This window comes from Indibacter alkaliphilus LW1, from assembly GCF_000295935.2.
Lineage (GTDB): Bacteria > Bacteroidota > Bacteroidia > Cytophagales > Cyclobacteriaceae > Indibacter > Indibacter alkaliphilus.
The window spans coordinates 57,672-173,014 of sequence record NZ_ALWO02000052.1 but is presented as its reverse complement, the minus strand read 5'-3'; the positions used below and the strand labels follow the sequence as shown (position 1 = coordinate 173,014).

Here is a 115,343-nt window from a genome sequence, read left to right as displayed (position 1 = left end):
ATATAAGGTAGAAATCCGGAGAGCTTCATTTGACTACAGAAACCCCGAAGACAAACCACGAGCATACGAGGAGGGAATTCTTGACACTTATGTGTACAATATGGAAAACGATCTCGACAGCGAACCAAGTGTTCAGAAGCTTGAGAATGGAGAAGTGTTGCTTTATTCAAAAGCCATCAAGATTCCAAGTGCACTCTGTCTAAACTGTCACGGCCAACCCGGCGAGGAAATATCCCCTGAAACCATGAGCAAACTCGATGAACTGTATCCTGAAGATAAAGCCAAAGGACATAAAATAGGAGATCTAAGAGGGATGTGGAGTATTCGGATGCCTAAAAATGAGGTAGTGAAAAAAATCGGCTCTTAGTATTTACAGGTTACATACTTTTTTTGCACAGCATGTCAGATTTTGACCTTGTTGAGTTAAAATCCTTTTCATTTCATTCAATTTGGATTAATTTTCTCTTCAAATATCAGAATATGAAAAGTACGACTTTTGGAAAGGGGAAATCATTCATGCTGCTTGCATCAGGGATTATTTTCTTTGTTTTTATAGCTTGGAAAGGAACCCACTTTGAACTTGACCCTTATGTTCAGGAGATTCCAGATACCAATACCTCTTTTGAAATGGTGGCAATTCCTGGGGGAAAGTTTGAAATGGGAAGTAATTTCAAAGAAGATGAAAGTCCCGTGCATGAAGTGGAGATATCTCCTTTTTGGATGGGGGCGTATGAAATCACCTGGGATATTTTCGAGCTTTTTCTGGACAAAAATTTCGAGGAAGCTATTGCAGAAAAACCTTTGCCTGTAGAGGTCGATGGACTTTCGCGTCCAAGTATTCCTTACTTGGATATGACATTTGGGATGGGGAAAGAAGGCATGCCAGCAATTGGCATGACACAGTATGGCGCTATACAGTTTTGCAAGTGGTTATACCTGAAAACAGGAATTTTCTATAGACTACCAACTGAAGCAGAATGGGAATATGCTGCAAGGGCAGGCAGTAAGGAGAAGTATTTTTTTGGAAATGACGAATCTAAACTAGCCGATTACGCATGGTATGCGGACAATAGTGAACAAACCACCCATAAGATTGGTCAAAAAAAACCCAATCCTTGGGGATTATATGATATCTTAGGGAATGTAATGGAGTGGACCTCTGATCAGTATGAAGCAAATGCCTATCAAAGCAGGGGAACTTCGAAAGATCCTAAAGTACCAAATAGCAAGCTGTATCCTTCAGTTATCAGAGGGGGGCATTATCAAAGTTCGCCAGAAGACCTAAGGACTTCAAAACGATTTGCCTCCACTCCTGATTGGAAAAGGATAGACCCTCAGATCCCAAAAAGCCAATGGTGGTTTCCAGAGGCACCTTTCTTAGGAATCAGAGTAGTTAGGCCTGCCCTTACGCCAAGTGAAGATGAAATTTGGGCATATTACAACAAAGCACCTATTGCAGATTATTAACCATTAATACCAAACCCATGAATAACAAAACTATTAAGCCTAGAAGGGAATTTCTTAAAGCCTCAGCTTTGGTGACAGGCGGTCTGATTTTACAACCCTTCAACATTCCAGGAGCTTATGCTGCGGGAACTGATGAAATCAAGTTAGCCGTGATAGGATGCGGCGGAAGAGGAACAGGAGCTGTTTTCCAAGCATTCGAAACAGGCCACAATATCAAATTGGTAGCTATGGCGGATGCTTTTAGGGACCGGATAGATAAAAGTTATGCCCCCATCCTGGACAAATACGGAAAAGATAAAGTCGATGTCCCTGAAGAAAGGAAATTCGTGGGTTTTAATGCCTATAAAGAAGCTATTGAATTGGCTGATGTAGTTATTCTGGCAGCACCTCCGGGGTTTAGGCCAGATCACTTTGAAGAGGCGGTCAGGCTTGGTAAGCAAATTTTTATGGAAAAGCCCGTTGCTACGGATGCAGTGGGCATCAGAAGGGTACTGGCAGCAGCAGAAGAGGCTAAAAAGAAAAAGCTGAATGTAGTGGTAGGTTTACAAAGGCATTATCAGGACAATTACCGGGAAACAATCAAGCGCATTCATGATGGCCAAATAGGCGATATCGTAGGTGGTCAGGTCTATTGGAATGATGGTGGTGTTTGGGTGAATGCAAGACAGCCAGGACAAACAGAAATGGAATATCAAATGCGGAATTGGTATTACTTCAATTGGCTTTGTGGTGATCATATCACAGAGCAACATGTACACAATATAGATGTTGCCAACTGGGTTAAAAAAGGCCATCCCGTGAAAGCATACGGCACAGGTGGAAGACAGGTAAGAACAGGGAAAGACCATGGCGAAATATTTGATCATCATTCAGTAACATTCACTTATGAAGACGGTACAGTCATATTCAGCGAATGTAGACATTTCCCCGGAGCAGCAAACCGAGTTGATGAGTCCTTTCAGGGAACTAATGGAAGTGTCTTCCTCAGTGCGGGAAATCACGGAATTCTGAAGGACAGGTCAGGAAAAGACATTTATAATCACCCCAGAGACAACAACCCCAACCCTTATCAGGTAGAACATGACGAACTTTGGGCTGCAATCGTCAATGGAGATTATAAATTTGCTGACGCTGAAAATGCCGCCTACAGCACCATGACTTCTATTTTGGGCAGGTATGCTACTTACTCTGGCAAAGTAGTCACTTGGGATGAAGCTATCAATTCAGAGGTTGACTTGATGCCAGAAACTCTTGCTTGGGATGCCCTTCCCAAGGTACTTCCTAAAGATGACGGGTATTATCCATATGCTATTCCTGGAAAATCTAAAGTATTTTAAAGATGCAAAGGAGAAACTTTATCAAAAATATTAGCCTTGGAGGGGCCGCAGCAGCAGTTGCAGGTGGTCAAAGCCTCTCTGCATATGCAAGCACAAAGAAAGCAGGAGAAACATTTAACCTGGATTATGCTCCCCATTTTGGAATGTTCAAAGGACATGCCGGTGATGATTTGATGGATCAGTTGAAGTTTATGGCTGATCAGGGATTCAGATCCTTGGAAGATAATGGACTATTGGGACGTCCTATAGAAGTACAAAACAAAATCGGAGAACAACTGGAAAAACTGGGAATGAGAATGGGGGTCTTCGTGATAGATGCAGGAGACAATTGGAAAATTTCCTTGACTACCGGCAAAAAGGAATTTGTCGATACCTTTGTCAAAGTATGTAAAGATTCAGTAGAAGCTGCCAAAAGAGTTAATGCAAAGTGGGCTACTGTAGTTCCTGGTTTTTTTGAAAGGAATTTGCCAATAGGTGTTCAAACTGGAAATGTGATCGAGGCCTTAAAGCGTGGGACAGAGATACTTGAACCTCACGGATTGACCATGGTACTAGAACCGTTGAGTGATACACCCGAATTATTTCTCAGAACAAGCGACCAAACTTATGCGATTTGCAAGGCAGTGGGCAGCTCCTCTTGCAAAATTTTATACGACATTTATCATATGCAAAAAAATGAAGGCAACCTCATCTTCAATATGGATAAATGTTGGGAAGAAATTGCTTACATACAAATCGGTGATAATCCCGGCCGTAAAGAACCTGGAACAGGAGAAATCAATTATTTAAATGTCTTTAAACACATTGACTCCAAAGGTTTCAAGGGAATATTGGGTATGGAACATGGAAATGCCCTACCCGGAAAAGAAGGAGAGCAGGCCTTAATTGCAGCATACAGAAAAGCTGATCAATTTAAATAGACAGCCTCTGGGCACGGGACAGTCTTCTAACCTATCAAACTTAAACTAGTATACTGAGCCTTATGATTAATGATTCAATCTTATGAAGCATCTCTCTATACTTTTAGTTTTTGTCATATGCCTTTTTTCCTGTGAAAAAAGACAAAAGAAGAATTATGTGGATAGGCCAACAGGTTGGAAAGTTTTTCAAACTCCTGTAAGCGCATCCCTTAGAGGTCTCTCACCCGTGACTGAGAATATCATCTGGGCCAGTGGGGCAGGTGGTACATGGCTAAGAACAACTGACGGAGGAAATACGTGGAATTCAGGTATCATCGCCGGTTTGGATTCAGTTGATTTCAGAGACATAGAAGGTTTAGACGCCTCCACGGCTGTAGCAATCTCTGCAGGTCAGCCTGCTTTAGTTTATAAAACCACTGATGGCGGCCAAACATGGAATAAAACACATGAAGGAACTGAAAAGGATTTTTTCGTTGCCATGTACTTCCAAAGGGGCAAAGGAACAATCATTGGAGATCCTGTAGATGGTAAATGGAGAATCCTGCAAAGTAAAGAATTGGGTAGTACCTGGAGAGAAATAGAAAGAGAGCCTGAAGGGTTGGAGGGATCCGGATCATTTGCTGCAAGTGGCTCTACCCTTTTGGTCCACAACAACCTTATCCTTTTTGCTTCCGGCGGAATCAATAGTGATATTTACAGATCTGAGGATGGTGGAATGCATTGGAAAAAAATCCAGACTCCAATAATTCAGGGAGAAGCCTCACAAGGAATATTTTCTATCACAAAAATAGATGACAACATCTTTGTAGGCGTGGGAGGAGATTACCTACAAGCTTCACTGGCAGAAAAAAATGCCATTTTTTCAAAAGACGGAGGCAAATCATGGGCACTTTCCGAAGGAAATATGCCTAGTGGATATAGGTCTGGAGTCACCTATTTCCCTTTGCACCATTGGTTGATCACCGTGGGACCATCAGGATCGGATTTTTCCAAAGATGGGGGATTGAGCTGGGAAAGATTTTCTGAAGAAGGGTTTCATGGAGCTGTTCGGGATAAATCCCAGAGCAGTATTTGGGCTTCAGGCTCCAATGGAAAGATTGCCAAACTAACCTATTGAAGAAAATGCCATGTTGCAATCCTGTCGGTTATAGAATTATTGTAAAGTATTTGCCTCTTGATTATCAAAAACACCCTTCATGTATTATCTTTAATATTCCGGTAATATTAAATTTATTATTTTAGTTAAATTACAGCCGGATAACCTAGCACAAACTCAAATCAAAATCTAAAGGCAATGTTTGATATCATACCATCTATATGGCTCATTGAAGGTAAATGCGTACGACTCAAAAGAGGTGATTTTTCCACCCAAGAGGTGATTTCAAACAACCCTGTAGAGCTTGCTCAGGCATTTGAGGATCATGGAGTAAGATGGCTTCACTTGGTTGACTTGGATGGGGCAAGAAGAGGGGAACCGAAAAATTACCATATCCTCGAAATGATCACAGGCTATACAGACCTTAAGGTGGATTTTACCGGAGGGATTTCTACAGATGGAGATGTACTGAAAGCTTTTGAAAATGGAGCATATGCGATCACTGCCTCGTCTGTTGCCGCAACATACCCTGAGAGATTTTCCCAATGGATTATGTCCTATGGAAGAGAAAAAATATTTATGGCCGCTGACACCAACCCTGCAGACCACAAAATCAAAGTAAGAGGGTGGTTGAAAAAGACAGAAATAGATGTATTTGATCACATTGATTTTTTCTATGAACGAGGATTAAAATACCTGAAATGTTCTGATGTTACAAGAGATGGAGTAATGGAAGGACCAAACCTCAAGCTTTATGAACAGATTGTCGAGAAATACCCCTCTATTCATCTTGCAGCAAGTGGAGGAGTACGAAATACTGATGACTTTAAAACCTTGAAAAACATTGGGGTAACCTCGGTCGTCTTTGGAAGAGCTTTTTATGAAGGCATCATTACATTAAAGGACATTGATAAATTTATGTCTGAAAACACCTGAAAGCGAAGGCCAGCTCTTATGAACTGGCCTTTTTTGATAGTAAGTCCAAACAATCTCTTAGGGATAATCCATCCTGATAGAGTCAAATACAGGCTTCCTAACCTTTACTCTGTTTCTTTCCAATTGATATAGGTACTCCCCCAGTTCTTCATAAAAAGGAAAAGCAACTTCATCGTATTCATATTGGTTGTCATTGAGAGTTTCATTTTCATTGACGTAGATGACTGCTGAAACAAAAAACTCTACACCATTTTCAAAATCCACAAAATAGGCTCCGTCAAGGAGGTGGCCATAAGCCATTCCCGTCTTATTGAATATCCTGAACTGACCTGGAATTGGATTTTTATCCCGCCCGAATTTGAAAAACTTGGAATAACTGTCATAATATTCCGGCAATTCATAAGAAGGGTAGTCGCTTTCACCGGGAAGCATAGACATGTACTTCAAAAGAAATTTTCGGCTCTCTTCAGAAATCCTGAACCTTTCTGTGTCTTCAAAATTCCCTGGAAACACAAGACGCATCACGGTGCCATGAAAATCAGAAAGCGCATACTTATTTTTGAATGTAAAATCCATTGGTTCATTTACCAGTTCACCTGAATTGTAATAAGCTTTCCCAATGGCGGGCTTAACTTTATTGGCATATACATTTGAAGTCTCCCTGGCGGGCAAATCCAAGATTAACTCACCTTCAAAGTCCAAAAACCTGATCGGATTAAAATGCCTGTTTTCTTCAGCACTCATTGGCAAGCTTAACCTATGGTTGATCACAGTATTGGCTAACCCTATTTCCTTCATGCGCTCATTGATATAATCCTGACCCAAAAGTTCATAAAGTCTATTGTAAGCATCATTATCACTTACCAAAAGTATCTTTTTGATATAATGCCCAACACTTGGCATCAATGAAAAAGAAGTACTGTCTATAAAGGCAGAAATTTGTGAAGCTCGTACAGAGTCTACAACCATCATACTCTCTTTGGAAAGCCCTCTCACATCTTGGGATTCCAGCCACTCAAGAGCCAAAACTGCTATAGGAAGTTTTACAGTGGATGCAGGATAAAAATATTTTTCATCATCTAGTCCATAACTGAATTGTCTGAATACCGGAGAGTTGTCCTCATGCCTGTCAATTTGGGTATAAAGGATCTGAACATGATACTTATCTTTATTTTCCAAGGCATGTTTCAAGACAGGATATTCGCCGGAAATATTTTGAAAAGGGTTTGAATCTTTCTTTGAGCAAGAAAGCAGCAGGAGAAAAACTGAAAATAAAATGATGGACTGAAACCCCGTAAACTTCATAAAGTTCAAAAATTATATCATCATCTAGTTAAGTACTGTTGATTCCATCAACTGGCCTTGAATTTTTTCCAATATCAAATATAACCTTTGTAGATCTTCCTGCTCATGATTTGCTGAAAGTACAATCCGGTTGACCCAAGGGTCAGTAGGCTCTGGATAAGGAAATGAACTGATTATCACTCCCTCTTCCTCCAATTGAGCAACCCACTTTCTGTTATTGAATGAATAAATGGGAAAACCTGAATCATTATTCAGTCCAGTGATCTTTTCTACTACTGAATTGAAGTAAGTTCTGTTTTTCTTTAGTTTTTCAAACCGCTCTTTGAACAAATCCTGAGCCTGTAAAAAAGCCCAAAGATATGCTTGGGGTGGAGGAGAGGCCGACCTGAAAATTTTCCTGTTCAATATCCCAATGATAGGTTGCACAGGACCCAAAGTAATCCCTGCGGGCATACCTAGTCCTTTACCCAGTGATCCCGTAACGAGTAATTCAACAGGCAAAAACTTCCACCTGTTGTAAGTTCCATAAATATCTTCCCCAACAACACCAAAAGCATGACTATCATCTACCAAAAAAGTGTATTCATGCTTTCTTGGCAGGTAGCCCATCCAACTGAAATCATGTACTGAAGGCTTCAAAGGGTCAACAGCATTCGCCAAAATGAGAATTCGCTGAGGCTTTAGTGTATCGCACATTTCCTTGACATGGCTTACCCAGTCATCAAATGATTGATTAGGATCGGGATTAAGCTCTTCCGGCAATATTGCAGGATGTGTATCTGGTGCTACAAAAATATAATCGGTGAAATCCAATAGGTAATTTACTGTAGCATAACCTGCCAAGTAGCCACTACTCCAAACCAGTGCTTTATCAGCCCCTGCTTTCTCCGCAAAATAATTTTCAAATTGGTCAAAAATATTCAGCCTGACATTATTGATTCTACTCAGTCCATGATTGAGCCCAAGATTTTTGATTCCTCGGATTACAAGATCCTCAAATTCCTTAGTGGTCCCAATTCCAAGATAATCCGTACCGCTGAAGTACAAATATTCTTTGTTATCACGGGTGATGTGCCGACCGATTTTGGTTTGAAGATGGAATAAACTCATAAGGGGTAAATGGGTGATGGGTGACAGGTTTTAGCAAAGTTACCTAAGCAAACCTTAATTAATTCATTCGCGATGAGATTTCCAAAGTTTTCCATCTAAAAATCTCATATCGACTTACTTAAATCCATTTTTTACTGAATTTTTGCTATTATTATTGGATTTTGAATAGAAGTTCAACCCAGAATCGCAAAATTGGTTCAAAAAAAATTGAACTACCCTCATTTACAAAAAAAGCATAGCTAAATCTGCTATGCTCCTTGCTATTTAATCGTAGTTTTTTCCCAACACTCTACCAAGTCCTGCTTCCTCCGCCTCTCCAGGGTCTTCCACCTTCATTTCCTTGATTTTGTTGGGGTTTGAAGTTGCCAATGATATAGGTAAATGAGATTAATCCATACCTCGTCAGCACTCTTGTAAAGGTGTCTTCTATTGTGACGTCATTGACTACTCTTCCTATAGCATTATTTTGGTTGAGCAAATCAAAAATGCTCAGTTTCAACTCCCCTTTATTGTCCTTTAGAAACCTATACCCTGCTTCAATGTTCCACAGCCATACAGATTGATCCAATTCCGCAGAAATCCCTCTGTAAAGAGAGTTTTGGACTACATTAGAAACAAAAAGCTTTCCATTATTGGGGCTATAATAAAACCTAATATTCGAGTTTTGTATATAAAAATTATTGCTCAGGTTAGTCTGAAGACTACTGTTTACAATGGTATAAGTACCTGTAGAAGACAAGGTGAAATCCAGGTCTTTACTGATATTGCTCGTCAATGTCAGCCCTTGGCTCAGGTCTAAATTATCATTGAAGTTCCTTTGTCCATTGATTAAGCCTGGCGTCCTGTTCATAGAAACACTGGAATTGAGATTAAACTGTGACTTCAGCTTCTTAATCGGTGTTCCATAAGTGACAAATAGTCTGGATCTGAACTGACCGGAAAGATTTTCGGGTCTACTGATCTGTGCTCCTGGTCTGAGCAATACATCTCCGTTTACCAGTGAATCGGATTGCGCTACAAAAGTACTGTTCCCAATAAAGTTTTCCGTGACTGATAAAAATAGGAAGGTGAAGAAAGTCCTCGATTTTTCCAGATTGATTTTCGAGAAATTGGTAAATACACTATGGCTGAATGCCTGACCCAAATCCGGATTTCCAACTGACAATTGAAGGGGATTCTGGTTATTGATGACATTTTGCAATTGATTGACGCTGGGTTCCTGAGTGTTGGTCCTGTACCTCATTCTGAATGAAGTACCCTTTTCCCGATTTCTGTAGGAGGCATTCATGCCAGGTAAAAAGTTGCTGAAGGTTCTATTGAAAGTCTGTTCCATAGGGAAAAGGCTCTCATTATCCTGCATAGCATATTGATAATCCAGGTTAGCATTTACATTCCAGTTTTTGAGGTTGTAGCTATATCCCACACTTGGCCTTTGAATGATAAATCTATTGTCAAAAACGTTACTCAAGGCCGTGTCCAAAACCATCATTCCCAATTCCGGAACAAGTGCAAAAGTCTGTTGATCCGCCGAAGTCTTGTTATTTCCTACTTGGTAAGACATTGTCAGAAGTGAGTTTTCATTTACTGGCTCTGTGAATTGTACTGTCGCCCTATAATTGAATCCTTCAGATAGCCCTATTGTCTGTTGGTCTAAAGTATCCCGGATATCTCGGATAAAATCCCTGTTGGCTGCAATCAAATCAGAGAGTTGGTCCCTGTTATTCCAAGCCGTAAATACCGTAGTCGATAAAGTTCTTCCCTGCTTATCAAATTTATACCTGTAAACAAGGTTATTGGAAAGGTTGTACCCATCTGTTTCTGCATCGGAAATAGTCCTTGTTCCACTAAGCGGATCTCTAAGTCCTGAGAAATTGATCCCATCCCGATCTAAAAAAGTCTTATTAGTCTGAAAGTTTAAGGATGGAGTAATGATCAAAGCATTTTTCTCATTGATATCATATTCAATCCGGCTATTTATCCTGTGATTATTGTTTCGGACAGTATTGATTAAAGCTTCATCGTAAAACTGACGGTTGGTCTCAGATAGAATTGTTTCCCTATTGGTCAGCCTGAACAGGTTATTATTGGTAGAATTGAAAAAATATGAAGCTGTTAGGTTCATTTTACTGCCGATTTTATCACTGTAATTTAAGCCAACACTATTGGTAGTAATGATACCTTGATCCTGTCCTACGAGGAAATTATTGTTACCACCGCCGCCTGGTCTGCCACCGCCTCCGCGGCCACCAGGTCCACCCCCCTGACCTCCTGTGACTCCTACCAGATCCTGAGAGGAAAAGTTCTGTTGATTGATATTATTGAATAAGCCTATGATAGAAATTCTTTTATCGCCTTTAAACAAATTGAAATTACCGCCAGCAGCATAGCGATCGTCTGTACCACCACCGGCATAGACTCTTCCAAATTGGCCACTTCTCTTGTCCGGCCTAGTCACTATATTGATAGTCCGTGAATAGTTTCCATCATCAAAACCTGTGAGCCTTGATTGATCCGACTGTTGATCCAATATTTCAACTCTGTCTATGACATCAGCGGGCAAATTTCTGAGGGCAAGGAATGGATCATTCCCAAAAAACTCCCTTCCATCCACAAGAACTTTTTGCACTTGTTCACCTTTGGCCTGAATCTCTCCATTCTGTATTGTTACTCCTGGGATTTTTCTTACCAAATCTTCCGCATCGGCATTTTCTCTGGTCCTAAAGGCATTGGCATTGAAAGAGGTAGTGTCACCCTTAACTTCACCCACTACCACTTGCCCTTCTATCAAAACCTCACCCAGCAACTTACTATCTTCCACTAGGTTTAAATTGCCCAAATCTAGCTTCTCATTGATATTGTGAACGTGGATTATTTTTTGAAACCCCAAAAAAGAAATTTCAACTTTAACATCGGGTATATTAGGCCTGCTTATCTGGAAAGAGCCATCTGCCCCAGTGACAGTAGAGTTCAAAAGTGAATCTGTTACTGTTTTAATCATGACATTGGCTCCGATCATTGGTTCCTGTGAAGAACCTTCCAAAACCCTTCCTTTGAGGATGAGTGATTCAAAATCCCTTCTTTGCCCATTGGCTTCAAAAACCATAACAAAAACTATTAGGGTAAAAGTAAATGTAAGTAAAGATTGACGCATAAAATTCGGTTTATTCCACAATTAGACCTGTGCAGGGTTAGAAAAGTTTAACCTCCTAAGAGACTAAGTTTCAAAAGGAATAATTTGGGGCCGAATGGTCAAAAATTAATTTTAAGAAAAAAAGCAATAAAAAAGCCGACAAAACCCTCTTGATTTCGCCGGCTAAATATAGTGTTTTAAAAGACTACTCTCTCACATCAAGTTTAATAGAAAGTTCTTTCAATTGTTCCTCTGCAATGGTACTTGGTGAGTCAATCATGACGTCCCTACCAGAGTTGTTCTTTGGAAAAGCGATGTAGTCCCTGATAGAATCTGAACCACCAAAAATGGCACAGAACCTGTCAAATCCAAATGCAATTCCTCCATGTGGTGGAGCTCCATATTCAAAAGCTTCCATCAGAAATCCAAATTGCTTCTGAGCTTCTTCATTGGTAAATCCTAAATGTGTAAACATCAATTGCTGGGTAGCCCTGTCGTGGATTCTTATTGAACCTCCACCAATTTCAACCCCGTTGATCACCAGATCATAGGCATTTGCCCTTACCGCTCCCGGATCTGATTCCAGCAATGGAATGTCTTCTTGTTTCGGTGAGGTAAATGGGTGGTGCATTGCGTGGTAGCGTTGGGTTTCTTCATCCCATTCCAATAATGGAAAATCCATCACCCACAATGGCTTGAAAACATTTCTGTCTCTTAATCCCAGGTCTTCACCCATTTTTAATCTCAGTTCGGACATCTGCTTTCTGGTAGACTTGGCATCCCCACTCAAAACCAACAACAAGTCACCTTCCATTGCGCCCATCCTGTCTGCCCAAGCCTTTAGGTCTTCCTGATTGTAAAATTTATCAACAGATGATTTGAATGTGCCATCTGCATTGCATTTCACATAAACCAAACCTTTGGCTCCTATTTGAGGCCTTTTGACCCAATTGGTCAACTCATCCAATTGTTTACGTGTATACTCACCTGCTCCTTTGGCACAAATACCCAATACCAATTCTGCCTGATCAAAGATGGAAAAGCCTTTGCTTTGGGTCAGATCATTGATTTCGGAAAACTTCATGTCAAATCTCAAATCCGGTTTGTCATTACCATAGTATTTCATGGCATCCGCAAAAGTCATCCTTTGCACTTCCTCCAGCTTTACCCCTTTTACATTTGCAAAAAGATGTCTAACAAGGCCCTCAAAAGTATTCAGAATATCTTCCTGATCCACAAAGGACATTTCGCAGTCTATCTGGGTAAATTCTGGCTGTCTGTCTGCTCTTAGGTCCTCATCTCTAAAGCATTTTACGATCTGAAAATACCTATCAAATCCACTGACCATCAACAATTGCTTGAATGTCTGAGGAGATTGCGGCAAAGCATAAAACTCTCCTGGGTTCACTCTACTTGGAACCACAAAATCCCTTGCACCCTCAGGTGTTGACTTGATCAATACGGGAGTTTCTACCTCTATGAACTGTTGACTGTCCATATATTTTCTGGTCTCCTGCATCATTCTATGACGAAGCTGGAGCTTTTCTCTCACTACACTCCTTCGCAGATCAAGGTACCTGTACTTCATTCTCAATTCATCACCACCGTCAGTCTCATCTTCAATGATAAAAGGAGGAACTTTAGCAGCATTGAGTACTTTAAGACTATTTACCTTCACTTCAATATGACCAGTAGGGATCTTATCATTTTTGGAAGTTCTTTCAATTACATTTCCAGAAGCCTGGACTACAAACTCTCTACCCAATGAGGCGGCAGTTTCCAAAAGCTCAGGTGCAGAAGATCCCTCTTCAAAAATCAATTGGGTTACACCATACCTGTCTCTCAGGTCTACCCAGATCAGGCCACCTTTGTTTCTTACCCTTTGTACCCAGCCGGCCAAAGTCACTTCTTCATTTATGTTTTCTATCCTTAGCTGTCCGCAAGTATGAGTTCTGTGCATGTTTTTACTTGGTATTTTTTGAAAGTGGACAAAGATAAACAAACCTCTCAGAGTATGCTAAGTAGCAACAAAAGAATGCATTGAAACTTCAACAATCTGTAAGAAAGAGAGGAGTTTGGTATGTAAATTTTACCAATCATCAACTTTTTTTAGAAAATCATTCGATTGCTTAAACAGTAAATCACTTTTTGGGCGTTATTTTAATAAATCGATAAAAATGTTAAAATTTCAAGATACATTGCTTTCCGCTTGTTATTTGAACGAAATTTAAATTTCTTTGAATAATCTGCCCAATTAAAAAAATAATACTCTATAATGGTTAAAAAATGGATAGGCATCAGTGCCTTGGTTATCGCCTTAACAGGAGGCTATTTCGTGATGGAGAAAAAAAATTCCAAAGCCGATGAAGTCGTTGCAGAGGATTTTGAAATTGAGGAACTGGAAGAAATAGTCAAAGTCGAAAACCTACTTTATGGCATAGACGTCAACGGACTTCAGATCACCGAAGGCCTAGTCGGCAAAAACCAGACATTATCCTCTATTCTTTCACCTTTCAATGTCCCTTACGAAATCATAGATCAGATCGCCAAAAAGTCAAAAGATATTTTTGATGTAAGAAAAATTGCATTCAACAAAAAATTCACGGTCTTAACTCCTGAAGACTCTTCACAAGCTCAATTTTTTATTTACGAGCCTAACCCTTCCGAATATGTGGTCTTCAAACTGGATGAAGTAGAGATCTACAAGGAAGAAAAGCCTGTGGACTTGAGGCATGTTGAAAAAGGTGGTGTTATCACCAATAATCTTTCTTCAAATATGGGAGAATTAGGTATTACCAATGACTTGATAGACCAGTTTGCCGATCTTTTTGGCTGGTATGTCAATTTCCAAGGACTGCAAAAAGGGGATGAGTTTAAAGTTGTCTATAAAGAAAAAGTAATTGATGATATTGTAGTTGGAATAACAGATATCGAAGCAGCATATTTCCAGCACAAAGGACAAGAATACCATGCTATTCCTTTCGAACAAAACGGGGAAGTAAATTTCTTTGATCAAGAAGGAAATAGCTTTAAGAAGTCTTTTTTAAGAGACCCGGTAAAGTATACAAGAATAAGTTCTAAATACAACCTGAGAAGATTTCACCCTGTCCAAAAAAGGTATAAACCACATTTGGGCACTGATTACGCTGCGGCAACAGGTACTGAGATAAGAACCGTAGGTGATGGAACTGTGGTGGAAGCAAGGTTTACCAGTGCCAATGGAAATTATGTCAAAATCAAACATAACGACACCTACACCACCCAGTATTTGCACATGTCCAAAATAGCCTCAGGCATGAAACCTGGTACCAGAGTAAAACAAGGTCAGGTCATCGGGTTTGTGGGCAGTACCGGTTTGGCTACAGGTCCTCACCTTTGCTTCAGATTCTGGAAAAACGGTAAGCAGGTTGACTGGCTGGCAGAAAAAATTCCACCTGCTGATCCAATTACAAAAGAAAACAGAGAGGCATTCGAAAGAGTGAAGATGGAAAAGATCAGTCAGATTGCTGCTATTCCGGTTCAAAAGAAAGAAGAAAAGTTACTTGCTGAAAAATAAGCTTAATAGGATTAGAATTTGATTATAGATATGTCAAAAAAGACGTTTTGAAAATTAGGGATTAATCGGCGATTATTCCTTTTCTGGTCTTTTCAGCAACAATTCTGAGCGCCGGTTTAGCTGATGCATGGCTTCGGTACAGTCCTGAGACATACAGTCATGCACTGGAATACTTTTGCCCATCCACTTGGATTTTATTCTGGATGATTCCAGCCCCATTTCCTTTAAATAATCCATGACCACTTTTGCTCTTTTTTCACTCAAAGGCATATTATACGTCTCACTTCCACGCTGATCTGTATGCCCCTCAATATAGAGGTGGAGATTTGGCATTTTTTGCATCATGAAAACTACTCTTTCCAATTCTTTGTAGTGCTTTTGCCTAAGCGTACTTTTGTCAAAATCAAAATACACCGTTGGTATCTCAGCCAAATCCTGCTGCATTAATTCAAAAAAGCCTATTTCATCGCACTTATTTGTCAAATAATCCTTCCAATTCTCGGGCAACTCATACTTTTTGTCCATATCAGGAAATGCCTCCAGTACCAATTCAGACCTTCTGTTCATCTGATGCCTTGATTCAGAGCAGGGAATCCCGTCACCACAATCATTTACCAATACCTCTTCTCCATGCCACTCCAACCTTAGTCTATCGGATTCGATATCAAATTTTGCAATGTAATCCCTCACTGCATCTGCCCTTCTTTGGCTAAGATTTTCATTATAGGCTTTGCTTGCCCTGGAATCAGTATGGCTGGAGACCACTAAATCCAAGAAGTCATACTTTTTCATCAATTCGCCAATTCTATCCAAAATAGGAATTGCATCATTTCTAATACCAGACTTGTCCAGGTCGTAATAGATGATGTCAACTATTGCCGCTGTTTGGTAAGGAATTTTTACAAGGGTATAAACTCTTTTTAAAGTATCTTCTCTCAAACCGAATGTACTAAGTGTGGAGTCCAAAACGGGGAAATAACCCTTTTTATCAATTTTCAAAGAGTAAGCGCTTTCAGGGTCAAGTGCTGCTAATACTTCGTTTTGACTACCTTTTATGGTTTCGATCTGTTCTGATTGAGGCTTAATTAGAAGAGTTGCATCATAAGCCCCTTCTATTGGATAACCATCGCAGTCGACTAATTGGGCTTGCAGTTGTTTCTGAAGATCAACTATATAATAAATATCGTCCAGCCCCAAACCTCCTGACCTGTCAGAAGAAAGGTAAGAAACACCATCCTCACTCACCCGGTATGCAAAATCATCTCTTGAACTATTGTAAGGGACACCCATATTTTTCACCCCCGAAAAGGAACCTTTGTCATAATCCGCACTAAAAATATCCATTCCTCCAAGGCCTGAGTGTCCTGAGGATGAAAAATAAAAGATATCCCCACTTATTGAGGGATGACTCTCATTTCCTGGGGTATTGATTTCAGGACCTAAATTCACGGGCATCCCAAATTCCATTCTATCATTGAACTCGACATAATAAATATCATAGCCCCCCAAGCCGCCAGGCATATCGGAAGCAAAGAATAAGCGCTTATTTCTCTCGTCTAAATAGGGGTGCATGACTCCATAAGCAAAGGGCTCATTAAAAGGCAAGGCTTTAGTATTGTTGATTAAACCATCCTGATCGAGATCAGCAAAATAAACTCCAGGCTGATTGACAATATCTTCCCGCTTGTTACCCTTGGCTTTTCCCACTACTGCCGTATAAAATATCCTTTTACCGTCCAGAGTCACATAAGCATCAGACATGTGCAAAGCTCCTTTCAAGTCAGTCTTTAATGCCATCAAATCACCTGCTTTACTTTTTCTATACAAGCCAAAAAACGCCCTGTCATTGAAATCGCTCTTTCCTTGACTGAAAAGGCTATTTTTTGCGTCCAGTCTAATACTTGCTTTTTCAGAACTGACTACCGGACCACGATCGCTTGTAAAAAATACATTTCCATGTTTATCTTTACTAAACCCAAAGTCGGAACCTTCTGAATTAAGCCCATCTACTGACACCAGGTTAACATTGGCTCTATTGGCATGCAAGTATTCAATTCTTCCAAAATCAAGCTCCGGAAAATCAAAAACCTCAAAGTCTGAATCCTTAAGCAATTCTTCTACATCAAACCCCTTATCTGCTTGCATTGCTGCAATGAGATAGGCGTAATAATCCGATCTCCCTGCCTCCTCAAAAGCAATTACCTCTTTACTCCAAAGGTAAGCTTTATCATAATCCTTAATATTGCTGTAAGTTTCGGCAATTTTAACAGCGGTTTTGTATATTCCTTTTCGCTTATATGCCTCTTCGTAAATTTCTGCCGCATGAGCATAATTCTCAAGTGCAAATTGTTTGTCAGCATATCTCAATTTGGAATTTTGGGCCTGAACTTGACCTATAAATATTCCGAAAAATATAAGAGTAATAAGTTTCTTGTTCTTCATGATCAGAACCACCTTGGGTTTTTGAGTTTTGCAGTTCTGGGACTAATGTAATATCCTATAGAAATCTCATGTGAAGCATTTCTGTAATTCTCCAAAATATTGAGATTATGGTCGTAAGCATAACCTACCCTTATACTTTCTGTGGCAAAAACTTCAGCAATCAATGCCACTGCTGTTCTGTTATTGAGGTTTCCTATTAGGTTTTCATTCCCTATTCTCATGTTGGATCTATAAGAAGCTCCCAGCCAAAGTCTTTCCATAAAAAGAAACATTCCATTGATATCATAGCTGGTTGGCGCTCCCTGCACTTCCCTGATCAAAAAGCTAGGCTTAAAAGAAACATTATCACTTACAGGCACCAACAACCCTGCAGTAAGGTAAAAATGAAAATCATGAAATGCAAGAGCAACATCTTCACGTTCAAGGGCTTTTTTACCCACTAAATTGAACGCACTGAACCCGGCGTAAAATCTATCAGAGTGAAAAAATAAACCAGCATTCATGTTAGGAGTGAACATGTTGATCCTACCCTCAGGGATTTCTGGGTCATTTGGATCATTAAATGCCCAATCTCCATCTATTGCATACTGACTTGCTCCTGCGCTCACTCCCAGCGAAAGAAAACTTTCCTTTCCGGTCTGTACCCTATATGCATATGAAAGCAATGCTGAAGATGTACTGGTTGGGCCAATTTTATCGGACATAATAGATGCCCCAAAACCCATTAGACCTTCATTTGCACTCAAGTCAGCGGTAACGGTAAACGTCTGGGGAGCACCGGGAAATCCAACCCACTGATCTCTGTAAGTACTCTGAATATATCCTTGATTTTTATAACCTGCATATCCTGGATTGATATGCAGGCCATTGAAGATATATTGGCTAAACTGGGGCAATTGCTGACCAAAGAGCGCTACACTTGGCAGCAGTGCCACTGACATGATCAAGATAAATATGGGTAAAACCTTCTTCATTTCTTCTCCGGATTAATCTTTAATTATCTGAACCCAGCCCTTAAATTCATGCATCCTTCCAGCTCGATCACTGCCTCTGAAGATATAATAATAGGTGCCTGCTACCTGACCTGGAGCATCCCAGTTGTTATCATAGTTCTCTATTTGGAAAACATGATCCCCATAACGGTTGAAAATCACAATATCATTAGTTGCGAATTTGCCTATTCCTTTGATTTCAAACCGATCATTTTTATTATCTCCATTGGGAGTGATTACATTTGGAATGAAGAAGGGGTTGATCACGTTTACATCCGTAGCGCTATTATTGGCAGGATTGATATCTTCTTCTGCGGCACTTACAGTAGCCTGATTGGTGATGGTCAATGAATTTGTCCCGTTTAAAGCGTCTGCAGTCACCACAACACTGATTGTAAGTACAACTCCTGCATTGAATCTAGGAATAAAATATGTAATACTGTTACCAGTAACATTTGTTTGTAAGTCTATGGAGTTATCACTTGAGAATGATACTGTGCTAACATAACTTAATCCAGGAGGAAGAACATCTACAATTTCTACATTTGTAGCACCAGTATCTCCAAGATTACTGATAGTTAGTGTGTACTCAAATTCATCACCCTCATAAATTTCAGCTCCATTAGAGGTCTTTTCTATAGCAAGATCTATATTATCCGAAACCAGAATCAAAGTAACGGTAGCCTCATCAAAATTATCTGGGTAGCCAACTTCTCTAAGTGTATATCTCAAAGTATAAGTCCGAGGAGCATTAATCTCAGGAATTAAGAGACTCAAATCACCATTCTCTTCAATACTCAAACCAATCAGCCCGTCCAATTCGGTAAATTCAAAGTCCACCAGGTCAGGAGTTACTGGCTTTCCATTCAATAAGTCATTTTCTAAAATATTACCCAAAGGGCCTACATAACTTATAAAATGCTCACCCAGATCATCGTCGTTTGCTATGATTTCTACAAAGCCTTCATGACAACGAATACCAAAATGAAGATCATTATGCCTTGTCTTAGATCTGCTCAAGGTTCTTTCAACAAACTCAGGAGTGGTCAATCCACATTCAATAGCAAACCTGATGTTAGAATCGAGAAATTCAGTTCTCAAATTAGGTAAAGTTTTGATAAGGCCACTTTCACCTTTAGCACTCGCTTGGTCATTCAGGTTTCTATCCATGATCAATTGCGCTGAGTATTCTCCAAAAGCATCGGATTGCTCTATCAATTCGCTCCAATATCCAGTTTTACCTATGTATGAACCTCTTTCAAAACCGTTTGGACCAACTACTTTGATATTTGTAGACTTAGCGTTACCAAAACCTGCAATATTCAGCTCTCCGAAGTTTTCAGGTCCGTCGTATCTTCCATCTCCATTCAAATCAAACCACTCCCATTCGTTAATGTCAATAGCCCCTTTTGTAGGATCGTTTAAAGTTACTTTCCCATCATCGTTAGCATCATACCACTCATCCTGCACACCATTACCATTTGCATCATACCAAACGATACCCCCTAGGTATAGATCATTACTTGGTCCATAATTGAAATCCTCAACCTGATTGATACAAGCATCTACTACAACGGTAAAAGATGATTCCCCTGAAGCAAAAAGCCCTTTGACTGCATTGAGGTTGGCTTCGTTGACCTGTACTAAGTACTCTCCAAAAACTATTTCGTCAAAAATATATCTTCCATCACTCGCTGTCACAGCAACATATACCAGATCATCTTTGCCACCTTGAGAAATCAACAAAACAGGAACTCCACTAATTGGCTCCCCGGTGATTTCATGTATAACTTTACCGGAAATTCTGGCAGCATCAATACAGGATTCATTGTCCACTGTAGGGGTCTGAATATTGATAGCCTCTGAACATTCAGTAAATTCAGAATTATAATCCTCGCAAGTGGCTGCATCAGTCAAATCATCTTCAGCTCTCCATAAGAGCAGGACATTTTTAAGACTAAGCTCATCTCCGCAGTTCCAGATAAATTTTTCTGAAATTACACGAATTACAGATTCTTGTACACCCGCATCCAAAGTTCCTAAAAACGCACTGATTTTTACCGGTGTATTGCTTTGCCCAATGTATAAGTCTGCCAGAAGCCTTGTTTCAAACCTTGTGTTTTCAAAGGCAGAATTAAAGGCAACAGAAATGTAAACCTCTGATGAAGTTCCGAACTCACAACTTTCTCCTTCTATTTTATTTCCTGTCTGATCACTGAGAAAGATGGATCCATAAGAAAATTCATTTCCATTGCAGGCCAGAAAGTCACTTCCCCTGCAATCCTCAAACTCTGGATCTACTGGGTCTGTCACCCTTATTGTCACTGTAGTCCGATCTTTTCTTCCATCAAGCTTATCTGTAATCTCATATTCAAAAGTATAAACCCCTGCTGGAGTACCTGCGGCTACAGATACATTTCCAAAACCTTGAGAATTCGGGTCCTGATTCAAAATAATAAATCCTGAGGCAAGAGATCCCTCAATATCAAAAACCACCAATTCAATGTCTTCTGGATCAAGTGGACGTCCGTCAAGCTCATCGTTGTCAAAAATGTTAATAATGTTATTGCCACCTGAAAATCCAAACACAGGTCCCGCATTGTCAGGAACCGCAGAAACCTCTCTGGCAAAAAAGACAAATTTCCCGTCCGCTTCCATGATATCAAAAACCCTAAATCCGTGGATTGGAGTGGTAGTATTAAAAATTCCTGCATTGATGATGGTAAGCCATTGCTTTTGCTCAGGCAAATCAATTTGATGGTTGACCCCTGTATTCCAAGTATATTCAGGCATTACGGTAACCAAAGAAGCATTTTGAATCACATTTCCATCTGCATCTAATGGAAGTAAATCCATTCCTGAGTTTCCGTTTCTCTCGGAAATTAACATATATCCAGAGCTTGGAATCTGATTAGGGTAAATGATGTCTACAAAAGCATTATTTTCTTCAAAAATTGGAGTGGGGCTGATATCCCAATATGACCTAAGGTCTGGAACAGAAACAACCTCCTCCATTGCTCTGAGAAAGTTTTGAAGGTTATTTGCATGGGAAATATGCTGGGATCTTTCTGTATGGTTGTATTTGATCACTCTTACATCAGCCGGAGATAAGTCACTTCCAAGTAGTGTATTGGCACTTTTTACAACAGGAAACCTGGAAGTTGCAAAAATTCTTTCCCCATTCTCCAATAAAATAGACTCAATTTCTACAGGAACATTTCCTGGGCTTGGATTTTCATTAGTCTGAGAAGTTTGGACAATTCTTTGTTCATTCGCGCCACCTCTGTCTATGATCAAGGTTACTTCTTTGATGCCTTCACTGTTATTATTTTTATCTACATAAATTGTAGATTGTGCCTGAAGGTGGAAAACATTGATCATCAAAAAATAAAAAAACAAAACCAATACGCTATTAAAGCTGCTCATTTTCAGAATAAAGCGTATACTGAATATTGTATTGAAGGTTTTGAATAAGAGTTTCTTCACTTGGGCTGATTCGTAAAGTGGGTGATCCAAAGTGGTAATTAATATGAATATTAATTATCTGTCGTAAAAATACACTTTTTTGCTTTTCACATCCAAGTGTTTTAAAAATTATTTTAATTTGAAATGCAAAATTTTTTATATGAAAAACATTTTCGTTGTTTTGACCCACAAAAAAAGAGGCCTCAGCCTCTTTGCTTTTTCACTTGATTTTCATTTTTGAGGTTTTTCAAATATTCTTTAATAACCCTCATTTTCTGATTATTCCCCAAAATCCCTTTGGGAATAATCCTTTCCAAACTCCAATACATAAATCTGTTTATTAAATGGGTGATATCAAACAAACGATTTTCAATATAGATGGTTTTCCTTCAATTGTAAAGACTTTGATTTCAATACTGAAATATTAGTAGTATATTCCACTTGCACATTTAGATAAATATATGGAGACTATCGCCAGAGAAAATGTTCAACAGGCCATTGATGAGACTTTCGCAGCACAGAGAATACAAGCTAAATACAATAGGCTTTCATCTGTGAAAGAAAGGAAAATACTATTGGAAAAACTTCAAAACTGGATCAAAAACAATCACAGCGACATACAAAGAGCCATCCATGCTGATTTCAAAAAGCCTTATGCAGAAATTGACCTTTCTGAGATCTTTGTGGTAACTTCTGAGATAAAGCATGCCCTAAAGAATCTTGATCATTGGGTAAAACCCAAAAAGGTTCCAACCCCCATTCCAATGTTAGGGACAAAATCTTATGTACAATACGAACCAAAAGGTACAAGTTTGATCATTGCTCCATGGAACTACCCTTTCAACCTAGCCTTGGGGCCCTTGGTATCTGCCATAGCCGCAGGTTGTACAGCGATCATCAAACCTTCGGAGATGACACCTCATACTTCCGCATTGCTGAGAAGGTTGGTAGAAGAAACTTTTGATAAAAGCCAAGTGGCAGTCTTTGAAGGAGAAGTAGAAGTCGCACAAGTTCTTTTATCCAAACCTTTCGATCACATATTTTTTACAGGTAGCCCAGCCGTAGGCAAAATTATTATGAAGGCTGCTGCAGAACACCTCAGCTCTATTACGCTGGAACTGGGTGGAAAATCTCCAGCCGTTATCGACAACAAAGCAGATATCAAAGATGCTGCTGAAAAAATTGTTTGGGGAAAGTTTGTCAACTGTGGACAGACCTGTATTGCACCTGATTATATCTTAGTCCACCAGGCCATCAAGGATGAATTTCTCAAAGAGTTAGTCCAGCAAATAAAAAAGATGTATGACCCCTCAAAAAAGGGAATAGAGAAATCCAAAGATTACGCAAGGATAGTCAACAGCAAACACCTGAAAAGAATGAAAAACCTATTGGCTGATGCCGAACTTAAAGGTGCAGTGAAATATTTCGGTGGACATGTAGAAGAAGAAGAGAATTTTTTTGAACCAACTGTATTGACCGGACTTACTGAAGAAATGGAAGTCATGCAGGAGGAAATATTCGGCCCTATACTTCCAGTCATTTCCTTTGCTGATCTCGAAGAAGCTATAAATTACATAAACCTCAAGCCGAAACCCCTGGCCTTATATGTTTTTTCTAAAGATTCAGAAAACATCAACAAGGTCTTCAAAGAAACTTCCTCTGGAGGAGCAGTTGCTAATGATTGTGTTCTTCATTTTTTACAAAATGAACTTCCTTTTGGCGGCGTAAACAATTCGGGTATAGGAAAAGCTCATGGGCATTTTGGTTTTTTGGCTTTTAGCAATGAAAAATCTGTGCTCAAACAAAGAGTTGGTCTAACAGCTTCTAAGCCCCTTTATCCACCCTATGGCTTTGCCGGTAAAAAAATAATTGACAGTCTCTTGAAATGGTTTTAACTTATAATTTGACAAAAAAAGAACAAAAAAAGGTATGAATAGTTGAATTATGGTATCAAAGTCTATTTTGATCAATGTACTTCATTTTCAAATGACCTTAAAAAAATTACTTTTTTTGTTTTTATGTACCTTTCCGGCTTTTCTCAAAGCTCAAGAGATTCAGAGGCTCAGCTTGGATGAACTGATACAGATAGCTTATCAGAACCAGCCTGCCCTCAATATTTCTCTTTTGGAAAGGGAAATTATGGAGAACAATGTCAAATCCTCTCTTTCCGGGTGGTTACCTCAAGCTGGCTTGGACGCTGATTATTTCAGGTATTTTGAGCAACCTGTAGCCATCTTTCCTGATTTCAATAACCCAGAATCCGGAGCAGTCCAAGAGGTTCGAACCGGTGTTCCTTTTAACAGTAACCTGAATTTTTATATCAATCAGCCCATTGTCAACAATGACCTTTTTAGAGCCAAAGGGCAGGCAAATCCACTTAGGAATTCAGCAGAACAAAGTCTTGAATTAGTGAAAATTGATTTGAATGTAAATACAAGTAAGGCATTTTTTGAAGCTTTGCTCAGCCAGGAAGAAATTAAAATTCTGCAAGAGGATATCCAAAGGCAGGAAAGACAACTCAAGGACGCCAAATCCCTCTTTGAGGCAGGGATTACGGATAATATTGATTTCAAAAGAGCTTCTATTACACTCCAAAATTCAAGATCAGCACTATTCCAAGCTAAAGAACAATATCAAATCAGCCTTGCGAGACTCAAAGAAATTTCAGGAATTCAGACTGATTTTCAGATAGAATTGGATTATGATTTAAATGAATTAACCGAAAAAGTTTATTTAGACACATTAGAAGGGGTGAACTTTGATAAAAGGTATGAAACCAAATACCTGCTTTCGCAGAAAAGCATACAGGAAGCTGAGCTTGCCTATGCCAGAAGAACCTACCTGCCTGATTTAAATGCTTTTTTCAATTACAATATCATTTACCAGACTTTGGATGGGAGCCAATTATTCAATACCGCATTTCCAAACTCACTGGCAGGATTCCGCCTTGCCTTCCCCATTTTCCAGGGAGGAAGAAGAAATTATCAAATCAGAGCAGCAGATCTCCAGCTCAAACAACTGGAGGTAGCTCAGAAAGAACTGCAGCTTCAGGTCAGCCGTGAACACCAAGAAGCACTGAGTGCATACAAAACCTACCTCTATCAATGGAAAATTCAGGAAGAGAATAAAAAAACAGCCGAGGAAATATATCAAACCATTAGCTTACAATATGAAGAAGGGATCAAAAATTTTCTTGAAGTAATTCAAGCAGAAGCTGACTTACGTACAAGTAGAATCAATGCAATCAATGCGCTATTTCGGCTCATGGCAAGTAAAATCGATCTTCTAAGGGCCAGAGGGGAAATTTTAACAGAGGAATTATGAGAAAAAAACTGACCATAAATATCATCTCATTAATCATTTTTCTTGTTGCTGGTAATTCCTGTAAAAATGAGAATACAGAGAAATCTCCCGAAAAAGTAACAGTAAAAGAAGCTTCATTGGAGGAGGTACATTTTTCCCGAAACTTCCCAGCTACTGCCGTAGCCTTAGAGGAAGTAGAATTGAGAGCTGATGTAGTGGGGTATATCACCGGCATACATATTAAGGAAGGACAACAGGTAAAAAAGGGGCAACTTCTTTACCAGGTTGATCCTACACGCTACCAGGCAAGAAAGCAGCAAGCCGAAGCTGCAGCTTCTATTGCAGAAGCAAATCTCGAAAGAATTCAAAAAGACTTTCAACGCTATGAGCGTCTGAAAGCAGAAAACGCTATCGCTGCACAGATATATGACAATGCTACCGTCGAGTTGAGAAATGCGGAACAGGAGTTAAATGCTGCTAAGTCAGAACTCGAAAACACCAATATTGACCTTCAATATGCAAGTATTTATGCGCCTTTTGACGGCACCATAGGATTCAGTCAAGTAAGAATGGGGAGCTTGGTCAATCCGGGTGAAAGTTTACTCAATATCATCTCTAGAGATAATCCTATGGGAGTTGACTTTTATCCGGAAGAAAGATATTTGGGTAAATTTCAAGAACTGGCCTCTTATCCGAAAGTACTCGAAGATTCCATTTTCAGCATCAGGTTGCCAGATGGTTCCGATTATCCAATTCCGGGAAAGATAGAAATCTTGGATAGAGCAGTCAACAGAAATACCGGCACTGTACAGATCAGGTTGAAATTTGACAATAATGAAAGTAAAATAAGACCTGGAATGAGTCTCACATTGTTTGTAAAAGAAACTGATAACGAAAAAGTAATCCTAGTTCCCCGGTCTTCACTTAAAGAGCAAATGGGAGAGTTTTCTGTCTTCGTGGTCGAAGAAAATATTGCCAAACAGGTCAAGGTCAAGCCTGGCCGAAACTACATGGACAAAACAGTTATTTTGGAAGGGCTGGAATCTGGTCAAAAAGTAGTGGTCAAAGGAATCCAAAAGATAAAAGATGGTGACGAAATAGAAATCATCGAGGAGGAAGACAGATGATAGCAGATATTTTTATCGAAAGACCGAATACGGCCATAGTCATTTCCCTTTTCATCTTGCTTTTGGGTATTTTGGCGATCAATACCCTTCCTGTATCTCAATATCCGAACATTACCCCTCCCGTAATTCAAGTCACTGCTACCTACACAGGAGCTGACGCAGAGACTATCGAGCAGACTGTCATGACTCCTTTGGAAACAGAAATCAACGGGACCCCAGGAATGGCCTATATTGAAAGCACTGCGAGCTCAGAAGGAAGGCTTACCATGAATATTACCTTTGAGGTAGGCACGGATATAGACGTAGCGGCTGTGGAGGTCCAGAATAGAATTTCTGTGGCAGAACCCCTTCTGCCGGAAGAAGTGAGGAGGTTGGGCATAGTGGTGAGAAAAAGAAACCCAAGTATTTTATTGATTGTCTCTATATTTTCTCCCAATGGAACCCATGGAATAGATTTTTTAAATAATTACACAAATATTTTTGTCAAAGATGAGCTCTTACGCGTTCCAGGTGTGGGGGACATTTTTGCCCGTGCAGAAGATTTTAGCATGAGGGTATGGTTGAAACCAGATAGACTCTCTCAGCTTGGAATTACAGCAAATGAGGTAATATCAGCCCTTCAAGACCAAAACTTACAGGTGGCGGCGGGTCGGATAGGCGCTCCACCACAGAGAGATTTTCAGGCTTTTGAATATAATGTTTTTACCAATGGAAGACTGCAGACCGCTGAGGAGTTTGAAAATGTAATTCTCAAATCAAACCCAGATGACAATGCATTGGTCTATCTCAAAGATGTAGCAAGAGTGGAATTGGGGCGTTTTGATTATGCCACCAATAACTTTACGGACGGGTATCCGGCTGCCTATTTATTGGTTTATCAAACTCCCGAGAGTAACATTTTGGAAACGGAGCAAGGTATAAGAGAAACCATGGAGCGTCTAAAGGCTAATTTCCCTTCAGACTTAGAATATGTCATCCCCTTCGAATCTGCTTCTGTAGTTTCCGAATCCATCAGTGAGGTCGTAAAAACTCTGCTTATCGCTTTAGGTCTTGTAATTTTAGTGGTTTTTGTTTTTCTCCAAAACTGGAGGGCTACCCTCATTCCAATTCTTATTATTCCAGTCTCCATAATAGGAACATTTGCTCTTTTTATTCCTCTGGGATTTACCATCAACACCCTAACACTTTTTGGCTTTGTATTGGCCATAGGCATCGTAGTAGATGATGCCATCGTGGTGGTGGAAGCTACTTCAGCGATCATGGAGAAAAAAGGAGTTTCTGCTAAAGAGGCGGTTTCTGAAGCTATGAAGCAAATTTCAGGGCCAGTTATTGCCATGTCCCTGATTGTGGCTGCAGTATTTGTGCCTGTCGGCTTTATTCCCGGCATCATAGGTAGGCTTTATCAGCAATTTGCAATGGCAGTTGCTGTTTCAGGATTGATTTCAGGGTTTGTTGCACTCTCACTTACCCCTGCGTTATGTTCCCTTCTGCTTAAGCCCTCCAATATCAGTGAAAAGTCTAAGGGATTGAACCGCTTCTTTTTCCATTTCAATAAGCTCTTTGAAAAACTTCAAAAGAGGTACGATTCTGCAGTGGAATGGAGCTTGGGAAAAGTAAAGCTTTTTGTCATTTCCCTACTGATTCTTGGAGGGATTACATTCTTCCTTTTTCAGATCAAATCCACAGGCTTTATTCCAGTTGAAGATGAAGGGAGATTATTTGTGACCTTCGAACTTCCCGAGGGAGCTTCCACAAACCGGACTCTCATAACCATCAACAAACTCATGGAGATTCTCAATGAGCAGGAAGAAGTTCTCCATTTCTCAGGCGTAACCGGCTTAAATGCTGTGAATTTTGCCACGAAATCCAATTCCGGGACAGTCTTTACACAACTTACCCCTTGGGGAGAAAGAAAAGGAAAGGGGCAAGGTGCATTTGAAGTCAGGGATAGGTTGGAAAAAATCCTAGCTGCCGAAATTCCAGAGGCAGAAGTGGTAATTATTGCTCCTCCAGCAATTCCTGGCCTTGGAAGTACCTCAGGCTTTACCTTTATTTTTCAAGAATATGACAACAGTGGAGATATAAAAGATTTTGAAAGTAATCTCCAAAACTTTATCGGGGAAATTAATGCACATGAAGATATAGGTTCAGCTTTCAGTTTTTTCAGCGCCAGCACCCCGGCCTATCAAATCAACCTAGATAGAGAAAAAACAGCTCGGCTAGGCATCAATATTGGAGAAGCATATCAGACAATGAGTTCCTATTTGGGTAGTTTTTATGTCAATGATTTCATTCTTTATAACAGGAACTTCAGGGTACTGGTGCAGGCAGACTCCATGTACAGGGAAAACCCGGAATCGTTGAGTCAGTTCTTTCTCAGAAATTCATCGGGTGGACTTACTCCTTTAAGTAATCTCACCGAAGTAAAGCTCATTGAAAATGCCCCATTGATCAGTCACTTTAACTTATTTCGCTCAGCAACCATAAATGGAGAGGCGGCCCAAGGTAAAAGCTCAGGTGATGCCATCAATGCGCTGGAAGAAGTCGCTTCCAATCAACTTCCCTCTGGTTACGGGTTTGAATATTCGGGCATTACACGAGAAGAAGTGGCTACCGGCAGTAGTACCCTTTTGATATTTGCACTTTCCATAATATTCGTATTTTTATGCCTTACGGCATTATACGAAAGTTGGTCAGTACCATTTTCAGTACTGATGGCAGTTCCTACAGGAGCCTTTGGGGCGATAATTACTTTGCTGCTTGTACCCAGGTTGGAAAACAATGTATATGCCCAAATCGGTCTATTAACCCTGATTGGACTTGCTGCAAAAAATGCCATTTTGATTGTCGAGTACGCCAAAGAACGGGTAGATGGAGGTATGGGTATAAAAGAGGCTGTTATTGAAGCATCTAAGTTGAGGCTAAGGCCAATAATCATGACTTCCTTGGCTTTTATTCTTGGTATTATGCCATTGGTTTTTGCTGGAGGTGCAGGAGCATTGGCAAGACAAACAATAGGTTGGACTGTATTTGGAGGAATGACGACAGCTACCATAATGACATTATTTATAGTTCCGGTTCTCTTTGTCCTGATTACAGGTTGGGCTTACTCTGAAAAAGAATTGGCAGCCCTTAAGGAAAAAAGAGACTCCTGACAAGCAGTGCTTTGAGCCTTGCGTTTTAATAAAAGCATTTCACAATAGCCCAAGCATATTGATTCCTGTTTTTTGATTATCTTGAAAAAATTAGCAAATCAATCCTATGACCCCTCTGAGTTCTTATTTCCTTCTTCTGGTAATCATGGTTTTCAACTCATTCTCATCACAAGCTCAAGAGCGTCCCAGAGAGCTGGGCATCAAAATCGGTGTACTTCCAAGTGGGGAACAAAACTCCATTACAGATGTCTCGGGAGTAAGCGTTGGCCAGCTTACAAAAATTCAAGGCGATCAGATAAGAACAGGAGTTACCGCAATTTTGCCCCATCAGTCCAACCTGTTCCAAAATAAAGTACCTGCTGCTGTATATGTTGGCAATGGTTTTGGAAAACTGGCAGGTAGTACCCAAATTGAAGAACTGGGAAATATCGAAAGCCCAATTATCCTGACGAATACACTCAGTGTAGCAGCTGGTATAGAAGGGATAGTCAAATACACCCTGGCAGAATCAGGTAATGAATCTGTTCAATCTGTAAATGCTGTGGTCGGAGAAACCAATGATGGTTATTTGAATGATATCAGAGGTATGCATGTCTCAGCAGAAGATGTAAAACAAGCAATTCTTTCAGCCAAATCGGAAATAGTAGAAGAAGGTAATGTAGGTGCGGGGACCGGTACAGTTTGTTTTGGATTTAAAGGTGGGATAGGTACCAGCTCCAGAAAATTGCCCGACAATTTGGGAGGGTTTACGGTAGGAGTTCTGGTTCAGACCAATTTTGGCGGAGTGCTTCAATTCAATGGTGTACCCTTGGGAGAAGAGTTGAATCAATATACCTTTAGAAATCAACTGGAGTCTGCAGACGGATCATGCATGATTATAGTAGCCACGGATGCACCGGTCAATGAAAGAAACTTAAAGCGCATGGCTGAAAGAGCAATGCTCGGCCTGGCGAGAACTGGGGGAATTGCATCTAATGGTTCTGGTGATTATGTGATAGCATTTTCAAACTACCAGGGAAATCTAATTCCACATCAATCGAAACCTTATGAAAAACAAGCCGTGCATATGTTGGCGAATGATGATATGACCTCTCTCTTTCTGGCTACAATAGAAGCCACCGAGGAAGCTATTATCAATTCACTTTGGGCCGCAACAGATATGAAAGGAAAAGACGGAAGACTCATCAAAGCCCTACCAAAAGACAAGACAATGGAAATTTTGAGAAAATATAACAGATTACCCTAGTAGGATCATAGCTTTTCAAGGTTATCCAAATAGTATTCTGCCTGATTCAATATTTCTTCCTTATCCTTCATTTTAGACCAAGTCCTGTACATCATGCCGATCCTCGGATTTTTGGAAAGTTTTTCCTCATGCCTATTGTAAAAATGCCAGTACAAGCTATTGAAAGGACATGCATTTTCACCTGTTTTTTTGCTTTTTGAGTAATGACATGAACTGCAGTAATTGCTCATCTTATCTATGTAATTTGCTGAAGAAACATAGGGTTTTGAACCCACAATCCCTCCATCGGCAAACTGGCTCATTCCTCTTGTATTGGTAATTTCCACCCATTCAATGGCGTCAATATAAATCCCCAGATACCATTCGTCCAGCTCATCCGGAGAGATCCCTGCCAAAAGCGCAAAGTTACCCGTAACCATCAATCTCTGAATGTGATGGGCATAAGCATGATCCAGGGACTGGCCAATTGCATGCTTCATACAGTTCATTTTGGTATCCCCTGTCCAAAAATATCCAGGTAAAGAATTCTGGTGACCTAAGTAATTAAGCTCCTTATAATCCGGCATTTTTGCCCAATAAATACCTCTCATATATTCTCTCCACCCTATGATTTGCCTGATAAAACCTTCTACTTGGGCAATATCAATAGCATCTTGATGTTCATACCAGTATTTTTCAACCTTTTCCACCACTTCAAGAGGGCTGATCATTTTTGAGTTGAGGCCAAAGCTCAGTCTGCTATGGAAAAGAAAAGGATCTTCTGTATGCATAGCATCTTGATATTTCCCAAAGCTGGGCAAAAGGTTTTCGCAGAAATAATCCACCAATGCAAGGCTTTCCCTTCTACTTGCAGGCCAGCTAAAGTTTTCTGAATCTATTTTCCCTATCGTTTGGACCCCTGATTTTTCCAGCAAATCCACAAATTCTGTTACATCCCGATCCTTGAGTAATTGCGGCTTTAGAATAGAAATATCTTTGAGCTTGTTCCTATTTTCATGATCATAATTCCACTTTCCCGTCAGAGGCTCCTTACCATCCATAAGAATGTCATGTTTTTTTCTCATTTCCCGATAAAAGGATTCCAACAAAAAGGTTTTTTTACCCTTAAAAAATTTCTCCAAAAAATCCCTCTCCGTCATAAAATGCTCTGAATCATAAGGATTTGAGCTAATTGAAAGTGATTGACAAATTTGTTTCAATTGCATGTCTAACCTGTATTCATCAGGCAATTGATATTCAAAATGCTCGAAACCATGTTTTTCAACCAAATCAGTAATGTTCTTTTCAAGATCTTGCTGATTCTCTTTATCATCAAGTTTACAATAAATCACTTTGTGATCAGCTTTCTCCAGAGCTTCCCCAAAATTGCGCATGGCTTGAAAAAAAGCCACAACCTTTTGGATATGATGTTTGACATAGTCCGTTTCTTGCCTCATTTCCATCAGCACATAGGTCACCTCATTGTTTTTTTCCTTATACCAAGAATGCCTGCTGTTGAGCTGATCGCCTAAAATCAATCGTAATGTTTTTGCCATACTTTAAAAAATCAATTCTATTGGAATATGTTTCAAAAAAAGCCCCATCCTCACAAAGCATGAAAGACAGGGCTTAGGGGTAATCAAACAATTTAGTACTTGAAACAGGGCATCATACTAGCCTTTCTTCCTGAATTGGCCGGGTTGCCAACCAAGAATGAATACCTCATAGAGATCTCATGGGCTCCTCCGGTATTTGCCTGTCCCAACTGCGAAAGGGTAAAATCATAACTATATCCAATATCTATACCTCCTCCAAGAGATACTCCTACCAAACCAATAATCGATTCGGTATTCGGCATGGCATTACCCATTGTTGGAAGGCCACGGTACCATGCTCCGATAACCAAAGGCTGAAGATTGGCCTGAACTCCAAGATCAAGTTGATTAAAAGGATCCTGATGCTTGTAATTGAAGGCAAAAACCAATTCTCTTGCATTTTGAGTATTGTTCATGTATCTACTTGCAGTTCCTTGTGAAAGATCTACTTTCACACCCCCATGGGCAGATATTTTCATGGGCCATTGGGAAATCTGATCATCGATAAATGCAATATTGGGTTGGGTGATGTGATGCGCTGAAACTCCAAACCACCCCCATTCATTATTGTATAGTGCTCCGAAGTGAAAATCCGCATAGCGGTGTCTCATATCCAAAGCGAAAGATTCACCACTGTGATCTCCTATTCCACCAGTATTTGGATCTATCTGACTTCCAAAAACAAGGTGATTAAGGTTGGCATCTCTTGACACAAAAGAAGCCTGTGCACCGAATCTAAGAAAACTTCCAAACCCCAAACGTAGACGATAGGAATATGCCAACCCAATCTCAGAAGTACTCAGACCACTCATGGTCTCATTCATGCCATTTACTATGAGTCCTACGCCACTGTTAGCGCTAAAAAAATAATGATCAATATAGGCTGAATAGGCATTCAAAGAATGGTCCAATCCAGGCCATTGGTTCCTGTAATTGACCCCAAATCTGGTCATTTCTGATGCTCCTGCAAAAGCAGGGTTCAAATAGATAGGAGCAGCGTAGAATTGGGAAAACTGCACATCTTGAGCCTTGGAAACAAGACTGATTAAAAGAATCCCTATAGTCAACAACCAAGCTCTCATAATATCATCGGATGAGGGTGAGTGAACCTGTTTTGATTTCTTTTTCTCCATTTACCTTGGTAAATGAGATCTGATAGACATAGCTACCTCTAGGAAGCAACTTTCCTTTGTAAGTACCATCCCAACCTTCAAACTCCAATCCTGAGGAGGTATACATATGCTCTCCCCAGTTATTGAAAATATCCATCTTAAAGCTGCTAACTCCTTTCAACATCGGCTTGAAAGTGTCATTGAGCCCGTCCCCGTTGGGACTAAATGCATTTGGAATAGTAATCCATTTTTCTACTTCCAGTACATTGATTTCTTTACTTTCTACGGAGGAGCAACCGAATAAATCATAAGCCCGGAGTGTGACTTCGTATAGACCTGGCTTTTCAAAGACATGAATAGGGTCTTTTTCTGAATTTCCATTCCCATCTCCAAAATCCCATTCCCAAGCGATAAATTCCTCTGAAATTTCACTTTCAAATAATAGGGGTTCGGAAGTAAATACTTCAGATTCGGCGTTGATTTCCAGCTTCCTCACTTGGAAATCCACTCTCAACCCTGTTTGAATGCTTTGATTGTCCAGGCGAATTTTATGATTTGTCTTACAACCCATCGCATCTTCCACCTCAACACTTATTTCACGCATATTGGAAGCCTCAACTTCCTTAATGTCTTTGCTTCCATCAGACCAAAGAATTGAATAAGGGCTTTGGCCTCCTGCTACATTTACCCAAACATAAGTTTTGGACTCTCCGGTACTGCAATCCATGTCTACCGAGGACTCCAAAAATGCAGTAAGCTTTGCAGGTTCGTTCACCTCTACGGTTCTGCTTACAGTACATCCTGACCCATCACTTACTTTTACAGAATATTTACCTGCTTTGAGAGCATTGAGCTTTTCGGAGCTTGCTCCGTTATCCCATTGAACGGTATAAGGAGCCACACCTCCTGAAATAGCTATTTCTATCTCTCCATCTTCGCTTCCAGCACATTGGATGTGTTGGACTCTTACAAGCTCAAGGTCAATCACCGAAGCAGTAGATACCACCTCATAGGTTCTAAATACACTGCATCCCTCTTCATCTTGGATGGTGACTTCATAGATCCCTGCATCTAATCCACTTAGATCCTTGCTCGTTTTTCCATTTGACCACTGATAAGAAAATTTTCCAGAACCACCTTTTACATCCAAAAATATTGCTCCCTTTTCATTGCCAGTACAGCCGATGTCTTCAATGGCTTCACTTACTTCAATCCCCTCTGACTCTTGTCCTATTTCAAAAGAAATAGTGATATCACAATTCAGGTGGTCTGCAACAGTCACTGTGTAGCTACCTGGGAGAAGTTTGTCAGCCTCAAGCTCACCCTGCAGTCCATGACTCCAGGTAATTGTATAGGGTTCTCCTCTTCCAAATTTGATTTCAATTCTCGCACTGCCATCAGCACTGCTACCGCAACTAGCATCTTTTTTCTCTTTGAGGTCTACAATCAATGGCAATGGTGGCTGCACTACTATTCTTTCTGTAATTGTTTTCCCCTCATTATCTGTAATGACCACAGTATATGTTCCCGAAAAAAGGTTGTAGCGATTTTGAACAGTATCGTTGTTGTTCCATTTAAAAGTATAAGGCTCCACTCCTCCACTTACCCCAAGGATGATATGCCCTCTGTCTTCATGTGAGCAAAGGGCCAATTTTCCCGATACAGCAACTTCCAATTTTCCAGAGGGTACATTTTCTGTTCTCTGCCCACTTCCATTTTCTTGATTTTTATCCCTTCCCTGAGCAAGGGTATCTTCCATAAATACAATTGCCAATACCCCTATAAGGAATATTAAAAATGTTGGCAATTTGTAGTTTTTGATATTCATGGCTTCAGTATTGAAATCCCGTCTAACAACTCAGTTTGAACTTTATAAAATGTATTTTAAAATGCTATTTTCGTTTTTAATATTTTAGAATATTATTTTTTGTACAAAGTAGATATCAAAATGATCTTTTTATTTTCTACCCTATACAATCAATTAATAAAATAAAATGGTGATGTTCAAACTTTTTACGTATAATTTTCAGGCCTCTGATTTAGCAGAAAAAATGGAATTTTAGGCCAATAACTACTATATCCATTATTTAATATAGCAAGAGATTTTTTGTGGATATCAAATGAATTTCTTAAACTAAAAATTAATTTTTTGCTCTGAAAAATAAATTTCAATTCAGGAAATTTTTTTAGAGCTATCTCGAATTAGTACAACTAATTTTAAAAGATTTTGGACTAAAGGCCAATTAAAGGAAATAAAGGGTTTCCCGGCCTAGGAAAAAGAAAGTTTTGTTGAATGTAAAAACTCAAAAATGAGCTAAGCTAAAATCAATAATGAAAGCATGGGATGGTTCTTGCTCTTTGATTTCTGCTCTTGGGATCTCCCCACAAAAAGGAATAGCGAACGGAAATTTCATGTGCTCCCCCACTATTTCTTATATTCAATTTCGAGACTGTAAAGTCATAGCTGTACCCTATGTCCACACCTGTTGGCAATGAAACACCCACTAAGCCAATAATGGCTTCATTATTTGGCAACCTGTATTTTGTGGGAAGCCCTCTGTACCAAACTCCCACTACCAATGGGTCTAAAAATAATTGCGCACCTACATCAAGTTGATTGAAAGGTGCCTGTTGTTTATAATTGAAGCCTATAGAAAGAGATCTTTCCTGGTAGGTATTTGTAAATGTGTTATTGATACCTCCATACCCCAAATTGAAACGATACCCTCCATGTGCTGAGTATTTTACAGGCAAGGCACTGATCCCTTCATCCACAAAGGAAACATTAGGCTCGGTAATATTATGGGCTGCAAGACCCAGCCATGCATTCTTGGTGGTAAAGAGCGTTCCAAAATGATAGTTCATAAATCGATGGTTGTAATCCAGTGCAATTCCTGAAAGCTCATCATCAATAGCACCAATTGAGCCACTGCCAATATCAATCATAGAACCAAAAATCAAGTCTCCAAAATAAGCATCTCTTGAAATGAAGCTAGCCTGTCCACCAAACCTCCACTGAATGTCCTCGGATATTTTGAGGTTATAGCTATAAGCAAGACCTACCTCATTGGTTGCTAACTGGGCCAGACTTTCTCGGTTGCCATTGACAATCAGGCCAATTCCACTATTATAATCAAAAACATAATGATCGATGTACGCAGAGTAGGAGTTAAAAGAATGGTTGAGACCAGGCCATTGGTTTCTGTAATTCATCCCTATCCTGGTCAGTTCCGAGGCACCTGTCATTGCCGGATTCAAAAATATTGGGGCAGCATAAAATTGGGAAAATTGAATATCCTGGGAATTTACTTCCCGGCTAATCAATATTCCTAAGAATATGATCCAAAAAACACGAAGGTAATTCTTAGCCATAATAGCCTCTGCCTTTTTATAGACTGCTTTTCAACAGTATACAATTTAATCCAAATGCGATGATAATTTTGAAATTACTAGGGCGAGGTATGGGCTTATACAAATGATATACTCCAAACACAATCTTATCAAACTTCACATTCAAGCGTGAATATAAGTTGTTTTTTAGAATTTGATTCCTTTTTGTTTTTAAATTTTGTATAGCTTTTCTCACAACACAGACCTATCTCCAAATTCATGCCAATGAAAAGACCCAGTCAAAAACCGGGTCTTTTTGAAAATAATTACTACTACTAGGGTTTACCGCTATCCGATCATTTCCCTGTAGCAAATGTACTTATTTAGTATTACTCTTTCAATCTTTTTACCGAATTATAAATTTGATAATGAATACTTTACACTCAAATTCCCAAATCAACTTGATGCCTTAAAATATCCTCAAAGGTCTCTCTTTTCCTGATCAAAGATGCCTTGCCGTCCAATATGAGAACTTCCGCAGGCCTAAACCTTGAGTTATAATTGGAAGCCATACTGAAACCATAAGCACCGGCATTTTTAATGGCCAGAATATCACCCTCCTGTACTTCTTTAAGTTTACGGTCTGCAGCAATCGTGTCAGTCTCGCATATATAGCCAACGATGGTATACACTCTTTCGGGGCCTTCAAGTTTGGAAATATTTTCAACTCCATGGTAAGCGTCATACATCATTGGTCTGATCAAATGGTTCAAACCTGAATCAACACCTACGAAAGTTGAGGCAGGAGTGGATTTGATCACATTTGCCTTAACAAGCAAAACGCCGGACTCACTGACCAGAAATTTTCCTGGTTCAAACCATATTTCCAACTCCCTTCCATACTCTTCACAGAAAGCTTTAAAGGCTTCTGAAACTCTTTTTCCAACTTCTTTGATATCCGTAGAGATGTCACCAGGCTTGTAAGCCACTTTGAACCCCCCTCCAAAATCAAGAAACTTGAGGTCTTTGAATTCCCTGGCTGCATCAAATAGGATTTCCGCTCCTTTTAGAAACACATCAGCATCCAAAATATCAGATCCTGTATGAACATGTAGCCCTATTACATCAAGTTCATAGGCTTCTACAACTTTGATGACATGTTTTAGCTGCAAAATGGAAACACCGAATTTGCTATCAATATGTCCAACAGAAATTTTGGCATTTCCTCCTGCAAGAATGTGAGGGTTCAAGCGGATACAAACAGGGACAGAATTCCCATATTTTGTTCCAAAGTGTTCCAGCATTGGGATATTGTCAATATTGATCATTACTCCCAGCTCAACAGCCTTTTCTATTTCAGAAAATGCAACTCCATTTGGAGTATACATAATTTCCTCAGGGGCAAAACCTGCGTGTAGACAAAGCTGGACCTCTTCAATAGAGACTGCATCTACGCCTGTCCCTGACTTTTTCATCAGCTTCAGAATATTGATATTGGAAAGCGCCTTAGTAGCATATTTGATCTTTAGCTTAACACTTGAAAAAGCATCCTGTAGCTGCCTTACCTGAGCTTGGATTTTTTCACCATCATAAACATACAGTGGACTTCCATGCTCCTTTACTAGGTCTAGAAGGTCTACCCCCTGAATTTGGTATTTCTGATCTCTTATCTGCATTAGGTTCAATTTAGTCGACAAAGATAAGGATAGACAGGCAATAAAAAAGGGAAGCTAAAGCCTCCCTTTTTATCTGCTTAAGTTATTAACTTAGATTAAGTAATCAAGAAACAAACATCATGTGATAAAAGTATTAAAATGTCATCTTTAGACAAAGATCCGACTACCTGAATGGCTGTTAAATATTGTTAAGTGGCTAATTTGGCCTGTTTTATCGTTTAAATTTGTACCATGTCCAAAACCCAAATGAAATTAATTATCCTACTGATGGCCTTTGCAAGTCTGGGGTTGATAGGGTTTCAATACTATTGGGTAAGCAATGCGCTCAGGATAAATGAACAGAGATTTGAGCAGAATGTATACCAGGCCATGTCCTCCGCTATCAGTCAGTTGGAAAATGATGAAACCAGGGATATGTTTCTTTCTATTCTCACTACAGATACTACCCTTCAGAAGTCTCTCTTCGAAAAAATCGAACCCATAGAAGTCCAAGTAAGACAAAGGCCGGTCAATAATAGACGGAGGCCTTCAGTGATGGATTCCATGATGAGACAGCCAATGCCTCAGGTAAGCCAGAGATTTAGGAGATTGGTAGAATCAAGAGGTGTAGACCCAGATCTTTTTACAGATTTGGATAATTTTTTCACCTATCTGACTGCGGATATAGCCGGGAAAATTTTTACTCCCGATGAGATGGAAATTCTCCTTCAGGAAAGAGAAAGACAACTCCAATACCTCAGTCAAAATGAAAATTATTTCAGAAATAGGCAGAGTAATAGTTCAGAAGCAGACTATGTAGAAGAGTACAATATTCCCAAAGATGCTTTTGAAAAAATACGATACACCAATCTCAAGATTGAGGCTATGAACCAGGTCATGGAAGAATTGCTAGAAGGCCAAAAGGATATATTGGTAAGGGTGGATACTGCTCATGTTAAGGTTTTGGTAAAAAACCACCTCAAAGAAAGAGGGATTGAACAACAGTTTGACCTTGCAATTTTGAATGATAGGAATGAGCTGATCAGTATAGCTGCCAATATGGATCCACAAAAACTCAGGGCTCAGGGAGTTCAGGCACGCTTGTTTCCGTCAGATATTCTGGGTAAAGAAAATCACCTTGTAATCAATTTTCCCCATAAGAGGTCTTATATCCTGCAACAAATCTGGTTACCCGTATTAAGTTCTGTGGTTTTTATAGCGATAGTAATTTTTTGCTTCATCTACGCCATTCAGGTCATTATCCGGCAGAAAAACCTTTCGGATATAAAAAATGATTTTATCAATAACATGACCCATGAGTTCAAAACGCCCATAGCTACTGTAAGTCTGGCCATTGAAGCCCTGCAAGACCCTGAATTAATGAGTCAGGACTCTTTCCGTAAGAGATACTTAGGCATAATCAAAGATGAAAACAAGAGGCTAGGCACACAAGTAGAAAAAGTGCTTCAAGCTGCAACTTTGGATAAGAAAGACTTTAAGCTTAAAATGGAGACCCTCAACATGGAGGATATACTTCATTCAGCAAAAGACCACATTGAATTACAAGTTGAAAATAAATCTGGAAAAATCTCTCTTGAAACAGAACTAAAGAATCCACTTTTGGAGGCTGATGCATTTCACCTGACCCACATAATCAATAACCTGCTGGACAATTCCATCAAATATTCCAAAGAAAAGCCCATCATTCAAATGAGGGCTTGGGATCAAAATGGCAGTATTTTCGTAGAAGTTAAAGACAATGGCATAGGCATGTCCAAAGACACCCAGAAAAAGATTTTTGACAAGTTTTACAGAGTTCCTACTGGCAATGTACATGACGTCAAAGGGTTTGGACTGGGATTGGCTTATGTAAAAACAATGCTGGAAGCCCATAGCGGTGAAATCAGTGTCAACAGTGAATTAGGAAAAGGAAGTATATTTACCATCAAACTCCCCAAAAAACAATGAGCAAAGCAAGACTTTTAGTCGTAGAAGACGACCCAAATTTAGGAGATATTCTCCAAGAGTACCTCAACATGAAAGGTTACGATACTACTCTTTGCAGAGATGGTGAAGAAGGCTGGGCAAAATTCAAAAAAGATAAATTTGAACTGGCTATACTCGACGTCATGATGCCCAAAAAAGATGGGTTCACACTGGGTAAAGAGATAAAAAAGGTACAGGAAAACCTACCAATTATCTACCTCACCGCCAAAAACCTAAAAGAAGATATTATCGAGGGTTTGAAAATAGGGGCAGATGACTATATCACCAAGCCTTTCAGCATGGAAGAGCTTCTTTTGAGGATAGCAGCTATACTGAGAAGAACCCAAAAGAGCGATGAAATAGAAGCTCTTAAAATCTATAATTTTGGAGAATTTGAGCTGCATTATGACGAGCAATATATCAAAGGTCCAAACGGCGATCACAAACTAACTTCCAAAGAGAATGAACTGATCCGTTTACTGGCTTCCGAGGTCAACAAACTGGTCAACAGAAGCCATGCTTTGAAACAAATCTGGGGTGACGATTCTTATTTCAATGCAAGGAGTATGGATGTATACCTGAGTAAAATCAGAAAAATCTTGAAAGATGACCCAAAGGTTCAGATCATTACAGTGCATGGCGAAGGTTTCAAACTGGTCGTTTCAGGATGAAAAAAAGCCATTTCCAAACATCCGTGTACATAATTTTTTCTTTTTTCCTCTTCTCTCAATGTACTGAAAAAAAGACTGATGTAAATGAGGATAAGGAACTTGAATTTTTGTTTGAAGCTGATGGAGTACATTTGGAGGAACCTTTTCTCAACTTAAGTCCCGATGGAAAACTTTTCTTTTCATGGATAGAAAAATCAGATACTACAAACAAGTTAAAATACGCAGCATGGCAGGACAGCACTTGGTCTGAACCCATATTGATCGCAAAGGGGCAGGATTGGTTTGTAAATTGGGCAGATTATCCTCAGCTCGCAAGTTTTGACAATGGCAGCATGATGGCAGTATTTTTACAAAAAAGTGGCCCTGGAACCTTTGCGTACGATGTCATGATGACTTTTTCTGAAAATGGTACCGAATGGACCAAACCCACGGTATTACATGATGATGGAAGCAAGACAGAGCATGGATTTGTTTCATTGAGCCCCTTTGGTCAGGAAATGCTGATTACTTGGTTGGATGGGAGAAACACAGGTGGAAACGGGCATCATGAAAACCATCAACATTCCCATCAAGGTCAAATGAGTATCAGAGCAGCCCTCGTAGATAACAATGGCAATAAACTCAATGAATGGGAGCTTGATAATAGAGTTTGTGATTGTTGTCAGACAGGTTCGGCAATTACAGAAGAGGGGCCTATTGTGGTTTTTAGAGATAGATCAGAATCAGAAATCCGGGATATAGGATTGGTCCGGTGGATAGATAGTTCATGGACTGAAACAGAGCCATTGTTTATGGATTTGTGGGAAATTGCGGCTTGTCCGGTAAACGGCCCAAGAATAGTAGCTTTTGAAAACCAAGTGGCAGTGGCCTGGTACACCGCAGCAAAAGGCAACCCGGAAGTAAAATTGGTTTTTTCACAGGATAACGGAGCCTCCTTTTCCTCCCCTGTACGGATTGACCTAGGGAAAACAATTGGAAGGATAGCCCTTTGCTATTTGGAAAAAGATAAGGTGATGGTAACGTGGATGGAAGAAGTGAAAATTTTTGGCAGAACTGTAAGTATAGATGGATCCCTAGGAAAAGCCAGGGAATTGGCTTTTACCTCAGAAAAAAGATCTAGTGGATTTCCTCAAAGCGTTTTTGATGGAACTAATCTCTGGCTAGCTTGGACAGATGATCAAAGCGAAACAAAGAAAATACGGATCAAAAGAATAAACTTCAGTGAAGAGAACATTAAATAAAGTTATTCCAGTGTCAATAATGCCTCTATCTTTTGTTTAAAACCTTCAATTCTGGGAGACGGATAGAGAAACTCTGCCTTTAGCAGCTGTGAAAAAGTGCCCATATAATCTTCCTCAAAAAATCTCTTAATGGCATCATTGTAATATTGTAGTCCAGCCAACTCTCTTAATCCGATACTTGTCCCAAGCCCCCTATTCATATCCCTATCAATCTGACCCATATACTTTGGAGTGCTGGACATTGCAGGTTCTGTTTTTTTGAATTGTTTTTCAAATTCAGAAACAGAGCTCTGACCAATTATCAAACCTGTTTCGGGAAAAGTGCTCTCTATGATAAAAGGACTATTCCCCAACCCACCCAAGATATATACATGTGCTTCAGTTTCGATAATCTTGTAATTGAAGCTGTACCTGTCCAGTAGAAGGGCAAAAGCACCCGATCCGGACACACAGTCATATATTCCTTTATCAAGAGTTTTGGAAAAGTAAGCATGCGTTTCATATTGCTCAAGCAAAAGCCTGTGAGTGAGAAAAAAAATATCTTCAAGAAACCTCAAGCTATCATTTTGGGACTTAACCTGTCTTTTGTCGAGTTTTCTAAGGAGCTTTTTCCAGGCCTTGGATTCCAATTGCTCACCTGGATTTAAAGATTGAAGCAATAAAAAAGGATTATCCTGATGTTTGGTCAATAATTCTTTTTCAGCTTCATTCTGAAAAATCTGAAGTTCTTTTCCAACATTATTTTCCTGACCCTTGACCACTTGGGCAAGAAAGCAAAGTAAAATCAGGATGTTGGAGAAATATTTCATAGCTACTCTTCATTTAAACAACAAAGAATAGCCTAAAGTTAACAATTAATTAACATTGGGGAAATAAAAATGTATTTTGTTAACATTAAGGTAACATAAGGTGTGCTTTTAATGGTGGTGATAGGGTTCATTTCTTAGGATTGTAAATGCTCTATACAGCTGTTCGATAAAAAACACCCTTACCATCTGATGTGAAAAAGTCATTTTTGACAAAGAAATTTTTCCATCACTTCTTTCATAAACTGCCTCAGAAAAACCATAAGGGCCACCTATAACAAAAATAAGTTGCTTCAGACCAGCGTTCATTTTCTTCTGAAGTAATTCTGAAAATCCAACAGAGCTATGCTGTTTCCCGTCTTCATCCAAAAGAATAACCTGATCTGAAGGTTGGATTTTTTTCAAGATCAATTCACCTTCTTTTTCTTTTTGCGATTTTTCATCCAAGCTTTTGGTGTTTTTTAAATCAGGAATCACCTCAAAATTAAATTTCACATAATGTCCCAGTCGCTTACTGTACTCTTCCGACAATAATTGAATTGAAGAATGATCCGTTTTTCCGACGGCAAGTAATGTTATTTGCATACAACAAAAATAAGTTCTCTAATGACCCAAAAAAACAAGGAAACTGTATTTAGGCAGATAATTTCAAATTTTAAGGATAAACCACTGGCTTTTGGCAAACTTAAAGTACTCCTTTCGGAAAGTCCATCGATTATAAGAAATACCGCCAGTAAAAAAGTGCCTTATTATAATTGAGCTGAATTGCTCTAAAATGTATACCAACTGCACTATTAAGTTGTCTTAAGTCTAATTTATTTTTTTTCATAACTTTTTGATAAACAAAAGGATAGAAATACCACTTATCTAGCTACTAACCAAAACTGTTATTAATTATGAGAAAATTATTCGCCTTTGCACTTCTTGTGACATTTTTCGCAACCAGTGCATTCACCGCAAACAAAAATTCAACGATCTATGAAGAAAATGACATCGTTGATTTGGCTGTAGCCACTGACTTCCTTTCCACTTTAGTTGCAGCTGTTCAAGCTGGGGATTTAGTAGATGTTTTGAAAGGTGATGGTCCATTTACTGTATTTGCACCGACAAACGATGCTTTTGCTAAGCTTCCTGCCGGTACAGTTGAAAACCTATTGAAGCCAGAAAACAAAGCTCAATTGGTAGCTGTACTTACTTATCACGTAGTACCAGGCAAAGTCTATTCTAAAGATCTGAAAGATGGCATGAAAGCTAAAACTGCTCAAGGAGCAGAAGTTACTATTTCATTGAAAGATGGAAAAGCTATGGTCAACAATGCAACTGTATCATCTGCTGATATTGAAGCATCAAATGGCGTAGTTCACGTGATCGACACTGTAATTCTTCCTCCAATGTAATTTACAACACCAAAAGAAAAAGCCCTTCAGAAACTTGAAGGGCTTTTTTTATGCAATATATCCTTTACGCTTAAGGATGGTTTCCATAAATTTCTTTTCATTCTCGGAATTGAAAATTCTGAAAGGAAGATGAATAAATTGGGCCTTGGACATGGTCAGAATAAAAGCATCCTTTTTGACCTCTGCTTTTTTGATCATTTCCCATTTGACAGGCATACCCTGTTTGGTATTTATTTTCATCAAAATCTGCCTGCTATCAATTTCGTAGGCCATTTTTTCAAAGATCACCTTATTCTGCTCCATTTGTGTCACTCCGGCAAATTGAATCACCCAAAAAAGCCAGTAAATAACATAGGCTAATATCGCCATACTTATCCACCACCAAGAAGCTATCCAAAAATAACCACATGCAATAGCGATAGCAATTAAAGCCACCCACCATTGTTCTTTTAAGATATTTCCTAAACCTATTTTTATATAAGTACCTGTGTCCAGTTGGTATTTTTTTGTTTTGACTATCATCTGCTTTAAATTTCAGTGCGCAAATATCCTATTATCTGCCCTATTTCACAAATCAATCCGAAATGCTTCTGAATTTTTCGCCAAATCAATAATCATTATGCATTGTAAAAGGTTAATACATTGACTTCTATAATGAAATGTGTTAATTTAAAGCAAAATTGAAAAGTATGAGTAGCTTGGTCGTAGATTTAGTCTTGTGCGGTTTTGCCTATGTGGTGTTGATTTACTTTGTAGCTACCATGACAAAATCCAAAATATCAAGAAGAGGAAACAACAATGACGATGGGGATGGGGGAATCGAAGATTTCACACCTCCAAAAATTGATCTTCCTCCAGGTGTAATTTGGCCTGCCGATGGCCCAAAAGCAAAAACCCCTTCTGATCCTCTTGAAGTTTAGTTACACTCGTCACACACTCCCGTAACTAAAAGACTCACTTCTTTATTGACAAATCCATTTGGTAAAGTTATTTTAGGGAGTACTGCTTCTTCAATACACTTAGTTTTTCCACATTTTTCACATTTGAAATGAACGTGGTCATGATCATGATGATGACCATTTTCATGTGTGTGTGAACACAGGGCATATTTTGTTGCACCGCTGTCATCCAATACCTTATGGATAAGATCACTTTCCAAGAATGTCTTTAATGTTCGGTAGATAGTCACTCTATCATGGTCTCTTTGGAGTATTTCTTCCAGGTCAGCATGTGACATGGCACTTTGTTTTCTCGCAAAGGTCTCAAGAACATCTTTTCTGCAATTGGTTACTCTCAATTTATGTTCCTTGAGAATTATTTCAGCATTAGGAGACATGGGCTATTTCTTTTCTGTGATTTGTAAAAATAATTAATATTTCGGGATTCGAAACCCAATGTTTGATTGACTTCAAAGATGCTTTTTTCTTTCATGGTCAATTTATTAAGTAAAAATAAAACTAAGGGTTCTTGTAATGGTTTAGATAACTGAACTTAAATGCAAAGCTTCTTTCATAAATTAGCAAAGCAGTCTGTGTCAAACCAAATAATTTATTGTGGAAAAAAAGGAAATAATCATCATTGGAGGGGGGCTGGGAGGCTTGATCGCGGCGCGACTGCTTTCAAAGGCCGGCAGGGAGGTTTTACTGATTGAAAAAAAGACATATCCCTTTCATAGGGTCTGCGGTGAATATATTTCTAATGAAGTAAAAGACTTTCTGATCCAGGAAGAAATATTTCCTAAGCAATTCCAGCCAACTGAAATTTCTAAATTCCTCTTGAGTTCAATTCACGGAAATATTGCTGAAATGTCATTGGACTTGGGTGGTTTTGGTATCAGCAGGTATGTACTGGATGAATTTCTATATCAAAAGGCAAAAGCTTCCGGAACGGAATTCATGTTACAAACCCAAGTCGAGGATATCTTCTTTAATGAAAAGGAAGGGAATTTTTTCCTCACTTTGAATAATGGAAAAACGCTATACTCAAAGCATGTGATCGGAGCATTTGGCAAACGATCTAAAATCGACAAGAGCTTGGACAGGGATTTTATGAAAAAAAGAAGCCCATTTATTGGGGTCAAATACCACATTGAGACAGACTTTGATCCAGCGACTGTAGCACTACATAATTTCGAAGGGGGCTATTGCGGTATCAATCGGATAGAAGACAATAAATTCAACCTTTGTTATCTCGGAAGTGCAAAGCATCTTAAGAAATACGGGAGTATTCCTGAGATGGAACAAAACACCCTTTACAAAAACCCACATCTTGAAAACCTCTTTGAGAATTCAAGATTTCTCTTTGATAAGCCTGAAGTAATCAACGAAATCAGCTTTCAACCCAAGCCAATTATAGATCATCATATACTGATGGTAGGTGATGCAGCAGGACTCATTACGCCACTCTGCGGAAACGGCATGGCTATCGCAATCCATTCAGGGAAACTTGCTGCTGAATCTATAATCCGCTTCAAAGAAAGGAAGCAGATTGAATCCCACTATAGCACGAACTGGAACCAACACTTCAAACAAAGACTCTGGGTAGGAAGAAAGGTTCAATGGTTATTTGGGTCCTCCACATTTTCGGAATTCTCTGTTTCGATGATAAAAAATTCCACCTGGCTAGCCAAACAAATTATGAAAAGGACCCACGGAGAACCACTTCCAGCCAGCAATAAAAGCCTTTTTAGCCTTTAGAAGTTAGAAGATTAGTCTAACCCATATTTTCAGAACATAATTATCCACTTTCTTAACAGTCAAGTCTTCGTATTTGTATAAACCTTTGATTTATAGACAATATCCACTAAAATCATATTGATTCAAAACCCACTATAAATAGGTAATTGGCCTTGTTGCGGATATTCATATTTCAGAAGAAACGAACTTTCAACCCAAGTCTGCCCTCCTTAAAACACCTGTAAGATCTGTGTATTCTCAAGAAAGTACCAAATAAAAAAAATATTGAGTGCCAGCCCTGAGATCCTATTCATCCACATGACCCAATCATAATTGATGTATTTGACAGGATCCTTTTGAACAAAATAAAACCAGGTCAAAAAGTACAGTATCACTGGTGTCATTGCCATTAAAAACCCAAAAAAGGCAGCTTCCTGATTTCTACCCAGAAAATACCATGCGAATAAAACCCCTGTCAGCAAAAACCAGATTGAAGAAAAAAGAAAAGTACCTTGAACTCCCAATTTCAGACTGAGGGTTTGATCTCCTCTTTTGCTGTCCTCTTCATGTTGGTATACTTGAGTAAGGGGATAAGATCCCCACAGCATCACAGAAGTCAATAAACCCGGAATCCAAACATGTGACATTCCAAATACCTCCCAACCAAAGTCACTGAGACCTGCATAAGCCATATTAAAGGTAAAAGCCCCTTGAAAAAGTCCTGCTATCAACCAGCTGATATACGCATATTTTTTTAACCTGATCATTGGGTGGCTATATGCCATAGAGATAAGGCCGTAAACAAATAGCATACTGGCAAACTGCCAATTGATCTGCAGCCCCAGCCCCAAAGCTATTCCCAAAAAAATTATGGATAGGTAATACAGCCCTTTTTGAACTTTGGGTGGATTACGGAGTCCTCCAATACTTTTTTCATCTTTATCAAAATAGCTGTTGTATCCATTGCTTGAAGGATAGAGAAAGAGATGAAGTGAAAAGAAAACAAGCAAAAGCCGCTCAGGATTATGATTAGGTGTCAATGCCAATGCAAAAAAGAAAACCGGCATTAAGAAAAAAGAAAAAGGAATTCTCAGGTGCTTCCAACTCGAACTTGTAAACATATTTCAATTTAGTTGTTAACTTTTACGAATGCTAGATGTTTAGTCTTCATAATTCAATTTAGAAAAAAATAGTTTAACTTCAGTTGATGAACAACCATATTGTGAGTATCGGGACAGCTAGCCCTGGAGAGGCCATACCTCAGCTTCGAATCAGTGAGTTTATGCAAATCGCCCATGGCCTTGACGCTGTTGAATCCCGAAAACTTCGCTTTGTCTATAAACATTCAGGAATTTCCAGCAGACACAGTGTGCTGGAGGATTTTAGATTTTCCAATCCACAGGAATTCAGATTCTTCCCAAAAAATAAAGCACTGGAGCCTTTCCCCAGTACGAAAGACCGGATGGACGTATTCAGAAATCAGGCTTTTGATTTAGCTCAGGAGGCTATAAGTGAATGTCTAAAGGGCGCATTGGTTTATCCAAATGAAATTACCCAGCTAATATTGGTGTCTTGCACAGGGATGTTTGCTCCAGGACTTGAGCTCGAAATCATTGACAAAATGAACCTCAGACCAGATTTGGAAAGGTATGCTATTCATTTTATGGGTTGCTATGCCTCTTTCAATGCCTTACGCTTGGCTGACAGAATCTGTGATGCTGCTCCAGAGTCAAAAGTATTGATTGTTTCTGTAGAATTATGCACCATTCATTTCCAAAAAGCCTACAATGAAGATAATCTTCTTGCCAATGCGATATTTGGAGACGGGGCAGCAGCAGCAATTGTATGCAAGGAAGGAAAAGGTCTAAAAATAAAAAAGTACGACTCTAGGGTATTCAAAGAAGGAGAAAATGACATGGCCTGGTCCATTGGAGATTTTGGCTTTGAAATGAAGCTAAGCAAATATGTCCCAGAACTGCTTCAAAATGGACTGGAAAAAATCATGGAGCATTTGGAATCCTCCTATGGGATCTCAAATATTGAAAATTTTGCTGTACATCCTGGAGGGAAGCAAATCCTTCAAAAAGTAGAAGATGCCTTTGGAATCTCCAAAGTTCAAAACCTCCCTTCTCATGAAGTATTGGAAAACAATGGCAATATGTCATCTGCAACCATCCTTTTTGTATTGAAGCGATGGCTTGAGTCCAAAAATAAGATAGGAGACTTACTTGCTTTGGGCTTTGGGCCAGGATTAACTTTAGAAACATTGTTACTTGAAAAATAATGGGAAAATTTACTTCCAGAAGTACACAGAAAGAAATCATGGATGACCTTGAGGTTGATGGGCCTGAACTTGTCCAGGCTTTGAGTGAGTTAAAAACAATCAATAAGCTGTTGGGAGGTAATAAAGTAACACTTTCAGGAATTAATCAACTAATCAAAAAGAATCCCCAAGAAGATTATAGTATTGCTGACTTAGGGTGTGGCAGGGGCGATATGCTCAGAGTAATTGCAGACTGGGCTTACCAAAATGAAATTCCGGTGGCACTTACCGGGATAGATGCCAACCCCAACATTATTGCTATCGCTAAAGAAAAATTGAGTGATTATAAAAACATCAATTTCAGAGTGGAAAATGTATTCTCGGATGATTTTCTGAAGGAGCCTGTTGATATCATCACCTGTACACTTTTTACACATCATTTCACTGATGCGGAACTAATCCAACTTTTTTCCTCTTTTAAGGAAAAGGTCAGGCTTGGAGTGGTCATTAATGATCTTCACCGTCACCCCTTGGCTTATTACAGCATCCGGGTATTGACAAAATATTTTTCCAGGTCTTCCATGGTGAAAAACGATGGCCCGCTATCCGTTCTGAGGAGTTTTAAAAAAAATGACTGGTCAGAAATCTTGAACAAAGCGGGGTTTTCTGATGTTGAAATCACATGGAAATGGGCTTTTCGATGGAAAGTGCTGGCTTTAAAGCATAGATAAAGCTGCTTTTTATAATTTTGAATATCAAACCAAACTTTAATACATATGGATTTTAATTACGAAACCATTCAGGTAATTCAGCAAAAGGCCATTGATATGGTATTTGAAGCCGGCCCGATTATCCTCAAAGCCATTGTCCTGCTTTTGATAGGTAGATGGCTGATCAAGTTTTTATTGAGGCAGCTGGGCAAAGGCCTTGACAAGTATGAAATTGACCCCTCATTGGGGACATTTTTTAAAAGCTTTCTAAGCGCAATCCTTTGGGTAGTCCTTTTAATAGCGGTCGCCACCACCCTTGGAATGCAGATGACTTCATTTGTTGCAATACTTGGTGCCGCAGGTTTGGCAGTTGGTCTGGCTTTACAAGGTTCATTAGCCAACTTTGCAGGGGGAGTTTTGATTTTGGTATTCAAGCCCTTCCGTGTTGGAGACACTATTGAAGCCCAGGGTACACTTGGTTCTGTGGAAAGTATAGATATCCTTTATACCAAAGTGAGAAATTTTGACAACAAAGTAGTAACCGTTCCAAATGGCGCATTGGCCAACAATTCAATTGTCAACCTATCGCAGAAACCTACCAGAAGGGTTGAGATGGCTGTTGGAGTGGCTTATGGTACTGATCTCAAAAAAACCAGAAAGGTTATTTTAGATGTTCTGAAAAAAGACGAAAGAATTCATGCAGACCCAGAGCCTGTGGTGAAGTTCACAAGCTTTGGTGACAGCTCATTAGATTTAAGCGTCAGGTGCTGGGCAGATGCCGGTGACTTATGGCCTGTATACTGGGACAATATGGAGGCTTTAAAAGAAGCCTTTGAAGCAAATGAAATTGAAATCCCATTCCCTCAAAGAGATGTCAATCATTATTATCCAGAAGGAAAAAAAGAATAACATCAATAATAAAAAAAGGAGCAAAATTGCTCCTTTTTTTATTTCCTTTTCTACTTAATCCAAGTCTAGTGTTGTGGTCTGTCCTTCCAAGGTCACCTCGATAGTCCGATCACATTCACCCTCTCCATAATCAACCTCAAAAACAAAGGCTCCTGATACTGTGATCAAGCTCTTACCTTTACTAGGTATCCAGTTCCCTGTGTTTGTACAGGTCTGAAAAAATATCAACGGTTCTGAAATTTGAGAATCAAAATCCACACCTAGCTTGCTTTTTCCTGAAGCAGAACCAGTAACTTCGGCACGTATACCCTCCGCTTCCATGGGCAAAAAGAACTTCCTGTTTTGTGTTAGGGCTATTGTGGAAACACTGCCGTCTGGCCAGGTCAGTTTGCCATTATTGATAACAGTTTCAAATGTGATAGTTCCATTTTGAAGGTCTATGCCTCTGTTGGTAGAAACCCTGCTTCCTTCTAATCTGATATCATTTATGTGATAGTTGTCGAAGCTTACTGTGATCATTACTCCAGGAAATACAATTCTTCCAGTATAATCAATTAACAGTTTCCCCCTCCGAAAAATACCATTGGGGCTGGTACAACCTTCACCAAAATCAATCACTATTCTCATATTCTCAAAATCATGTACCACTTCAGTATTTGGACATAAGTCACCGGTAAACTCAAGCTGAGTACGGAGCCCTTGACCATTTTCTTGAAGAGAAAAAAGACTGATATTGTCTATATCGGTGTATGCCGCAGATATCTGGGCTTCTTCTTCAATAATAGCGGTATTTGTATTTGGTCCTGGGTCAGGAGTAGGTTCATCATCGCCACATGAAAGCAATGAAAAAAACACTAAAAGATATATTCTTGGGGTTTTAACAAACATCTTCATAAGCAGACTGATTTTGACTTATAATAAAAAGAAATACCAGTCAAATATAAACATGCTTTAGCGCAATTGCATTTATTTGGAATCTGAATTTCCAGAATTATTTTTGCTTACAGAACCGCCGCAGCCTATGTTTTTGGTAAGATCCAAATCTTCAGGCAGACCTCCAAAGCCATCTTCGAAATCAAGCTCCTCAATAGGTTCTTCCTGATCGTCTGTTTTTTTCATTTGACTCATATTTTAATAGATAAGTTCAGCATCCTGAATGATAAAATTCAGCTCTTCCAAGTCGCTGTCATTCAGTTTAAGTTTTCCTTTTACGGTTACGATCTCATCCATTTTAACTTTTTTGCCAGGTCGCTTTTTCAGGTAACCGACCACCACACTTTCCGGTCCTGCCCCTCCACAAAAAAAACATTCCGCATTTGGGTACTTCGAAATTACAGCAAAATTAGAGGTGCTCATTTCTAAAGGAATATAAAAACCAGTTACTTCTACTACTTTCCCTTCAAGGGCTTTGAGTTCATCAGGAAACTTTGGGTATAAAAAATACATGCCATATTCTCTATTGAGCTTTTCTACAAACCTGGTCTTACCAAATAAAGCCCACATGTCCTTTTCAACGGGAATCATAGCCATTCCGGAGATCAAAAACAACAATAAGATAGGGAGTAATTTTTTCATCTTGAAGGTATTTAAGCAAAGAAGACTCCGGCGATGCCGGAGTCTATTGTCAACCACCATCATTCAAATGAAGAGAACACTACATGAATGATAATAGCCAAAGGTAAGAAATTCCCTGAATTTAAATGCAACATAGTTGCATAAATTAAAATAATTTTTAGAATTTAACTTTTTTTATTTTTACGCCATGACTATAGACTTCCCATTGGAGGACCTTCAAAAAACCCTCTCAAAAACCAAAAGTAAGGCACTGAAAATCACCTTTATAAGACTTTTTGTGTTTTTTACACTTATCCCAGTCTTAATTTTAGGCTTGACTGATTACCCTGCATTACTGATTTTATTCTTCGCCCAACTCAGTTGGTTTGTCCATCTTATTATACGTTCCAACCATTATAAGGACATGGAATTATTCTTCCTTGAACTGATGAACATGGAGAAGGAGAAACAATTGCGATTAGCTCGAAACCTTAAAGGCTTTGATACCGGATTTGAGTTCCAAACAAAATCTCATCCTTTTTCCATTGATTTGGATGTTTTTGGCGAACATTCACTTTTTCAATTGATCAATCACTCCTGCAACTTTTCTGGTAAAAAGCTACTTGCCGAAAAGCTGAAAGCCAATCTTAACCCTAAATCGGCGAACGAATGGAGACCTGCTGTAGATGAGTTACAAACACATGCTGACCTTCTCCTACACTTTGAAGCCGCAGGTAGAGCTTTTATCAAAGAAGAAAAACCCAAAGAAAAATTTTATTCATGGTTGAAAGATCCTTTAAAATGGAGCTCATTCTTTTACATTCCATTAATCTTAGGACCAAGCCTTGGTTTGGCTTTGATTTTAGGGGTTGCTACAGGGCTTATACCAGCAGGATATATTGGAATCTGGATCATCCTTGGCTTGACATTGCTTTCTTTTATCCACAAGCCTCTAAGCATAGCTTCAAGTGTTTTCCCTGACCATGGAGACACAAAGACATATAGGATTTGGTCTGAATTGCTCGGTAAAAGCAAATTTCAGAATGAATTCTTAAAGAATGCCGCTCTGCTATTTCAAAATCCAGATCAAAACATTTCAAAAGGTTTAAAAACACTGGAACAGGTTTCTTTTTTGGTTCAGAACAGGATCAATTTGGTGTACCTTATTTTCAATTTGTTGTTCTGGTTGGATTTCGTGCTTTTGTGGCAACTCAAGAAATGGAAATCTACTTATGAGCATCAGCTGCAGCAACTTGATTCTATTTTTGATGAATGGCAGGTCTTAATTTCCCTGGGCAGCTTTGCCTCTCAGGAAAACCTAAAAGGAGAAATCTCTTGGACTAACCAGGAGGTCCTAACATTCAAATCCCTTAATCATCCCCTGCTCCCACAATCCAAAGCTGTTTCCAACTCATTGCATATGCCCGAATCCATTCAGACCATTTTGTTGACAGGAGCAAATATGTCGGGAAAAACAACCTTTATGAGAACAATCGGGACTAATATGATTCTTTCAAATCTTGGCCTAAGACCATTTGCGGAAAGTTTGGAAATAGGGCCTTTCCAACTTTATACCAGCATGCGGAATTCTGACAACCTTGGGGAAAGTGTAAGTTCTTTTTATGCGGAGCTTGCAAGAATCCGCCAGGTTTTGGAGGCCGCCGAAAACGGTCAGAAGGTGTTTTTTCTAATGGATGAAATATTAAAAGGAACCAATACAACAGATCGGATCCAAGGCAGTGAGGCCCTGATCAAACAATTGGCAACAGCAGAAGCGAAAGGTATAATATCAACCCACGATATCGAACTGAGTACTTTAGAGCAGGATTTGGACTACCTGAAAAACTTCAGCTTCCACAGTGAAATAGCTGACCGCGAAATCCACTTTGACTACACCCTGAAAGCAGGCCCATGTCCTAGCTTTAATGCGCACAAACTTATGGAGTTGATGGGAATCCGGTTTACTTGAAAGAAAGTTTTGGCACAGTGCTTGTTTCAAATGATCTCGTAATCAATTATTTAACTTAAATAAATCTGCTATGAGCTCTTTGCTTTATTTAATTGCCATCATATTGATAATAGGGTGGGTATTTGGATTCTTTGTGTACAGTGTCGGTGGATTGATTCATATACTTTTAGTATTGGCAATCATTTCTATACTCCTCAGACTAATCGGTGGTAGAACAGTATAGCATTTAAAATTAACCTTGATAAATAAGCCCGCATTTGCGGGTTTTTTTGTTTTGAAGGATTGTGAACATATTTTCGATTAATCAAAGTCTTTTTCTTAAAGCTGTATTTTTCTTTTATTTTTGGGCAATCAATTCAATCCCCTGTGCAAGAAAATTACCAGCAAAAAACTTTAGGAATACTGGGTGGCGGCCAATTGGGCCGGATGGTGATCCAATCTGCCATCTCCTACAATATTGATATCCATATTTTGGACCCCGATGCAAACGCACCCTGCAAATCCATTTGCCAAGCTTTCACTCAAGGAAGTCTGACAGACTTCGAAACTGTTTACAACTTCGGCAAAAACTGTGATGTCTTGACCATTGAAATTGAAAATGTCAATACCGAAGCATTGGAAAAACTGGCTCAAGAGGGCAAGGAAGTCTATCCACAGCCACATATCATCAAGTTGATCCAGGATAAAAGAACCCAAAAAGCATTTTACAAAGAACAGGGTATTCCAACGGCTGATTTTATTCTTACTGAAAACAAAGAAGAGGTATTTGCCCAAAAGGATTTTCTTCCTGCTGTCAATAAGTTGGGAAAAGAGGGCTATGATGGGCGGGGAGTACAGCTATTGAGGACTGAAGATGAGCTCGAAAAAGCATTTGATGCTCCCGGGCTTCTGGAAAAACTGATAGATTTCGACCAAGAAATTGCTGTGATTGTATCCAAAAATAACAAAGGAGACTTAAAAGCATTTCCAGCAGTGGCCTGTGCCTTTCATCCCACAGCTAACTTGGTAGAGTTTCTTTTTGCTCCAGCTGGGATATCAGAGTCTTTGGAGAAGCGAGCACAGGAAATAGCTTTGGAAGTGATCCAAAAACTTGATATGGTAGGCATTTTGGCAGTAGAAATGTTTGTCACTAAGCAAGGTGAAATTTTGGTGAATGAAATTGCCCCCAGACCTCACAACAGTGGGCACCACACTATTGAAGCAAACATCACCTCTCAATTTGAGCAGCACCTGAGATCTGTGATGGGCATGCCCTTGGGTGATTGCAGCCTGAGAACCCCAGCAGCTATGGTCAATCTTCTGGGTGAAGATGGGTTTAATGGGGATGCTTATGTGGAAGGTCTTGACGAAGCCATGAAAGAGAAAGGCGTATATATACATATGTATGGTAAAAAAATCACCAAGCCATTTAGAAAAATGGGGCATGCAACCATTTTGGACGAGAATGTAGATAGACTTAAAGAAAGGGCTTTACGAATAAAGTCATTGATTAAAATAAAAGCTTAAAATGGACATTATGGTAGGAATAATTATGGGCAGCAAATCTGACTTGCCCGTAATGGCAGAAGCCGCCCAAGCGCTTGAAGAATTGGGCGTCGGGTATGAATTGACAGTCGTATCCGCTCACAGAACACCTGAAAGAATGGTAGATTATGCTCATTCGGCCCGAAACCGAGGTATCAAGGTAATTATCGCTGGAGCCGGAGGAGCAGCTCATCTTCCAGGAATGGTAGCTTCTATGACTTCTCTACCTGTCATCGGGGTTCCAATTAAATCTTCAAATTCTATAGACGGCTGGGATAGTATACTCTCCATTCTACAAATGCCAGGAGGAATCCCTGTAGCTACGGTTGCACTTAATGGTGCTAAAAACGCCGGAATACTTGCCGCTTCCATGATCGGTGCCTTTAATGAGCAAATCGGTAGAAACATGGATGCATTCAAGCAAAATCTCAAAGAAAAAGTCATTCGCTCCGCAGAAGAAATTGAAAGCAAGGGCTGGAAAAACTCCCTGCCCAAATAAATATTTTATGGACTTCAATAAACCCGTCAAGTTCAAAATTGGGTCTGAAGACTGGGAAATGCCACTGGGCACTTTACTTCTTCTGATTGCTATTGCGCTCTTGTTGATGATCGGTGGAGCCTACATGGGTTTTAAATTCGGAGAAAGACAATTTCAGTCTTCAAACATTCCCCAGCCGTCGCTTTTTTTTCTGGCTGAACCAAATGTTTTTATCCATGCCTTAAAAAGCTCCCTATAATCCAGGATTGCATTTCTAAGTAAGTCCAAATGTTCCTCGGCATGAGTTCGCTCCAAAGCAAGGCGGAAACTGATAGCATAGAGGTTTTTAGCATGAAGTTTTACCAATAAGGCGTTTTCCATTTTTTGGTTGTAGATATCACTTTTTTCAGCGTGGGCAAACCTCACATTGATTTTTGAAGCATTGCCCAGCATGGCCGCGCCATACAGTTCAGCCCTTGCTTCGTCTAGTGTCCCTACTAAAGTCCTTGTCAGCGTAAGGATTTCCAATGATTTGAGAAACATCGGATGGCTTTTCAGGCTGTCGTCTTGAGGTTGCTCTGAATACTTTCCCCTTGGGTCAAAATAAAACTCGTTCCACATGTATAAAAAAGATTAAGTTAAAAATTGAAACTTTAAAATTTGAGACACTTAAAATATAAGCATCTCAAATATTAGAAACTAAATATCAGTCAGGATTTTAGAATGGAAGAATATCATCTGAACTGTTATCTTCAAATGTTGTAACATCAGGCATCTCCTGATTTTTGGTTGCAGCATTACCTTCAGATCCTTGCTTCTCCATTTTCCATGCCTTCACGTCAGTATACCATCTACCATTGTATTCCCTGCTTTCTATATCAATACTTGCATTGACATGATCACCGGATTTTACGGAAAAGCTATCAATATTGTCTCCCCACACGGTGATACAGACTTTCTTTGGGTAATTACCTTGCGTTTCGACTATGATTTCCTGTTTTCTCCACAGGCCATTTTTTCCGGTGCCGTTAATTTCAGGATTTACCTGAACAACTCTTCCTATTAATTCCATAAATTTTTAATTTTCAAATCTGAACAACGAAGGTAACAAATTAAGAAAAAAGCTCCCTGTATTCTTCCATGAAAGTCTTTAGAAATGTGTGGATCCTTAAAGACATCAAAAAAAAATGAAAGAAAAACAATAAAAGAAAATACTATCGTTAGTGAATGGCATCTTCTTTGAGCCATAAGTGTTTTGAAAAGCTGCCTTATTTCAGAATTTTATTTTTTTATTTAGAAGAAAAATACAAAATATTTCATAGTATCATTTTTTTATAATAGACCCTTTTAAAAAAATCCAGTAATCTGTTGCATGATTCTCATCGAATCTATACATTTGATTTGCACGAGTTAAATGTTTCACACTTAATCATATACTATGGCATAAACCTCTACGTTATTTAAAAGTCAATTTGTATGAGTAAAAGGATTGGTCCTAAGGACTCTGAACTGATCAAGCAGTACAGAAGCGGAAATGAAATCGCATTTGAAAAATTGGTAGATAAGTACAAATCAAAAGTTTATACCACCATCTACCTCATCGTGAAAGATCAAGGAGTAGCAGAGGATCTGCTTCAGGATGTATTTGTAAAAGTAGTCCACACTTTGAATTCCGATGGCTATAACGAAGAAGGGAAATTCCAACCATGGTTGATGCGTATAGCGCACAATCTGGCCATAGACTATTTCAGAAAACGAAAGCGTTATCCTACTATTATTATGGAGGATGGGGCTAATCTCTTCAACACGCTCAAATTTGCGGAAGAGACTATAGAAGACCAAAAGATCAAAGAGGATACTCTTGAACTTGTAAGAAAACTGATTGATGAATTGCCTGAATCGCAAAAGCAGGTTCTTATTATGAGGCATTACATGGATTTGAGTTTTCAGGAAATAGCAGAGCAAACGGGTGTCAGCATTAATACCGCATTAGGTAGAATGCGATATGCGTTGATCAATATGAGAAAAAAAATGAAACAATTAAACGTTGCCTATGACAAAACCTTTTACCCCAAATGACCTGATAAGATATGTGTATCAGGAAATGAGTGAGGGCGAAAATGAGCAATTGGTGCAGGCCTTGCGCGAAAATGGAACTTTGATGCAAGAATACCTTGATTTGCTGAGCACCATAGAACAATTGGACGAACTCATTTTAGAACCTTCTGAAAAAGTAGTAAAGGACATTCTCAGGAATGCCAAATCTACAGGACTCGAAAAAATAAAATCGTTTTAGATTAACGGTGACCTGAAAGCCCAAAGCTTTCAGGTTTTTTTATGGCAAATTATCATGAATAAAACCCTCCACTTCAAAAATCAAATCCCTGTAAGTCTGTTCAGTAAACCCATGACCTTGATCCGTATAATACCTACTAAGATATGACACATTATTTTCCTCAAGTTTTTCCTCCAAATCATAGCTTTGTTGTATAGGCACCACAGTGTCCGCCGTTCCATGGAAAAAAGCCGTAGGTATGGATTGGCTGTTGACGAAGCTCAAGGGTGATGAATCCACACCAGAACCTTAGTAGACGTGCTTGACCTCCCGGCCGGTAGAAAAACATCCATTACCTGTCTGGGCTCACTCCCATATTCTAGGTTGACAATTTCCAGCGGCCTGCTAAAATCAATATCGGGATCAGTATCGTTTTGACAGGATTGAAAATAAATAAAGGTTAAAAGAATCAAGCCAAAAATTTTGAGGTTTTTCATATTTAAATGAGATTGATAGGTCTTTGGAAAACGAAACTTTCATAATCTTGTTCTAAATTAACGTTGATCAATACTGCAAGTAGAAAATATTGATTTTAACCACACCTCTAAAATGCTGAAAAAAGAAAGATTCAAAACCTTTATAGATCATTTCTCAGAAAACATGCCCATTGCGGAAACTGAGCTGGAATATGAAAATCCTTATCAACTTTTGGTAGCGGTGGCGCTTTCTGCCCAATGCACAGACAAAAGGGTCAACCTGACCACTCCAGCCATTTTTAGGGATTTTCCCACCCCTTATCATCTTGCCGCTTCTGATTTTGATGAACTTTTCCCTTATATCAAATCCATTTCCTATCCCAACAACAAGACCAAGCATTTGCTGGGAATGGCCAAAATGCTCATCAATGACTTTGGCGGCGAGGTTCCCTCCACTGTAGAGGAACTGGTAAAACTCCCCGGAGTCGGAAGAAAAACAGCCAATGTCATCACCTCAGTTGTCTGGAACCAGCCTAATATGGCCGTGGACACACATGTATTCAGGGTATCCAAAAGGCTCGGATTGGTAACTCAAAGTGCCAAAACCCCATTGGAAGTGGAAAAGCAACTGATTCGCCATATTCCCAAAGAACATGTACATAAAGCCCATCACTGGCTAATACTTCACGGCCGGTATGTCTGCCTGGCCCGCAAACCAAAGTGTATGGAATGCAGTATCACTCATTTTTGCAGGTACTTTGAAAAAAACAAGGAGAAAATACTGGATGAACAAAACAGCGGTTTTTCCCCAAAGAAGTAATCATGTGCGGAATCAATATTATTATTGGTGATTATCCTGATTCAGAAGTTTTGATTCAGGAGATGATGAAAAGTACAGTTCATAGAGGACCGGACTTTTCAGCATTCAGTATAGTATCTGAACAGGTGTTTTTTGCTGGGAACAGACTCAAAATCCTTGACCTCACAGATGCAAGCAACCAGCCATTATGGAACAAAGAAAAAGATGCAGTACTGGCATGGAATGGCGCCATCTACAATTACCAAGACCTGAGAAATGAACTTCTGGACATGGGTTATATTTTTCAAACCAACTCAGATTCTGAAGTATTGCTTTACTGGTTAAGGGCTTTTGGAAAAGAGGGAATAAAAAAACTCAAAGGCATGTTTGCCATCGCGTTTGCAGATCTTCGCAAAAAGGAAACCCTAATTCTAAGAGATCCCTCGGGAGAAAAACCAATTTATTTTTCAAATATTAATAACTCCTGGTTTTTCTCCTCTGAAGCCAGGTCATTGAAATTAGGCCCAAATAAGTCACTTGGCATAAACACAGATCAATTTATACCCTATTTCTACCAAAGACACAGTTACCCAAATGCCAGTTTCTTTGAAGGAATCAAACAGCTTTTGCCGGGAAAGGGGATGCGTATTGACCTGCAGGGCAACTTACTTGAAGATTTTTCTTGGACTCATCCACCTTTTCAAAAACTACCCAAAAACCAGCACACATTTGAAGAGTTGCTCAAAGATGCAGTACTCAAAAACTTCCATACGGAAAGGAGAGTTGGAACCATCCTCTCCGGAGGAGCTGACAGTAGCCTGATCTATGCCTTGTGGTATGAGGAGACAGGGGAACCCATACCTTCATATACTGTTTCTTTTGACAAAAGCAGGCAATCCAAATACTCCGACCCTTCATTTACCAAAAAGCTTGGTAATAAATACCCTACACTAGCACATGAAGTAGTTGTAGACTTGGACAAAGTGAAAAAAAATTGGAAAGCATATATTGAAACCTTGGATCAGCCGGTCGGTGATTCGGCTTCTTTTTTAACCTGGATCACAGCAAAAGAAGCGGCTTCGAATGTTCAGGTTTTGCTTTCAGGAGCAGGTGCTGACGAACTTTTTGGTGGCTATAACAGACATCTTGCCTACCAAAGGTATTTGCAAAACACAGGTTTTTGGGGGCTCTTAAAAAAATCAGGGATTAGCAAAATCCTTCCGGACTCTCCAAAGAAGATGATTGAAAGTATTGAGAAGGATCCTTCCTCTACTTTTATCCAAATGTCAGCACTGCAAAACATACCCGAAAGTCTTTTGCAGGAATTTCACAATTGGTACCCAAAAGGTAACTCTTTGATCAAAAACGCTTTGGAGTGGGATAGGAGTTTCTACCTGATCAATGATATTCTCAAAATTCATGACAATGCCTGTATGGCTCACGGAATTGAAGGTAGAGCCCCTTATTTAGACTTTGACTTGATTTCTCTTAGCCAAAGTTTAAGTGAACAGGAAAACAGCTCTATATTGGGAAAAACCTGGATCAAAGAAGCACTCAAGAAGAGAGGGCTTGGATTTATTGCAAAAAGAAAAAAACTGGGCTTTGGACTTCCTCTCAAAGAGTGGATGAGTCAGGAAGCTTATCTGAGCTGGGTCTGTCCTCCTATTGAAAAGATGTCATCCCAATGGGGACATTTATTTCCCCAAGAAATGCGTACTTTGTCTCAGAGGCCCCGAAATGCCAAAGGCAGGCAGTACCTCCAGATTTGGAATCTATTTGTTTTGGCCTCTTGGCTTGAAATTCAACGGATATGAAAATTATATATGTCCATCAATACTTCGTCACTCCTCAAGAAGGTGGAGCCACCAGATCCTATCATCTGGCAAGAGGAATGGTAGCTAATGGGATTGAAGTAGAAATGGTTACTTCACACAACAAAGCCTATTATGATCTTCGGATCATCGATGGTATCAAAGTCCATTATCTGCCCGTAGCCTATAGGCAGCAATTTGGCTTTTTGAGAAGGGTTTGGGCATTTTTAAATTTTGTCAGACATTCCAAATTCTTGATATCCAAGTTAAAAGCCCCCGATTTTTTTTACATCTCTTCTACTCCACTGACAACTGGGTTGATTGGACTCTGGGCTAAAAAAAAGTTTGCTGTTCCCTTTTATTTTGAGGTAAGAGACCTTTGGCCGGATGCGCCGATCCAAGTCGGTGCCATCCGCTTCATTTTATTGAAAAAAATCCTTTATACTCTGGAAAAAAGGATCTACCAACACGCCCTCAAAATCATCGCTCTTTCTCCTGGAATAGCAGAAAAAATCAGAAAAAAATGTCCTAAAGCAGATATCCATATTATTTCAAACTTTGCTGATTTGGAAACCTTAAAGGCTTTGGACAAGGACGAAGCTACCCTGAGCAAATATGGGCTAAAGAAAACTTTCACCATTCTGTATGCAGGCGCAATCGGAAAGGTCAATGCAGTAAAAGAGCTTTTGAGCCTAGCTAGAATTTCCAATCAAAAGGCTAAGAATTATCAGTTTGTGGTCATGGGGCAAGGTTCTGAAAGCGAAAAGCTGATACAGAAAGCCAAAAACTTACAGCTCAACAACTTTTTTCATTTCCCTTTTGGGTCAAAGGAGCAGGTCAATGAGTTGATGAGTTGTGCTGACATGGCTTTTATTTCATTCAGCCAATACCCCATTCTCAAGACAAACAGTCCCAATAAGTTTTTTGACGCTTTGGCCTGTGGCAAAGCTGTACTAGTGAATCATAAGGGCTGGGTACATGAGCTGGTCAAATCTCAAAAACTGGGCATCTATTATACTCCTGCAAATAAACAAGAGGCCTTCGATAAAATCATTGCTTTGGCAGAAAACCCAAAAAAACTCAAAGAAATGCAACAAAGGTCCCGGTCCCTTGCCTTGTCACATTTTTCCAAAGAAATAGCTGTCAGCAGATTACTTTCTGTCATAGATGAAAAGCGCTTTGGGAAAATCACAGAGGACGGGGCTTATATCCTGACTGCCTGAAAATTTTATCGGTATCGGTTTCCATCATCATTTCAGGTAAGCTGAATTTGTTGTTGAACCTATAGTCATCTACAATATTCCACCCCAGCCATCTTCCTATCCTTCCAGGAGCATCAGGACTGATTTCATCAGTGGAAGGTGCCTCTCCAGTGTATTTGCGAATGACAAAAGGATTGGTTTCAAAAAGCAGGTCCCCTTCTACAAAATGTGCCCAGATAAATTCTTCATTGGCAAAACAAGCTGCAATTTCTTCTTCTGAGTAACCTATGATATACTTATCAGAAGTGCAGGGCAGAATACTTTTGGTAAAATGATAGGCCTTGCCATAATAAATCATTTCCGCCAAAAGCGTACTTTCTTTCATGTCTGTTTTATTGAAAACAGAGGATATGGCTGTGACAATGGTGGGAACAATATATTCCCTTTGGTATCTCTTACTGATGTATTGAGGAAGGTCCGGTGGCTGAAACCTATGTTCAAATGGCAAAAAGTAATCCAAGCCTATTACCAGAATATCAGCGTCAATGTAAATATCAGCACTGAACCCACTTACAAATGTGTAGACCTTGGGTACCTGAAATTCCGGAAAGTAATATTTGATATATTTAAAGGCATTCTCAATATCTTTTTCAAGATCCGAAATATCCTCAAAATTTATCCTCACCTCTTCATAAAGCTCCAGCATCAGACTGTCCTGGTTAGCAGCCAAAATCTCCAAAGCCAATTCTTCCGATGATTCATAACTTTCCAAAATCAAGACCCTTTCTGCAAATTCAGGAAACTTTTCCAGCAACTGCTTTACTTCCGCCTCAGTTTCTGCATTGAAAAAACTGTTTTCAAGCCGCTCTATTTTTATTTCTATTTCCTGAGCAAGTATATCTTCATCTAAAAAACATTCCTCTGAGGCTTTTTTACAGGAGAATAGACAAAAAGCCATCAAGAAAAAGAATACAAACCGTTGACGCATATGATTTTTTTGATTTTCAAACCCAAAACTACACATAATGCAAGTATAACGGGTCTGGTTTCAAAAATTATCTACAGGACATATCGATTTGTATTAATCACTCCTAAGTATTCAAATTGAATATTGCTATCACCAAAATCAAAAATATGAGTAGCTTTGAAAAATGACTTTGACAAGGTTTGCGTTATTTAAAGTATTGTACAGTCACATGCCTAGGTATTTATTTCTTTCCATCTTTTTTATTTCTCTAATTGCTTTCAACTCATGCAATATTGAGGGATCCTTACCTCCTGAAAACGAGGTGAATATTTTTGCAACCACAGAAGAAATCCCTGAACTATCCATATTTAGAGAGGCAGTGGAAATTTCCCTTTTGGCAGAGCCATTAGCTGAATTGGGACCTTTGACTGTGTTTGCCCCATCCAACGAGGCTTTTGAAAATACTTTTCGTGAATTTGGAGTTAGCAATATCCGACAGATCCCACCTGATGCACTGCAAGGCCTGCTTTTGTATCATATTATCATAGGTAGACAGTTGAGTAAAAATCTCCGTTCCGGAAGCATCCAAACCTTTTTGCCTGAAACCTCTCTTGAGCTGAATGTAAGCGGGAGCTCAATTTTAATTAATGGAGAAGTATCTATTATCCGCCGGGATATTGAAGCAGTCAACGGAATGATTCACATGGTGGATGCAGTCATCTTCCCCCCAAGCAATACTATCATGGAAGCCCTTGATTCCAACGGCAACACCATCATGTTCCAGGCTTTGATCGCAGCTGGCCTGGCAGAGCTTTTATCAAGCGAGGGACCATTTACGCTTTTTGCACCAAGTAACAATGCCTTTGAAAGATTTTTGGAAGACAATCTGATCACTGGGTCAGAGTTATTGGAATCTCCAGAGTTGCAGGATATCCTGCGCTACCATATTGTCAATGGCGTCTTAAACTCAACAGGATTCAACCAAGGGCCAGTCAACTCCAATTTGGAAATTTCCTTCTACATTTCCGAAGCTGTTAATGGAAACTTATGGCTCAATGGAATTGCAGGCTTTAATAGCACCAACATCAATGCGGACAATGGTATCATCCACGTTATTGATTATGTTCTTACGCCTCCAAGAGAAAACATTGTCCAATTCCTTTCCAGCTCTGCAAACAATTCCGAACCTGAATTCAGGATTTTGATAGAGGCAATCCAAATAGCCGGACTTGAAGATGAGCTCAGCGGAGACGCAACAGATGACCTGACTTTATTTGCACCTACAGATGCTGCATTTGAGGGACTGTTTGAAACCCTTCAGGTGAGCGGACTGAATGAGATTCCTGTAGCAGAGTTAAGAAACATACTTCTCTTCCATGTCCATCCAAACAGATTGTTCTCCCAAGGATTTAGAGAGGATGAGCCTTTGCAAACCTTGGTAGATGATCAGGAAATAACCGTGGATATAGCCAATATGAATGTGAACGATTCAGGCTTGATTCCAGAATTCCTCAATACCTTGACATTAAACGGAGTCATCCACGGCATAGACACTGTCATGGTTCCGGATTGATTTCCAGCCTGAATATTTCAGTTTAAATAGTGATAGCCAAATTGTGAAAAACCAGTGGACAACAGCAAAAGCCTATTTGAGTCATCTTAATTGGGACAAAACCTCCAATTACTTCAAACTTTTGCTGTCATTTTATTGGAGCCGTGCTGTCAAAAAGCCAATCATTTGGGGAATGCCCTCCACCCTTTCCATTGAGCCAACGACAAGCTGCAATCTTCGCTGTCCCGAGTGTCCGAGTGGATTGAGAAACTTTTCACGCCCTACAGGAATGCTTGATAAAAGGCTTTTCTACAATATCATCGAGCAAAGCAGGAAGCACCTGACTTATTTACACCTTTATTTTCAGGGAGAACCTTACTTACATCCCCAATTTACCGATCTGATAAGCTATGCCAATAGAGCTGGGGTATTTACCTCCACATCTACCAATGCGCACTTTCTGACTCCGAAAAATGTAGAAAAAACTATTGAATCAGGTCTCAAGCAATTGATCGTCTCTATGGATGGAATCACTCAGGAAGTCTATGAAAATTACCGAATCGGAGGAAAATTAGCCAAAGTTCAGGAAGGCCTTTCTCTCTTGATTGGCACAAGGAATGCAAAAAAGCGAGCGTACCCAAAAGTAATTCTACAGTTTTTGGTAACGGGAAAAAACGAACACCAAATTCCGGAACTTAAATCTTGGGCAAAAAAAATGGGAGTAGATGAGTTACAGCTCAAAAGCACCCAAATTTACAATTATGAAAACGGTTCTTCATTAATTCCTTCTGACCCCAGATACTCCCGTTATGTTCAAGCCAAAGACGGAAAATGGAAGCTGAAAAAAGAAATTGAAAACAAGTGCTGGAGAATGTGGCAGGGGTCTGTTTTAACCTGGGACGGCAAACTGGTACCTTGTTGCTTTGATAAAGATGCCAAACATGTCATGGGAGATCTCAAAGAATCCAACTTAAGCGACATTTGGAGAGGTAAGAAATATCATACATTCAGGCAACAGTTGCTGCAGGATAGAAAACAGATCGAAATCTGCAAAAACTGCACAGAGTAACACAACGGCATTCAATTTAGTTGAGCTCCTATTTCTTTACAACAGGGAATACTTATCTTTACGCTGATTTTCTTCTATTTTAATTAGAAAAAATGCCATTTTAGCCTGTTGGAGCGTTTGTTTCCAGGAAAAACAAGGCAAAACTATTATGACAGAGCTTTCACCATCACCCATAATGTCCACTTTATTCAGAAAGTATTTCTCCCTTTGTCTTGTCGCTTGCTTGATGCTTTTGCATTTGACACAGGCATCCCAAGCACAAAGTATGGCGGATATTGCAAGTATTCGTGTAGACGAACTCAGTGATTCCCAGATCAGAGAATTGGTCAAAAGAGCTGAAGAAGCAGGAATTTCAGATGTAGAGTTGATACAAATGGCCAAGCTCAGGGGACTTCCTGAAGATGAGGCTGAAAAGTTGGAAAGGAGGATACAAGACCTTGAACTTAGCAGCACTTCTTCACGCTCCAGGGCAACAGCTTCCAAAAGGGAACCCAGAAGGCAGATAGATATTTCTGAAATCTCCCAGAATATCTTCCGTTTCCAGCAAGATGGCTTGCAAAGTTTGGAAGAAAAAGAGTCCCGGGTTTTTGGGGCAGAGCTTTTTTACAATAAAAACAGAAGACTCAGCTTTGAGCCCAGCCTCAATATTGCTACACCAAAAAACTATGTACTGGGTGCTGGTGACATGGTCTATGTAGATATTTATGGAGAATCCGAACAGTATTACGAAGCAACTGTCAATGCTGATGGATTTATGATTTTGGATAATATAGGCCCCATTTCTGTTTCTGGAAAAACTATTGAAGAAGCAACAGGCATTATCAGGAACAGACTTGCAAATTATTATACAGGCATTCGTGGATCAAACCCAAGCACTTTCGTTCAGGTCACTTTGGGAAATGTCAGGACAATCCAAGTCCATTTAGTCGGAGAACTTCGTTTACCTGGAACTTTTACCTTAAGCGCATTCAGTACAGTATTCAATGCCTTGTATTCTGCGGGTGGTCCAAATGAAAACGGCTCGATGAGAAGTGTGCGTGTGATCAGAAATGGACAGCAGATAGCTACAATAGATATTTATGATTTTTTGGTCAATGGCAAAGCCAGTCTTGACTTCCAGCTTCAGGATCAGGATGTGGTTCTTGTAGATCCATTTATAGCCCGGGCCTCTGTCAAAGGGGAGGTGAAAAGACCGAAAATCTTTGAGATAAAAGAAGGAGAGACTTTTGAAGACCTGCTACGCTATTCAGGAGGATTTACCGATGAGGCTTTTAAAGACCGGGTCAATGTTACTCGAATCAGTGGAAAAGAAAGAGCAGTGTCAGATATTTTTGACAGTCAATTTGGTCTTTTTTTGGTCAAAGGAGGAGATGAGTACTTTGTTGGAAAAGTACTGGACCGCTATTCCAACAGAGTACAGATCAAAGGGGCGGTATTCCGTGAAGGAAATTATGGCTTAACTCCAGGGCTCACACTAAAACAACTGATACAAAATGCTGATGGGGTAAGGGGAGATGCCTACTTGGAGCGGGCGAGCATCCTAAGGACAAATGAAGACCTGAGCACTGAGGTTCTTACCGTCAATCTACAAAATGTACTCAACGGAACAGACAGGGATATTCCCCTTAAAAGGGAAGATGTGGTAAGGATAGCAAGCATTTATGACCTCAATGAGGAGTTTTATGTACAGATCAATGGAGAGGTCAAGAACCCTGGAACATATCCTTATTCCAGAAATATGAGCGTGGAAGAACTGATCTTGATGGCGGGAGGTCTCAGAGAAGCCGCCAATACCAAAGACGTGGAAATTGCCCGCAGATCTCAAGATACAGCAGTAGGAGCCTTTTCCCAACTTTTGCCTGTAAAGCTCAATGCAGACCTGACCCCGCAACAAAACCCTACAAGCCTTGAACCATTTGATATGGTGACAGTAAGAAGAAAGCCTAATTTCACCCTTGATAAATTAGTGCAGGTGGAAGGGCAGGTAAATTCGCCAGGGATTTTTTCAGTGAGATCTGCTGAGGAGCGGGTGTCAGAGGTAATCCAAAGAGCAGGTGGCCTAACACGCTTTGCATATCCCAAAGGAGCTACTTTGATCCGGAGAACTGAGTTTTACGACACGGAATCAGAGCAAATCAGAAGGCAGAGAAACCTCCTTGACCTCCAACAAAAGCTCCTAATCGACCCAAATAATACTGAAGCACAGGAATTGCTTCTTGAAAGGCTGTTCAAAGACCTGGACAATAACCCTGAGGTAAATAAAGAAGGCGCAGCTGTAGCAGAGTCCAGAAAGGATTTGATTACAGGAATTGCAGAAAGAAGACCTGACTTGGCTCCCATCAAAATCAAACAGACTGAGGCTATAGCCATAGACTTAGAGGCCATCATGAGAAATCCCGGATCTGATATGGATCTGATATTGGAAGAAGGTGACATCATTTCTGTTCCCAAGCAATTGCAAACAGTTCGTCTGAGGGGAGATGTGGTTTATCCCGCTACGGTAAGGTTTGAAAAAGAACGGGGAATGAAGTACTACATCAACCGTGCAGGGGGATTTGATAACCGCGCCAATAGAAAGCGTACCTATATTGTCTATGCCAATGGAGAAGTACGAAGAACAAAAAGCTTTTTGGGAATCAGGGTCTATCCTTCCGTCACTCCAGGTTCGGAAATCATAGTCCCTACAAAAGGTCCTAGAATTCCTATTAGACCAGGTGAACTTGTTGGTATCACCACAGGTTTGGCCACCCTAGTGCTTGTCATTACCCAAATCAACCCTTAAGAGAAATGGAGGAGCAAAAACATATCGTCGATGACAAAATCACACTCAGAGAAGTGGTGTTGAGATTCAAGTTTTGGCTATCCTACTTCATAGGTCAATGGAAGTTATTGTTTCTTGCTGGCCTGATAGGACTGGGACTGGGAGCCTTGGCTTCAGTCCTAAAAAAACCAGTGTACCACGCCGAAACCACTTTTGTGTTGGAAGAATCGGACATGTCGGGCTTGGGACAGATGTCAGGGCTGGCTTCCTTGGTAGGGGTCAACTTGGGTTCACTGGGATCTTCCAGCGGGCTTTTTCAGGGAGACAATATCATGGAACTGTACCGCTCGGACAATATGCTGGGAAAAACACTACTGAGTCCTTTTGATGATCAATCCCTACTAATTGACAGGTACATCAGCTTTCAGGAATTGGATAAAAAGTGGAAAAGAAAAGTCGACCTTACAGCAATGGACTTTTCCAAGCCAAGGGAAAACTTCACCGTAAGCCAGGATTCTGTCCTGAAAGAAATCTCCAAACTGATCAGGGAAAAACAGCTTTCTGTAGAAAAACCCAACCGAAAACTTACAATCATTCAGGTCAATGTCTCCTCTAAAGACGAAAAGTTTGCCAAAGTATTCAATGAGACGCTGGTAGATAAGGTCAACAGCTTCTACTTTGAGACCAAGACCAAAAAGACTGCTGAAAACCTGGAAATTCTCCAATCCCAAGCTGACAGTGTTAGAAAAATTCTCGACCAAAGCCTGGCAGCTTTTGCCAGCAGTACAGATAGAGTGCCCAACCCCAACCCCCTTCTGCAGGCAGCAACTGTAGACGCAAGAAAGAAGCAGGTAGATGTGCAGGCCTCTACAGCCGTATATACCGAAATCGTCAAAAACCTTGAGATTGCCAAAGTAAACCATCGCAATAACTCCCCCCTTATCCAGATCATCGACACCCCGGTACTTCCGCTCAAAAGGTCAGAAATAAAATTAGTGAAGGGAATGGTTTTGGGAGCTATTGCAGTGGGTTTTATCGCTTTACTTTTCCTTTATTTCGGAGAATTGTACAGGATACATGTAGAAGAAAAACAAGGACAGGAGATTTGAAATGCTTGAAAAAATATCCTCTTTTCCATTTAGCCACCTGATCCGGAACAAATCCATTCAGAACTTTATTTTTTTGGTTATCATACAGGCTTCTAACATCCTGATTTCATTGATTTCCATGCCCCTACTAATTCAGTCCATTGGGGTGGATCAGTTTGGCCTGGTCAACTTGGCTCTTTCCGTCATTATACTTTTGAACATACTGGTGGGCTTTGGCTACAACCTCAGTGGACCTAGAGAAGTGGCCATCCAACAAGGGAATAAGGAGCAGCTCTCCCACTTGTTTTCCAATATCATTTCCAGCAAAATATTGATGGCGGCATGCGCCTCCTTGCTTATCCTGATAGGGGTATTTGTGCTTGACCTTTTCAAAGAGTACCAGACCATACTCGTCTTTTCCTGTCTCTTATTGTTTTCAGAAGCTACTTTGCCATTGTGGTTTTTTCAGGGAATGGAAAAAATGAAGCTGATCTCCATTGCCAATGTATTTTCGAAATTACTTTTTTTGATGGGAATTGTGCTTTTTATCCATCAACCCGAACAGGCCAAATGGGTGAATTTTCTCTTGGGTGGTTCAGGGTTTGCGATCAATTCACTTTTGCTTCTGTACGTGCACTACGAAATGGAAATCAGGTTTTATAAACCCCGGTTTGTGCAGGTATTCAAATCCCTCAAAGAAAATACCCTGCTTTTTTTGTCCAACCTGGCTTCACATATATCCATCAATGGCGGGCTTATCGTGTTGAGCTTTTTTTCTGCAGCTGCTACCCTAGGAATGTTCAGTCTGGCAGAAAGAATCACCATGGTACTCAGGATGCTACCCGCTTTGATCATTCAGGCCATTTATCCCAATGCCTCAAAGCTTTACCAGGACAACCTTCCCCGTTTTTTTAACTTCCTGAAAAAAACTTACCTTATCGCATTGCTTTTGGGGGCAGGGCTTTCCGTGTTCACCTTCTTCACTGCTGGGTTTATAGTGGAAATCCTCGCCAAAGAACGTCTGGAAGAAGCCATCCTTTTCCTGCAAATATTGGCCTTCGTTCCTTTCCTAGCTTGCCTGAACATCATCAATGTGACCATGCTACTGGTGACGGATCAAAAAGACCAACTCTTCAAAGCATCTTGGCAAATGTGTATTTATATGCTTATTGCCTCAGTGGCTCTGACCTCACAGTTTGGAGGCATTGGTCTTTGCATTGCACTCCTGTCCACAGAAGTGGTGATATTCCTGATCTGCACTATCCTGATATACAAAAAAAACAAAGACCTTTACTATGGCTTCCAAAAAGCACTCTTCGGTAGCAGTCATCATCCTTAACTGGAATGGCTACGCACATACCCGGAGCTGTCTGCTTTCCCTGGAAAAAATCAGCTATCCGGATTATGGGGTATTTGTGGTGGACAATGGCTCACATGATGGCTCCGGTCTTCGCCTTCAGGAAGAATTCCCTGAAGTTCATTTCATTTTCAACCACAAAAACCTGGGCTTCACGGGAGGCAATCTTGCCGGATTAGATCAGGCTGTAAAAATAGGCTACGAATACTTCTTGCTATTGAACAATGACACCAGCGTAGAAGTAGATTTCCTTTACAAACTTATGGACTGTTTGATCAAAGACAGTAAAACCGGTCTCGTCCAGCCTTTGATTTTGTTTCAGGATTCTCCGGATATCATCTGGAGTGCCGGAGGAAGTTACAGCAAATTCCTCGGCATCTCCAAGACACTTGGCGACAGGGCTACTCTCAGAGAGTTTCCTTTGAATAGAACCCATCTGGACTGGGCTACTGGCTGTTGTGTTCTTTTTTCCAAAAAAGTATTGGATGCCACAGGAGGCTTCGCCAACAGCTTCTTTGCCTATTTTGAAGACGTGGACTGGTCCTTAAGGATTAGAAAAGCGGGCTATAATATTCTTTTGGCAAAACAAAGCATCATCTACCACGAAGGCAGCGCCTCTTCCAAGCAGGAGTCCGAAGAAGGGACCCTAAGCCCTACTGTATTCTACTTGCATTCCAGAAACCAGCTTTTCCAACTGAGAAGGCACCACAAAGGACTACAGGCAATATTGTCATGGCCCTATCACTTGTTGAAGTATTTGGCCTGGATGTCCTATTTTTGCCTGCGAGGAAGATTTACCAAGATGAAAGCCGTGGCAAGAGGAATCCGTGACGGCATGTTTTTAGACCACAGAAGCAGAGAACCCTTATGTCCCTGATTTTCTTTTTCCTGATAGCGATCCTGACCACTGTTCTGCTCTTTTGGGTGCTGAATCAGGTCCTGATGCACAGCAAATGGGAATATGGGGTGTATTTTCTTCTTTTCTTTCTTCCGTTTTACATTACCACACTCAGTGTAGTGTACCTAGCCACCAACTCCGCTCTAATCGTCAATATTTTTCAGTTTCTGAAAGAAATTGTGGTCTTAGGTGCATTGGCAGGGTTTTTACTGTTCAACAGAAATATTTTTGACTATCCCTTCCGCCTGCATAAGGTGGACTATCTCTATATTGGATTTATTGGGTTAGCATTCATTTATCTTGTTCTGCCCTTGGGTGCTGCCAGTACATTGAACAAAGCGCTTTACTTCAAAAATATGCTCATCCCTGCTCTGGTTTATTTTATGGGGCGCAATACTGTATTCAAAGACAAAGAAATCAGGTTGATATTCAGGGGCATTTTTGCAATCGCAGTAGGGGCATTTCTGGTCAATTTATTTGAAAAGACCATTGATACCCACTTGCAGTCTTTGACCGGATATGCTTTGTTTAATCTCGCTATCAATGATATAGAGCCTACAGGGCACTTTGACCTCACCTGGACTTTCGAAACCCAGGCTGTCACCAAAAGGTTGGCATCCTTTTTTTCTGACCCTTTGGAGTTGGCAAGCTCTGTGCTCTTGGGCTTTTCTGCCGGTCTGATTTGGTTTTTGACCAGTAAAAGAGAAAATTGGCTCATTCCCACCGTAGTCATGTTATGTTCCTTGGGAAGTTTGTTTTTTGCTGCCTCCAGGGCTGCCTTTTTGGCATTTTTCGTCATGATATTCTTTGTGGCGATTATTTTCAGGTTGTACAAACTGATACTCTCAGGTTTCGGACTGGTAATTCTATTTGTAGTCTACGTCCTGTTCTTCGCATCTGAGGAGTTTTATTATTTCGTAGTAGATACCATTACTTTCGAAAACACTTCCTCGGTAGGACATTTGGTGGAATGGCTGCTGGCTTTGGACTCCATGATTGCCAACCCATTTGGTATCGGGCTGGCCATGAGTGGTAATGTAGGTTCTGTAGAGGATGAACTCCGGGTTGGGGGGGAAAATCAATTCTTGATCTATGGTGTACAGCTGGGTTGGATTGGCATGCTTTTGTACATCCTATTGTTGGTATATGCCATCCTTACATCCCTTAAGGTGTTCAACCGTACAGATAACACCATGACCGCTAGGATCGCCTTTGTGGCGGCATCAGTCAGGGTAGGCTTGTTGCTACCACTCTTTACCGCAAATGCAGAAGTGTACACTTATGTCTCTTGGATGACCTGGTGGATGCTTGGCTATTCTGTCAATGCTTACCAAGGTATCAAGTACAAAAAACCCACTTTGGTATGACGAAGAAAAAAAGAGTACTTGTCGATCTGTTTTATCTGAATACTGCTCTGACAGGTATCAAAACTTACATGCTGGAGTTCTGTCATGCAGTAGATGAGTATCCACAATCTGACATAGAGTGGGTTTTTACCCACCAGGCCTCAGATCAAGCTCATAAGCACTATTTCCGGGGAGAAATTCCCCGCTGGAAAAAGCTTTGGTATCATATTTACTACTTTATATGGAAGCAAGTGGTACTTCCATATAAAGTGATCACTACCCAAGCAGATGTCTTACTTTGTTTTGATTTTATAGCTCCGGCGATTCCCCTAAATGTAAAAAAAATCACAGTGATCCATGATGCTTTTTTTTGGCAGATGCCGGAGCATTACAGTGCTATCTGGAGAAAATATTTCCTAGCCATGCTTTATGGAGGGCTGAAAGGTAATACTTCAATCATCACAACCAGCCAATATGCCAAGGGTTCTATACTCAAATATACTCCTATCCAAAACCCTATTGAGGTAATTTATCAATGCCCCAAACTGCTTCCTAAAAGTACCGATAAAGAAATTTTGGCTCAGCTTGGGGTCCGGCCCGGAAAATACCTTTTGCACGTGGGGAGTTTTGACAAAAGAAAACTTCTTCCTGTTTTGGTAAAGGCATTTGCAACTTTAAAAACTGAGAAAACCAAGGATTTAAAATTGGTATTGGTAGGGGAAAAAGGACTCAGTAAAAGTGTAGATGATTTTGATCATGTCCTAAAACTTATTCAAGAATATGGACTGGGTTATGATGTCAAAGTCCCTGGATTTTTAGAAGATCAGGCGGTCAAAACTTTATTTGATCATGCTTTTGCCTATGTATTTCCCTCTTCCAATGAGGGCTTTGGCATTCCTGTGATAGAGGCTATGCGCTCAGAAATTCCAGTAATTATATCAGATCAGCCAGCTCTGATAGAAATTGCCGGAGGTGCGGCACTGATTCATCAAACAGGCAATGTTGAAGATCTCACGGAAAAAATACAGATGTTGTGTGAGGACCCCCTACTGATAGCACATCTTGTTACTGAGGGTTCACACAGGTGGAAGCACTTCAATAGGAAGACTTTTTTGGATGCCTTTCTGAAAACATTTGAATGAGAAAAAACTGTTTGAAAATCAACTTCTTATATTCTCCCAAAAATTGAGCTGATAATTGTTCCTATTTTTGGAATAGAAAAAACTTATATGAATATTGTATAGGAATGTGGAAAGCGTAAAATTTGAAGCCTGCCCCCAGCACAAGCAGAAAATTAACCTCAAAATTGATTTCAATTTATTATTTTTAATTCAGGTATGGCCAAAGAAAAATCAGTAGAAGAAAGACTCAGGTTGATGCAAAGCCTAATCGAAAACTCATCAGACGGAGTACAGATTTCGCTAGAATCCGGAAAGCTTTTTTATATCAATAAGACTTCCAGTGAGCGCTTGGGGATAAGTATGGAAGAGGCTGAACAATACCACGTTTCGGATTTTGAAAAGATCTTTGATTCTCCTGGTGCTTGGGAAAGTCATCTTTCGGAATTAAAAAAAACTAACTCTCTTACCATGGAGGGATTCAACAAAAATCAGAAAACAGGTGAAACTATTCCAGTAGAAGTGACAGTAAAGTATATCCAAATCAATGGGGATGGGTATGTGATCGCAAGTTCGAGAGATATCTCTGCCCGCAAAAAAGCCATGACCGAAAAGGAACGGGACAGTCAACTGCTCAAGGATGCTCAAAAAATGGCTAATCTGGGTGGTTGGGAATGGGATTTGGAAAATATGACCATGAAATGGACTGATGAAGTTTATTCCATTTATGAAGTTGAAAATACTTATGAACCAGACCCAAATGAAAATTTAAGATTTCTAAATGAAGAAGGTCAAATAAGGCTGAAAAATGCAGTAAAGGAGTCCATTGAAAACAAAAATAAGAATGAAGTATCTTCTAAACTTATCACCCCGAAAGGAAAAGAAAAGACCGTAAAAATTTCCATCAACCCCATAGTGGAAGGTGAAAAAACAGTACGGCTGATTGGCCTGATCCAGGACATCAGCTTGCAGGAGTCTACACAAAAGACTATAGAAAAGCAGCTGAAACTTCAGCAGATCATGATTGATATATCCTCTACCTATATCAACATGGACATCAAAGATCTGGAAAAAAACATTCAGCACTCACTAGAACAGCTGGCACAATTTGTAGAGGCCGACAGAGCTTATATTTTCATTTATGACCATGAAAATCAGATAGGTGTCAATACCTATGAATGGTGTGCGGAAGGAATTTCTCCGGAAATAGAGAACCTGCAAGAAGTGCCTATGGAATACATGCCACATTGGGTAGAAAAACACCTCAACAGAGAAATTTTCGGAGTACCGGACATTGACGAACTGGATGATGACGTACTCAGGGAGATCATTGAACCCCAGGGCATTAAAACCATGATCACCTTCCCTATGCTCCATGGAAGCGACCTAATGGGTTTCGTCGGCTTTGATTGGGTCAAGGAAAAGCATCAATACTCCGAAGTCGAGCAGCAGATATTACTAATATATGCAGAAATGCTGGTCAACGTCAAAAAAAGGACAGAGTTAGAGCGCAGTTTGATTAAGGCTAAGGAGGAAGCCGAAGCTGCCAACAGGTCCAAATCAGAATTTCTCGCCAATATGAGTCATGAAATTCGTACCCCACTCAACGGGGTGATTGGCTTTACAGACTTATTGATCAATACTGATCTGAACAATGAGCAGCTACAGTATGTCACTAGTGCCAATACTTCTGCGCATTCACTCTTGGGAATCATTAACGATATTCTTGACTTCTCTAAAATCGAAGCCGGAAAACTGGAATTGGAGGAAGTTGAAACAGATTTAATTGAGCTTGCAGAGCAAACAGCCGATATAGTAAAATACAATACAGCCAAAAAGAACATTGAATTTCTCCTTAATATTCAGGTAGACATTCCAAGGTATATCATCGTAGATCAAATCAGGTTAAAGCAGATTTTGGTAAACCTTCTCAGCAATGCTATCAAATTCACTGAAAAGGGAGAGGTGGAGCTCAATATTGGTTACGAACCTGTAGACGAGAAGGAGGGAAAATTCACTTTTACAGTAAAAGATACGGGGATTGGAATTTCTGAAGAACAGAAGCAAAAACTCTTCAAATCATTTTCTCAAGCAGATTCTTCCACAACCCGAAAATTTGGCGGTACAGGACTTGGTCTGGTCATTTCCCAAATGCTTGCCGAAAAAATGGACTCACAAATAGTATTGGAATCAGAGCTGGGTAAAGGATCCTCATTTTCTTTTTCTTTACAAAAAGCATTTAAAACCAAATCAGAGCATCAAGCCCAAACTGAATTTACCAATATCAAGAAAGTTTTAATAATTGATGACAACAAAAACAATAGAACCATCTTAAAAGACATACTCGGACATTGGAATATCCAGTCTGAAACCGTGGATAATGGAATCGCAGCCCTTACCCTTTTGGATGAAGGAGCTGAGTTTGACATTTTTATTGTCGATTACCACATGCCTTTTATGGATGGAATCAGCACCATCAGAGAAATCAAAAAACTAATTGCCAAAAAAGAACTGGATAGGCAACCAAAAATCATTTTGTACAGCTCGGCAGATGATGCACAGTTGGACAAGCATGTCAAAGAGCTTTCTATAGATGTCAAACTGATTAAACCTGCGAAAATCTCAGAATTGTTTTACAGCCTTAATAAGCTCAGCAATAACCAGATTCCTGAAGAATTTGCACCAAATGAAAATACCCCGCTTGGCGTACAAAATCAGAAGCCTGCCAATGCCATGAAAATCCTGATTGCTGAGGATGTTTCTCTGAATATGCTCCTTCTAAAAACAGTAATACGAAATTATTACCCTGAAGCAAAAATAATAGAAGCCCAAAACGGACAGGAAGCTATTACGCAATACAAGAAAGAAAATCCGGATTTGATTTTTATGGATGTGCAAATGCCAGTTAAAGATGGCTTTGAAGCCACTCGTGAAATCAGAGAGTTAGAAACAAAGACAAAAAGCAGGGTACCTATCGTAGCGCTAACAGCCGGAGCACTTCAAAGTGAGCGTGAAAACTGTATGAATGCAGGAATGGATCATTTCCTTACCAAACCTATCGAAAAAGAAAAACTCTTGGAAGTGACAGAATTGATTTTCAACCCTGATTCCAAAGGTGAAGAAATCAATGAAGATATTTTTGACAAATCAGGTCTGCTTAAAGTGCTGGGCGGAGATGAATCTCTATTCAAGGATATATTGTTGGAAGGCTCTCAGGAGTTGAAAGAAAGCCTCAATATGCTGCAGAATTGCATCAATCAGTTCAATGAGTCAGAAATAGCCAGTTTACTCCATAAAATCAAAGGCATTGCGCTGAGTTTGAAAATGAATAAAATGGCTCAAAAATCCGAATCTATGGAAGAAATGCATTCAAAGGCCGAGCTGAAGGAAGCCTTTTTAGAGTTGGAAAAATGCTATTATTCACTTTCTAAGTATATCAAGTCAGGTTTTTAATACCTTTGGGTTGTGGAAAAGTTATTTTCCGGATTTTAGACCTGAATGCTTTAATACTATATGAGGCAACTTGTATGCCCCCTTTGCAAAACTCCTGCACCAGATTCCTCTGCTGACCAAGAATTGGTTAAATGTGCCTCTTGTCACCTGACCTGGACATATCTTCAAGATGAGGTAAACCAAGAAGAATTGTACCAGGACGAAGTGTATACCGTCGTGGACAACAGAAGGTCAATCTTTGAAAAAATAATTTTCAAAGAAGCAAGGAAAGTAATCCGGACAGTCAAGAAATTCAGTACATCAAATAGCAAAAAGTGTCTTGATTTTGGCTGTGGAAAAGGCCAGTTCCTTTCTCAAGTACAAGAGCAGGATTGGGAAGGTGTAGGTGTAGAGACTTCTATTCCACGAGCCACTTTTGCAAGAGAGAAATACGGATTGAAAGTTCACGAGGGATTTTACAAGGGTGGAAAAATAGATGCCGGGGACTATGACTTAATCAGCTTATTTCATGTACTTGAACACCTGCCTAGTCCTTTATTACTGCTTGAAGAGCTATGCCATGAAAACCTCAAAGTGAAAGGCATTTTGGTTATTGAAGTTCCAAATCTCAAAAGCTGGCAACATAAAATTGCTGGCGAAAGTTGGATGCATCTGGACATCCCCAAACATCTAAGTCATTGGGATGAAGCGCTTTTGGTGGGTGAATTACAAAAATTAGGGTTCAAAAAACTAAATTCTCAATACTACTCAGTACACCTTGGAGTACTCGGAATGCTGAGATCTTTGATGGGCAAAACAGGCTATAAGGGAAATATCATTGTAGACTTAAAAAATAAGAAAAAACTAAGTGTACTTTTGCGGATTGCCTTAATTTTGCCCCTGGCATTCTTTTTGGAAAGTTTGGCTGTAGCATTTAAAAAAGGAGGGGTTTTTAGAATCTATTTACAAAAACATGAGTAAAAAAGGTAAAGTAATTTTTTTACATAGCTCTTCAGAAAAATATGGTGCCTCCAAGATTCTCTTGTATGTCATGAATATTTTCAGGGAGATGGGCTACTCCACCCTGATCATTTTACCGGGAGATGGCCCTTTGGTTCCCGAAATAGAAAAACAAGGCTTCGAATACAAAATCATTAATCTGGGAATATTAAGAAGGAAACATTTTCACCCTAAAGGAATTCTGGACCGAGGTAAAAAACTCTATACTGCCTACCGCTTTTTGGATGAAATCCATGAAAAAGAACCAATCTCTTTAATCTATTCCAATACATTGGCTGTAATAGTTGGTGCTACTTTTGCGAGAAGGCGCGGAATCCCTCATGTCTGGCACATCCATGAAATCATAGAATCCCCAAAGTTCCTAGTGAAATTTCTTGCCTCCAGAGTGGATAGAAGCACAAAAAGGCCTGTTGTAGTTTCTGAATCTGTAGCCAAACATTGGAGAAAATTCCTGGACACTTCCAAACCAGAAGTAATTCACAATGGGATTAAAATAAACTCCTTTTTGAAATGCCAATCTGATATAAGAGAAGAACTGGGCCTAAACCCAGACCAGAAAGTGATCACCATGATTGGAAGGATCAACCCTGGGAAAGGGCAGTTGTTTTTCCTTGATATAGCCAGAAAGGTAATTGCAAGAAACCCAAATACCAAATTCCTCTTGGTGGGAGATCCTTACCCAGGGTATGAATCCATCGAAAATGAGATTAATGGAAGAATTTCGGTAGAAAATCTTGATAATCACGTAATAAATCTGGGATTTCGCGAGGATATTCCTCAAATTTTAAAAACAACTGATATTTTTGTGCTCCCATCTATACTGCCTGACTCTTTTCCTACGGTAGTACTTGAGGCTATGGCTTCAGGTAAGCCAGTGATAGCTACTCGGTCAGGTGGTGCTTCCGAAATGGTAGTAGATGGAAAAACAGGGTTTTTGATCAATATTGGTGACACTCACGAAGCCAGTGAAAAAATCACCCAACTCTGCTCCGACCCAAGACTTGCAGTACAAATGGGAAAAAGGGGTCAGGAGAGAATATTGAAAGCATACAGTTTTGAGCACTTTGCAGAGAAAATGAAGAAATATATATGTCAGATACTACCTTAAAAACCCCACTTAAGGTAGCCATCTTAGGAGCAAAAGGTTACCCATATGTGTATGGTGGTTACGATACCTTGGTAAAAGAACTTGGAGAGAGATTGGTCAAAAGAGGAGTAGAGGTGAGAGTCTATTGCCACAGGGCACTTTTTCCCAAAAAACCTCCCATGGTCAATGGTATCAAACTTTTTTATACTCCGGCGATTGAGACCAAAAGTCTTACGCAACTTTCTCATTCGTTTATTTCCATGATGCATGCATGCCTTTCGGATGTAGATGTGATTTTTGTTGTAAATAGTGGCAATGGTCCTTATGGACTGATTTCCAAAATTTTCCGGAAACCCACCGCCATCAATGTAGACGGACTTGAATGGCTCCGACCTAAATGGAGAGGACTAGGCTCCAGATACTTTAAATTTGCATCAAGATTAGCAACAAAGTTTTATGACAGAATTGTGACTGATTCTGATGAAATGCAGCGTATCTATCAAGAAATGTTTAAAGCTGATTCCACTGTAATAGCATATGGCGCAAATCCTGCAAATCATTCTAACCCGGAACTTTTGAAAAAATGGAATCTGAAACCCAATGAATACTACCTCATAGTCGGACGCTTGGTTCAGGATAACAATGCAGATTTGATCTTGGGCGGGTTCCAAAAGTCAAGCACGGACAAAAAGCTAGTAATTGTCGGCGATGTGCCTTTCGAAGATGAGTTTGCCAATAAACTCAAAAATATCAAAGACGAAAGGGTATTATTCACAGGATATGTCAAAGATACCGAGGAGTTAAAATCTCTTTATAACCTGAGCTATGCTTATTTCCACGGACATGAATATGGAGGAACCAATCCAGCCATGCTTAAAGCACTGGGATATGGTTGTGCCATTTTGGCTTTGGATACTGTTTTCAATAGGGAAATGCTACAGGATGGAAAACACGGAATATTTTTCCAGAAAGATTTTGATGCGGTGAAGGATTGTATTCATAAAGTTGAACAGTTACCCGAAAAAATGGAAACACTAAGAAATACTGCTAGATCCGGACTCACTGCAAGGTACAACTGGGACAATGTAACGGAGGCTTATCTCCAACTATTCCTCGAACTAAAAAAATCCTAAGCTTAGCCCTGATCGAAAGAAATATAGGTGTGAACCTTCCATTTACCCTCCACTTTTTTAAGTAGAGCCAATTGATGAACTAAGTACTCTTCATTGAACTTCATTTTTTTGACAAAAGTCCAATATTCTTCAAATCGCTCGGACTTGATATCCTTAAAAGCCACCGTCATGTGTGGCTTATAGTTCCTGTCACTTAGCTCCTTTACGAGATTGAGCTGTTGCTGGCAATATTTAGCTAATTCACTTTGAAGCTCGTTCAACTCCATTGAGTTAAATACACCTATATAAATCACCCTGTTACCAAAATGCCAAAAGCCTTTGAGCTTCAAGCTAAAAGGTTCTAAACCATCAGAGAATCGGCTGATTTGTCGGACGAGCTCTGTTTCTTTATTTTCATTCCAAAGAAACGGCATTTTAAGTGTAATATGTGCCGGAGATTTGAGCGCATATTTCAGGTTGAATTTGCATTTAAGATCTTCTTTGACCTGACTTGCTTTTTCCTGAATTTCCCCCTCTGGTACTAGAGCAATAAAATATTTTTCAAGCTTCTTTGCCATTTAACACAAATATATGGGTTTTGAATGCCTAAGGGTGTTTTTCAAAAAGCTTTCTCTTAAATTAGAAGAGGTATTTTTCCGAAGAATATTTTAAAAGCGTAAATTGAGATTTCCTAGAGCATAGCAAGCATATGAAGAATTTTACTAAGGCCATGGTCGGCCTAGACCTGTCGAAAATGGATGAGATCCTGATCCAGAAAGTTTCTACACTTTCGGGAGTTTTGGGAATTGAAAAACTATATTTTATTCACGTAGCCAAGGACCTTTCTCTTCCGGAGGAAATAACAAAAAACTTTCCGGATCTTTTAGCTCCAGCAGATGAGAGCATCAAGTCTGACATCCGTGGTATTATTAAAGAATTCAATTTTCCGGATAATCTGGATATAGAGGTAGTAGTAGAAGAAGGCAAGCCTATGGACACTGTTCTCCGTTGGTCCAAAATCAAAGATGTTGATCTATTAATTATGGGGCGTAAAGAGAACTTAGAAGGCAGCGGCTCGCTGGCAAAGACTATGGCCCACCGTGCCCCATGTCCTGTTTTGTTTTTGACCGAAAAAGCTCCTGTAAAAATCCCCGAAAGAATACTCATTCCAATGGACTTTTCAGAGCACTCCAAGCTAAGCCTTGAATTTGGCCAAAAGCTTGCAAATGAAACAGGTGCTAAATTGATTGGCTTGCATGTGTACTCTGTGCCTACTGGCTATTACAAAACCGGAAAGTCATATGATGAATTTGCTGAAATCATGGAAGGGCATGCCAAAAAAGACTTTGAGAAGTTTTTTGCAAAGTTGGATATGAAGCCGATTGACTGTTTATTTAGATGCAAAGATGATGGAAATGAAGGCAGATTTATCATTCGGGTGTCTTTAGAGGAAAAAGCAGACCTGATTTTAATGGGTAGCCGAGGAAGAACTGCATCAGCTGCTGCCCTCCTGGGTAGCGTTGCTGAAAAACTCGTCAATATTAACAATACCATACCTATGTTGGTATTCAAGAAAAAAGGAGAGAACATGAGTTTTATGGACGCTTTGAAGAAAATTTAAACCCTTAAATTACTTCCAATTAAGGTTTATAAAAATAAAAGCTGGCCTGATCACCCACTGATTTTTGGTTGTAAAGGGCAGCTTTTTTCCTCCATCTGGCCATATCTTGTTTGGAAAAAACCTTCATATGCTCTTCTTTACTTAGTATTTTGCCTTCTTTAGCCAATTCAGTTCCCCAAAATTGAAACTCCGTACTATCAAATACAATCCCCCTACTCTCAAAGCCCTCTTTTTCAGCCAACTTTTTCAATCCTGAGACCGAAGGTATTTGGAAATGCCGAGGTGCATCCAGCTGAACCCAATATACTCCCTCATCTTTCCAAACCTTAGAATCAGTGACAGGCAAGCGGACCAACAAATAGGATTCATGATCCATCAACTCAAAGCACCTTTTGAGGATGGCTTGGGGATGATCCATATGTTCAAGTGCATGATGAATCATAACCAGATCAAAAACCCCTTCAATTTCAAAAATGGACTTTTTTTCCAAACTTAAATATTTGTTTACCCTAACGCTCTCTTTCATAAAGGGATCTACTCCAGTCAGATTTTTGAATCCCGCAGCATATAGTTCAAAAAGCAGTTGACCATTACCACAGCCAATATCTGCAATACGAGCCGTTTTTTTGGGTTTGATTTTGGCTACCCAGTCCCCAAAAACAGGCTTGACTTGATGATATTCGGTAATTTGGAAGAGTGTAAACCGGATTTTCTTGAGAAAGTTAATAACAGATGAGGTCTTCACCAATGGTAAAAAAGAATAATAATCCTCAGGATAATAAGGCGAAAGATCCTTGGGAGGATCCAATAAACAAAGACTTTTGCATTCCGGACATTCTCCATAGTGGAAAAGCTCGCCGGTACCAAACATCATTTCCTTTACCTCATGGACTATCAACTCTCCCTGATACCCGCAATAAGCACAATCTGTTACTTTGCTGGTATCAATATGCATTTTCTCTGTTGAGCAAAAGTTCATACACGGTCCTTACGCAAATACTAAGATCCAGCCAAATAGACCATTTTTGAATATAGAAAAAGTCTAACCTTACTCTGGAACGGATCTGGAAAGCGTTTTCAATTTCCCCTCTAAACCCTTTCACTTGGGCTAATCCGGTAATACCAGGCTTGATCTTATGTCTTGAATTGTACTTTTCAATCTGGGTTTGAAAAAGCTTGTTCATAGGAACTGTGTGTGGTCTAGGCCCCACAATAGACATATCCCCAATAAGCACATTGAGAAATTGAGGCATTTCGTCCAAAGATGTCTGCCTTAAAAAAGCACCTATTCGGGTAACCCTAGGGTCATTTTTGACAGCTTGATGCGTATCTGCATAATCATTGGGTGTCATAGACCGGAATTTAAGGCAGCTAAAAACCTCGTTATTTTCTCCATTCCTTTCTTGTATAAAAAATATGGGACCCTTTGATTCAAGTTTGATCAGAAGACCTACTAATGGTATCAACCAGCTCAAGATAAATACCGTGACAAAAAGAGAAAAAATCAAGTCAAATCCCCTTTTCATTACTCTATTGAAAACGTAATCCAAAGGAACCTCATTGACGTTGATGACAAAGAAATCTCCATACTTGGAAAATGATAGTTTCTTTTCCAATTGCAGGGTATTGCCAGGAATAATTTTTACTTTGATATAATGCTCATCAGCAAAGTGTATCACTTTTTTAATTAGCTTTTCGTCAAGATACTCATGAATGTAAATCAGGTCTATTTTCTTTTCCAGTGCATCATCAAAAAACTTTGATATGTTTCCTTTTGCCAGTGGACCCACTACTTTGTCATCATAATACCCTAAAAAACGAATTCCAAAATCCTTCCTCAACCGGATGATCTGCTCTAATTGTGTACTTTCTCTACCTTTACCCAAAATAACTGCATTCCTGTAATTGAATCCTTTGGAGCGGTATTTCCTTAACACCAAATGCAAGGAAACCCTATAAAAACCCAAAAAGAAAAACAGACATGAACTTAGCACGAAGAAATATGTCAATCGTAAGCTATCAGAATACACTGGCATCCAGATGATAGCAACTATCGCCAAGAACCAGGTCAATGATCCCAGCTCCTTTTCCAATATTTTTTCAGATTTGACAGTCCTCCCCCATTTATAATCTTTGCGTAATAGGGTGATAACCAACCAAACAAGTATGAAAATAAAAAACATGGATGGATCTGGGCCAAAAAACTCATTTTCCCCACTCAATACCAAAGAGGCCAGCAAAAAGGAAACTACTAATATGGTAACATCCCCAATAACAAAAAGCCAGGGAAAGAATCTATCAAAGCGTTTTTTCATAAAAATATGTACTTAACTGGAAAATACGCATTCAGCAACGAGGTAGTTTATAATTTTATCTTAATTCAGCAGGATTTTACCTGTTTTTTTTGAATTTGATGGTAAAATTAAAAAAGAATCCATTAACGGTATTACTTTTGTAAGAATAATTTGTGAATTAAGACAAATTGAAGGTTTAAAAGGACATCAATCCAAAATATGAATAATTTTAAAGCCTTAATGGCTTCTTCTGATCAACCCGAATCGTTGGGATATGCCCTAAGAAACAGGAGGTTTCAGGTTTTTGAAGATTTGATAGATAAAAATTTTCCAGCCAGTCAAGTAGTACACATTCTGGATGTAGGCGGTACGGCATACTTTTGGGAGGACAAAAACATGGTTTTGGAAGGCCGTGTCAAAGTAACTCTACTCAACTTAGAAGAAGAGCATAACCTTCCTTTTGGTGTTAACAGTATTTCTGGAGATGCTACTGATTTATCCCAATTTGACGACAATTCTTTTGATCTGGTTTTTTCCAACTCTGTCATAGAACATCTTTACACTTGGAAAAACCAAAAGAAAATGGCTACTGAATGTATGAGGGTAGGAAAAAAGTATTTTGTTCAGACTCCGAATAAACATTTTTTGGTGGAAGCTCATTATGCTTTGCCCTTGATTCAATATGCACCCAAAAGTCTGGCTTTCATGGTTTTGACAAAAACCAAAATCAGCAGAATGAGAAAATGGAGAGAACAGGATGCGAAGCAATACCTGGAAGAAATCCGCTTGATAAACGAAAAAGAAATGAAGAAGCTCTTTCCTGAAGCCAGTATTTATAAAGAAAAATGGCTAGGAATGACCAAATCATTTACTGCTCATAACCTTTGAGAACAGATCTAAACTAATACTGATTGGATTCAGCTCAAATGATATTTGGGTATTTTTGACGTGAAGTCGAATAATTTATTTCTCTTTCATGATTTTCCGCTTTCTTACCTGTAGAACCTTAAAAGTGGAATACCTATGATTTCAAGCCAATCCCGATAAACCGGGACAAGTTATCAATGAATAACTTGTCCGCCGAGGCGGATCCAACTTGCCTGCGGCAGGCAGGTATCTATTAGTATCAGGTTAATCTAGGCTCTTATTTAATTTAGTTAGTGGTATAATTGGGGATATGCACATAATCTTTAATTTCTATTTACTTTTCCTATGCCATTTACTTTTTCGTGCACTACTGTAGGGTTACCGGTATAGCTAACTGTTCCAATCCCATCTACCTCAAGAGAAAGCTCTCCCTCACAGTGAACAGCAACTTTTCCTATACCTCCACTCACCAATTCTACTTTTTGGGCGATTAACTTGGAGGCATCTATATTTCCGATTCCTTCATTGATCAATGTCAATTCTCTTGCCACACCTTTGAGTGTTAAGCTGCCTACAAAATTGAGATCTGCATCCACATGGTCCGCCTCTAGCTCCATGTTGACCTTACCGACTCCTCGGCCTATAAGTCTGAAATCATTTAAATCAAGGGGATTGACAGTGGCGATGTTGCCTGCACCCTCAAATTCCATTTCACTTAGACCAGCCACTTTCAGATTAACTTTAGCGCCTTTTTTATTGAAAGTCCTGCTGTCTTTTTCGGAAATATGCAGTTCCAATAAATCCCCTCTTTGTTTGACCTGGAAAAGTGAAATCAAATCAGGATGCCCTTCAATGGTCAACGATTCCTGGTCGCCTTGGGAAATATGCAGGTTAAATACACCACTTACTTTTAATCGTGATACCCCTTCTATGTCAAACGACTCAGTTTCTACCTCACCTGAATAATTCCGAGAGTCGCAGGAGACTAAGGTTACAAAAACAGCTAGCGTTAAAATAAGAGATAAAGTTTTCATAGTGTCCGAGTTTGAAACTGATTATCAGAAATATAAAAAAATTATAATAATGAATGTCCTCTCTAAACGGAATTTAAGTCAAGCCTCTGTATTGATACGGGTATTTATATTTTCTAACTCTTTGATTACTTATCAAAGAAAGGAGGTCTCCTCTTTTGCCAGTCAGTTTTTTCTTGGAAAGCTCTACCCAGCATAACCAGTTTTTCCTCATCAAAAAGATTAGCCAGGAAAGTGATTGAAACAGGAGCACCAGCCTCAGTAAATCCATTGGGCATACAAAGAGCCGGGTGACCTGTCAGGTTCGTTATGGCTAACTGATTACCTCCATAGCTTGGTGTCACAATAACATCAAATTCAGAAAACAAGGCGTGCATTTCCTCTATCAGTACAGCCCTGTGCCTGTTGGCTTGGATATATTCTACAGCAGGAATAAACCTTGAAGAACGAAACAGATTTGGCCAGGCACCACGATGCTGTGCCACAAGCATTTCATCCAAGTCCATTCTGGTCAGCTCATCAAAAGCGGCTGCTCCTTCCACGTATAGAGAAATCAACAAACTACTGACATTCACAGATGTCTTTAAGTTGACTGGCTTTAATTCTATTCCCAAAGCTTTAAGATCTTCCAATGTCCGTAGATCTTGTTTGAGGTTTGCTCTTTCATCTTTAAAGAACTCATCAAAGTACCCTACTTTTAAGCCTTTGTAAGATTTGGTCCCGTCATAATTGAATGCCGCCGCAATGGTACTTTTATCCTTACTATCAAAACCCTGGATTACAGAGAGAACTATCCCATTATCCAGTGCTGAACGGGACATAGGGCCAATTTTGTCCATACTCCAACTTAAGGCCATGGCTCCATGCCTGCTGACCCTGCCAAAAGTAGGCCTGAGACCGGTAACTCCATTTCTTGTAGACGGAGAGACTATACTTCCTAAGGTTTCTGTACCTATTGCAAAGGGTACCAAACCAGCAGAAACAGCGGATCCGGATCCAGCGGAAGAACCACTGCTGCCTTGATTCAGGTTCCATGGGTTTTTGGTCACCCCTCCATACCAAACATCACCCATAGCCAGAGCACCTAAGGTAAACTTACCCAAAAGCACAGCGCCTGAATCCTCCAGTTTTCTCACTACCTCTGCAGTCTCTTGAATTTCCTGCTCCCTGTAGGGCATAGCCCCCCACGTCGTCTTAGTTCCCTCGACTGCCAAGAGATCTTTGATTCCATAGGGAATTCCATGTAGAGGACCTCTGTAATTACCCGCTGCAAGCTCCGCATCCATAGCTTTTGCCTTGGCTATTGCTTCATCCTCCAATAGGGTAATCAGACATTGGAGGGTGTCTGAATAAGTTTTGATCCGATCCAGGTAAATCCCAGTTAGTCTTTCTGAACTAAGCTGCTTATTTCTAATCAAAACTGCCAGTTCTGACACATTCATAAAAGCAATGTCCTTATTATTTTCAGGTAATTCCACGCTTGAAGGAAGCATCCAGTTGAATTCCTTCTGATTCTGATCAGGAAAAAATCCATGGGGTAAAGGGTTGAAATACAAAGCAGGGGCTACAGAATTTTCAAGGCGGCTTTCTCTCATTTTGACAAAGCTCTCAAGATGCCCTTCCAAGTTGCGAATCATACTATCCCTTTCTACTGGTGTGAACTCCAATCCAATCAGATTTTCAGCCGCGGCAATATCAGAAATAGAAATATTTTGAAACTTTTCACCAGCGATAAACGCAAGTGATAAACCAACTGAGAAGAGGATAAATATTACAACTTTGGACTTGTTATTTGAGTGCTTCATGTAGATTTGCAAATAGGGTGATTACATTCTTATGGATTAAGAATAAAGTTCAGAAATATACTCAATAATGACTTCCGATAAAAACAGTTCATTTCCGGTTTTCCCAATGCCCATGCGTGGAGTACTGCTGCTTTGTGGCATGTACACTTTTGCTATAGGCGCATTCTTCAGATATTTTGGAAAAGACCTTATCAAATGGCTTTCTATGAATGCAGCGTTTAGTACAGAAATCAGCAGCAATACCTTAGGTTCTATAGGAATGGTTTTAGGCTTTTTGATCTTTCTATCAGCATTTTATCCCATTTCTTGGAATTACCTCATATTGGTAGGTATTCTTGGAAAAATAACCTTAGCAACTTGGTTTGTGATAGGATTTATGCCAGAATTGGACTGGAACAAGAGGACAATTTTCCATCTGGTTTTCAATGAATTAATCTGGTTGATTCCTTTAGGATTTATCTTTTTTAGGTCCATAAAGGTCAAGAAATACCTGGACAGCATAAAAGACAATTAAAATCCATTGTGTATTTTGTACGTAATGTTAAATTTCATACTTTAGGATAATTAATCCACATTATCCTAACGCATGAATAGACGAAAATTTATCCGAAACAGCGGTTTAGCAGTAGCAAGCACAGCTTTTCTTCCTCAATTTTGCCAAGCCTTTTCAAAAAAGTCCGATAAAGATAAATTTGGAGTTGCCCTTTTCACACTTCCCAAGTCCCTTTCTGAAGATTTTGAAGGAACTCTTAAGATGATTTCTTCCATAGGTTACAAAGAACTGGAGTTTTTTGGTCCCTATTCCTTCAGTACTCAAGAGGCGCAGGATAGTTGGAAGCAGACAGCAGGATTCTTGGGTTTTTCAGGATCAGGGTATTTTGGCCATTCTCCAAAAGAACTCAGGGAAATACTGGATCGTCATGGATTAAGCGCACCATCTATTCATATAGACTTGCCTTCACTTCAGCAAAACATGTCTCAAATCGCAGAGGCAGCGCACATTGTGGGACATAAGTACGTGGGCATTGCTATGATTCCGGATGATATGCGTCAGAGCATTGATGATTACAAAAGGACAGTTGATATTTTCAATCAAGTCGGGGAGAATGCCAAGAAAAATGGGCTTACTTTCTTTTACCATAATCATGGATATGGGCATCAAGCCAAGGAAGCTGTTGTTCCTTTCCAGTTTATTTTGGAAAATACTGATCCTGAATTAGTCAAAATGCAGTTGGATGTTTTTTGGTTTACAGCCGCAGGAGTTGATATCAAAAAGATACTTGAGGAGAATCCTGGGAGGTTTTCTCTTTTACATATCAAAGACATGAAGGAGGATAAAAGATTTGAAGGAGCGGGGGAAAATATGCAGGAATGGATGGGCTTGTTCCCTTTCCTTGCAGATGCTGGGGCAGGCGTTTTAGATCTAGAGGGTATTATGGCAACCGCAAAAAAATCAGGAGCCAAGCATTTCTTTTTGGAAAAAGACCTGACTCCTGAGCCTAAAATGGCATTACAGAACAGTTATGATTTTCTTTCAAAAATCTCTCTGTAAAAGCTTTTTTAGAGTAGGATAATCAATAGAATAATGATAATGATCAAAGCACCTGTGGAGATGTATATTCCTGACCCTCCGTTTTGCTTTGCTTCTTTATGAAGCTCCTTCAATTCACTCTTGATTTCTTTTCGTTCCGCCCTATCCATTTCAGAAAAATCCATCTCCTTGATCTCAAGGACTCTGGCATCTATTTCCTCCAATCTTTTGACCTGTGCTTCAGTCAATTCATTTTCAGCTTTCGCTGGTTTGTCTGCTGCCAAGCTAGCAGACGTCCCACCCAACATTAATGCAGCTGCCAGGGAGAAGTTCAAAATGTGTTTTTTCATTTTTTTGTTTTTTGTTTTTCAAGATCAGAAATTGTCCCCGTGACAAAGAATTTCAAATATCCTGTTATGGGTAAACGGACGAAATTCTGTAACAGGAATATCTTTCCTCATAATGACTGCCTTTTTGCAGCTCTACTTATCTTCTATTAGCAGACAAGCCCGTTTTTTTGATAGAGCGTCTTAAGTTTATTGAAATTATTTCAAGCTCCCTGTCATATCTTCAGGTCTTACCCATTCATCAAATTGCTCGTTTGTTAACAATCCCAATGCCAAAGCCGCTTCCCTTAAAGAAGTCCCCTCCTTATGGGCCTTCTTGGCAATTGCCGCTGCGTTTTCATAGCCTATATGTGGATTAAGGGCGGTAACAAGCATCAGTGAGTTTTCAAGATGTCTTTGAATGAAAGGAGTATTTGGCTCAATTCCTATCGCACAATTATCATTGAAAGATACGCATGCATCACCTATCAACCTAGCAGACTGTAAGAAATTGGCTATCATCATAGGTTTGAAGACGTTTAACTCAAAGTGCCCGTTTGACCCACCAACAGAAATAGCCACATCGTTACCCATCACTTGGGCTGCTACCATGGTAATGGCCTCCACCTGTGTTGGGTTGACCTTGCCCGGCATTATTGAAGAACCTGGCTCATTTTCAGGAATCAGGACCTCGCCTATTCCAGATCTAGGTCCTGATGAAAGCATTCTGATGTCGTTTGCGATCTTCATCAAGCTCACAGCCAACTGCTTCAAAGCCCCATGAGATTCCACAATTGCATCATGAGCCGCCAATGCTTCAAATTTATTTGGAGCTGTAATCATAGGTTGGCCGGAAAATTCTGCGATTTTCTTTGCTACAAGCTCTGCATATCCTTTAGGGGTATTTAGACCTGTACCTACTGCAGTACCTCCAAGTGCCAACTCAGAAAGATGAGCCAAAGTATTTCTCAAAGCTTTTAATCCATGATCCAACTGAGCTACATATCCAGAAAATTCCTGTCCCAAGGTCAAAGGAGTGGCATCCATAAAGTGCGTTCTCCCAATTTTAACCACATCCATAAATGCCTCTGATTTGGCTTTAAGTGTATCTCTTAGCTTCTCTACACCCGGAATTGTGGTTTCCATAACCATTTTGTAGGCCGCAATATGCATGGCCGTAGGAAAAGTGTCATTGGATGACTGGGACTTGTTGACATCGTCATTGGGGTGGACCTTTTTCTTGGCATCTTCTAAGGATCCTCCCATCAGAACGTGTGCCCTGTAGGCTATTACTTCATTGGAGTTCATGTTTGACTGTGTTCCAGATCCTGTTTGCCAGATCACTAGGGGAAATTGATCATCATGCTTCCCCTCCAAAATCTCATCACACACTTGGGCAATCATTTCGGCCTTTCCTTGGTCAAGTACTCCCAATTCAGAATTGGTCAGTGCTGCCGATTTCTTTAGAATGGCAAAAGCCCTGATAATCTCAATTGGCATCCGGTTTCTTTCACCGCCGATTTTAAAATTATTGATGGATCTTTGGGTCTGTGCTCCCCAGTATTTGTCAGCAGGGACTTCTACCGGACCCATGGTATCTTTTTCTATTCTTATGCTCATAAAGCTGTATTTTAATTTAATTGAGTCTGCTAAAATACTAGCTGCTGGGCATATTCCAATGGTATTTTGGCATAATATGGCAAATGGCAATCAGGGGGTACAAAGCTCCTTTATCTATTCCTAAAAAAACTTTTGAATCACTGCAGCAGCCGATGAAATATTTCCTGAGAAGACTTGGTTTTTCTTTTAAAATGCGACCAGGCAAAGAGATAATTGCTGATACCCAATGCAAGACTTACCAGAGCGTAAAGAGGCTTTTCCGCCATCAAGCCAAAAAAGAAAAACAGTACCAGCGTAACAATTGTCCAAAAACCCAAAAAAAACACAGATCCTGGAAAAAGCTTGTATTCCAAAAAGAGAATACTTCCTTTGCCTGATTCCTCTACCTTCCCCTGAATGAGTGGTAGAAACGAGTCTGCTTTATCAATGACCAGAGATAATCGAAAGCCATCCTGATGCACAATCCCGTTAAATTCAAAACCCTTCTTCTGTCTAGCCTCATAATCCAGAAAATTCACATTGCGCGTAACAAGATCAAGCCGCTGCAATACTTCGGACTTTTCCAGTCCTGTGACCAATACTTCACTTTGAAATGGGAGAAAAGGCATGATTTGCTAACTATCAAGCACAAATAAAGTTACCTTATCAAAGGTACAAATTCAATCTTATGGACAATGATACTGAGGAAATTCATGAAAATTTTAAATTTCGTTTTCAGAACTCCCCAAAAATAGTCTGGGATAGAGTTTTGAATATCGGAGGAAAGACGGGATGGTATTACGGAACAAAACTTTGGAAACTCAGGGGGTTTATTGACAAGATATTCGGAGGCACGGGATACAGAAAGGGAAAAAAATCTCCAGATGAACTTCAAATAGGAGATCAAATCGATTTTTGGCGGATTATCTATCTGGATAAAGAATCTATGAAAATTGGATTGGAAGCCGAAATGAAATTACCGGGGAAGGTCCAGCTTTTTTGGAGCGTTGGGGAAAATTTTTTACTTCAGAAAATCCATTTTGACCCAAAAGGAAAAATGGGAAAGGCCTATTGGTATTTGGTCAGGCCCTTCCATTATTGGATTTTTTGGAATATGGGCAAGAATGTTGCCCAAGGAAGCTAATTAAACAACTGCGATACAGGAGATCTCCACATTGACATCTTTTGGCAATCTAGTGACCTCTACAGTTTCCCGTGCAGGCGGGTTATTTTTAAAATATTGTCCATAAGCCTCATTGATGGTGGCAAATTGCCCCATATCTTTGATAAAGATGCTGCATTTGACAACATGCTCAAACCCATACCCTGCTTCACGTAAAACCGCTTCCAGGTTTTTCATCACTGCATGGGTTTCCTCTGTGATATTTTCATTGATAAGTTCTCCTGTTTCTGCATCCAATGGAATCTGTCCTGATACGAATAGCATATTACCTGCCTTTATAGCTTGGCTGTAAGGTCCGATAGGAGCAGGAGCTTCTTTTGAAAAGATGATTTCTTTTGACATAGCTGAATCTTTTTTATGCAAAATAGGCATTCATCGGGCAACCGACCATAGCAAAACAATTTTTTTCATTCTCGAAAGGTGCTAAGTTTGAAAGCTTGATCGAACAGCTACCTGTTTAATTGGTTGATCAAGTAATTCCTTATTGTCCAAATGAGGTATGGAAAAAGAAAACCAAGGTTTTTTTCTCCAAATAGAAATCAGGAAATTTATAGATAACCCAAATCCAAGATCCCCGGATATGAGCAATATTGAATATCAATTCACAGAAGATTTTGCCAAAAGCATGGATACCAAAGACCCTTTGGGATCATTCAGGGCGGAATTTCTTTTCCCTAAAGTAGATGGAAAAGAAGCCATTTATTTTTGCGGAAATTCCCTAGGGCTACAACCCAAATCCACAAAAAATTATATAGAAAAGGAGCTGGGCAATTGGGCCAATCTGGCCGTTGATGGCCATTTCCATGGAGAAGACGCTTGGTACCACATTCGCAAAAAATCCAAGCCCGCTCTTGCAGCAATTCTTGGGGCCCATGAACATGAGGTAGTGGCTATGAACAACCTCAGTTCTAACTTGCACTTTTTGATGGTATCCTTCTACCAACCTACCAAAACAAAGTTCAAAATCATCACTGAGGCAGGAGCATTCCCTTCAGACATGTATATGCTGGAAACCCAGGTGAAATTTCATGGATTAAATCCAGCTGAAGCAATCATTGAGATAGGGCCCAGAAAAGGTGAGCACACCATACGCACTGAAGACTTTGTTAAGGCAATTGAAGAAAACAAAGACCATCTCGCATTGGTCATGATGGCAGGCCTACAATATTATACCGGTCAGGTTTTCGATATGGAAGCAATCACAGCAGCGGGGCACAATGCAGGCGCCAATGTAGGCTTTGACCTCGCTCATGCTGCCGGGAATGTACCTATGAAACTGCATGACTGGGGAGTGGACTTTGCCACTTGGTGTTCTTACAAGTACATGAACTCAGGACCAGGAAATATATCCGGAATATTTGTCCATGAAAGGCATGCCGAAAGCCCAGAATTACCACGCTTTGCAGGATGGTGGGGACATGATGAAGGAGAGAGGTTCAAGATGGAAAAAGGGTTTATACCAATGTATGGAGCTGATGGCTGGCAATTAGCCAACTCCAATGTACTGGCTTTAGCTGCCCATCAAGCTTCTTTGGACATCTTTATGCGTGCAGGAATGAACAAGCTGAGGGAGAAAAGTGAACTTTTGACAGGCTATTTGGAGTTCTTAATCCGCGAAATCAGTGGAAGCTCAGGGGTTTTGGAAATAATTACCCCAAAAGAACCTAAGGAAAGAGGCTGTCAGTTATCTTTGCTGATTCATAAAGGGGGAAAGGAAGTCTTTGACGAGTTTTACAAAAACGGAATAGTCGGAGACTGGAGGCATCCAAATGTTATTAGGCTGGCACCCACACCCCTTTACAATAGTTTCTTAGATGTTTACAGATTCGCAAGAATACTCGAACAATCCCTTAAAAAATTCGCTTAAAACAAGGGGACAATCTCAAACCTATGAAAAATAATGACATCAGCATTTTAGGATCCGGACTTATCGGCTCATTGCTGAGTATTTACTTAAGAAAAAGAGGGCTTGACGTACACATGTACGAAAAGAGGGCTGACAATAGAAAAAGCGCTTACAAAGAAGAAGGAAGGTCTATCAATATGGCACTAAGTGATAGGGGCTGGAAAGCGCTTGAAGACCTTGGGCTAACCGAAAAAGTCAAACCTTTGACAATTCCGATGTATGGAAGAAAAATCCATGATGAACATGGAAAAACAACCTTCATTCCTTACGGCAAAGAGGGCCAAGCCATTTATTCCATTTCCAGAGGAAAGTTCAATCAGTTACTTATAGATGAAGCAGAGGCAGCTGGAGTTAATTTACATTTTGAACATAAAATCGAAGATGTAAGCCTAAAAGATAATACCCTTTTGGTCAGCAACCCTGAAGCAAGCCATCAGAAAATCCACTCAGAAGTTATCATAGGATCAGACGGAGCGTACTCTGCGCTCAGGAATGCTATGTTGAAGCAGGTGCGTTTTGACTACAAGCAGGAGTACATTTCTCATGGATATAAAGAACTTACCATTCCGGCTACGGAATCTGGGGAATTTGCCATGGATCCGAATGCGCTACATATTTGGCCAAGAGGAAGCTTCATGTTGATTGCTTTGCCAAACCCGGACAAATCTTTTACCTGCACTTTATTTTTGCCATTTGAAGGCAAAAGGGTTTGTTTTGAAAATATCAGAGACGAAAAAGATGTAGAAGGAGTATTCAAGACATATTTTGATGACGCCTTTGAATTGATGCCAAATCTCAGCAAAGAGTATTTCACAAACCCTACAGCCGCACTGATCAATATTGAATGCTTCCCTTGGATGCAGGGCAAATCCCTTTTGATAGGCGACGCATCTCATGCGATGGTACCGTTTTATGGACAGGGTATGAACTGTGGCTTTGAAGACTGCTACATTCTGGACAAGTTGATCAACAAGTTTGGAACAAATGCATGGGAATTGGTTTTTGCCAAATTCCAGAAAGTACGGAAACCTGATACAGATGCCATTTGCCAATTAGCCATGGAAAATTTCGAAGAAATGAAAAATGCTGTATCAGACCCCAAGTTCCAAATCCGGAAAAAAATCGAAGCTAAACTTCACAATTTGTATCCTTTGGATTGGATTCCACTGTACACCATGGTAACCTTCTCGGATATGCCATATTCAGAAGCCTATGCCCAGGGAAAACTTCAAGAGTCTATCATGGACCGGGTAATGGCTGATCCTTTGATTACTCAAAACTGGGATAAACTTGACTACGAGGATATCATTGATCAGATGGACAAAGCGAAAGCAGTATAAAAAAAGGCCTGAAGGAAATACCCCTCAGGCCTTTTAACTTTTCAAATTAACCATTATTCTGCTTTAGTCCACTTGATTGTACATCCTATCGCTTTTGTCGTTTGGTTAGCTATAGGCTTTCCTTCCATAATAGCACTAATTGCATCTTCCACATATCTTTCCGTTACGGCAGAAGCATCCTGATAGTTGTTATCGATAGCTCCTATATATTTTACTACAAAATCATTTCCTTCTTTCTGAAGTAAATAAACATGGGGAGTTCTGGTACCTCCGTAGGCCTTGATCACTTCTTGACTCTGATCATAGGCATAAGGAAATGTAAATCCTTTATCTTTTGCTCTTTCCTGCATCTTTTCAAAGCTGTCTCCAGGACTAACTTTGGCATCATTGGAATTGATTGCTATCACAGGATAACCTTTAGCCGCATATTTATTGTGAAGATCAATCATTCTGTCTTCATAGGCCACCACATAGGGGCAGGTATTACAGCTGAAAATTACTATGGCTCCTTTGGCTCCATCCAAAGAATTAAGGGATACCATATTTCCATCGGTTGTTTTTAGATTGAAATCACTGGCTTTATCGCCAATTTTAAAACCTTGGCTATCCTGTCCATTGACCATACTTCCTATGGCAATGAATGCGAAACTGAGAAGAAGTAAACTTAGCTTTTTCATGAGAAATTATTTTAGTTGTGATATCATAGTTTTCAGCTCTTTTTCATCAACCTCACCTTCATGGAAAAACTTACTTCCATCCGGTTTGATAAACAATGTAGCCGGTATAGCTCCCGACCAAGAGGGGTCTACCTTATCTATCCATTTGTTGTAATCCACATCATTGAGCAGGTAGACAGGCGAGTTGATATTTCTTTTCTCCATAAAGGAGGTCACCCGTTCAGGCTTACGCCCGTCATCCATAGAAATAAAATATAATTTGAGCGAAGTATCTTCTTCTTGAACCTTCTGAAAATAGGGCATTTCTTTTACACATGGCGCGCACCAAGTTGCCCAAAAGTTAAAAATTCGGATTTTTTCAGATTTTTCTTTTGTCAGGGATTCAAATTGAGGATAGTCAATAATTTTAAACTCCCTTTTATCAGACTGGAATCCGAAAGCCAAAAGAGCAAGAAGAAAGTAGGAAACTAAAAACGAAACTTTCATATTTAAATTTCACTTAGTGGATTAAATTAGGACTTTTCCAATTCACATCTAGATAATATTACTTTGATTTTTTCGAAACTAAACCCTTATAATATTTCAAGTTCTGTTAAAGGAATTTGAGTCAGAATTATATTCTATTTTGAGTCAATATTTGTGAGAGATAAAAGTGTAACGGAGACGGAAAAAACTTGTTTAGCCATTCATCAAAAACCTCGATTCAAGCCATTATTTAAACATGTAAAAAAGCAAGCTTTTTTTATCCACATTTATCCACACTTATCCACACACCAAAAGAAAATACTTTTAATCATTTGATTATCAGTTTTTTAACACTTCGAAGCTAAACGCTGATTTGTGGATATCTAACTGTATATGAGAATTTTATCCTTGTAAAAAAATTTGATGTGGTGGATAAACAGGGGAAACCAAATTTTCTTCTAAATCATGATTTCTTGGATAAATCTAATCTTTATTCTCATTTAAAGTGGTCGGAAACACACCTGTAAAAAACATTAGGCTATTTGGAATTTAGTTAAAATTATGAAATCATATTTACTTATAATCTAATCTATAGACTGATAAGCTTAAATGAAACTTTTACAAGGTCAATCTATGAATATTTCCATATTATTTGTTCAAAAGTGAGGAGTCAAATTCATTGATGGCCGCGAGAATAAGTTCTACCGCAGCAATAAAAAATTCCTGGTCTATTCTTTCAAAAGTGTCCGTTTCTTTGTGGTAATCCTCGTGGTCATCGACACCGAAATAAATAAACGGAACTCCTTCTTTATGAAAAGCAGCATGATCGGAGGAAAGTGTCCAATCCTGTAATTTAGAATTTGGTTCGTCATGTCCAAATTCCAATGATATAGCGGATCCAGTACGCACTTTTTCCAGAACAGGTTTTAAGAAAGGGTAATGGTAAGTACCCACTGCCCAGAGAATATTTTCTTCACTCCTGCTTACCATATCCATATTTATATTTAAAACAACCTGATCAATGGGAAAAGGAAAGTCTTCAACAAAAGCCTTAGAACCATGCTGACCCATTTCTTCAGCATCCAATGCCACAAACATCATGGAATGCTTTGGTCTTTCTTTTGAAAAGTGCTCTGCGATAGCCAAAAGAGCAGCAGTGCCTGATGCATTATCATCTGCTCCATAGAATATTTTATCTCCTCTTTTTCCCAAATGGTCATAATGTGCCATGACTACAATCAGCCTTTCACTATCGCTGCCTGCAACAAAACCCACTATATTGGCCGCATCCTGATATTCTTTAAGTTCTCTTCTGTTGAAAAATGAAAATGTCTGTGTGAAATCTGTATACTGCGATGACAAGCCCAAATGTTCAAAGCGATCTTTGATATATTCTCTTGCCAATTGCGCACCTTCAGTCCCTGTTTTACGCCCTTGCAACTTTTCTGAGGCCAAATATTCCAAATCATCCAACAATGTTTTGGCATCAAATGATTGTGCATTGACAGCTGAATGCAGGGTAATAGAAAAGAAAATGAGAATTAGAAAGAAATTTTTCATATTAGAGCGTTAAATTGTCCGTTATCTATACCCGTAAAAATAGTAAGTATTCATTGCCCGAATCCAAAAGAAAATGAAATATATTTCCGTTTGCAGCCTACTTTTTCTGCTCACCGTATCGGTGTACGGGCAAAATTCACTTCCTGAAGCTTTCCTGAGCGGTAAATCTATTGTTCTGATTTCCAATGCTCCTTCAGCAAGACCCATTTTAGACTGGAAAGAAATCTCCGAAAAAATCCACAATGGATTAATAGAGGCAGGCGGCGACCCTATCGCCTATTATGAGCTTGAAGACCTGACACTTTCAGAGGAAGTGCAGACAGGCTATGCAAATGCCTTTTCCAAAAGAATGGTTTCAGCTATTGTTATCCTGACAAGAAAGGAAAATGGAGAATTTATTCTTAGTATCAGTCCTTATTCTAATACAGCTGCAATAGTAGGTAGCTCTTCAACTTGGTCACTACGAGCTAATACTCTGGCTGAACTTGAAGAAAATCTCAACATGCTTGGTAAAAATGTACAATCTCAGAATTATCTGGTCTTAGAAGTTCCGGAATTCCCTGATTCAGAATCAGGCCAGGCCAGCTCAAGAAGATTCTTAGCAAGGAACCCGCTCAATCTGGATGTATTCAAACTTGGTGTCCAACTAGCTGGTGCAGCAGGAGATGCTGGAATACTCAGCAGTTATAGATATGACCTCCTTGGCAAATCAGAGCAGGCCATCATGGCTGAACAAGAGGCTGAAAAACAAGGTTTACAGGTTATTTTTGAAAATAATTACCCACATGAAGTCGCCTATCTGAGTAGCGCTAAGACAGATGCTGAGTTACTGCGTGAAAGGGTGCAGTTCCTCTTGGTCAAAGTGGAAGGCAGGGAAGCAGACTTAATGGAAAGTATGGGACTTGACCCAGCAGGACTTAGCAACCCCAACAGGATCGTGGTCAAATATTATATCCGGCTGATCGTAAGAGATGAATTGTATGTAGGTCCAAAATGGGATGCAGACCCTGACTGGAAAAAAGCTCTCCGAGGATTTCTTGAAAATTTATCAATAGCTTCTTAGCCATAGAAAAGGGACCCGAAGGCCCCTTTATAAGCTGTAATTGATTAATTTTTTGGGTGATCAAACAACTTCTAGCTTAATTTTCCTGATCTATTGAACCCATTACCCTTTTCATAAAAGAATTCATGGCTTCTTTTTTATCCATTCCATCTTTGATCATCTGATTGACTTCCAGTGTACCGTAAAGATTGGAAAGCAATTCTCCCATGACCTCAACTTCCTCGTCTTTCAGCGAAGGTATTTCAGTCATATTTTCCAAAAGTTCTATGGTTTCATTTACCCAATCTTCATCATTTTCTTCGATGAATTTGAGTACATGCTTAATTATCGGTAACCTCATCTATCAGTGATTTTAAAGCGTCTTCTTTATTGGTTTGTATCTGATTTACCAAAGAACCTGATTTGAAAGCGGCAAAAGTAGGTAGGTTCGTTACCTTAGCCAATTTTCTTGACTCAGGAAATTTTTCAGCATCAGCATAGACAAACTTAATGTTTTCGTATGTTCCTGATAGGCGTTTTACTTTAGGTTTCATGATACGGCAGTTACCACACCAAGTTGCACCATACTGTACCAGGACCAATTCATTATCAGATATAATTTGATCTAAATTGTCAGATTCTAATTCTTGTAACATAATCTTTTTATTTATTCTTTTCAGGTGTCAAAATCGAAATGCAAATTTAACTATTATGAGATTCGAAAACCAATAGATAATATCTATTAGTCATTGATCGCTATCTTGTACATGTCTGTATTGATAAACGGAATCAAAGCCAAAACCACAGCTTGTTGGTAATATTCCTTTCTATCCAAAGCACCACTGGTCAGGATGCCTACTGCTCCATTGCCCTGTTTGGAGTTTTCTCTATCAAAAACTTTATCATCCGCCTCTCCTAATTCCAAGCCGCTTTCCACTAACTCTGCCACAGCAGGCGGTAGAATGAAAGTAGAAGTTTTGGATTTACCCAAATTATCGAAGCTGTCAACAACTACAATCCAAGCAAAAGCATGCATTTCCCCATTGATAGAATCTACTCCGCCTTCTATTCCTACCCAAAAATCAGCTTCCGGGAAAACGGCTTTGGAGTTTTTAGCACGGTTAATCGCTCCTTGTAATGTTTCCTCATCTCCTTTTGGTTGTGCAGAAACGCCAGAGTCCACGTTAAGCCCCTCCACCAAAAAAGCTCCTGCAAATGCCTGATGAAAACCTGCATCCGTACAGCTGATTTTGACAGGATTTTTGCTGCCTACGATGACAAGCTTTTGCCTGACTTCATCTTGAATGTTTTTTCTTTTTGGAAATCCCATGATATAAATTATAAACTCTCTCCCCGGACTTTAAATTCCCAAGCCGGGTTAAATAACTGATCCTTAGCCAACCTGTTCAAGGAGGCTGGCTAAAGGACAAACAAAAACTTAAATTAAATTTCTCGGAAAATCAGTTAGGCCAGATTGGAGAAGACCTGATTCACATCATCATCCTCTTCAAACTTTTCGATCAATTTGTTGATTTCTTCTTCCTGTTCTTCACTTAATTCTACTGTAGTGGTAGGAAACCATTGAAAATCTGCATTTATGATTTCAATATTTCTATCTTCTAATGCCTTTTGCATCCTTCCAAAATCTTCGAAAGCAGTGTAAACGAAAATCTCTCCTTCATTTTCAGCAATCTCTTCCAAACCGAAATCAATCAATTCCAACTCCAGCTCTTCCATATCCAGCTCATTCTGAGCAAAACGGAAAACCGCTTTTTTGTTGAACATAAAACTTACTGAACCGGATGTACTTAGCGACCCATTTGCTTTGGAAAAGTAGCTTCTGATATTGGCAACAGTACGGTTTGTATTGTCAGTAGAAGTTTCGATGATAATAGCTACTCCATGAGGTCCATACCCTTCGTATACTATTTCTTCATAATCCTTTTCATCCTTATTGGAGGCCCTTTTGATTGCGGCTTCAATTCTATCCTTGGGCATAGATGCCCCTTTAGCATTTTGGATAATAGTCCTAAGCTTGGAATTATTGGCCGGGTCAGGACCACCTGCTTTGACGGCCATTACTATTTCTTTACCCAACCTGGTAAATACCTTGGACATTTGACTCCAACGCTTGAATTTTCTTTCTTTTCTGAATTCGAAAGCTCTTCCCATTACTTTTCTATGTTTAAAAGGTGGGTAAAAATAATAAATCTTTTTATAAGCCCTACCGTTTATATGTTGTTAAGATTTAGCCAAGTTTTTAGGAGGTTTTCCTTAACTTGAGAACAATATTAAACTTATTGTATTTTTATGCTGACCATACAGGAGCTGACACCGATACCCAATATTCCTCAACCAAAGTTCAAAAGAATTGTTATTGTTGGAGCTGGATTTGCCGGTTTAAAATTGGCAAGAGAACTGGCCAATACAGATTACCAGGTAGTCTTACTTGACAAAAACAATTACCACCAATTTCAGCCTCTTTTTTATCAAGTAGCTACTGCTGCCTTGTCCCCAAGCGCTGTTTCCTTCCCACTAAGACGGTTATTTCACAAAACCGAAAATATCGTCTTCAGAATGGCAGTAGTAAGAAAAGTAGATAGGGAGAAAAAAATTCTTGAGACCAACCTGGGACAGTTAAGCTACGATATTCTAATTCTTTCCCAGGGAGCAAATACCAATTTTTTTGGTAACAAAAACATTCAAAGGCATGCTGCTCCGATGAAAACAACCTCAGAAGCCCTTTACATCAGAAATAAAATTATCTCTAATTACGAGCGTGCTGTAAACCTTGGGAATATTGAGGAAAGAAGACCAATCATGAATGTAGTGATAGTTGGAGGTGGGGCTACCGGAGTGGAATTAGCCGGTGCTATAGCAGAGCTTCGCAACCAGGTATTTCCAAAAGATTATCCTCAATTGAGCTTCGAAAACATGCGTGTCATTTTGATCGAAGCAGGGCCTTCATTGTTAGCAGGTCTTTCTGAAAACTCTCAGCAAAAAGCCCAAAGCTATCTCAAGAAATTGGGTGTGGAGGTTATGTTGGGCACTATGGTTGAGGATTTTGATGGTTACACAGTAACACTTAAAGACAAAGAACCTATAAAAACAATCACCTTATTGTGGGCCGCGGGAGTGAAAGCCAATTCCTTACTGGGAATAGCTGATGTGCAGATGGCTAAAAACGGTCGCTTGTTGGTCGATCAATTCAATAAACTCCTCAATGACGATTCAATTTATGTGCTCGGTGACCAGTGTTTGCAAGAGGAAGAAGAGTTCCCCAATGGGCATCCACAAGTAGCTCAGGTTGCTATTCAGCAGGCCAAAAACCTTGCAGTTAATCTCAAAAGGGATCTGAAAAATCAGGAATGGAAGCCGTTTCGATACAGAGATCTTGGATCAATGGCTACCGTAGGAAAGAAAATGGCAGTGGTTGATTTGCCTTTTATAAGCTTCCAGGGAATTTTTGCCTGGTTGGTTTGGCTCTTTGTACATCTGATGGCTATCCTCGGTGTTAAAAACAAACTGATCATATTTATCAATTGGGCCTGGAAATACCTGGCTTTTGACCCAAGTCTAAGGCTTCTCATACGCCCAAAATATATCAACCCGAATAAACGAGAATGGCTTTTGGATCAGGATGACCCAGAGGAATGATTACAATTTTCCCACTCTATTAATTATTTGAGAGAGATAGGTATTGGGAAGTTTACTTTCCTTTCCTCCCTTGACAATCACTTGCCAGTAACTTTCTTCAGGAAAAATACCGGTCTCATTTTTTGGGGAAATAAAGACGAATGCTTTTATAGGCCCGCTAGCGGTATGTACTTCCTTTTCTATAAACTCATATCCGGGCTCGGATTTTAAAAAATAGGCTTTATCATTTTCAGATATTTCGTAGACCACTCCATAAACTGACTCATTAGGGCTAGGAATCAAATTGGCCCTTGCGCTACCATCAGCATTTTTGACATTAAATCTAAATCCAAATTGAGGCAGTACTGCTAGACAGATTTTTTGGGCAGGCGTAGTCAGCCTTCCCTCCAAAGTGGATTCATCCAGGTTACTGGCATATCCAAAATAATGAAACTTCTTATTGTTCTGCATTAAGGTTTATTAACATTTTAATTCAAAGGTGGATTAAACCACCACATGGTATCTCAGTCTAACCCATAGATTCACTTCTAAAATTAGCAGCTTTTGCCCGGGAAAACCTGCCAAGAAGAGGAAAATTTAAAAACTGATATTCAATTTAAAAAAATACTGCCATGAAAAAGCTATTTATGATTGCCGCAATACTCTCCTTGACTTTTGCAAGTGCTCATGCTCAAAGAGAAGCTCAAAGAAGGTCTTTCAATCCTGAGGAAAGGGCTGAAAAAGCAAGTGAGAGACTCGCTGAAAAATTAGATCTTTCAGAAGAGCAAAAAAAACAGGTTTATGAGCTGAACCTTCAGACTGCAGAAGCAAGGAAATCCCAGATGGAGGCCAGACGAGAAGAACTAAAAAGCAACCGTGAAGCCCATCAAGCAAAGATGGAGGCCATTCTAAGCCCTGAGCAAAAACAAAAATGGGATGAACTTCGAGAGTCCAATCAAAAACAGAGGACTGAAATGAGAAAAAGCCGTGAGGGTAACAGAGAACAATACAGGAAAGGACCAAGACAAAGAGATGGGCGCCAATCCAGCCCTAGAGGTAGATACCAAAGGGGAAATTAAATTGAATTTTCATAGATAAGGTTGGTTAATCAAAAGCCTGAATAAGGCAAATAAAAGAGCAGGTCATTGGCCTGCTTTTTTTGGCTTAATGATCGCAAAAAAACCTTTACAGGCTTACTATAAAGAAATTAAAAAGAGCAGGTCAGAAACCTGCTCTTTTAATAGTCAGCCAGTACTCGGCTGGTCGAACTAAACTTACTATCACGCTTACTCTTATTTTAGGCTTATTGCTTCTTCTTTTAATCTGACAGCATATCTTCCTCTACCTCATAGTACCCTTCGTCCTTTTTGGGTAGAGAGGACGTTCCCATCAGAAATTCATCTATTTTCACGGCAGCCTCTCTGCCTTCTGAAATAGCCCATACCACCAAAGATTGCCCTCTGCGCATATCACCGGAGAGAAAAACCTTTTTGTTGGTACTTTGGTATTCTTTGGATTTTGGCAGTGAATTTTCCATGGTTTCTACACCAAAGGCCTCTAATAGTCCGTTTTTGGCCGGACCAGTATAGCCTATAGCTAAAAATGCCAAGTCGCAGGGAAGCGTTCTTTCTGTTCCTGCCACTTCTTCAAACTGCATCCTTCCCCCTTCTTCCTTCCATTCTATATCTACCAAGGTCAGTCCGGTTACTTCCCCTTTTTCATTTCCTATAAATTCCTTAGTAAGGATAGAAAATACCCTATCGGCACCTTCCTCATGGGAACTTGAAGTCTTCAGCGTCATAGGCCATTCAGGCCAGGGGTTTAAGATAGTTCTTTGCTTGGGAGGTTTAGGCAATAATTCAAGTTGTGTAATGCTTTTTGCACCATGCCTATTGGAAGTACCTATACAATCTGATCCTGTGTCACCTCCTCCGATGACAATTACGTGCTTGTCTTTTGCGGAAATTGGGTTCTCTTTAATTTCTCCTCCAATTACCTGGTTTTGCTTACCTAAAAATTCCATCGCAAAATGAACTCCATTTAGGTCCGAACCTTTGATGTTCAATTCCCGAGGCTGCTGAGCTCCTGTGGCAAGAAGTACTGCATCGAAATTTCTCAGTATATTTTCCGCTTTGATATTGAATCCTACATCTGTACCTGTGCTGAAGATCACCCCTTCTTCTTCCATTATTGCAGTTCGCCTGTCAATAACCCATTTTTCAAGTTTAAAATCAGGAATACCATAACGAAGCAGCCCTCCTACCTTGGCATCCTTTTCAAATACTGTCACTTCATGGCCAGCTTGATTCAACTGATCAGCCGCTGCAAGACCTGCTGGGCCTGAACCTATGACAGCTACTTTTTTACCGGTCCTTGATTTAGGAGGATTGGCCTTCACATAGCCCTTTTCATAGGCCTGTTCTGCAATGTGTTTTTCAATCAATTCAATGGTCACTGGATCCTTATTGATACCCAAAACACAGGATGCCTCACAGGGTGCGGGACAAATCCTCCCTGTAAACTCCGGGAAGTTATTGGTACTCTTCAAAATATGAAAAGCCTCTTCCCACTCATTCCTGTATACGGCATCATTGAAATCCGGAATCACATTTCCCAATGGACAGCCCTGATGACAGAATGGTATACCACAATCCATACATCTTGCTGCCTGATTGTTGAGTTTTTCACCGTCGAATGGCTGGTATATTTCATTATAATCTTGCACTCTTTCCTCAGGTTTTCTGGACTGAGGAAGCTCCCTTTTATATTTGATAAATCCTTCTTTTGCTCCCATGTTACACCAATGTTGTTGATTTTTCCAATGCTCTTTTTCTCAATACTTCCTTGTAATCTCTTGGAATCACCTTGATGAAGCGTTGCTTATATTCTTCCCAGTTTTCCAAATAGGAATTTGCCAATTGGCTGTTGGTAAGTTTAGAATGTATGCCTAATTTTTCTTTGATAATCACAAAATCATCTTCATTCAGCGGATCCAGATCAACCATTTCGGTATTAATCTGATCCACAAAATCTTTCAAAATATATGCGATTCCTCCACTCATACCAGCGGCAAAGTTTCGGCCTATTTCTCCAATATTGATTACAAGACCACCGGTCATGTATTCACAACCATGGTCTCCGATACCCTCTACCACTGTTTCCACTCCGGAGTTTCTGACACAGAACCTTTCTCCGCCTTTACCATTGATATAAGCTTCCCCAGATGTAGCGCCATAGAAGGCTACATTACCAATGATGATGTTCTCATGTGAGTTAAACTTTGAGTTCCGACTTGGATAAACAACCAGTTTTCCGCCTGACAATCCTTTGCCAAAATAATCATTTGACTCTCCTTCCAGCTCAAAAGTCACTCCCTTTGTCAGGAAGCCACCAAACGTTTGTCCTGCTGAGCCATTGAACTTGTAGTGTATCGTATCCTCTGGAAGACCCGGGCTACCGAATATTTTGGATATTTCGTTGGAAAGCATGGCTCCAACCGTTCTGTCGGTATTTTTAATCTTAAAAGATCCTTTTACTGGATTTGCCTGTTCAAGTGCTGGAGAAGCTTGTTTGATGAGCTTTCTATCCAGTACTTTTTTGAGTTCAAACTCCTGATCTATTTGCTTATGTACCCCCACATGCTCAGGTACTTCAACTTTATGGAATACTGGGCTAAGATCTACTTTTTCCCATTTCCAGTGGTTAAATTGACCAGCAGCTTTAAGTACATCACTTTGACCGACCATTTCATCTATAGTACTAAACCCTAGAGAGGCCATGATTTCCCGAAGATCTTCTGCCAGGAATTTAAAATAATTGACCACATGGTCAGGGTCTCCTGTGAAGAGTTTTCTCAGTTCAGGATTTTGGGTAGCGATACCAACTGGGCAGGTGTTGAGGTGGCATTTTCTCATCATGATACAGCCCTCTACTACCAATGCGCCTGTGGAAATGCCCCATTCTTCAGCCCCCAATAGCGTAGCAATGGCCAAGTCACGACCAGTTCTGATCTGACCATCTGTTTGAAGAACTACCCTGCTTCTCAGGTTATTTTTGACCAAAGTCTGATGGGCTTCAGAAAGACCTAACTCCCAAGGGAGTCCTGCGTGTCTGATAGAACTCAGTGGAGAAGCTCCTGTACCACCATCAGCACCTGATATCAGGATAACATCAGATTGGGCTTTTGCCACTCCTGCAGCTACTGTTCCTACACCAGCCTGCGAAACAAGCTTTACATTGATTCTCGCTTTTCTGTTGGCATTTTTAAGGTCATATATCAACTGAGCTAAATCCTCAATGGAATAAATATCATGATGGGGGGGTGGGGAAATTAATCCAACTCCTGGAGTAGAATGTCTTACTCTTCCTATCCAGTCATCTACTTTATGGCCAGGCAGCTGACCTCCCTCTCCTGGTTTAGCTCCTTGTGCCATCTTGATCTGAAGCTCTTCTGCATTACTCAGGTAATTACTGGTAACACCAAACCTACCGGAAGCCACCTGTTTGATGGCAGACCTTTCCCAGTCTCCGTTTTCCTTACGCTCAAACCTGATTTCATCCTCTCCCCCTTCTCCTGAGTTACTTTTTGCCCCTATTCGGTTCATGGCTATAGCAAGAGTAGAATGCGCTTCGTGGGAAATAGATCCAAAAGACATTGCACCTGTGGCAAATCTTTTCATGATGGATTCTGCTGGCTCCACTTCATCAAGCGGAATTGAAATCCTTTTCTTGAATTCAAAAAGACCTCTTAATGTAAGCGCATCTCTTGTTTGATCGTTGATTTTTTGAGCAAACTTTTTGTACAGGCCATAATCATTCAGTCTGGTAGATTTTTGCAGCAAGTGTATTGTCTCTGGATTGAATAAGTGTTTTTCTCCCCTTCTTTTCCACTGGTAAATTCCCCCTGCTTCCAGAAGTGGGCTTTCTGTCTTATAAGCAGCGTGATGTCTGATCAAAACCTCCTCAGCCAATTCGTCAAAGGAAATTCCGGAAATTCTACTGATTGTTCCTTTGAAACACCTGTCTATAACTTCTGGTCCCAAACCGATAGCTTCGAAAATCTGCGCACTTTGGTAAGACTGTAAAGTTGATATTCCCATTTTGGAAAGCACTTTAAGCAAACCTTTACCAATGGCTTTTTGGTAATTGCTGAAAAGGTCCTTTTGATCAAACTTTTTGCTGAGTACTCCTTTTTCATTCAGATTGGAAAGTGATTCAAGAGCAAGATAAGGATTGATCGCAGAGGCACCGTACCCGATTACCGTTGCAAAATGATGCGTCTCCCGAATGTCACCTGCTTCCACTACAAGACCTGCCCTTGTTCTCAGCTTTTTCTTGATCAAATAATGGTGAACAGCTCCTATTGCTATCAACGAAGGAATGGGTGCCTGCGTGGAAGTACTGTTTCTATCAGATATGATGATGATATTTTTGCCTGCATAAATGGCCCCTTCAGCCTGCTTACACAGATGATCCAGTGATTCCAATAGTCTGCCTGGTTTGTGATCTGCCTCAAAGTGAGCATAAAGGGTTATTGTTCGATATCCTTGATCCTCCAGGTGCTTGAGTTTTTCTAAGTCCTCATTCAACAATACTGGCTGGGAAATATGTATCTGCCGGGTATGTCTTGGGCTTTCAGCAAGAATATTATGGCTTTCTCCAATCCTTGTAAATAGAGACATCACAAGCCGCTCTCTGATCGGGTCAATCGGTGGATTACTAACCTGTGCAAAAAGTTGTTTAAAATAGTTTGAAATATGCTGGCTTTGCTTTGATAATACAGCCAGTGGTGTATCAGCACCCATTGAACCTATAGGCTCCTGACCAGTATCTCCCATGGGTGAAAGTACCACCTTGATTTCTTCAGCAGTGTACCCGAAGATGGTCTGGCGCTTCTTGATTTCTTCGAGAGAATATGGGTTTTCAAGTTTCTTGGGATCCGGCATCAATCTTAGCTTCAGCCTTTCTTCTTTTACCCATGCATCGTATGGCTTGTTATCACAAACGGTAGACTTAATTTCATCATCAAAGTAAATCTTCCCCTTTTGCAGGTCTGCCATCAGCATCCTTCCCGGACTAATCCTACCTTTTTCTGAAACTGTAGCTTCCCTGATTGGCAAAGCACCTGCTTCTGAAGACAGGATTAACCTATCGTCATTGGTAATAAAATAACGGAGAGGCCTCAAGCCATTTCTATCCAGTGTAGCTCCAATTGATTTTCCATCAGTAAACAAAAGGGCTGCAGGACCGTCCCACGGCTCCATAAGGGCTGCATGGAACTTATAAAAAGCTTTGCGGTCCTTATCCATGGTTTGGTTGTCCTGCCATGCTTCCGGAACCAACATCATCATTACATGAGGCAAGGATCTTCCGCTAAGCGTCAGCAATTCGACCATCGCATCCAGATTGGCCGAATCTGAATTTGACTTATTGGTAATCGGCATCAATTTGCTAAGCTCATCATCGCTGAAATAAATCGAGCGCATCAAGGTCTGCTTAGACTTCATCTTGTTGAGGTTCCCTCTAATGGTATTGATTTCACCATTATGAGAAAGGTACCGAAAAGGTTGGGCCAACCTCCAATTAGGAAATGTGTTGGTTGAAAACCTGGAGTGTACTATCGCCAATCCTGATGTTATTTTATTATTCTGCAGATCTTTATAAAAAGACAGTACTTGGTCTGTTCTTAATTGTCCTTTATATATAAGTGTAAAGGCAGAAAAACTCGCAAAATAAAATGCTGAGTTGACTCCTGGGATGGCATTGTTGATGACATTGGTGGCATAATTTCGCAATACATAAAGTTTGCGTTCCAAATCTATATCACTGATACCATCCTTATGTCGGACGAATACCATTTCAATATTTGGCATTACCTCAAGGGCTCCAGAACCAGGTACAGTTTCATCCACCGGAACTTCCCTGTAGCCTAACAATTTGAACCCTAGTTCATCAATGATCTTCTTAAGTTGCTCTTTGGATTTTTTGTACAGCTGCTTGTTTTTAGGAAAAAAGGTCATCCCCACTCCATAGTTTCCTTCCTCCGGCAGATCAAATCCTGCCCTTTTTGTCACTTCACTTAGAAACTCATGGGGAATCTGAATTAAAATACCTGCACCGTCACCGGTTTTAGGGTCACTGCCACGGCCTCCTCTATGCTCCATATTGCTAAGCATGAAAAGCGCATCACTAATTGTTTCGTGGCTTTTAATTCCTTTGACATTTACAACAGCTCCTATCCCACAGGAATCGTGTTCAAATTCTTCACGATATAATCCTTGATTCATGTATGTTTGGTTTAAATAGGTTTATTCAAAACGGATGCAAAAATTACAAAAAAAAATCCTTTTTTTAAAATAGAAGCAACAAATCGAGCTTCTGAATGCATTGTTTGCACACAAATGCCCCCTTTGTTATAATTAACAAAATAAATTCTCTGGTTAAAAACGAAACCTAATTTAGGAAATTTGTTGTCAAACCAATAATTATTGGCTTATTTAATAAGGCTAAAATAAAATCTTGACCAAAATTTTCTAAAAACTGGTTTTGTGAATGTTTTGAAAAAAAATTTTCAGGATTTTATCGCTAGATATCAATCTTGAGCTTTCAACAATAAACCCCGCATTTCATTGAAAACTCAATAATATTGAACTTGTCCAGAAATTCAGAATATTATTTGGCAACGATTTTTCAATCCTGGTTCTCTCCACTTATTTCTTTTTCATAATCGGGAAGATGAACTTTCACTTTTTTGATTCTTTTGGCATCCACCGCCAACACTGTAAATTCAAAGATGTCAAACCTGATTTTCGATCCGTTTTTAGGGAAATTGCTGTTCAATTCCAGTAGAAGTCCACCTAAGGACTCGCTTTCACCTTTGACCTCATCAAATATTTGAGGGTCTACTTCAAGCTTTTTACAAAAATCATTCAAGGACACCTTTCCTTCAAAGATAAACGTGCTGGGGTCAATCTCTTTGAAATAAAAGTCTTCAATGTCATCAAACTCATCATTGATCTCGCCGATGATTTCTTCTATCAGATCCTCAAGAGTCACCAATCCTGAGGTGCCACCATATTCATCCACTACTATGGCCATGTGAACTCTTTTTTGCTGAAAGTCTTTGAGCAAGCTATCAACCTTTTTGTTTTCCGGAATGAAAAAGCCTTTTCTTACAAGCTTTTGCCATTCAAAGTCTTCATTGTGATCAATATGCGGCAAAAGATCTTTGATATAAAGTATTCCTTCAATGTTATCAATGGTTTCTCTGAATACCGGAATTCTTGAATAGCCACTTTTATTGATTTTATCCATCAACTCGTGAAAATCCATTTCGAGTTCTATTGCAGTGATATCCATTCTTGAACGCATTACCTGCTTTACAGATAGCGTTCCGAAGTTTACTATACCTTTTAGGATATCCTTTTCCTCTTCTGTCGTGTCTTCTGTGGTAATTTCCAGCGCCTGATTAAGTTCATTTACCGAGAGCGTATAACCTTTCTTCTCTATTCTTTTTTCAATTACATCCGAAATAGTCATCAAAAAATAAGAAATGGGCATCAGCAAATATGAAAAAACAGTGATGACCGGAGCCATCATCAAAGAAAACTGCACATTGGCCTTAGTAGCATAGACTTTAGGGACTATTTCTCCAAAAAAGACAATTGCAAAAGTTACGCCTACCGTCTGAACCAAAATCACGAGAATACCTGTGGCATTAAAGCCAAAAAGCGTCCACGCTACAAAGGTCGTCAAGGTGACAATACCTATATTGATGAGATTATTAAGAATGAGAACAGTACTGAGTAATTTTTTGGGGGCTTCTATTAGAGCTATTGCTTTGGCTGACCTCCTGTCTGGATTATCCTGAATAGCTGAAATATCCTCTGCAGTAAGTGAAAAAAAAGCGACCTCTGAACCTGAGACCAAGCCTGAGGCGATCAAGAGTAGAATAAAAATGATTGAATTCAAAATAAGGTAGCTGGCCGAAACTGCATTAATTTCAGCCAGCAACATAATACTCGGGTATGGGTCGTCCATCAATTTATTTAGATGATGATTGCAAAATTAAACATTTCCCAACCAATTATTCAACTATTTGAATTAGAAGGGCAAGTCATCGTCTTCAGCTGGTCCTTCTGATACAGCACTTGGAGCAGTTGCTTTACCGGATTGCTGAGAGTAATTATTATTCTGAGGAGCTCCACCGGCATTGTCTGGTCTTCCTCCAAGCATGGTAAAGCTCAAAACCCTGATTTTAGTTCTTTTTCTATTATTCCCATTTTCATCCTGCCAGGTGTCTGACTTGATTTTTCCTTCTACGAAAATCTGACTTCCTTTTTTAAGATACTGCTCAGCAATTCTTGCCTGCCCATCCCAGAGCTCCAGGTCATGCCACTCGGTATTTTCTACCCTGTTACCCATTTTGTCTTTGTAGGCTTCAGTGGTAGCCAGTCTCAGATTGGCTACTACTTTGTCTCCTTCTAAATGTTTGACTTCAGGATCTGCACCTAAATTGCCTACTAAAATTACTTTATTTACTCCGGCCATAACGTTAATTGTTTAAAGGTTTAACAAAAAGTTCATGATTAAAATTAAGAATTATTTTTCATCGTTCAAATACTTCAAAATCAATCTGGGTTTACCTAAATTCTCCAATTCCTTGTGATTGATCAAATGGAAATTGTTTTTCTCGGTCCAAGCCTTCAGCATTTCTGATTGGTCTGGTTCAACCACGAACTTTACAAAGTTGGCAAAAATTCTTTGATGAGTAAGAATATGCTTATATATATGAGAACTTTCATAGACAATGGGTGTCACAAAATTTTTTAACCCAAATGGTAATTCCAGTCCAGCTGCTTCAAATTCTTTTTTTGAAGCGGATTCCTTCATCGGAAAATCGTATAGCCCCTGCCAGATATCACCTTTTGTTCTTTCTTTTACCACGGAGTGGTTTCCGCATTCAATATGGAAATATTGAAAAAACCTTTCTTTGACTTTAACTTTATTGATTTTTACAGGTAAAGCATCTACTAATCTTTCTTTATGAGCAAAACAGCCTTCCTTGAGTGGACATTCGGTGCAGTCAGGGCTTTTGGGAGTACATTGGAGAGAACCAAACTCCATGATGGCTTGATTAAAGGTTCCAGGGCTATTAGGAGGCACCAACTCATTGGCCAGGCTTTCAAACTCTCTTTTTCCGGCACTGCTGGCAATATCAGTACTTATTCCAAAATACCTGGAAAGCAACCTGAATACATTTCCGTCTACTACCGCCACAGGTTCGTCAAAAGCAAAAGAAGCTATTGCTGCAGCTGTATATGAACCAATTCCTTTTAGTTTTTTCAGCTCCTGATAGGAATCAGGAAACTCACCTTGATATTTATCCACGACGATTTGCGCACATTGATGCAGGTTTCTGGCTCTACTGTAATAACCCAAACCCTGCCAGTGTCTCATAATTTCTTCTATAGGTGCATAGGCAAGATCCTGCACTTTTGGATAATTTTCCAGAAACTTCTCAAAATAGGGTAGCCCCTGAGCCACACGGGTTTGTTGAAGAATAATTTCAGACAACCAAATGATATACGGGTCTTTGGTGTTTCGCCAAGGCAAATCCCTTTTATGTTTGGGATACCAGTCCAATAAAG

99 protein-coding genes (2 of these 99 cut by a window edge) are annotated in these 115,343 nt (G+C 39.8%); 52 read left to right on the top strand and 47 right to left on the bottom strand.

The window, feature by feature from the left end:
• From A33Q_RS19060 to A33Q_RS19035, 6 genes are all read left to right on the top strand, one after another.
• On the top strand, positions 1–367 hold the 3' portion of the coding sequence (locus tag A33Q_RS19060; protein ID WP_009033076.1) for a Tll0287-like domain-containing protein. It extends 293 nt beyond the left edge of the window; only the last 367 of its 660 coding nucleotides appear in the window; the start codon falls outside the window, past its left edge; the stop codon is at positions 365–367.
• A 113-nt stretch (positions 368–480) separates the two neighbouring features.
• The gene (locus tag A33Q_RS19055) at positions 481–1,467 is read left to right on the top strand and encodes a formylglycine-generating enzyme family protein (protein ID WP_016255579.1); all 987 of its coding nucleotides are present in this window, start codon (positions 481–483) and stop codon (positions 1,465–1,467) included.
• 17 nt (positions 1,468–1,484) lie between these two features.
• Positions 1,485–2,804: a Gfo/Idh/MocA family protein gene (locus tag A33Q_RS19050; RefSeq protein WP_009033078.1), complete on the top strand. Its 1,320-nt coding sequence runs from the start codon at positions 1,485–1,487 to the stop codon at positions 2,802–2,804.
• 2 nt (positions 2,805–2,806) lie between these two features.
• A complete protein-coding gene (locus A33Q_RS19045; protein ID WP_009033079.1) occupies positions 2,807–3,724 on the top strand; it encodes a hydroxypyruvate isomerase family protein in 918 nt (305 codons plus the stop codon).
• An 82-nt stretch (positions 3,725–3,806) separates the two neighbouring features.
• Positions 3,807–4,841: a WD40/YVTN/BNR-like repeat-containing protein gene (locus A33Q_RS19040; RefSeq protein WP_009033080.1), complete on the top strand. Its 1,035-nt coding sequence runs from the start codon at positions 3,807–3,809 to the stop codon at positions 4,839–4,841.
• A gap of 177 nt (positions 4,842–5,018) precedes the next feature.
• Positions 5,019–5,756, top strand: a complete 738-nt coding sequence (locus tag A33Q_RS19035) for a 1-(5-phosphoribosyl)-5-[(5-phosphoribosylamino)methylideneamino]imidazole-4-carboxamide isomerase (RefSeq protein ID WP_009033081.1) — start codon at positions 5,019–5,021, stop codon at positions 5,754–5,756.
• 57 nt (positions 5,757–5,813) lie between these two features.
• Here A33Q_RS19035 and A33Q_RS19030 read toward each other — a convergent pair whose 3' ends face one another.
• The 4 genes from A33Q_RS19030 to aspS all read right to left on the bottom strand — a co-directional run bounded on the left by A33Q_RS19030 (position 5,814) and on the right by aspS (position 13,261).
• Entirely contained in the window at positions 5,814–6,935 is a 1,122-nt protein-coding gene (locus tag A33Q_RS19030; RefSeq protein WP_235062819.1) for a serine hydrolase, read from the bottom strand.
• A gap of 150 nt (positions 6,936–7,085) precedes the next feature.
• A complete protein-coding gene (locus A33Q_RS19025) occupies positions 7,086–8,171 on the bottom strand; it encodes an aminotransferase class I/II-fold pyridoxal phosphate-dependent enzyme (RefSeq protein ID WP_009033083.1) in 1,086 nt (361 codons plus the stop codon).
• 289 nt (positions 8,172–8,460) lie between these two features.
• Positions 8,461–11,322 carry an outer membrane beta-barrel protein gene (locus A33Q_RS19020; protein WP_009033084.1) on the bottom strand — a complete coding sequence of 954 codons (2,862 nt, stop codon included), beginning with the start codon at positions 11,320–11,322 and terminating at the stop codon, positions 8,461–8,463.
• Positions 11,323–11,506: 184 nt separating this feature from the next.
• Positions 11,507–13,261 carry an aspartate--tRNA ligase gene (aspS, locus tag A33Q_RS19015; RefSeq protein ID WP_009033085.1) on the bottom strand — a complete coding sequence of 585 codons (1,755 nt, stop codon included), beginning with the start codon at positions 13,259–13,261 and terminating at the stop codon, positions 11,507–11,509.
• A gap of 315 nt (positions 13,262–13,576) precedes the next feature.
• Between aspS and A33Q_RS19010 the strand changes: the two genes are divergently transcribed.
• Positions 13,577–14,857 (top strand): peptidoglycan DD-metalloendopeptidase family protein, encoded by a 1,281-nt coding sequence (locus A33Q_RS19010; RefSeq protein WP_009033086.1) that lies wholly within the window; start codon positions 13,577–13,579, stop codon positions 14,855–14,857.
• A gap of 72 nt (positions 14,858–14,929) precedes the next feature.
• On the opposite strand, the gene A33Q_RS19005 is transcribed toward A33Q_RS19010, so the two are convergent.
• The 3 genes from A33Q_RS19005 to A33Q_RS21685 are packed head-to-tail and all read right to left on the bottom strand — an operon-like array spanning position 14,930 to position 21,777.
• Complete coding sequence (locus A33Q_RS19005; protein ID WP_009033087.1) at positions 14,930–17,299, bottom strand: OmpA family protein; 2,370 nt, start codon at positions 17,297–17,299, stop codon at positions 14,930–14,932.
• A 2-nt stretch (positions 17,300–17,301) separates the two neighbouring features.
• Entirely contained in the window at positions 17,302–18,273 is a 972-nt protein-coding gene (locus A33Q_RS19000) for a PorP/SprF family type IX secretion system membrane protein (protein ID WP_009033088.1), read from the bottom strand.
• Between the two features lie 12 nt (positions 18,274–18,285).
• A complete protein-coding gene (locus tag A33Q_RS21685; protein WP_152527437.1) occupies positions 18,286–21,777 on the bottom strand; it encodes a T9SS type B sorting domain-containing protein in 3,492 nt (1,163 codons plus the stop codon).
• A 440-nt stretch (positions 21,778–22,217) separates the two neighbouring features.
• On the opposite strand from A33Q_RS21685, the gene A33Q_RS18985 reads away from it, so the two are divergent.
• The 5 genes from A33Q_RS18985 to A33Q_RS18965 all read left to right on the top strand — a co-directional run bounded on the left by A33Q_RS18985 (position 22,218) and on the right by A33Q_RS18965 (position 30,587).
• On the top strand, positions 22,218–23,651 hold the full coding sequence (locus A33Q_RS18985) for an aldehyde dehydrogenase family protein (RefSeq protein ID WP_009033091.1): 1,434 nt from the start codon (positions 22,218–22,220) through the stop codon (positions 23,649–23,651).
• 49 nt (positions 23,652–23,700) lie between these two features.
• Positions 23,701–25,080, top strand: coding sequence for a TolC family protein (locus A33Q_RS18980; protein ID WP_016255575.1), 1,380 nt, complete (start codon positions 23,701–23,703; stop codon positions 25,078–25,080).
• Entirely contained in the window at positions 25,077–26,186 is a 1,110-nt protein-coding gene (locus A33Q_RS18975; RefSeq protein ID WP_009033093.1) for an efflux RND transporter periplasmic adaptor subunit, read from the top strand. The genes A33Q_RS18980 and A33Q_RS18975 overlap by 4 nt, the downstream gene beginning before the upstream one ends.
• Positions 26,183–29,341, top strand: coding sequence for an efflux RND transporter permease subunit (locus tag A33Q_RS18970; protein ID WP_009033094.1), 3,159 nt, complete (start codon positions 26,183–26,185; stop codon positions 29,339–29,341). The genes A33Q_RS18975 and A33Q_RS18970 overlap by 4 nt, the downstream gene beginning before the upstream one ends.
• A 106-nt stretch (positions 29,342–29,447) precedes the next feature.
• On the top strand, positions 29,448–30,587 hold the full coding sequence (locus A33Q_RS18965; RefSeq protein ID WP_009033095.1) for a P1 family peptidase: 1,140 nt from the start codon (positions 29,448–29,450) through the stop codon (positions 30,585–30,587).
• A gap of 5 nt (positions 30,588–30,592) precedes the next feature.
• On the opposite strand, the gene A33Q_RS18960 is transcribed toward A33Q_RS18965, so the two are convergent.
• From A33Q_RS18960 to lysA, 5 genes are all read right to left on the bottom strand, one after another.
• Positions 30,593–32,122 carry a cryptochrome/photolyase family protein gene (locus A33Q_RS18960; RefSeq protein WP_040490704.1) on the bottom strand — a complete coding sequence of 510 codons (1,530 nt, stop codon included), beginning with the start codon at positions 32,120–32,122 and terminating at the stop codon, positions 30,593–30,595.
• Positions 32,123–32,214: 92 nt separating this feature from the next.
• Positions 32,215–33,243, bottom strand: a complete 1,029-nt coding sequence (locus A33Q_RS18955; protein WP_009033097.1) for a PorP/SprF family type IX secretion system membrane protein — start codon at positions 33,241–33,243, stop codon at positions 32,215–32,217.
• 4 nt (positions 33,244–33,247) lie between these two features.
• Positions 33,248–35,101, bottom strand: coding sequence for a T9SS type B sorting domain-containing protein (locus A33Q_RS18950; RefSeq protein ID WP_009033098.1), 1,854 nt, complete (start codon positions 35,099–35,101; stop codon positions 33,248–33,250).
• Positions 35,102–35,598: 497 nt separating this feature from the next.
• The gene (locus A33Q_RS18945) at positions 35,599–36,645 is read right to left on the bottom strand and encodes a PorP/SprF family type IX secretion system membrane protein (protein WP_009033099.1); all 1,047 of its coding nucleotides are present in this window, start codon (positions 36,643–36,645) and stop codon (positions 35,599–35,601) included.
• A 401-nt stretch (positions 36,646–37,046) separates the two neighbouring features.
• Positions 37,047–38,279, bottom strand: a complete 1,233-nt coding sequence (lysA, locus tag A33Q_RS18940) for a diaminopimelate decarboxylase (RefSeq protein WP_009033100.1) — start codon at positions 38,277–38,279, stop codon at positions 37,047–37,049.
• A 246-nt stretch (positions 38,280–38,525) separates the two neighbouring features.
• Between lysA and A33Q_RS18935 the strand changes: the two genes are divergently transcribed.
• From A33Q_RS18935 to A33Q_RS18925, 3 genes are read left to right on the top strand one after another with little or no spacing between them, the layout of a single operon-like run.
• The gene (locus A33Q_RS18935) at positions 38,526–40,226 is read left to right on the top strand and encodes a sensor histidine kinase (RefSeq protein WP_009033101.1); all 1,701 of its coding nucleotides are present in this window, start codon (positions 38,526–38,528) and stop codon (positions 40,224–40,226) included.
• Positions 40,223–40,915: a response regulator transcription factor gene (locus A33Q_RS18930; RefSeq protein WP_009033102.1), complete on the top strand. Its 693-nt coding sequence runs from the start codon at positions 40,223–40,225 to the stop codon at positions 40,913–40,915. The genes A33Q_RS18935 and A33Q_RS18930 overlap by 4 nt, the downstream gene beginning before the upstream one ends.
• Positions 40,912–42,156 carry a hypothetical protein gene (locus A33Q_RS18925; protein ID WP_009033103.1) on the top strand — a complete coding sequence of 415 codons (1,245 nt, stop codon included), beginning with the start codon at positions 40,912–40,914 and terminating at the stop codon, positions 42,154–42,156. Before A33Q_RS18930 ends, A33Q_RS18925 begins: the two co-directional genes overlap by 4 nt.
• Before the next feature lie 2 nt (positions 42,157–42,158).
• On the opposite strand, the gene A33Q_RS18920 is transcribed toward A33Q_RS18925, so the two are convergent.
• Positions 42,159–42,965, bottom strand: coding sequence for a hypothetical protein (locus A33Q_RS18920; RefSeq protein ID WP_009033104.1), 807 nt, complete (start codon positions 42,963–42,965; stop codon positions 42,159–42,161).
• Positions 42,966–43,073: 108 nt separating this feature from the next.
• Entirely contained in the window at positions 43,074–43,547 is a 474-nt protein-coding gene (rlmH, locus tag A33Q_RS18915) for a 23S rRNA (pseudouridine(1915)-N(3))-methyltransferase RlmH (RefSeq protein ID WP_009033105.1), read from the bottom strand.
• A gap of 311 nt (positions 43,548–43,858) precedes the next feature.
• Here rlmH and A33Q_RS18910 point away from each other — a divergent pair, with 311 nt between their 5' ends.
• Positions 43,859–44,359: a fasciclin domain-containing protein gene (locus tag A33Q_RS18910; protein ID WP_009033106.1), complete on the top strand. Its 501-nt coding sequence runs from the start codon at positions 43,859–43,861 to the stop codon at positions 44,357–44,359.
• Positions 44,360–44,407: 48 nt separating this feature from the next.
• Here the strand turns inward: A33Q_RS18910 and A33Q_RS18905 are convergent, their stop codons facing one another.
• Entirely contained in the window at positions 44,408–44,881 is a 474-nt protein-coding gene (locus tag A33Q_RS18905; protein WP_009033107.1) for a YcxB family protein, read from the bottom strand.
• Between the two features lie 167 nt (positions 44,882–45,048).
• Between A33Q_RS18905 and A33Q_RS18900 the strand changes: the two genes are divergently transcribed.
• Positions 45,049–45,279: a hypothetical protein gene (locus A33Q_RS18900; protein WP_009033108.1), complete on the top strand. Its 231-nt coding sequence runs from the start codon at positions 45,049–45,051 to the stop codon at positions 45,277–45,279.
• Here the strand turns inward: A33Q_RS18900 and A33Q_RS18895 are convergent.
• Positions 45,276–45,695: a Fur family transcriptional regulator gene (locus A33Q_RS18895; RefSeq protein WP_009033109.1), complete on the bottom strand. Its 420-nt coding sequence runs from the start codon at positions 45,693–45,695 to the stop codon at positions 45,276–45,278. The genes A33Q_RS18900 and A33Q_RS18895 overlap by 4 nt on opposite strands.
• A 217-nt stretch (positions 45,696–45,912) precedes the next feature.
• Here A33Q_RS18895 and A33Q_RS18890 point away from each other — a divergent pair, with 217 nt between their 5' ends.
• Positions 45,913–47,055 carry an NAD(P)/FAD-dependent oxidoreductase gene (locus A33Q_RS18890; protein WP_009033110.1) on the top strand — a complete coding sequence of 381 codons (1,143 nt, stop codon included), beginning with the start codon at positions 45,913–45,915 and terminating at the stop codon, positions 47,053–47,055.
• A 209-nt stretch (positions 47,056–47,264) separates the two neighbouring features.
• On the opposite strand, the gene A33Q_RS18885 is transcribed toward A33Q_RS18890, so the two are convergent.
• Positions 47,265–48,155: a UbiA family prenyltransferase gene (locus A33Q_RS18885; protein WP_009033111.1), complete on the bottom strand. Its 891-nt coding sequence runs from the start codon at positions 48,153–48,155 to the stop codon at positions 47,265–47,267.
• An 86-nt stretch (positions 48,156–48,241) separates the two neighbouring features.
• Between A33Q_RS18885 and A33Q_RS18880 the strand changes: the two genes are divergently transcribed.
• From A33Q_RS18880 to A33Q_RS18870, 3 genes are read left to right on the top strand one after another with little or no spacing between them, the layout of a single operon-like run.
• Complete coding sequence (locus A33Q_RS18880; protein ID WP_009033112.1) at positions 48,242–49,318, top strand: type III polyketide synthase; 1,077 nt, start codon at positions 48,242–48,244, stop codon at positions 49,316–49,318.
• Positions 49,318–50,028: a methyltransferase domain-containing protein gene (locus A33Q_RS18875; RefSeq protein WP_009033113.1), complete on the top strand. Its 711-nt coding sequence runs from the start codon at positions 49,318–49,320 to the stop codon at positions 50,026–50,028. Before A33Q_RS18880 ends, A33Q_RS18875 begins: the two co-directional genes overlap by 1 nt.
• A 45-nt stretch (positions 50,029–50,073) precedes the next feature.
• The gene (locus tag A33Q_RS18870) at positions 50,074–50,916 is read left to right on the top strand and encodes a mechanosensitive ion channel family protein (RefSeq protein ID WP_009033114.1); all 843 of its coding nucleotides are present in this window, start codon (positions 50,074–50,076) and stop codon (positions 50,914–50,916) included.
• 54 nt (positions 50,917–50,970) lie between these two features.
• Here A33Q_RS18870 and A33Q_RS18865 read toward each other — a convergent pair whose 3' ends face one another.
• The 3 genes from A33Q_RS18865 to A33Q_RS18860 all read right to left on the bottom strand — a co-directional run bounded on the left by A33Q_RS18865 (position 50,971) and on the right by A33Q_RS18860 (position 52,491).
• The gene (locus tag A33Q_RS18865) at positions 50,971–51,810 is read right to left on the bottom strand and encodes a hypothetical protein (protein WP_009033115.1); all 840 of its coding nucleotides are present in this window, start codon (positions 51,808–51,810) and stop codon (positions 50,971–50,973) included.
• Positions 51,811–51,882: 72 nt separating this feature from the next.
• Positions 51,883–52,035 carry a hypothetical protein gene (locus A33Q_RS22315; RefSeq protein WP_009033116.1) on the bottom strand — a complete coding sequence of 51 codons (153 nt, stop codon included), beginning with the start codon at positions 52,033–52,035 and terminating at the stop codon, positions 51,883–51,885.
• 12 nt (positions 52,036–52,047) lie between these two features.
• Entirely contained in the window at positions 52,048–52,491 is a 444-nt protein-coding gene (locus A33Q_RS18860) for a hypothetical protein (RefSeq protein ID WP_009033117.1), read from the bottom strand.
• A gap of 187 nt (positions 52,492–52,678) precedes the next feature.
• Here A33Q_RS18860 and A33Q_RS18855 point away from each other — a divergent pair, with 187 nt between their 5' ends.
• The 4 genes from A33Q_RS18855 (at position 52,679) to purE (ending at position 56,462) form a co-directional block, all read left to right on the top strand.
• Positions 52,679–54,439 (top strand): MutS-related protein, encoded by a 1,761-nt coding sequence (locus A33Q_RS18855; RefSeq protein ID WP_009033118.1) that lies wholly within the window; start codon positions 52,679–52,681, stop codon positions 54,437–54,439.
• A gap of 70 nt (positions 54,440–54,509) precedes the next feature.
• Positions 54,510–54,662: a lmo0937 family membrane protein gene (locus tag A33Q_RS22025; RefSeq protein WP_152527436.1), complete on the top strand. Its 153-nt coding sequence runs from the start codon at positions 54,510–54,512 to the stop codon at positions 54,660–54,662.
• Positions 54,663–54,805: 143 nt separating this feature from the next.
• Positions 54,806–55,945 (top strand): 5-(carboxyamino)imidazole ribonucleotide synthase, encoded by a 1,140-nt coding sequence (locus tag A33Q_RS18850; RefSeq protein WP_009033119.1) that lies wholly within the window; start codon positions 54,806–54,808, stop codon positions 55,943–55,945.
• Position 55,946: 1 nt separating this feature from the next.
• Positions 55,947–56,462, top strand: a complete 516-nt coding sequence (purE, locus tag A33Q_RS18845; RefSeq protein ID WP_009033120.1) for a 5-(carboxyamino)imidazole ribonucleotide mutase — start codon at positions 55,947–55,949, stop codon at positions 56,460–56,462.
• A 153-nt stretch (positions 56,463–56,615) separates the two neighbouring features.
• Here the strand turns inward: purE and A33Q_RS18840 are convergent, their stop codons facing one another.
• The gene (locus tag A33Q_RS18840) at positions 56,616–57,062 is read right to left on the bottom strand and encodes a hypothetical protein (protein WP_009033121.1); all 447 of its coding nucleotides are present in this window, start codon (positions 57,060–57,062) and stop codon (positions 56,616–56,618) included.
• Between the two features lie 97 nt (positions 57,063–57,159).
• A complete protein-coding gene (locus tag A33Q_RS18835; protein WP_009033122.1) occupies positions 57,160–57,513 on the bottom strand; it encodes a DUF3127 domain-containing protein in 354 nt (117 codons plus the stop codon).
• A gap of 404 nt (positions 57,514–57,917) precedes the next feature.
• Here A33Q_RS18835 and A33Q_RS18830 point away from each other — a divergent pair, with 404 nt between their 5' ends.
• Together A33Q_RS18830 and A33Q_RS18825 are read left to right on the top strand one after the other, a co-directional pair.
• Positions 57,918–58,520, top strand: a complete 603-nt coding sequence (locus A33Q_RS18830) for an RNA polymerase sigma factor (RefSeq protein ID WP_009033123.1) — start codon at positions 57,918–57,920, stop codon at positions 58,518–58,520.
• A complete protein-coding gene (locus A33Q_RS18825; protein WP_009033124.1) occupies positions 58,495–58,737 on the top strand; it encodes an anti-sigma factor in 243 nt (80 codons plus the stop codon). Before A33Q_RS18830 ends, A33Q_RS18825 begins: the two co-directional genes overlap by 26 nt.
• A 39-nt stretch (positions 58,738–58,776) precedes the next feature.
• Here the strand turns inward: A33Q_RS18825 and A33Q_RS18820 are convergent, their stop codons facing one another.
• Complete coding sequence (locus A33Q_RS18820) at positions 58,777–59,016, bottom strand: alpha/beta hydrolase family protein (RefSeq protein ID WP_084328513.1); 240 nt, start codon at positions 59,014–59,016, stop codon at positions 58,777–58,779.
• Positions 58,998–59,213 carry a hypothetical protein gene (locus tag A33Q_RS18815; RefSeq protein ID WP_009033126.1) on the bottom strand — a complete coding sequence of 72 codons (216 nt, stop codon included), beginning with the start codon at positions 59,211–59,213 and terminating at the stop codon, positions 58,998–59,000. The genes A33Q_RS18820 and A33Q_RS18815 overlap by 19 nt, the downstream gene beginning before the upstream one ends.
• A gap of 112 nt (positions 59,214–59,325) precedes the next feature.
• On the opposite strand from A33Q_RS18815, the gene nth reads away from it, so the two are divergent.
• From nth to A33Q_RS18800, 3 genes are read left to right on the top strand one after another with little or no spacing between them, the layout of a single operon-like run.
• Positions 59,326–60,012: an endonuclease III gene (gene nth, locus A33Q_RS18810; protein ID WP_009033127.1), complete on the top strand. Its 687-nt coding sequence runs from the start codon at positions 59,326–59,328 to the stop codon at positions 60,010–60,012.
• Between the two features lie 2 nt (positions 60,013–60,014).
• Entirely contained in the window at positions 60,015–61,805 is a 1,791-nt protein-coding gene (gene asnB / locus A33Q_RS18805) for an asparagine synthase (glutamine-hydrolyzing) (protein WP_009033128.1), read from the top strand.
• A complete protein-coding gene (locus A33Q_RS18800; RefSeq protein WP_009033129.1) occupies positions 61,802–63,025 on the top strand; it encodes a glycosyltransferase family 4 protein in 1,224 nt (407 codons plus the stop codon). The genes asnB and A33Q_RS18800 overlap by 4 nt, the downstream gene beginning before the upstream one ends.
• Here the strand turns inward: A33Q_RS18800 and gldB are convergent.
• Positions 62,991–63,992: a gliding motility lipoprotein GldB gene (gldB, locus tag A33Q_RS18795; RefSeq protein ID WP_016255565.1), complete on the bottom strand. Its 1,002-nt coding sequence runs from the start codon at positions 63,990–63,992 to the stop codon at positions 62,991–62,993. The two genes, A33Q_RS18800 and gldB, sit on opposite strands and share 35 nt — an antisense overlap.
• A 208-nt stretch (positions 63,993–64,200) precedes the next feature.
• On the opposite strand from gldB, the gene A33Q_RS21680 reads away from it, so the two are divergent.
• The 12 genes from A33Q_RS21680 (at position 64,201) to A33Q_RS18735 (ending at position 81,832) form a co-directional block, all read left to right on the top strand.
• A complete protein-coding gene (locus A33Q_RS21680; protein ID WP_009033131.1) occupies positions 64,201–65,544 on the top strand; it encodes a fasciclin domain-containing protein in 1,344 nt (447 codons plus the stop codon).
• A gap of 43 nt (positions 65,545–65,587) precedes the next feature.
• Positions 65,588–66,592, top strand: a complete 1,005-nt coding sequence (locus A33Q_RS18785; RefSeq protein WP_009033132.1) for a radical SAM/SPASM domain-containing protein — start codon at positions 65,588–65,590, stop codon at positions 66,590–66,592.
• A 226-nt stretch (positions 66,593–66,818) separates the two neighbouring features.
• A complete protein-coding gene (locus A33Q_RS18780; protein WP_016255563.1) occupies positions 66,819–69,374 on the top strand; it encodes an SLBB domain-containing protein in 2,556 nt (851 codons plus the stop codon).
• 5 nt (positions 69,375–69,379) lie between these two features.
• Positions 69,380–70,462 carry an exopolysaccharide biosynthesis protein gene (locus A33Q_RS18775; protein ID WP_009033134.1) on the top strand — a complete coding sequence of 361 codons (1,083 nt, stop codon included), beginning with the start codon at positions 69,380–69,382 and terminating at the stop codon, positions 70,460–70,462.
• A gap of 1 nt (position 70,463) precedes the next feature.
• Entirely contained in the window at positions 70,464–71,780 is a 1,317-nt protein-coding gene (locus A33Q_RS18770; protein ID WP_009033135.1) for an oligosaccharide flippase family protein, read from the top strand.
• On the top strand, positions 71,737–72,675 hold the full coding sequence (locus A33Q_RS18765) for a glycosyltransferase family 2 protein (RefSeq protein ID WP_016255562.1): 939 nt from the start codon (positions 71,737–71,739) through the stop codon (positions 72,673–72,675). Before A33Q_RS18770 ends, A33Q_RS18765 begins: the two co-directional genes overlap by 44 nt.
• Positions 72,666–74,063: an O-antigen ligase family protein gene (locus A33Q_RS18760; RefSeq protein ID WP_009033137.1), complete on the top strand. Its 1,398-nt coding sequence runs from the start codon at positions 72,666–72,668 to the stop codon at positions 74,061–74,063. Before A33Q_RS18765 ends, A33Q_RS18760 begins: the two co-directional genes overlap by 10 nt.
• On the top strand, positions 74,060–75,184 hold the full coding sequence (locus A33Q_RS18755) for a glycosyltransferase family 4 protein (RefSeq protein ID WP_009033138.1): 1,125 nt from the start codon (positions 74,060–74,062) through the stop codon (positions 75,182–75,184). The genes A33Q_RS18760 and A33Q_RS18755 overlap by 4 nt, the downstream gene beginning before the upstream one ends.
• A 195-nt stretch (positions 75,185–75,379) precedes the next feature.
• Entirely contained in the window at positions 75,380–78,613 is a 3,234-nt protein-coding gene (locus tag A33Q_RS18750; RefSeq protein WP_009033139.1) for a PAS domain-containing hybrid sensor histidine kinase/response regulator, read from the top strand.
• 60 nt (positions 78,614–78,673) lie between these two features.
• Positions 78,674–79,573 carry a methyltransferase domain-containing protein gene (locus A33Q_RS18745; RefSeq protein ID WP_009033140.1) on the top strand — a complete coding sequence of 300 codons (900 nt, stop codon included), beginning with the start codon at positions 78,674–78,676 and terminating at the stop codon, positions 79,571–79,573.
• On the top strand, positions 79,566–80,720 hold the full coding sequence (locus tag A33Q_RS18740) for a glycosyltransferase family 4 protein (protein ID WP_009033141.1): 1,155 nt from the start codon (positions 79,566–79,568) through the stop codon (positions 80,718–80,720). Before A33Q_RS18745 ends, A33Q_RS18740 begins: the two co-directional genes overlap by 8 nt.
• Positions 80,702–81,832 (top strand): DUF1972 domain-containing protein, encoded by a 1,131-nt coding sequence (locus tag A33Q_RS18735; protein ID WP_009033142.1) that lies wholly within the window; start codon positions 80,702–80,704, stop codon positions 81,830–81,832. Before A33Q_RS18740 ends, A33Q_RS18735 begins: the two co-directional genes overlap by 19 nt.
• Before the next feature lie 2 nt (positions 81,833–81,834).
• Here A33Q_RS18735 and thpR read toward each other — a convergent pair whose 3' ends face one another.
• On the bottom strand, positions 81,835–82,389 hold the full coding sequence (gene thpR, locus A33Q_RS18730; RefSeq protein ID WP_009033143.1) for an RNA 2',3'-cyclic phosphodiesterase: 555 nt from the start codon (positions 82,387–82,389) through the stop codon (positions 81,835–81,837).
• Between the two features lie 131 nt (positions 82,390–82,520).
• Between thpR and A33Q_RS18725 the strand changes: the two genes are divergently transcribed.
• Positions 82,521–83,432 carry a universal stress protein gene (locus tag A33Q_RS18725; RefSeq protein WP_009033144.1) on the top strand — a complete coding sequence of 304 codons (912 nt, stop codon included), beginning with the start codon at positions 82,521–82,523 and terminating at the stop codon, positions 83,430–83,432.
• A gap of 19 nt (positions 83,433–83,451) precedes the next feature.
• Here A33Q_RS18725 and A33Q_RS18720 read toward each other — a convergent pair whose 3' ends face one another.
• Both A33Q_RS18720 and A33Q_RS18715 read right to left on the bottom strand, forming a co-directional pair.
• A complete protein-coding gene (locus A33Q_RS18720) occupies positions 83,452–84,387 on the bottom strand; it encodes a class I SAM-dependent methyltransferase (RefSeq protein ID WP_009033145.1) in 936 nt (311 codons plus the stop codon).
• Positions 84,377–85,747, bottom strand: a complete 1,371-nt coding sequence (locus A33Q_RS18715; protein ID WP_009033146.1) for an exopolysaccharide biosynthesis polyprenyl glycosylphosphotransferase — start codon at positions 85,745–85,747, stop codon at positions 84,377–84,379. Before A33Q_RS18715 ends, A33Q_RS18720 begins: the two co-directional genes overlap by 11 nt.
• Positions 85,748–85,945: 198 nt before the next feature.
• On the opposite strand from A33Q_RS18715, the gene A33Q_RS18710 reads away from it, so the two are divergent.
• Entirely contained in the window at positions 85,946–86,614 is a 669-nt protein-coding gene (locus A33Q_RS18710; RefSeq protein WP_040490698.1) for a class I SAM-dependent methyltransferase, read from the top strand.
• Positions 86,615–86,916: 302 nt separating this feature from the next.
• Here A33Q_RS18710 and A33Q_RS18705 read toward each other — a convergent pair whose 3' ends face one another.
• Positions 86,917–87,627, bottom strand: a complete 711-nt coding sequence (locus A33Q_RS18705) for a GIN domain-containing protein (RefSeq protein WP_009033148.1) — start codon at positions 87,625–87,627, stop codon at positions 86,917–86,919.
• Between the two features lie 125 nt (positions 87,628–87,752).
• Positions 87,753–89,429, bottom strand: coding sequence for an amidase (locus tag A33Q_RS18700; protein WP_009033149.1), 1,677 nt, complete (start codon positions 89,427–89,429; stop codon positions 87,753–87,755).
• A gap of 67 nt (positions 89,430–89,496) precedes the next feature.
• Here A33Q_RS18700 and A33Q_RS18695 point away from each other — a divergent pair, with 67 nt between their 5' ends.
• Entirely contained in the window at positions 89,497–89,943 is a 447-nt protein-coding gene (locus A33Q_RS18695; RefSeq protein ID WP_009033150.1) for a hypothetical protein, read from the top strand.
• A gap of 72 nt (positions 89,944–90,015) precedes the next feature.
• Positions 90,016–90,981: a sugar phosphate isomerase/epimerase family protein gene (locus A33Q_RS18690; RefSeq protein WP_009033151.1), complete on the top strand. Its 966-nt coding sequence runs from the start codon at positions 90,016–90,018 to the stop codon at positions 90,979–90,981.
• An 8-nt stretch (positions 90,982–90,989) separates the two neighbouring features.
• Here A33Q_RS18690 and A33Q_RS18685 read toward each other — a convergent pair whose 3' ends face one another.
• The 3 genes from A33Q_RS18685 to A33Q_RS18675 all read right to left on the bottom strand — a co-directional run bounded on the left by A33Q_RS18685 (position 90,990) and on the right by A33Q_RS18675 (position 93,514).
• Positions 90,990–91,310 (bottom strand): seryl-tRNA synthetase, encoded by a 321-nt coding sequence (locus A33Q_RS18685; RefSeq protein ID WP_009033152.1) that lies wholly within the window; start codon positions 91,308–91,310, stop codon positions 90,990–90,992.
• A gap of 195 nt (positions 91,311–91,505) precedes the next feature.
• Positions 91,506–92,906, bottom strand: coding sequence for a class II fumarate hydratase (fumC, locus tag A33Q_RS18680; RefSeq protein WP_009033153.1), 1,401 nt, complete (start codon positions 92,904–92,906; stop codon positions 91,506–91,508).
• Positions 92,907–93,043: 137 nt separating this feature from the next.
• Positions 93,044–93,514, bottom strand: a complete 471-nt coding sequence (locus tag A33Q_RS18675) for a hypothetical protein (RefSeq protein WP_009033154.1) — start codon at positions 93,512–93,514, stop codon at positions 93,044–93,046.
• A gap of 59 nt (positions 93,515–93,573) precedes the next feature.
• Between A33Q_RS18675 and A33Q_RS18670 the strand changes: the two genes are divergently transcribed.
• Positions 93,574–94,029 (top strand): DUF2867 domain-containing protein, encoded by a 456-nt coding sequence (locus A33Q_RS18670; RefSeq protein ID WP_009033155.1) that lies wholly within the window; start codon positions 93,574–93,576, stop codon positions 94,027–94,029.
• On the opposite strand, the gene A33Q_RS18665 is transcribed toward A33Q_RS18670, so the two are convergent.
• Entirely contained in the window at positions 94,030–94,410 is a 381-nt protein-coding gene (locus A33Q_RS18665) for a RidA family protein (protein WP_009033156.1), read from the bottom strand. It lies immediately after the preceding gene.
• 238 nt (positions 94,411–94,648) lie between these two features.
• On the opposite strand from A33Q_RS18665, the gene kynU reads away from it, so the two are divergent.
• Positions 94,649–95,935, top strand: a complete 1,287-nt coding sequence (gene kynU, locus A33Q_RS18660) for a kynureninase (RefSeq protein WP_040490762.1) — start codon at positions 94,649–94,651, stop codon at positions 95,933–95,935.
• Positions 95,936–95,958: 23 nt separating this feature from the next.
• Positions 95,959–97,314, top strand: coding sequence for an FAD-dependent oxidoreductase (locus A33Q_RS18655; RefSeq protein ID WP_009033158.1), 1,356 nt, complete (start codon positions 95,959–95,961; stop codon positions 97,312–97,314).
• 53 nt (positions 97,315–97,367) lie between these two features.
• Here the strand turns inward: A33Q_RS18655 and A33Q_RS18650 are convergent, their stop codons facing one another.
• The 3 genes from A33Q_RS18650 to A33Q_RS18640 all read right to left on the bottom strand — a co-directional run bounded on the left by A33Q_RS18650 (position 97,368) and on the right by A33Q_RS18640 (position 100,016).
• Complete coding sequence (locus A33Q_RS18650; RefSeq protein ID WP_009033159.1) at positions 97,368–97,991, bottom strand: thioredoxin family protein; 624 nt, start codon at positions 97,989–97,991, stop codon at positions 97,368–97,370.
• 6 nt (positions 97,992–97,997) lie between these two features.
• On the bottom strand, positions 97,998–98,477 hold the full coding sequence (locus A33Q_RS18645) for a TlpA family protein disulfide reductase (RefSeq protein ID WP_009033160.1): 480 nt from the start codon (positions 98,475–98,477) through the stop codon (positions 97,998–98,000).
• A gap of 627 nt (positions 98,478–99,104) precedes the next feature.
• Entirely contained in the window at positions 99,105–100,016 is a 912-nt protein-coding gene (locus A33Q_RS18640; RefSeq protein ID WP_009033161.1) for a M20/M25/M40 family metallo-hydrolase, read from the bottom strand.
• A 73-nt stretch (positions 100,017–100,089) separates the two neighbouring features.
• Here A33Q_RS18640 and A33Q_RS18635 point away from each other — a divergent pair, with 73 nt between their 5' ends.
• Positions 100,090–101,079 carry a hypothetical protein gene (locus A33Q_RS18635; protein ID WP_009033162.1) on the top strand — a complete coding sequence of 330 codons (990 nt, stop codon included), beginning with the start codon at positions 100,090–100,092 and terminating at the stop codon, positions 101,077–101,079.
• A gap of 76 nt (positions 101,080–101,155) precedes the next feature.
• Here A33Q_RS18635 and A33Q_RS18630 read toward each other — a convergent pair whose 3' ends face one another.
• The 4 genes from A33Q_RS18630 to A33Q_RS18615 all read right to left on the bottom strand — a co-directional run bounded on the left by A33Q_RS18630 (position 101,156) and on the right by A33Q_RS18615 (position 103,230).
• Positions 101,156–101,419, bottom strand: a complete 264-nt coding sequence (locus tag A33Q_RS18630) for a DUF6952 family protein (protein WP_009033163.1) — start codon at positions 101,417–101,419, stop codon at positions 101,156–101,158.
• Positions 101,400–101,714: a thioredoxin family protein gene (locus A33Q_RS18625; RefSeq protein ID WP_009033164.1), complete on the bottom strand. Its 315-nt coding sequence runs from the start codon at positions 101,712–101,714 to the stop codon at positions 101,400–101,402. Before A33Q_RS18625 ends, A33Q_RS18630 begins: the two co-directional genes overlap by 20 nt.
• A gap of 86 nt (positions 101,715–101,800) precedes the next feature.
• Entirely contained in the window at positions 101,801–102,388 is a 588-nt protein-coding gene (yjjX, locus tag A33Q_RS18620) for an inosine/xanthosine triphosphatase (protein WP_009033165.1), read from the bottom strand.
• A 134-nt stretch (positions 102,389–102,522) separates the two neighbouring features.
• On the bottom strand, positions 102,523–103,230 hold the full coding sequence (locus tag A33Q_RS18615) for a YebC/PmpR family DNA-binding transcriptional regulator (protein WP_009033166.1): 708 nt from the start codon (positions 103,228–103,230) through the stop codon (positions 102,523–102,525).
• Positions 103,231–103,368: 138 nt separating this feature from the next.
• Here A33Q_RS18615 and A33Q_RS18610 point away from each other — a divergent pair, with 138 nt between their 5' ends.
• Positions 103,369–104,715 (top strand): NAD(P)/FAD-dependent oxidoreductase, encoded by a 1,347-nt coding sequence (locus tag A33Q_RS18610; RefSeq protein ID WP_009033167.1) that lies wholly within the window; start codon positions 103,369–103,371, stop codon positions 104,713–104,715.
• Here the strand turns inward: A33Q_RS18610 and A33Q_RS18605 are convergent, their stop codons facing one another.
• Positions 104,716–105,165: a gamma-glutamylcyclotransferase family protein gene (locus A33Q_RS18605; protein ID WP_009033168.1), complete on the bottom strand. Its 450-nt coding sequence runs from the start codon at positions 105,163–105,165 to the stop codon at positions 104,716–104,718.
• A 161-nt stretch (positions 105,166–105,326) separates the two neighbouring features.
• On the opposite strand from A33Q_RS18605, the gene A33Q_RS18600 reads away from it, so the two are divergent.
• Positions 105,327–105,773 (top strand): DUF4890 domain-containing protein, encoded by a 447-nt coding sequence (locus tag A33Q_RS18600; RefSeq protein WP_009033169.1) that lies wholly within the window; start codon positions 105,327–105,329, stop codon positions 105,771–105,773.
• 239 nt (positions 105,774–106,012) lie between these two features.
• Here the strand turns inward: A33Q_RS18600 and A33Q_RS18595 are convergent, their stop codons facing one another.
• The 5 genes from A33Q_RS18595 to mutY all read right to left on the bottom strand — a co-directional run.
• On the bottom strand, positions 106,013–107,488 hold the full coding sequence (locus A33Q_RS18595) for a glutamate synthase subunit beta (RefSeq protein WP_009033170.1): 1,476 nt from the start codon (positions 107,486–107,488) through the stop codon (positions 106,013–106,015).
• Position 107,489: 1 nt separating this feature from the next.
• On the bottom strand, positions 107,490–111,980 hold the full coding sequence (gene gltB, locus A33Q_RS18590) for a glutamate synthase large subunit (RefSeq protein WP_009033171.1): 4,491 nt from the start codon (positions 111,978–111,980) through the stop codon (positions 107,490–107,492).
• Positions 111,981–112,383: 403 nt separating this feature from the next.
• A complete protein-coding gene (gene gldE, locus A33Q_RS18585; RefSeq protein WP_016255554.1) occupies positions 112,384–113,733 on the bottom strand; it encodes a gliding motility-associated protein GldE in 1,350 nt (449 codons plus the stop codon).
• Between the two features lie 63 nt (positions 113,734–113,796).
• Positions 113,797–114,243, bottom strand: coding sequence for a single-stranded DNA-binding protein (locus tag A33Q_RS18580; RefSeq protein WP_009033173.1), 447 nt, complete (start codon positions 114,241–114,243; stop codon positions 113,797–113,799).
• A 51-nt stretch (positions 114,244–114,294) separates the two neighbouring features.
• On the bottom strand, positions 114,295–115,343 hold the 3' portion of the coding sequence (gene mutY / locus A33Q_RS18575) for an A/G-specific adenine glycosylase (RefSeq protein WP_040490697.1). 25 nt of this gene lie beyond the right edge of the window; 1,049 of the gene's 1,074 nt are visible here — the last part of the coding sequence; the start codon falls outside the window, past its right edge; the stop codon is at positions 114,295–114,297.

Bases quoted from the DNA above. Each gene is read 5' to 3' on its own strand.
- A33Q_RS18965 (WP_009033095.1), top strand. From the start codon at position 29,448: ATGACCCCTCTGAGTTCTTATTTCCTTCTTCTGGTAATCATGGTTTTC.
- A33Q_RS18640 (WP_009033161.1), bottom strand. From the start codon at position 100,016: ATGAAAAATTTCTTTCTAATTCTCATTTTCTTTTCTATTACCCTGCAT.
- A33Q_RS18745 (WP_009033140.1), top strand. From the start codon at position 78,674: ATGAGGCAACTTGTATGCCCCCTTTGCAAAACTCCTGCACCAGATTCC.
- A33Q_RS18930 (WP_009033102.1), top strand. From the start codon at position 40,223: ATGAGCAAAGCAAGACTTTTAGTCGTAGAAGACGACCCAAATTTAGGA.
- A33Q_RS19000 (WP_009033088.1), bottom strand. From the start codon at position 18,273: ATGAAGAAGGTTTTACCCATATTTATCTTGATCATGTCAGTGGCACTG.
- A33Q_RS19020 (WP_009033084.1), bottom strand. From the start codon at position 11,322: ATGCGTCAATCTTTACTTACATTTACTTTTACCCTAATAGTTTTTGTT.
- A33Q_RS18910 (WP_009033106.1), top strand. From the start codon at position 43,859: ATGAGAAAATTATTCGCCTTTGCACTTCTTGTGACATTTTTCGCAACC.
- A33Q_RS18880 (WP_009033112.1), top strand. From the start codon at position 48,242: ATGAACAACCATATTGTGAGTATCGGGACAGCTAGCCCTGGAGAGGCC.
- A33Q_RS18595 (WP_009033170.1), bottom strand. From the start codon at position 107,488: ATGGGAGCAAAAGAAGGATTTATCAAATATAAAAGGGAGCTTCCTCAG.
- A33Q_RS18920 (WP_009033104.1), bottom strand. From the start codon at position 42,965: ATGAAATATTTCTCCAACATCCTGATTTTACTTTGCTTTCTTGCCCAA.
- A33Q_RS18870 (WP_009033114.1), top strand. From the start codon at position 50,074: ATGGATTTTAATTACGAAACCATTCAGGTAATTCAGCAAAAGGCCATT.
- gldB (WP_016255565.1), bottom strand. From the start codon at position 63,992: ATGCGTCAACGGTTTGTATTCTTTTTCTTGATGGCTTTTTGTCTATTC.
- asnB (WP_009033128.1), top strand. From the start codon at position 60,015: ATGTGCGGAATCAATATTATTATTGGTGATTATCCTGATTCAGAAGTT.
- A33Q_RS18705 (WP_009033148.1), bottom strand. From the start codon at position 87,627: ATGAAAACTTTATCTCTTATTTTAACGCTAGCTGTTTTTGTAACCTTA.
- A33Q_RS18635 (WP_009033162.1), top strand. From the start codon at position 100,090: ATGAAATATATTTCCGTTTGCAGCCTACTTTTTCTGCTCACCGTATCG.
- A33Q_RS18840 (WP_009033121.1), bottom strand. From the start codon at position 57,062: ATGTGGAACGAGTTTTATTTTGACCCAAGGGGAAAGTATTCAGAGCAA.
- A33Q_RS19055 (WP_016255579.1), top strand. From the start codon at position 481: ATGAAAAGTACGACTTTTGGAAAGGGGAAATCATTCATGCTGCTTGCA.
- A33Q_RS18895 (WP_009033109.1), bottom strand. From the start codon at position 45,695: ATGTCTCCTAATGCTGAAATAATTCTCAAGGAACATAAATTGAGAGTA.
- A33Q_RS18690 (WP_009033151.1), top strand. From the start codon at position 90,016: ATGAATAGACGAAAATTTATCCGAAACAGCGGTTTAGCAGTAGCAAGC.
- A33Q_RS18860 (WP_009033117.1), bottom strand. From the start codon at position 52,491: ATGAAAAAATTACTCCCTATCTTATTGTTGTTTTTGATCTCCGGAATG.
- A33Q_RS18780 (WP_016255563.1), top strand. From the start codon at position 66,819: ATGCTTTTGCATTTGACACAGGCATCCCAAGCACAAAGTATGGCGGAT.
- A33Q_RS18815 (WP_009033126.1), bottom strand. From the start codon at position 59,213: ATGAAAAACCTCAAAATTTTTGGCTTGATTCTTTTAACCTTTATTTAT.
- A33Q_RS18630 (WP_009033163.1), bottom strand. From the start codon at position 101,419: ATGAGGTTACCGATAATTAAGCATGTACTCAAATTCATCGAAGAAAAT.
- A33Q_RS18625 (WP_009033164.1), bottom strand. From the start codon at position 101,714: ATGTTACAAGAATTAGAATCTGACAATTTAGATCAAATTATATCTGAT.
- gldE (WP_016255554.1), bottom strand. From the start codon at position 113,733: ATGGACGACCCATACCCGAGTATTATGTTGCTGGCTGAAATTAATGCA.
- A33Q_RS18865 (WP_009033115.1), bottom strand. From the start codon at position 51,810: ATGAAGATGTTTGTTAAAACCCCAAGAATATATCTTTTAGTGTTTTTT.
- A33Q_RS18675 (WP_009033154.1), bottom strand. From the start codon at position 93,514: ATGCCTTTTCTCCCATTTCAAAGTGAAGTATTGGTCACAGGACTGGAA.
- A33Q_RS18945 (WP_009033099.1), bottom strand. From the start codon at position 36,645: ATGGCTAAGAATTACCTTCGTGTTTTTTGGATCATATTCTTAGGAATA.
- A33Q_RS18855 (WP_009033118.1), top strand. From the start codon at position 52,679: ATGACTATAGACTTCCCATTGGAGGACCTTCAAAAAACCCTCTCAAAA.
- A33Q_RS18875 (WP_009033113.1), top strand. From the start codon at position 49,318: ATGGGAAAATTTACTTCCAGAAGTACACAGAAAGAAATCATGGATGAC.
- A33Q_RS22315 (WP_009033116.1), bottom strand. From the start codon at position 52,035: ATGAAAAAAACAGACGATCAGGAAGAACCTATTGAGGAGCTTGATTTC.
- A33Q_RS19010 (WP_009033086.1), top strand. From the start codon at position 13,577: ATGGTTAAAAAATGGATAGGCATCAGTGCCTTGGTTATCGCCTTAACA.
- A33Q_RS18700 (WP_009033149.1), bottom strand. From the start codon at position 89,429: ATGAAGCACTCAAATAACAAGTCCAAAGTTGTAATATTTATCCTCTTC.
- A33Q_RS18610 (WP_009033167.1), top strand. From the start codon at position 103,369: ATGCTGACCATACAGGAGCTGACACCGATACCCAATATTCCTCAACCA.
- A33Q_RS18955 (WP_009033097.1), bottom strand. From the start codon at position 33,243: ATGAGAGCTTGGTTGTTGACTATAGGGATTCTTTTAATCAGTCTTGTT.
- gltB (WP_009033171.1), bottom strand. From the start codon at position 111,980: ATGAATCAAGGATTATATCGTGAAGAATTTGAACACGATTCCTGTGGG.
- A33Q_RS18645 (WP_009033160.1), bottom strand. From the start codon at position 98,477: ATGAAAGTTTCGTTTTTAGTTTCCTACTTTCTTCTTGCTCTTTTGGCT.
- A33Q_RS22025 (WP_152527436.1), top strand. From the start codon at position 54,510: ATGAGCTCTTTGCTTTATTTAATTGCCATCATATTGATAATAGGGTGG.
- A33Q_RS18605 (WP_009033168.1), bottom strand. From the start codon at position 105,165: ATGCAGAACAATAAGAAGTTTCATTATTTTGGATATGCCAGTAACCTG.
- yjjX (WP_009033165.1), bottom strand. From the start codon at position 102,388: ATGGGATTTCCAAAAAGAAAAAACATTCAAGATGAAGTCAGGCAAAAG.
- A33Q_RS18715 (WP_009033146.1), bottom strand. From the start codon at position 85,747: ATGAAAAAACGCTTTGATAGATTCTTTCCCTGGCTTTTTGTTATTGGG.
- A33Q_RS19035 (WP_009033081.1), top strand. From the start codon at position 5,019: ATGTTTGATATCATACCATCTATATGGCTCATTGAAGGTAAATGCGTA.
- rlmH (WP_009033105.1), bottom strand. From the start codon at position 43,547: ATGCAAATAACATTACTTGCCGTCGGAAAAACGGATCATTCTTCAATT.
- A33Q_RS18770 (WP_009033135.1), top strand. From the start codon at position 70,464: ATGCTTGAAAAAATATCCTCTTTTCCATTTAGCCACCTGATCCGGAAC.
- nth (WP_009033127.1), top strand. From the start codon at position 59,326: ATGCTGAAAAAAGAAAGATTCAAAACCTTTATAGATCATTTCTCAGAA.
- A33Q_RS19025 (WP_009033083.1), bottom strand. From the start codon at position 8,171: ATGAGTTTATTCCATCTTCAAACCAAAATCGGTCGGCACATCACCCGT.
- A33Q_RS18935 (WP_009033101.1), top strand. From the start codon at position 38,526: ATGAAATTAATTATCCTACTGATGGCCTTTGCAAGTCTGGGGTTGATA.
- A33Q_RS18685 (WP_009033152.1), bottom strand. From the start codon at position 91,310: ATGAAAAAACACATTTTGAACTTCTCCCTGGCAGCTGCATTAATGTTG.
- fumC (WP_009033153.1), bottom strand. From the start codon at position 92,906: ATGAGCATAAGAATAGAAAAAGATACCATGGGTCCGGTAGAAGTCCCT.
- A33Q_RS18740 (WP_009033141.1), top strand. From the start codon at position 79,566: ATGAGTAAAAAAGGTAAAGTAATTTTTTTACATAGCTCTTCAGAAAAA.
- A33Q_RS18950 (WP_009033098.1), bottom strand. From the start codon at position 35,101: ATGAATATCAAAAACTACAAATTGCCAACATTTTTAATATTCCTTATA.
- thpR (WP_009033143.1), bottom strand. From the start codon at position 82,389: ATGGCAAAGAAGCTTGAAAAATATTTTATTGCTCTAGTACCAGAGGGG.
- A33Q_RS18985 (WP_009033091.1), top strand. From the start codon at position 22,218: ATGGAGACTATCGCCAGAGAAAATGTTCAACAGGCCATTGATGAGACT.
- A33Q_RS18600 (WP_009033169.1), top strand. From the start codon at position 105,327: ATGAAAAAGCTATTTATGATTGCCGCAATACTCTCCTTGACTTTTGCA.
- A33Q_RS18735 (WP_009033142.1), top strand. From the start codon at position 80,702: ATGTCAGATACTACCTTAAAAACCCCACTTAAGGTAGCCATCTTAGGA.
- A33Q_RS18710 (WP_040490698.1), top strand. From the start codon at position 85,946: ATGAATAATTTTAAAGCCTTAATGGCTTCTTCTGATCAACCCGAATCG.
- lysA (WP_009033100.1), bottom strand. From the start codon at position 38,279: ATGCAGATAAGAGATCAGAAATACCAAATTCAGGGGGTAGACCTTCTA.
- A33Q_RS18765 (WP_016255562.1), top strand. From the start codon at position 71,737: ATGGCTTCCAAAAAGCACTCTTCGGTAGCAGTCATCATCCTTAACTGG.
- A33Q_RS18975 (WP_009033093.1), top strand. From the start codon at position 25,077: ATGAGAAAAAAACTGACCATAAATATCATCTCATTAATCATTTTTCTT.
- A33Q_RS18760 (WP_009033137.1), top strand. From the start codon at position 72,666: ATGTCCCTGATTTTCTTTTTCCTGATAGCGATCCTGACCACTGTTCTG.
- A33Q_RS18885 (WP_009033111.1), bottom strand. From the start codon at position 48,155: ATGTTTACAAGTTCGAGTTGGAAGCACCTGAGAATTCCTTTTTCTTTT.
- aspS (WP_009033085.1), bottom strand. From the start codon at position 13,261: ATGCACAGAACTCATACTTGCGGACAGCTAAGGATAGAAAACATAAAT.
- A33Q_RS21680 (WP_009033131.1), top strand. From the start codon at position 64,201: ATGCCTAGGTATTTATTTCTTTCCATCTTTTTTATTTCTCTAATTGCT.
- A33Q_RS18775 (WP_009033134.1), top strand. From the start codon at position 69,380: ATGGAGGAGCAAAAACATATCGTCGATGACAAAATCACACTCAGAGAA.
- A33Q_RS18960 (WP_040490704.1), bottom strand. From the start codon at position 32,122: ATGGCAAAAACATTACGATTGATTTTAGGCGATCAGCTCAACAGCAGG.
- A33Q_RS19005 (WP_009033087.1), bottom strand. From the start codon at position 17,299: ATGAAGAACAAGAAACTTATTACTCTTATATTTTTCGGAATATTTATA.
- A33Q_RS19040 (WP_009033080.1), top strand. From the start codon at position 3,807: ATGAAGCATCTCTCTATACTTTTAGTTTTTGTCATATGCCTTTTTTCC.
- kynU (WP_040490762.1), top strand. From the start codon at position 94,649: ATGAGCAATATTGAATATCAATTCACAGAAGATTTTGCCAAAAGCATG.
- A33Q_RS18695 (WP_009033150.1), top strand. From the start codon at position 89,497: ATGACTTCCGATAAAAACAGTTCATTTCCGGTTTTCCCAATGCCCATG.
- A33Q_RS18665 (WP_009033156.1), bottom strand. From the start codon at position 94,410: ATGTCAAAAGAAATCATCTTTTCAAAAGAAGCTCCTGCTCCTATCGGA.
- A33Q_RS18650 (WP_009033159.1), bottom strand. From the start codon at position 97,991: ATGAAAAAGCTAAGTTTACTTCTTCTCAGTTTCGCATTCATTGCCATA.
- A33Q_RS18725 (WP_009033144.1), top strand. From the start codon at position 82,521: ATGAAGAATTTTACTAAGGCCATGGTCGGCCTAGACCTGTCGAAAATG.
- A33Q_RS18900 (WP_009033108.1), top strand. From the start codon at position 45,049: ATGAGTAGCTTGGTCGTAGATTTAGTCTTGTGCGGTTTTGCCTATGTG.
- A33Q_RS18835 (WP_009033122.1), bottom strand. From the start codon at position 57,513: ATGGAATTAATAGGAAGAGTTGTTCAGGTAAATCCTGAAATTAACGGC.
- A33Q_RS18615 (WP_009033166.1), bottom strand. From the start codon at position 103,230: ATGGGAAGAGCTTTCGAATTCAGAAAAGAAAGAAAATTCAAGCGTTGG.
- purE (WP_009033120.1), top strand. From the start codon at position 55,947: ATGGACATTATGGTAGGAATAATTATGGGCAGCAAATCTGACTTGCCC.
- A33Q_RS18755 (WP_009033138.1), top strand. From the start codon at position 74,060: ATGACGAAGAAAAAAAGAGTACTTGTCGATCTGTTTTATCTGAATACT.
- A33Q_RS18800 (WP_009033129.1), top strand. From the start codon at position 61,802: ATGAAAATTATATATGTCCATCAATACTTCGTCACTCCTCAAGAAGGT.
- A33Q_RS18905 (WP_009033107.1), bottom strand. From the start codon at position 44,881: ATGATAGTCAAAACAAAAAAATACCAACTGGACACAGGTACTTATATA.
- A33Q_RS18750 (WP_009033139.1), top strand. From the start codon at position 75,380: ATGGCCAAAGAAAAATCAGTAGAAGAAAGACTCAGGTTGATGCAAAGC.
- A33Q_RS18925 (WP_009033103.1), top strand. From the start codon at position 40,912: ATGAAAAAAAGCCATTTCCAAACATCCGTGTACATAATTTTTTCTTTT.
- A33Q_RS18670 (WP_009033155.1), top strand. From the start codon at position 93,574: ATGGACAATGATACTGAGGAAATTCATGAAAATTTTAAATTTCGTTTT.
- A33Q_RS18830 (WP_009033123.1), top strand. From the start codon at position 57,918: ATGAGTAAAAGGATTGGTCCTAAGGACTCTGAACTGATCAAGCAGTAC.
- A33Q_RS18580 (WP_009033173.1), bottom strand. From the start codon at position 114,243: ATGGCCGGAGTAAATAAAGTAATTTTAGTAGGCAATTTAGGTGCAGAT.
- A33Q_RS18720 (WP_009033145.1), bottom strand. From the start codon at position 84,387: ATGCATATTGATACCAGCAAAGTAACAGATTGTGCTTATTGCGGGTAT.
- A33Q_RS18655 (WP_009033158.1), top strand. From the start codon at position 95,959: ATGAAAAATAATGACATCAGCATTTTAGGATCCGGACTTATCGGCTCA.
- A33Q_RS18980 (WP_016255575.1), top strand. From the start codon at position 23,701: ATGGTATCAAAGTCTATTTTGATCAATGTACTTCATTTTCAAATGACC.
- A33Q_RS19050 (WP_009033078.1), top strand. From the start codon at position 1,485: ATGAATAACAAAACTATTAAGCCTAGAAGGGAATTTCTTAAAGCCTCA.
- A33Q_RS18825 (WP_009033124.1), top strand. From the start codon at position 58,495: ATGACAAAACCTTTTACCCCAAATGACCTGATAAGATATGTGTATCAG.
- A33Q_RS18970 (WP_009033094.1), top strand. From the start codon at position 26,183: ATGATAGCAGATATTTTTATCGAAAGACCGAATACGGCCATAGTCATT.
- A33Q_RS19045 (WP_009033079.1), top strand. From the start codon at position 2,807: ATGCAAAGGAGAAACTTTATCAAAAATATTAGCCTTGGAGGGGCCGCA.